The organism is Pseudooceanicola sp. NS-SX8 (assembly GCF_057380755.1).
Window position 1 is genome coordinate 2231129 of the sequence record NZ_CM170819.1, and the last position, 113005, is coordinate 2344133.

The following is a 113005-nucleotide window of genomic DNA, read 5'->3' on the forward strand; positions in this document are numbered from 1 at the left end:
ACAGCTCGGCATAGCTCTCCACGCCCAGGACACGGGTGATCCCGGCGTCGATGACCCGCCGTGTGTGGGGATAGGTGAAATGGGCGTCCAGCGCCGCGCGGTCGGTCCAGACCTCCCACAGGACGAACTGCCCGGGGGTCTTCTCGCTCTGCAGGATGCGGAAGCTCAGGCAGCCGGGCTCCTGCGCGGTTGCCTGTTCCAGCGCTGCCAGCTCTCGCAGGACCCGGGGCAGGGACTGGCCTTCGGTGATCTCGATTTTCGCGGTGATGATATGGGTCATGGGGCCTCTCTCGTCGCCCCGGCGCCATGCCGGGGGTCCAGGTGACCCTATTGCTTTCGAAAATGCCCGAATATACTGCAATTCTGAAACTCAAATTCCAAAATCGGAATCATGCTCGACGACCTCCGCCTCTTCATCCACATCGTCCAGGCGGGCGGCCTGTCTGCGGCGGCGCGCCAGATGGGCCTGCCGCCGGCCACCGTCACGCGGCGCCTGCAGAAGCTGGAACAGCAGCTCGGCGCCCAGCTCGTCCACCGCTCCGCCCGGGCCTTCGCCCTGACGACCGAGGGCGAAAGCTACTATCGCGGGCTTGGCGCCACCGTGGGACAGCTCGAAGATATCCTGCAGGGCCTCTCCCGCGATCTGACCGAAATGCGCGGCGCGCTCACCCTCGCGCTGCCCACCAACATCACGCTCGGCGCCCTGCGCCACCTCTGGGCGGAGTTCCACCAGCTCCACCCCGACCTGCACCTCACGTTCCGCCTCTCCAACGCCCTGGCCGATCTGGCCACGACCCAGGCCGACCTGGCGCTGCGCGTAGGCCCCATGCCCGACAGCGCCTATCGCCAGAAACGCGTCGGCACCTCCCGCACCACGCTGCTGGCCAGCCCGGCCTACCTCGCGGCCCGGGGCGCGCCCCGCAGCCCCGAAGACCTTGCAGGGCACAGCATCATCGGCGTCTCCGCCCTGCCGCGCTGGCAGCTTGGCAACAGCGCGACCGGCCTGGCCCGCCCGATGGAACTGCGCGCGAGCCTTGCCACCGATGACCTGGCCCTGGCGGCACAGCTGGCGCGGGACGGGGCGGGCATCGTGCTGCTGCCTGTCTCCGAAAGCCATGAGGACGTGGCGGCAGGCCGCCTGCACCCGGTGCTGCCCGGCTGGCACGGCCAGGATCGGTGGCATGCCCTGGCTCCAGGGGCAGATCCCCTGGGAAAGGTCCTGACACGCGGAGGGCTCATGGCTGCGATCCTCGATGACACCGAAACCCTGGCGCAGGGCGTCCGCTGGCTGGCCGGGGCGGATCCCGGGCTTGCGCGCATCGCCGCCCGCTTACCCCTTCCACCGCTGCGCCGCCGCGCCCCGGGCTTTGCCACGCTGCTCCACGCCATCGCGGGGCAGCAGGTCTCCACCGCCTCCGCCGCCGCGATCTGGGCCCGGCTGGACGCGGCGGGACTGACCTCCGAAGCGCCGGTGCGCGCGGCGGGCGAAGAGGGCCTGCGCGCCTGCGGCCTGTCCCGGCCCAAGATCCGCTATGCCCTCGCGCTCGCCGAGGCCGGGATCGACTTCGCCGCCCTGGCCGCCCTCGACGACGACGCCCTCGTCACCCGCCTCGTGGCGCTCCCCGGCATCGGCCGCTGGACGGCGGAGATCTACGGCACCACCGCCCTTGGCCGCGCCGATCTGATCCCCGCGGGCGATCTGGCCTTGCAGGAGGCCACGCGCCTCCTCTACGGATTGTCCGAGCGGCCGTCCGAGGCCGCGCTCCGGGCCCGTGCCGCCGACTGGTCCCCCTGGCGGGGCGTCGCGGCGCGCCTGCTCTGGAGCTTCTATGCCGCTGAAAAGGGACGGGAAGGGATCACAACATGACACGGGTACTCAACGCCGGACGGGTCGAGCCGCTTTCGGGGGAAACGCGCTCCGCCGTGGTCTTCCTGCATGGCTACGGCGCCAACGGGGCCGACCTGCTGGGCCTGGCCGAACCGCTGGCCGAACATCTGCCCGACACGCTCTTCGTGGCGCCCGATGCGCCCGAAACCCTGCCCGGCGCCCCGATGGGCTTCCAGTGGTTCCCCATCCCCTGGATCGACGGCTCCTCCGAGGAAGAGGCCGAGCGTGGTCTGCTCGCCTCCGCCGCAGATCTCGACGCCTTCCTCGATGCGCTCATGGTCGATGAGGATCTGCTGCCCGAACAGGTCTGCCTCTTCGGCTTTTCGCAGGGCACGATGATGTCGCTGCAGGTGGCCCCCCGGCGCGAGGATCCGGTCGCGGGGATCGTGGCCTTCTCCGGTCGCCTGATGCGCCCCGAACTGCTGGCGGATGAGGTCCGCTCGCGGATGCCGATCCTGCTGCTGCACGGAGACGAGGACCCGGTGGTGCCGCCACAGTCGCTGCCTCTCGCGGCCGAGGCCCTGCAGGAAGCCGGCTTCACCGAGGTCTTCGCCCATATCATGGAAGGCACCGCCCACGGCATCGCGCCCGACGGCCTGTCGGTCGCGCTGGCCTTCATGCGCGACAAATGCGGTTTCTGAAGCCGCGCACCCCGGGCAGGGGGCGCAGCCTCCTGCCGTAGGGTGGATGCCAATCCACCATCCCCAAATCCCCCCAACTCTCGCCCTGCCGAGGCCGCCTCAGGCCTCCGGGAACCACAGCCGCGGTTCCGCGAATTCCAGCGAATTGCCCGCCGGATCGCGGAAGTAGATCGACCGGGCGCCCCCGGGCCAGTGGAAATCGGCCTCCACCGCGATCTCTGCCGCTTCCAGGTGATCCTTCCAGGCGGTGATCTCCGCCGCGCTGGCGGCCATGCACAGATGGCCTTCGCCGGTGGCGCCATGGGGTGGCACTGGCAGGCTGGGATTGCTGCCGCCTGCCATGGTGCTGACGGGATGGAACAGCAGCAGCACGGTTTCCCCCAGGCGAAAGAAGACATGCCGCCCCTCGACCCGCGCGATCTCCTCCAGTCCCAGGACCACCGCGTAGAAGGTCGCGGTTTCCTCCAGGTTCCGGGCGTATAGCGCGGTTTCCAGCACGGCCCTCGGGGCTAGTTCGGGGGTAGGGACCAGATCCATCATGCCCTGAAAGATAGCACGGAAGCGCCCTGCGGACAGCCGCGCCGCCGCCAATCCGGCGCAGGCAGGCCGGCTTTGGCCCATGCCCGGCCCCCGCGCGGCGCAGGTTCCCGCCGCCCGGGCCCCTGTCACGGGCTGTTGATAAGCCCTGCGTTTGTCATTTCAGCGTTACGCTTCGGCAGTAGGGCTTTCCCATGTCCTGACATATCATGGGGCTTGTCAGGGTCCCGACGCGATATATAGTCAAGATATGGCTGGGGCGGGGTTCCCCGCTCTGGTGCTGAAGACGGCAGGCAGGGCGGGAGCGCAGTTGCAGATGGACGGAGATTTCAGAACTGAATTCGTGAGGGAGCCTGCGGCTCTCAAGCAGCACCCGGCACTGGTGCTCAACGCGGATTACCGGCCCCTATCCTATTACCCGCTGTCGCTCTGGCCTTGGCAGGAAGCCGTGAAGGCCGCCTGGCTCAACCGGGTCGACATCGTGGCCGAATATGACACCTGGGTCAGGAGTCCCAGTACCGAGATACGGATCCCCTCGGTTGTCGTCCTCAAAGATTATGTCAAACCTCAAAAGCGCGTGGCCTTCACGCGCTTTAATCTTTTTCTGCGGGATGAATTCTGCTGCCAGTACTGTGGGGCGAAGGGTGACCTGACCTTCGATCACGTTGTGCCGCGCGCTTCGGGGGGCATCACCTCCTGGGAAAACGTCGTCGCCGCCTGTGCGCCCTGCAACCTGAAGAAGGGGTCGAAGTCGCTGCGCCGCGCCGGGCTGACCCTGCGCAAGACGCCGCGCCCGCCCTCGGCCGAAGAGCTGCGCAACATGGGGCGGAGGTTCCCGCCCAACCACCTGCACGACAGCTGGCTCGATTACCTCTACTGGGATGCCGAGCTGGAGGCCTGACCGCGCTGTCGGGGGTTTGAATGCAAACGGGCCGGCGTGCATGCGCCGGCCCGTTTCGCTTTCGTGGCTGCGCCTCGTCAGGCCTCCGCCCAGGCCCGACGGTAGAGCGCCGCCACCTGCGCCTCGTCCGCGGCGCGCAGGTTGTTGGCCGGCGTGCCCGAGGCGATGGCCTGCCGCGCCATTTCCGGGATCGCGGCGCCGAAGGTCTGGGCATCAATGCCACGCCCGGCCAGCGTCGGCACCTCCAGCCGCCGGTTCAGGCTCTTCAGCCTCTCCACCAGCGCGGCGGTGCTGTCCAGCTGCATGGCCCGGGCGGCGCGCCCGTAGGCCTCCGGCGCGGCCTCGGCGGACCATTCCGTCACCAGCGGCATCAGCATGGCATTGGACATGCCGTGCGGCACGTGGAAGGCCGCCCCGATGGGCCGGCTCATGCCGTGGATCAGCGCGGTGGAGGTATGCGACACCGCCATCCCCGCAAGGCAGGCGCCCAGCAGCATGTCCTCGCGCGCGGCGCGATTGCCCGGCTCCTGCGCGGCGGCTTCCAGGCTGCGCCCGATCAGCATCATCGCCTGCGCCGCCAGCCCGTCGGAATAGGGCGTGGCATTGTGGTTCACCAGCGCTTCAAGCGCATGGGACAGCGCATCCAGCCCGCTGTCCACCGTGACCCGGTAAGGGCAGCTCAGCGTCAGCTCCACGTCCAGCAGCGCCACCGCCGGCTGCAGCGCCGATCCCAGCAGCAACAGCTTTTCGTGGGTCTGCGCATCGGTGATTACCGCCGCCCGCGTCACCTCCGATCCGGTGCCCGCGGTGGTCGGGATGCACAGGATCGGCAGGCTCGGCACATCGACGATGCGCGGCACCGAAAGGTCGCGCAGGCTGCCGTCGTTCCGTGTCAGCAGCGCCACCACCTTGGCCACGTCCATCGCGCTGCCACCGCCTATGGCGATGACGCAATCCGCCTCGATCTCCCGCGCCAGGGCGACGGCGGCCTGGGCCTCCGTCACGGTGGGGTCGGGCGACAGGGCGGAAAAGGTCGTGCGCTCCATCCCCTGGGCGGCAATCCCGGCAAGGGCCGGCTCGGCCAGGCCGATCTGCAGCACGGTGGGATCCACCACCACAAGGGGACGGCGGGCGCCAAGGGCGCGGGTGATGGCACCGGCTTCGGCGCTGATGCCGGGGGCCATGCGCACATCGCCTGTTGTCAGGATACGCATCATGTCAGTGCGCCAGGATCTTGGACAGGAAATCGACGGCCCGCTGGCTCTTCGGTGCAGCGAAGAAGGCGTCGGTGGGCGAATCCTCCACCACCTCTCCGTTGTCCATGAACACCACCCGGTCCGCGACCTTGCGGGCAAAGCCCATCTCGTGGGTCACGACCATCATGGTCATGCCTTCCCTGGCCAGTTCCACCATGACGTCCAGCACCTCGTTGATCATCTCCGGATCCAGCGCCGAGGTCGGCTCGTCGAACAGCAGGGCCACGGGATCCAGCGCCAGGGCGCGCGCGATGGCGATCCGCTGCTGCTGCCCGCCCGACAGCTGGATGGGATATTTATGCGCATGGGCGGACATGCCGACCCGCTCCAGCAGGGCGGCCGCCTTCTGCTCGGCCTCCTTCTGGCTGCGGCCCAGCACCCGGGTCTGCCCGATGCAGATGTTTTCCGTCACCGTCATGTGCGGGAACAGGTCGAAATGCTGGAACACCATGCCCACGTGGGACCGCAGCTTGGGCAGGTCGGTCTTCGCATCGGTCACATCGACATCACGCACGGTGATCTTGCCGCCCTGCACGGGCTCCAGCCCGTTGACGCATTTGATCAGGGTCGACTTGCCCGATCCGGAGGGGCCGCAGATCACCACGACCTCCCCGGGGGAAACGGTCATCGAACAGTGCTTCAGCACCTGGAAGTTGGCGCCGTACCACTTGTCGACGTCCTCAAGTACGATCATCGGTTTCATGGTCATTCCTCAGCGTTGTTCGGCCGCATCGGCCTTGATGTCGTAGCCACGGCCGAAGTGCCGCTCGATCCGCCGCTGGATCAGGTCCCAGGCCGTCGTCATCACCAGGTAGTAGAGCGCGGCCACCACGAAGAGTTCGAGCACCATGAACTTCTCCTGGATCAGGACCTGGGTCCGGCGCAGCAGCTCTTCCATCGAGATGACGGAGGCGATGGAGGTCGTCTTCAGGCAGCCGTTCACCGAATTGCCCAGGGGCGGGATGATGATCCGGGCGGCCTGCGGGGCGATGATGTAGCGCATCTTCTGCACCTCGGTCATGCCGATGGCGCGCGCCGCGTTGGTCTGGCCCTTGGGGACAGAACTGATGCCGGCGCGGATGATCTCCGACAGGTAGGCGGCCTCGTTCATCACCAGCCCGATCAGCGTGGATTCCAGGACCGAGAACTTGATCCCGATCTGCGGCAGGCCGGTGTAGATGATGATCAGCTGCACCAGCAGGGGCGTGCCCCGGATCAGCCAGGTGTAGAAATAGGCGATGTTGCTGAGGATGCGGAACGGGCTCATCCGCATCAGGGCCACGACGCAGCCGGCGACCAGGCCAAGGCTCATCGACGCGACCGTCAGGCCCAGTGTCACCGCGGCGCCTTCCAGCATGTAAGTGTTGGTCAGGTATTCGAAAAACCCGTCCCAGTTCCAGCCTTTCACGATCGTCTCCTCATGACGTTCTGCGCGGTCCCGCGCGGGAGGGGAAGGGGGTGGCGCGGGGAAGCCGCGACACCCGTCTTGCAAGCTGTCCGCATGGGGCGGATCAGAGGCCGGGGCCCTTGAGGGAGATGGTGCCATCACCCGCCTGGCTGACGCCGTAGCTCTCCATCAGCGCCGGCAGCCAGCCGTCAGCGTTCATTTCCTGCATGACCTTGGTCACAGGTTCCGCGATGGCCGTATCGCCGAAGGACAGCGAACCGGGGGTCGCGTAAAGACCGCCGAGCGCGTGGTCGAATTCGCCGGTCTCCTTGTACTTCTTGGCAACCGGATCGATCGAGACGGCGGCCTCGACCTGGCCTGCGCGCAGGGCCTGGTAGACGGTGGCGTAGTTGTCGAAGAGCGCGATATCCATCGGCTCCAGGCCCTTGGCCTCGAACTCCTCGTTCAGCTCGCGCATCTTGCGTTCGGCATAGCCGCCGATGTCGGTGCTGATGCGCTTGCCGGCCAGGTCCTCGATGGTCTGGATCGAGCTATCGCCCACGGCGGTGGAGATGGAGATCGCCAGGTTCTCGTAGGGGATCATGTACATGATATCGAGCCGCGCGGGCGTCACGAAGAGACCGGCGTCGATCATGTCCCAGCGACCGCCCTGCAGGCCGGGCACCATGGTGGCATATTCGGTGGAGATGAAATCGGGCTCAAGGCACAGGCGCTTGGCGATCTCAACGCCCAGCTCGATGCGCAGCCCCATCAGCGTGCCTTCGGAATCGGCATAGGCCATCGGCGGCAGCGTCGGGCTGACGGCCATGGTCAGCTTGCCTTCCTCGGTCAGCAGCGAGGGGTCGATCGTGGTTTCGCAGTTCTGCGCCTGGGCCATGGTGGCAAGGCCCAGCGTGGCAGCCAGGGAAAGGGCGAAGGTACGGGAAAGGGTGAAGGTTCGGGGCGTTCTGTTCATTTGCATATCCTGTTGGTGGGAACGTGGTTCTTCTGAGGTCGGAACTCTGGTTCATGTTTCGGGGGGAAGGGGGGATGCCTGGGATCGAACTCCTTTCTTCGGGCAGTTTCGGGAAGACCTCAACGCATGACGAAGGGGTCGGGGATCGGCGCGTCGCTTGTGCGCAGCCAGACCGTCTTGACGGAGGTGTAATCGAGCGCCGCGGCCAGGCCGCCTTCGCGCCCGTGCCCCGAAAGTCCATGCCCGCCGAAGGGGGCCATGGGGCTCACGGCGCGGTAGGTGTTGACCCAGACGACCCCGGCGCGGATGCCGCGGATCATGCGATGCGCCCGGGTCAGATCACGGGTGAAAACGCCGGAGGCGAGGCCATAGGCGGTGCCATTGGCGATCCGCAGGGCGTCTGCCTCGGTGTCGAAGCCTGTGGCGGACAGGACCGGGGCGAAGAACTCCTCGCGCAGGCAGGGGGCGTCGGGGGCCTCCGTGCAATCCAGGATCGTCGGCGGGAAGTAGTAGCCCGCGCCCTCGGGCGCCGTGCCGCCGGTGACCAGTGTCGCGCCGGCCGCCACCGACTGCGCGCATAGCGCCGTGGCCCGGTCGCGCTGGCGGGGGGTGCACAGGGGGCCGACCTCGGTACCCATGTCGGCGGGGCTCCCGATGATCACCCGTTCGGCCTTCTCGCGCAGCCGCTCGAGGAAGGTGGCCCGGATCGAATTCTGCACGATCAGCCGTGACCCGGCCACGCAGCTTTGCCCGGTGGCGGCGAAGATGCCGGAAATCTGCGCGTTCACCGCGCTGTCGATATCGGCGTCCTCGAAGACGATGAAGGGCGATTTCCCGCCCAGTTCGAGAGAGGTCGAGGCCAGGTTCTCGGCCGAGTTGCGGACGATTTGCCGGGCGGCCTCCGGCCCGCCGGTGAAGGCCACGTGATCGACATCCGCATGCCGCGTCAGCACCGCGCCGCAATCGGGCCCGAAACCGGTGAGGATGTTCAAAACCCCCTTGGGGAAGCCCGCCTGGTCGAAGATGCGGGCAAATTCCAGCATCGGCGCGGGCCCGTCCTCCGAGGCTTTCAGCACCATGGTGCAGCCCGCCGCCAGGGCCGGCCCGATCTTCACCGCCGAAAGGAACAGCTGCGAATTCCACGGCACCACGGCGGCGACCACGCCCAGCGGTTCGCGACGCAGCCAGACTTCCATGTCAGGCTTGTCGATGGGCAGATGGGCGCCCTCGATCTTGTCGGCCAACCCGGCGTAGTAGCGATAGTATTCCGCCACGTAGGCGATCTGGGCGCTGGTTTCCCGGATGATCTTGCCGGTGTCGCGGGTTTCCAGCTCGGCCAGGCGGGGGGCGTTTTCCTCCACCAGGTCGGCCAGCCGCAACAGCAGCTTGCCCCGCTGGCCCGCGGTCATCCCGGACCACTCCGCGCCCAGGAAGGCGCGCCTTGCCGCGGCGACGGCCCGGTTCACATCCTCGGCCCGGGCCTCCGGCATCTTCGCCCAGGGCGTGCCGGTGGCCGGATCCAGGCTGTCGAAGGTGGCACTGGCGTCGCAGAAGGCGCCGTCGATGTATTGCTGAAAGGTCTGCATCTCTTTCGTCTCCTTCCGGACCGCGCCCCGATCAGGGAACCCGGCCTTGTCGTCATCACGCGGCCCGAACCCTATGGCCCGAACCACACGGGTCCCAGTCACGGGCCTCAATCATGGGCCTCAATCATGGGGCCCGACGGGCCGCGCCAGGTCCGCCTGCCGCTCAGGACAGCGCTTCGGCCGGCGTCGGAACCTCCAGCCAGCGCAGCATTTCACGCGTCACGCGGTCCGGCGCGGTCAGGTTCACCATGTGCCGGTGCCCCTCGATGATGATGGCCTCGCCGCAGGGGGCCGCTGCCGCCATGGCCCGCGCCATCTCCGGGGTGGAGTTCGGATCACCCTCTCCGGTCAGGGCCAGCAGCGGGCAGCGGATCGTGTCGAAGCGGCCGGCATAGATGTCATCGCCCCGGGAAAAGGCGCTGTAGGCGGTCGCGTAGCCCTGGGGCGACACCTCCGCCAGCCAGCCCGCGACCCGCTCCCGGGCCGCCGCATGGTCGCGGTCCTCTCCGAACCAGCGCTTCAGCGGGCCTGCCGCGTCGACATCACCGCCACGGATCTCCGCCGCGCGGGCCTCCACCGCGGCGCGCGCCTCGGCACTGCGCCGGAAGACACCGTTCAGAAGGGCGACCCGGGCCACCCGTTCGGGATGGCTCACCGCGTAGCCACCGGCGATCAGCGCGCCCATGGAATGACCGGCCAGGCTCACCGGCCCCAGCTGCAGCGCGTCCAACGCGCGATCCAGCCAGGCGACGTAGTCGGGCAGGCCGGACCCGGCGGGCAGGGGGCTGCTGCCCCCGTGGCCCGGCATGTCCAGCGCCAGCACCCTGAAGCGCGCCGACAGGGCCGCGATCTGCGGCGCCCAGGCGGCCGATTGCATGCCAACCCCGTGGATCAGGACCACGGGCGGGCCCTCTCCGGCCTCGCGGTAGGACAGGACGGCGCCGTCCTTGGACGGAGAGTCCTCAGACAGAGGCAGGGTTTTCAAGGTCATGCCCCAGTTCCTTCAGATCCTGATACCGGTCGCCGATACGGTGATGCGGGCGCCCCCCGACAGAGGCGCCAAGCGCCACCACGATTTCGTCCGGGGCCGGGGCATCGGCCACGGCCAGCTGGATCGTCAGGTAATGGCTGCGCCGCCCGCCGTCGTTCTTGTCCATCAGCGGGATCTGCAACGATGCATTGGCCGGGCCCCGAGTGTTGGTAAAGGCCAGGTAGGACTTCGCGCCCACGGCCTCGCGGTAGTGATTGCCGAACCGCAGGGTGTGGATCAGCCCGGAGGCATGCTCCACCTCGCCGTTTACGCCCACGATGGCCGCCTTGCCGTAACCTTCGACTTTGTCGCCACCGCCGGCGGCGTCCAGCACCATCTGCGTCAGCTGCGCGCCAAGCCCCGGCGCCACGTCCAGGATGCCCGGGCGCAGGTCCTCGACGAAACCCTGACCGGCCCAGGGATTCCGGATGACGGCCACGGCGGCGATCATCTTCAGGGGAACCGGCGCGGCCTTTCCTCCTTCGATCCATGTCGTTTCGACATGCAACAGGGTCTTGCGGATTTCAGCAGGCATACCTGGCTCCCATCAGTCTCGAATCGTCTTCTTCTAATATGGAATACCGTAATACAATCGTACAAACAATCTTGTTGGCGCGGGCGCGGGCTGATATTCAGATCGCATGTCAAATATTGGGCTAAGCAAAATCGAGCAGCAGCCGACGACGCTGCGGGATGTCGTCCTGGAAAGACTCCGGGACGCGATCATCGACGGTGTCTTCAAACCGGGCGACCGCCTGGTGGAGAGGGTGCTGTGCGAACAACTTGGTGTTTCGCGCACGGTCGTGCGCGAGACGCTGCGCTATCTCGATGCAGAGGGACTGGTGACCCATGTCCCCAATCGCGGTCCGATCGTGACGGACATGAGCTGGGACGACGCGCAACAGATCTACGACATCCGCCTCAAGCTGGAGACGGACGCGGCCATGGCCTGTGCGCGCAACATGACCCCGGATCTGGCCCAGCGTCTGAACGCGGCGCTCGAAGACCTTCAGCGCGCCGGTCACGACCAGGCGCCAGGGGTCCTGTTCAAGGCGGCGACGCGGTTCTACGGGCTGATCTTCGAAGGGGCGCGGCACAATATCGCCTGGGAAATCGTCCAGCGGCTGAACGGCCGGATCTCCCGCCTGCGGATCCTCACCCTGACCAGCGACAACCGCGATCGCCCGGGGCCCGAACATATGCGTGCCATCTGCACCGCGATTACCAACCGCGATCCCGACGCCGCCCTTGCCGCGGTGGAGGACCACCTGAGGGAAGCCAAGTCCATCGCGCGGGAGCTTCTGAACGACAAGGAAGCGCTCTGACCGGATTGTCGGGCCGAGCGAGGCTTAACCTGCCACTGGGCTGCCACCGGGCTGCCACCGGGCTGCCATGGGGCGGCCCCATGGCGCCCGCCGCCGCGCCCGGGCCCTCTGCGCGCGCTGCGTTAACCCCGGTTTTCCGCGTATTTCCCACCGTCGCGATACCGACGTAATACCGACGTGATACCGACGTTGAAGATCGGGCCGAAACCCCTTGATTAACCAAGGATTCGCGCCGATCCGGCGATTTTTCCCCGAAATCCCCGCACGCCCCGGTCAGATCCCGTTAAGCGTGGCGGCGCATGGCGCCCTTTCCTTGGGGTGGACGTCTTTTGGGCGGACATGAAAAAAGCCCGGCCGCAGGGCCGGGCTTTTCGTTGAATAGGTCTGCTGGAACGCCTCTCGGCGCCTGGTCAGCCCTCGGCGGCGGGGGTTGCCGGCTTCTTCGACGGCACGACGGTCTTGTTGCCACCGGAGGAGAGCGGATCATCCTGGCGCTGCACCGAACCTTCGAAGTGGGCGCCGCTTTCGATCGCAATGGTCTTGTGGATGATGTCGCCTTCGACGCGGGCGGTCGAGGTCAGGCGCACCTTCAGGCCACGCACGCGACCGATGATGCGGCCGTTGATCACGACGTCGTCGGCGGTCACTTCGCCGCGGATCGTGGCGCTTTCGCCGACGGTCAGCAGGTGGGCGCGGATGTCGCCCTCGACGGTGCCTTCAACCTGGATGTCACCGGTGGTCTTCAGGTTGCCGGTGATGTGCAGGTCAGAGGACAGAACGGACGCCGGCGGCTTGGCCTTGGGCGCGGTCGGCTTGAAATCCATGCTGCCGGGCGTGGACTTCGGGGCTGCTTCGGGCGCTGCCGGGGTGCTGTTCTCCGTGGTCTTCTGACCGGGTTCGTTGATTTTGCTCTTAGAAAACATCTCTTGCCGCCTTGATATATATCATCGGGTCTACAGGTTTGCCGCCTACACGGATCTCGTAATGAAGATGAGGCCCGGTAACCCGTCCGGAAGCTCCCATATCACCGATGCGCTCCCCGCGCGAGACCCTTTGTCCCACCTTCACGCCAATGCGCGACATATGGGCGTAACGGGTCTCTATTCCGAAATCGTGCTTGATTTTTACCAGCCGGCCGTAGCCGGTGGACCAGCCCGCATGGATCACCACACCGTCGGCCGCCGCGTAAAGCGGGGTGCCCACGGGCGCTGCCATGTCGGTGCCGTAGTGCTGCCGGATGCCGCCGGTCTTCGGGTCGCGGCGGGTGCCGAAGCCCGAGGAATAGCGGAACTTCGCATGAACGGGCATGGCGAAGGGCGCCTTTTCCGCGGCGATCCGGTACAGGTCCAGTTGTTCCAGCCGCTCCAGGATCGAATTGGCCCGGTCCGTATCGGGAGAGGAGGCCTCCCCCATGGTCGAGAAGGAGATCGGCGTCATCGGGCCGCCGCGTCCGGTATAGCCGCGGCGCACCTGGTCGATCAGGGTGTCGGTGTTCAGCCCGGCGGCGCGGAACATCTTGTTCAGCGGCTCCACCGAGACCGTAAGCGCCTGTTCCAGCTGGCGGAAGATCGCGTCGTTCTGGTCTTCCATCAGCGCGATGCGTTCCGACATCTCATCGGCCTGGGCCAGGGCATCCTGCGCCCCCTGTTCGGTCTCGTCGCGTTCCGCCGCGGTCTCCGCCAGGGCGGCGGTCAGCACGTTCATCGTGTCTTCGGCATAGGCGGGCAGGGGCGCGCGCTCCCCGTCTTCGCCCGGGTTCTGCAGCGTCGCCAGCTCCTCGCGGACTTCGTCGCGCTCCTTCAGGGTCTTGCGCAGGGTGGCCTGGATGACGTCGATACCGGTTTCCAGCTCGCGCCGCCGCGCCTCGGATTTCAGAAGCTCGGTCTGCATGTCGGAAATCCGCGCCAGCGCCGCGTTGAACCGGTCCTGCGCCGCCAGGGCCTCCTGTTCGCGCAGATCGCGTTCGGCCGCCATGGAGTTCAGGCTGGTGCGGAAGCTTTCCTGATCACGCTGCGCCTGTTCGCGGTAGTTGCCCGACCCGATGCTGTCCATCAGCAGGATGGCGGTGGCGATGATCGTCCAGGCCACGATGGCGCTGGCGCCCGACGCCGCGATGATCTGCGTCACCGGCCGCAGCCGGATGAACCGCGTGTCCGTGTCGGAGCGCAGGAAGACCCTGCGCTCGGGAAAATGCTTTTCCAGAAGCGCGCTCACGCGGATAGCTAGCCTGGTTCTCACGAGGTCCCGTATCCCTGTTGTCCCGTCCACGCGCCCTCGATCGAGGTCCCCACCTCGGGCGCTTGAACTCAGTTACCCAAGCGTCTTTTAGGGGGCAAGAAGTTTGCGCCCGCCTTACGCTTTGCTGCCTGTTTCAGGGTTTTCTTGGCGGGAAATTGCCGAAAACTTCGGATATCGGGGCCTGTCGTACGGATTTTGCGGATCGCGGTCGCGCTCAGCGCTCCTCGGCCAGGGGCCAGTAGAAATCGGGCGGCAGCCCGGCTTCGGCGCGCTTTTCCTCGTTGAAGGGCGGTTTCAGGGAGCTGTGGAAGTAGCGTTGCACCAGGGCGTGGAACTCCGGCTTGGGGTCCTTGTTGTCGCGTCCGCACAGGAAGTGGAACCACTTGGATCCATAGGCCACATGGCCGACTTCCTCTGCATAGATCACTTCCAGCGCTTCGATGACCTGGGGGATGTCGGCCTTGCGGAAGATGTCGATCATGCCCGGGGTCACGTCCAGCCCGCGCGCCTCCAGGACCATGGGAACGACCGCCAGCCGCCCGTAGATATCGTCCACGGTATCCTCTGCGGCGCGCCACATGCCGGCATGGGCGGGCAGGGCGCCATAATGGCTGTCCAGGCTTTCAAGGCAGTCGCAGATCAGGTTGAAGTGCTTGGATTCCTCGTCCGCCGCCTTCACCCAGTCGTCGTAGAAGCCCATGGGGAAGGGCACGTCGGTGAACCGCGCGATGATGTCCCAGTGCAGGTCGACCGCGTTCAACTCGATATGGGCCACCGCATGCAGCAGGGCGATGCGGCCCTGCGGGCTGCCGGGGCGACGGCGCGGCACGTCGCGCGGATCCAACAGTTCGGGCCGTGCCGGCCGGGCAGGGCGCAGGGGCGGATCGGCCCGGCCCACGGGGATTTCCTCCCCGGCCTGACGCGCTGCGAACCAGGTGGCCGCATGGGCATGCGACAGGGCCGTCTTTTCCCGTCCGTCCGCGGTGGTCAGAACCTCCACCGCCATTTCTGCCAGGCTTCTCATGATCGTCCTTTCCGGGGTTCGTGGCGCGACGGCCTCAAAGAGCCTTGGCGGCGGCGAGCACGTCCTCGGCATGGCCAGCGACCTTCACCTTGGGCCAGACCTGCGCGACCTTGCCCTCTCCGTCGATCAGCACGGTGGCCCGGGTGATCCCCATGAAAGTCTTGCCGTACATCTTCTTTTCGCCCCAGACGCCATAGGCCTCGCAGACGCCACCTTCGGCATCCGACAGCAGCTCCGTGGCTAGCTCATGCTTGGCCTGGAACTTCTCGTGCTTGGCGAGGGTGTCCTTGCTGATCCCCAGGACCTTAACGCCCGCCGCTTCGAAGGCATCTGCCAGTGCGGTGAAATCCTTGTTCTCGGTGGTGCATCCGGGCGTGTCGTCCTTGGGGTAGAAGAACAGGACGACGGGCGCCGGGCGCAGGGCCGAAAGCGTCACCTCGCCGCCGCCGGCCTTGGGAAGCGTGAAATCGGGGGCCATCTGTCCGGTCAGATCGGATACCATGGGCGGAGCCTTTCCTGTGTGTTCGTCGTCTCTTCCATCTTATCGCCGGGCAACGCAGAATGGAACGGACCGCGATGGGACGGGTCCGCCAAGACGGGACGACAGATGACCAAGCCAGAAGCCGAGCCCGAAGGGCGCGAGGGCAGGGAGGCGCCGCGCAGGCGCTCCCTCCGGCGCCGGGTTTTCGGGGTGCTGTTGCTGATCGTGCTGGTGGCCGGGCTCGGCGCCGGGGCGAATCTGCTGCGCATGATCACACAGGGGCAGCCGCTTCTGGCCCCGCCCTGGCTGCGCGACCGGATCGAGGCCCGGATAGAGGCGCAGAGCCCGGGCCTGGAAATGGACTTCTCCGAACTCTCCCTCGTCTTCGAGGACAAGTGGCAGCCCCGCCTGCGCCTGCGGGACCTGCACCTGGTCCTGCCGCAGACCCGCAGCCGGCTCGTGCTGCAGGACACCACGGCGCGGCTGGCATTGCGTCCGCTGCTGAAAGGGCAGCTGGAGCCGCGGGAAATCATCGTCGAGGGCGCCCAGTTGCGCCTGCGCCGCAAGGTCGATGGCAGCTTTGACCTGATGCCCACCGACAGGACCGCCGGACAGGAACGCGGCATCGAGGATGTCCTGGCCGAACTGAAGCAATCGCTTGCCACCCCGGAATTGCGCTACCTGCGCCGGATCGAGGGCCTTGGCCTGACGCTGGTCTACGACGACATGCGCGCCGACCGCAGCTGGTCGGTGGATGGCGGCCGCATCGTGCTGGACCGTGACCGGCAGGATCTGGTGATCCGCGGCGACTTCTCCCTGCTGGGCGGGCGCAGCTACGCGTCGCTGATCGAGGCAAGCTATACGACCCGGCTGGATGCGGGCGCGGGCGAATTCGCCCTGTCGGTTCAGGAAGTCCCGGCAGAGGACCTCGCGACCCAAAGCCCCGCCTTGGCCTGGCTCGGGGTGCTGCGCGCGCCACTATCCGGCGCGCTGCGGCTGGAGCTGGAAGAGGATGGGGCCGTGGGCCCGCTGCACGCGACATTGCAGATCGGCAAGGGCGTGCTGCAGCCCGCCGAGGGCGCCCGCCCGATCCCCTTCGACAGCGCCCGCAGCTACTTTTCCTTCGATCCCGAAACCCAGATGCTGCGTTTCAGCCAGCTCTCCCTCGACAGCCCGGCGGTTAGCCTGCTGGGGGATGGCGCCTTCCGGCTGGGCACGGGTCCCGACGGCGGGGTGGAAATGACGGGACAACTGTCCGCCTCCGAAATCGTGGCCAATCCCGGAGAGGTCTTTGCCGCCGACCTGCGGCTGGACGGCGCCCGCGCCGACCTGCGTCTGCGGCTGGATCCGTTCGAGCTGACCCTGGGCCAGCTGACGCTGAGCGAGAAGGGCCAGACCCTGCAAACCTCCGGCTGGATGACCGCGGGCGAGAAAGGCTGGGAGGTCAGCCTCCAGGGGGGGCTTCTCCCGTCGGAAGAGGGGGGCGCGGCGCTCTCTCCCGATGACGTGCTGGGCTTCTGGCCCCCCATGGTCGCCAAGGGATCGCGCAACTGGGTCGCGCGGAACTTCCTCGAAGGCGGGCTCAGCAACCTGCAGATCGGGCTTCGGGCAAGCGAGGGGCATAAGCCCAGGCTGCAACTCGGGTTCGATTTCGCCGACGCCACGGTGAACTTCATGAAGACCATGCCGCCGATGGAACGGACCCGGGGGCATGCCTCCCTCTCCGGGGATCGTTTCGTCATCCAGGCGGAGCAGGGGGAGGTCCGGCTGCCGGACGGCGGGCGCGTCGATGCCGCCGGATCCTCCTTCACCGTGCTCGACGTGACGCACAAGCCCGGCGCGGCGGTGCTCGACCTGTCGCTGTCGGGGGCTGTCGGCGATACCCTGGCGCTTCTCGACAGGGAGCCGTTCCGCTTCCTGTCGAAGGCGGGCAAGTCGCCGGACCTGGCCACGGGGCAGGCGGACCTGCGGGCAGAGATCCGTTTTCCGCTGGAAAAGAAAGTCCCGCTGGAGGACGTGCAACTGCGGTTCTCGGGCCAGCTGACGGATCTGCGCAGCGATCAGCTGGCGCCGGGGCACCTGATCGAGGCAAGCCGGTTGGACCTTGCCGGGGACAAGGAGGGGATGCGGATCTCCGGCGACGGGCGCTTCGATGGCATTCCCTTCTCCGGCGGCTGGCAAACGGCCTTCGGCAAGGATCCCGGCCCCTCCCGGGTGCAGGCCCGTCTGACGCTGAACGAGGCGGTGGCAGAGGCGCTCAACCTCGCGCTGCCGCCGGGCACCCTGTCCGGCGAAGGCCAGGTCGCGCTGGCACTGGAACTGGCCCGGGATCAGCCGCCCCGGTTCGAACTGCAAAGCGACCTTGCCGGTCTGGGCCTGTCGATCCCCTCGCTTGGCTGGTCGCTGTCCCGCCAGGGAACGGGCACCCTGCGCGCCAGCGGAGAGATGGGGGACAGCATCCGGATCGACGACCTCTCTCTCGACGCGCCGGGGCTGTCGCTGGACGGCACCCTGACGACCGCCGTCGGCGGCGGGTTGCAGACCCTGACCCTGCGCCGCCTGAAGGCCGGTGACTGGATGGACATTTCCGCCGAACTCAGCCCGCGTGGTGCGGGGCGGCCGCTGGCGGTGTCGGTCACGGGCGGCGATGTCGATCTGACCCGCATGCCGAAGCTGCCCAAGGGCGAAAGCGGGCCGCTGTCCCTGTCACTGGATCGCCTGCGCGTTTCCGACACCATCACGGTGACCGGTCTGCAGGCAGAATTCCTCAATGGCGCAAGGGGAGATTTCCGCGGCCTGATCAACGGCGCCGCCCCGGTGACGGGCCGTTTCGACAACGGCCGCATCGGGCTGCAGGCCGCCGATGCCAGCGCGGCACTGGCGGCTGCGGGCTTCCTCAAAAAGGGGCTCGGCGGGGCGCTCGACCTCGATCTGGTGCCGACCGGAGAGACCGGCAGCTACGACGGCACGCTGAAGATCCGGGACATCCGCATTCAGCAGGCCCCCGCCATCGCGGAGATGCTCAACGCCCTGTCCATCGTCGGGCTGCTGGAACAGCTGTCCGGGCCCGGCATCCTCTTTTCCGACGTCGAGGCGAATTTCCGGCTGACCCCCGGTGCGCTGGTGCTGACGAAATCCAGTGCCGTCGGCGCCTCAATGGGGATCTCCATGGACGGGACCTACGACATGGCCTCGGATCAGCTGGACATGCAGGGGGTGTTCTCTCCCTTCTACCTGCTGAACGGCATCGGCTCCGTCCTGACGCGTAAGGGCGAGGGGCTGATCGGGTTCAACTTCCGGGTCCAGGGGCCCGCCCGCGCGCCGGCCGTCCGGGTGAACCCGCTGTCGGTCCTCACCCCCGGCATGTTCCGGGAGATCTTCCGCCGTCCCGCGCCGGAGGTGGACGAGGGCGGCTGAAACCCTTTTGCGCAACGATTGTCGCACCCCGCAGATCGCTGCCGGTTTGCATTGCGCCCCGATGGGTGAAGGTGTAGCCGGGCGCCGGACCAGACGGGACAGGACACGTGCAGCTTTCCGATTTCGATTTCGACCTCCCCGAGGCGCTGATTGCGACCCGGCCCGCCAAGCCTCGCTCTTCCGCGCGGCTGCTGGTGGCCGAAGGCGACGCGATCACGGATGCCATCGTGCGCGACCTCGGCGACTACCTGCGGCCGGGTGACCGGCTCGTGCTGAACGACACCAAGGTGATCCCGGCGCGGCTGACCGGGACCCGGTCGCGCAGCTCCGCCCAGGGGGAGACCGAGGCCAAGATCGAGGTCACCCTGCTCGAGCCGCGTCCCGACGGCAGCTGGATGGCGCTTCTCAAGCCGTTGAAGAAGATCCGCGAGGGCGAGGTGATCCGTTTCACCGATCGCCTGTCCGCGGAACTGCTGGAGAAGTCCGAAGGGCAGGGCGTCCTGCGGTTCGAGGCCGACGGCGATTTCGATGCGGCCCTGGCAGAGGCCGGGCAGATGCCCCTTCCGCCCTACATCGCGGCCCTGCGGGCGCCGGATGCGCAGGACAAGGTGGATTATCAGACGGTTTGGGCCCGGAACACCGGCGCTGTGGCCGCGCCGACGGCCTCGCTCCACTTCGACGACCTGCTGCTGGACCGGCTGCGCGCGCGCGGCATCGACTTCACCTACGTTACCCTTCATGTCGGAGCGGGCACTTTCCTGCCGGTGAAGGTCGACAACGTCGAGGAACACCGCATGCATGCGGAATGGGGGCGGGTCAGCGAAGAGGCCGCCGCCCAGATCGCTGAGACGAAGGCAGCCGGTGGGCGCGTCATTCCGGTCGGCACGACGGCCCTGCGCCTGATCGAAAGCGCTGCGCGCGACAGCGGGGCGATCGCTCCCTGGACCGGCGAGACGGACATCTTCATTTACCCCGGTTTCACCTTCGCCGTGGCAGATGCGCTCATGACAAACTTCCACCTGCCCAAGTCGACGCTGATGATGCTGGTCTCGGCCCTGATGGGCAGCGAGCGCGTCCGCCGGATCTACGATCATGCCATTGCGGAACAATACCGCTTTTTCTCCTATGGCGACGCCTCGTTGTTGATCCCGCAGCCCTGACATGAAAACCATGGGCCGGGGCCTTGCTGCCCGTGCCCGCCTTCGACACGAACCGCCAGAGGAGACACGCGCATGCTTCAGGTTCTCGGATCCTCCTGGGCCTTGCTGCTGGGATTGACGCTGCTGATGCTGGGCAATGGCCTGCAGGGCACTCTTCTCGGTGTGCGCGGCCAGATCGAGGGCTTCTCCACCTTCGAGATGTCGCTTGTGATGTCGGCCTATTTCGCCGGGTTCCTCGGTGGGTCCCGCCTGGCGCCGGAGATGATCCGCCGGGTCGGTCACGTCCGGGTCTTCGCGGCCCTGGCCTCCTTCATCTCCGCCGTGCTCATCCTCTATCCGACCTGGGCCAATCCCTGGGCCTGGACGGCGGAGCGGATGATCATCGGCTTCTGCTTCTCCGGCGTCTATGTCACCGCCGAAAGCTGGCTGAACAATGCCGCCTCGAACGAGAACCGCGGCAAGGCGCTGGCCCTCTACGCGCTGGTCCAGGTGATCGGCATCATGGCCGCGCAGGGGATCCTGCTGCTTGGGGATCCTGCGGGCTTCGTCCTCTTCATCGTGCCCTCGGTCCTCGTCTCCATCTCCTTCGCGCCGATCCTTCTGTCGATCTCGCCCACGCCGGCCTTCGACACCACCCGGCCGATGTCTCTCGTCGAACTTTACCAGACCTCTCCGCTGTCCATCGTCGGGGTCTTCCTGGTGGGCGGGGCCTTCTCGGCCCAGTTCGGCATGGCAGCCGTCTTTGGTGCACAGGCCGGGCTCACCCTGCCGCAGATCTCGCTGTTCATCACCATGTTCTACGTCGGTGCAACGATCGCGATCTATCCGCTTGGCTGGCTCTCTGACCGGATGGACCGGCGCCTCCTGATCGCGCTGGAAGCGATTGTCGGCGGTGTCGGCGCTCTCATCGGTCTGGCTTTCGGCGGCAGCTATGTCGCGCTGCTGGTCTCTGCGCTGGTGATCGGCAGCATGATCAACCCGCTTTATTCCCTGTTGCTCGCCTATCTCAACGACATCCTGGATCATGACCAGATGGCAGCGGGCAGCGCGGGGATGATGTTCGTCAACGGTCTGGGGGCCATCGGTGGCCCGCTTCTGACAGGCTGGGTGATGACGGTCTCCGGGCCCGGCGGGTTCTTCCTGTTCATCGCCGTCCTGCTGCTGGCGACAGCCGGATATGCCTTCTTCCGCATGACCCGCCGCGCCTCCGTCGTCTCCGTCGATGACAGTGCCGCCTATGCGCCTGTCCTCATGTCTGCCACCTCCGTGGCCGTCGAAGCGGCGCAGGAATGGGCATACGAAACGGCGGAAGACGCCCAGGATGAGGAAAATCAGGGGTGAGCGCTCACATTTCCGCCTGCGCCAAAATTGGTCATTCCCAAAATGTGTAATCTTTGTAACGCTGATGAAAACGGCGCAATCGCGAGTAGAGGAGTTAGCCATGATTGCCCCTGAAGACGTGCTGTCCTTCTGGTTGGATGAAGTCGGGCCCAAGGGCTGGTATCAGTCCAGCGATGCGCTGGATGACGAGATCCGGATGAAGTTCGGAACTGGCTGGGCGAGGGCCTGCGAAGGTTCCTACGGTCTCTGGCTGACCTATCCCAGCGGCGCTCTGGCCTACCTGATCCTGATGGACCAGTTCCCCCGCAACATGTTCCGTGGCATGGGCAAGGCCTTTGACAGCGACAGGATCGCGATCGCCGCGGCCAAGCTGTGCATCGACCATGGCTTCGACATGAAGATCGATGAACCCGCGCGCCAGTTCTTCTACCTGCCGCTGATGCACTCCGAAAACCTCTGCGATCAGGATCGCTGCGTGCGGCTGATGCTGGAACGCATGCCGGAAACGGGTGCCGCCAACCTCAAGCATGCCCAGGCCCACCGGGAGGTGATCCGCCAGTTCGGTCGCTTCCCCTACAGGAACGAAGCGCTGCAGCGGTCTTCCTCCGCATCCGAGAGCGCCTATCTCAAGGCCGGGGGCTACGGCGAAACCGTCCGTTCGCTGGAGGCCGCAGCCGTCTGATTGCAGACCCGCGACCTGCGCTTTTTCGCAAACGCCGCCCCGCTTGGGCGGCGTTTTCATTTTCCGTTCACACCTGCGGTGCAGGATGTCCCGTGAAAGACACCTTTTGCCTCCCTGCGTTCCGGTACGTTTCGGCAAATTTCAACGCCCCGAATTGCACGTCATTTGACAGTCGCGCTCGTCTCGCTAGGGTTTTCACGGGCGGCACGGGGTTTCCCCGGACGCATAGCAGCCTTTCAGCCGATCCGGTCGATGCGGGGCTTCGTGCGCTTGTCGCTGTTCGTGAGATAGTTTAACGTCAAACTATCTTGGATCCTAAGGCGCAGCGGAGGGGCAGATGGCAGCCAAGTCTTTCGATTTTCTGGTGATCGGGGCAGGACCCGGCGGGTATGTCGCCGCGATCCGTGCCGCCCAGCTCGGCATGAATGTTGCCGTGGTGGAGCGTGAGAACCTCGGTGGGATCTGCCTCAACTGGGGCTGTATTCCGACCAAGGCGCTCCTGCGCTCCTCCGAGGTTTTCCACCTGATGGAACGCGCGAAGGAATTCGGCCTCAAGGCGGAAAACCTGGGCTATGACCTCGATGCGGTGGTGAAACGCTCCCGCGGGGTCGCCGCCCAGATGGAGGGCGGGGTCAAGCACCTGCTAAAGAAGAACAAGGTCACCGTGTTCATGGGCGAGGCCACGCTGCCCGCCAAGGGCAAGGTTTCGGTCAAGACCGACAAGGGCACCGAGGAGCTGACGGCGAAGACCATCGTGCTCGCCACCGGCGCCCGCGCGCGGGAACTGCCGGGGCTGGAAGCCGACGGCGATCTCGTCTGGACCTATCGCCATGCACTGAAACCGGTGCGCATGCCGAAGAAACTGCTGGTCATCGGCTCTGGTGCCATCGGCATCGAATTTGCCAACTTCTACAACACCCTGGGTGCCGACACGACCGTGGTCGAAGTCATGGACCGGGTGTTGCCGGTGGAAGATGCGGAAATCTCCGCCTTCGCCAAGAAGCAATTCGTCAAGCAGGGGATGAAGATCCTCGAAAAGACCATGGTGAAGAAGCTGGACCGCGCAAAGGGCAAGGTCACGGCGCACCTGGAACATGACGGCAAGGTCACGACCGAAGAATTCGACACCGTGATTTCCGCCGTGGGGATCGTCGGCAACGTCGAGAATCTCGGGCTTGAAGGCCTGGGCGTGAAGGTCGACCGCACCCATGTCGTCACCGACGAATACTGCCGCACCGGCATCGAGGGGCTTTATGCCATCGGCGACATCGCCGGCGCGCCCTGGCTGGCACACAAGGCCTCCCACGAGGGGGTCATGGTGGCCGAACATGCCGCGGGCAAGAAGGTCCATCCGATTAAACCGAACTCCATTGCCGGCTGCACCTATTGCCAGCCTCAGGTCGCCTCTGTCGGCCTGACCGAGGCGAAGGCCAAGGAAGCGGGTTACAAGGTCAAGGTCGGCAAGTTCCCGTTCATCGGCAACGGCAAGGCCGTCGCCCTGGGCGAGGCCGAGGGCCTGATCAAGACCGTCTTCGACGAGAAGACCGGCGAACTTCTGGGTGCGCATATGGTCGGGGCAGAGGTGACGGAGCTGATCCAGGGCTATGTCGTTGGCCAGGCGCTGGAAACCACCGAAGAGGATCTGATGCACACGGTCTTCCCGCACCCGACCCTATCGGAAATGCTGCATGAATCGGTGCTGCAGGCCTACGGTCGCGCGATCCACATCTGACCGGATCGGTCAGCGTAGATCAGGACGGGCTCCCTCACGGGGGCCCGTTTGCGTTCAGCCGTGCTCGACCTTGCCGCCGGCCTGGACCCAGCTGCGCAGCCCACCGATGTTGTGAACATCGGTGTAGCCCAGCCGTTCAAGGATCTGTTTCGCAGAGCCTGCACGCCCGCCTGCCGCGCAATAGACGCAAACGGTGGCATCGGGGGAAAGCAGCGGTTCGAATTCCGGATGGCGCGGATCGGCGCGGAAACCAAGCGTCGCCAGGGGAATGCAGATGGCGCCTTCGGCCTTGCCCGACTGCCGAATCTCACCCCCGTCCCGCACGTCCAGCAGCAGGATGCGATCCCGGTTCTCCACGGCCTGTGCTGCGGTCATGCGGGTTTTGCCCGTCCCGCGATTGAAGAGATTGAACATGGCATGCCTCGTGCACCGCTTCTCACGGATCCGAGATAGGTTCTGGCTGGGCAATGTGAAGTAGGGGTGTTAATGTTTCCGAAATGTTCTCTTCTTTCGCTTGGACAGGCGGCCCGGCCTCTCTATGTCTAGGCGCAGGAACTCCCCGGGGGCACTCATGGCCGAACAGAAATTCATCGAGGTGCGCGGCGCGCGCGAACACAACCTCAAGGGCGTCGATGTCGACATCCCGCGCGATCAGCTGGTGGTGATCACCGGGCTGTCCGGTTCGGGCAAGTCCTCTCTCGCCTTCGACACGATCTATGCCGAGGGGCAGCGCCGTTACGTCGAAAGCCTGTCGGCCTACGCGCGGCAGTTCCTCGACATGATGGAAAAGCCGGACGTGGACCACATCAGCGGTCTTTCCCCTGCGATCTCCATCGAACAGAAGACGACCTCGAAGAACCCGCGCTCCACCGTTGGCACGGTGACAGAGATCTACGATTACATGCGCCTGCTCTTCGCCCGGTCCGGTACGCCCTACAGCCCCGCAACCGGCCTGCCCATCGAGGCGCAGCAGGTGCAGGACATGGTCGACCGGGTCATGGGCATGGAGGAGGGGACGCGCGGTTACCTGCTCGCCCCGATCATCCGTGACCGCAAGGGCGAGTATCGCAAGGAATTCCTCGAACTGCGCAAGCAGGGCTTCCAGCGCGTGAAGGTGGATGGTGAGTTCTACGAGCTCGACGAGCCGCCGACCCTGGACAAGAAGTACCGCCATGACATCGACGTCGTCGTCGACCGGATCGTGGTGCGTGAAGGCATGGAAACCCGGCTGGCCGACAGTTTCCGCACTGCGCTTGACCTGGCGGACGGGATTGCCGTGCTGGAAACCGCGCCGAAGGAAGGCGACCCGGAGCGCATCACGTTTTCGGAGAAATTCGCCTGTCCCGTCAGTGGCTTCTCCATCCCTGAGATCGAGCCGCGCCTGTTCTCCTTCAACGCCCCTGACGGTGCCTGCCCGCATTGTGATGGCCTGGGGATGGAGCTCTTCTTCGACGAACGCCTTGTTGTGCCCGATGCCCAGCTGAAGGTCGCCGACGGTGCCATTGCGCCCTGGCGGAAGGGCAAGTCGCCCTATTTCCTGCAGACCATCGACGCTATCGCCAAGCACTACGGCTTCGACAAGAACGCCCGCTGGAAGGATCTGCCGAAGAAGGTGCAGAACGTCTTCCTGCGTGGCTCGGGTGAGGAAGAGATCGCCTTCCGCTACGACGAGGGTGGTCGGGTCTACAACATCTCCCGTGCGTTCGAAGGCGTCATTCCGAACATGGAACGCCGCTATAGAGAGACCGACAGCAACTGGGTCCGCGAGGAATTCGAGCGTTACCAGAACAACCGCCCCTGCGGGCACTGCAACGGCTACCGTCTGAAGCCGGAGGCCCTGGCGGTGAAGATCGCAGGTCATCACATCGGCCAGGTGGTAGAGAAGTCCATCCGGGAGGCGCTCGCCTGGATCGAGGCCGCGCCGGACAGCCTGTCCAAGCAGAAGGGCGAAATCGCCCGCCCCATCGTGAAGGAGATCCGTGAACGGCTCGGGTTCCTGAACAACGTGGGGCTGGAGTACCTCACGCTGGCGCGCTCCTCCGGCACCCTGTCGGGCGGGGAAAGCCAGCGTATCCGGCTCGCGTCCCAGATCGGGTCGGGCCTGACGGGGGTGCTCTACGTCCTAGACGAACCTTCCATCGGCCTGCACCAGCGCGACAACGGGCGGCTGCTGTCGACGCTGAAGAACCTGCGCGATCAGGGCAATTCCGTGCTGGTGGTCGAACACGACGAGGAAGCCATTCGCGAGGCCGATTACGTCTTCGACATCGGGCCGGGCGCCGGGGTGCATGGCGGGCAGGTCGTGTCCAAGGGCACGCCGGAAGAGATCGCGGCGGATCCGGCCAGCATGACGGGCCAGTATCTTTCGGGCAAGCGGGAGATCGCCGTGCCCGCCCACCGGCGCGAGGGCAATGGCAAGAAGATCCAGGTGGTCAAGGCCAACGGCAACAACCTCAAGGACGTGACGGTGGACTTCCCTCTGGGCAAGTTTGTCTGCGTTTCGGGCGTTTCGGGCGGGGGCAAGTCGACCCTGACGATCGAGACCCTGTTCAAGACCGCCTCGATGCGGCTGAACGGTGCCCGCCAGACCCCCGCACCCTGCGAAACCATCAAGGGGCTGGAACACCTGGACAAGGTCATCGACATCGACCAACGGCCCATCGGGCGCACGCCCCGGTCGAACCCGGCGACCTATACCGGGGCGTTCACGCCCATCCGCGACTGGTTCGCCGGCCTGCCGGAATCCAAGGCGCGCGGCTACAAGCCCGGGCGCTTCAGCTTCAACATCAAGGGTGGCCGCTGCGAGGCCTGCCAGGGCGATGGTGTCATCAAGATCGAGATGCACTTCCTGCCCGACGTCTATGTCGAATGCGAAACCTGCGGCGGCGCGCGCTACAACCGCGAAACGCTGGAGATCAAGTTCAAGGGCAAGTCCATCGCCGACGTCTTGGATATGACGGTCGAGGATGCCCAGGAATTCTTCCAGGCGGTGCCCTCCATCCGGGAAAAGATGGATGCGTTGGTGCGCGTGGGCCTTGGTTATATCAAGGTCGGCCAGCAGGCCACGACCCTTTCCGGGGGCGAGGCGCAGCGGGTCAAGCTTTCCAAGGAACTCAGCCGCCGGTCCACGGGGCGCACGCTCTACATCCTGGATGAACCGACCACCGGCCTGCACTTCGAAGACGTGCGCAAGCTGCTGGAAGTGCTGCATGAACTGGTGGAGCAGGGGAACACGGTAGTGGTGATCGAACACAACCTCGACGTCATCAAGACGGCGGACTGGATCATCGACATCGGCCCCGAAGGTGGCGATGGCGGCGGTGAAGTCGTGGCCGAAGGCACGCCGGAAGACGTGGCGGAGGTCGGTCGTTCGCACACCGGGCGCTACCTGAAAGAGATCCTGCAGAATGCGAAAGTGGCGGCCGAATAGGCCGCCACCACATCACGTTCCCGGGTCGCCGGGTCAAGGACGGCCGGGCCCCTTACTGGTTCGCCAGCAGGATCGCTGCCAGGCCCAGTACGGCGATCACGGCGCCGGTGTCGCTGTCGACACGGACAACCTTGTCACCCTGCATCCGGTAGGCCTGGCCTTTCGGCGGCTCCGGCAGGTGCTTTCGCTGGTTCTGGCTCAGCTGCTGCATGTCGCCATGCCCGCCATTGTGGCCGCCCTGAGCCTGATCACGGCCAACCTGCGGGCGTTGGCCGGGCTGACCCTGCTGGTCCTGTTGGGGGCAGGGCTTGTTGGGTTCGCATTTGACTTCACCCGGGCCGCCGGGCGCGCCGGGGCCGCCCTGTGCAAAGGCCGGGGAAGCCGCGAGGCCGAGGGCGAGGGTGCCTGCAAGCGCGCTGCCAATCACGCGGGTATAGGTCGAGCGGATCATTTGAAATCTCCTTGTCTCGGGATGTACTGGAGACTCAACGCGCAGTGCGGCCGGATCTGTCGCCCTGCGGCGCGAAAATATTTTTTCGTGAAGCGGGAACCATTTCCGCGGGTCGGTCGGTTATCCGCTCAGGCCCGGTCAAATGCCAGGTGCAGCCTTGTTTCGAGGGCCGCGTAACGGCGGCGCTGAAAGTCGGACTTTTCGTAAAGCTTATCGCTGACCGAGAGCCAGCGTATCAACATCTTGGCGCGCAGGCAGAAGGTCAGCAACTCCTCCTCGACAGGCAGGTCGTAGCCTTTCAGAGCCGCCTCCAGCGCGCCGGGCAGCAAGCCGCCGGCGTCGGTGCCTGTCACCTGGTCGGGCCGCTCGATGTCGGCGCGAAACAGGTCGGTCAGATCGAGGATCGCCATCTTCCGGCCTGCCTTCGCGAAATCCAGGCCATGGGCCGACACGCCGTCGATCAACAGGTTGCGGGGGTGGAAGTCGCCGTGGCACAGGCCGCGTCGCACGGGCTGACCACGCAACTGTCCTGCCTGTCGCCTGAGGGCGCGGATCATGGGCTTGAAGGCGCGCTCGCTGGCCCGTGGTTGCCGATCCGATCGCAGCTGGTCGAGCTTTTCGAACACCCAGCGGGGCCAGAACTTGCCCTCCTGCTGCGGAGCCGCCCGGTGCATGGCCGAGAGCCAGCGACCTGCCAGGGTGTAGGTCTCAGCGACCTTTTCGGGATCGAGTATTCGGTCCCACGCTGTGTCTCCGGCCTGGAAACGGGTCACGAAGAAGGTTCCGTTGCTGCCCATGTGAAGCGGTGTCACCACGCCCAGGTCCGCATGGTCGGCGAAGGCGTGATCCAGGCGTTGGAGCATCGCGAACTCCTCTGACAGGTTCTGCAAGGCTGCCGGGCGCTGATCTATCTTCAGCACCACTTCCTCTTCATCCACCGCCATCCGAAGAACGCAGCGGACTGGCCCCTCTGCCGGGGCGTTGTCCATGCGCAGGAAGACCGGTCGTGTTTTCGCGCCCATGGGCAAAAGGGCGCGCCCAGCAGGAGAGGCCAGGAATTCCGCCCCGCACCTTTCGGCCAGTGCCTGATCGAAGCTGAGCAGTTTCAGCATGGTCTTCCCTTCGTCCGGCCAGGCGGGCAGGGTGGTTCAGCCGCCGTTACGCGCCGTGAACCGGGGCAGCATGGCCGAGAAATCCTTTGCACCGCATCCTTCGTCTTCCACAAAGGCAGTGTAAAGCTCTTCCGCGGCAGCCCCCATGGGCGTCTCTGCTCCGCTGCTTTGAGCCGCCAGCTGAGACAGGCGCAGGTCCTTCAGCATCAGCGCAGCGGCGAAGCCGGGGGTATAGTCATTGTCGGCAGGTGATTTCGGGCCGACGCCGGGCGCGGGGCAGTAGGCGTTCATCGACCAGCTGTATCCGGAGGAGGTGGAAACCACGTCGAACATGGCCTGCCTGTCCAGTCCCAGCTTGTCGGCCAGGGCGAAGGCTTCGCAGGTGGCGATCATCGTGACGCCCAAGATCATGTTGTTGCAGATTTTTGCGGCCTGGCCGTTGCCGGCGCCACCGCAGTGGACGGCCTTCTGGCCCATGACCTCGAAGAGCGGGCTCACGACGGCAAACGCCGCATCCGGCCCCCCAGCCATGAAGGTAAGTGTGCCCGCGTCGGCGCCTCCCGTTCCGCCGGAAACCGGCGCATCCATTGCCAGCAGGCCGAGGTTGACCGCGCTGGCGGCAACGGCGCGTGCGCTGTCGACATCGACGGTCGAACAATCAAGGTGGCAGGCCCCGTTCTTCATTGCGGGCTGGATCTGATCGGCAACGGCCCTCAGGATCTCCCCGTTGGGAAGCATCGTGATGACGACATCGGCCCCCCGCGCCGCGTCAGCGGCAGTGTTTGCAGAGGCGACGCCCGGCACGGTGACATCGGCCATGTCGTAGCCTGTCACCTCATGGCCGGCTGCTGCCAGATTGCGGGCCATGTGAAAGCCCATGTTACCCAGTCCGATGAAACCGATCTTCATCCGTCCCTCCCTCGTTACACACATTTATTGTTTGTTCGGGTCTCGTTTATGCCGGTCTCGCTTATTCCGGTCTCGTTCATGCTGGCGTGAAGCTCAGCTCGGTCTCCAGAGGTGCCAGCATTGCCGCCACTTCTGCCGCGTCGACGTCCAGCCCGTGTCGCCATCTGGGCTTGCGGTCGCGGTCGATGATCTGCGCCCGGATGCCTTCTATGAAATCACCATGTTCCATCGCCCGGGAGGTGAAGCGATACTCCAGCGAGAGGGCGGCCCGGATGTCGGTTTCCCCCCGCAGCCGCTGCAGCAGTTCCAGCGTGGCCGCCATGGAAAGTGGGCAGCCAGACCGCAGCGCCTTCAGGGCGCGGCCCGCCGTTTCCTCTGCCGCTTCCTCTTCGAGCGCCTCTGCGATCTGGGGCAGGTTGTCGGCGGCGAAGAGCGCATCGAGGTAATCCTGGTTCTCTGCCAGGTGGGAGGCGGGCGCGAAATGGCCTGCCTTTTCCAGCGCGGCAGTGCGTCCGGTTTCACAAAGGACCGCCTTTGCCGCCTCCCATTGGGCCTGCGGCAGGTAGAGATCGGCAAAGCCTGCGTGGATCGCGTCGCCAGGTCCCATGCGCGCCCCGGTCAGGCCCAGGTAGGCGCCCAGACGCCCCGGCGCCCTGGCCAGAAGAAGCGAACCGCCAACGTCCGGGACAAGGCCGATGCCGCATTCCGGCATGGCGATGCGGGTGCTTTCACAGGCCACGCGCAGCGACACATGGCACCCCACGCCCACGCCACCGCCCATGACGAAGCCCTGCAGGAAGGACACGACCGGTTTCGGGTAGCTGGCCAGATGGGCGTTCATCCGGTACTCGTCCCGCCAGAACCGGCGGCCGTATTCGAAATCGCCCGCACGCCCGGTCTCGTACATCTCGCGGATGTCACCACCCGCACAGAAGGCCTTCTCGCCTGCGGCGTCGATGAGGATGAGCGTCACCTCAGGGTCGTCCTGCCAGTCCAGCAGGGCCGCTTCGATACCGCGGGCCATGTCGTAGGACAGCGCGTTCAGCGCATCCTCGCGCGTCAGGGTGATGCGCCCGGCGCAACCGTCGCGCCGGATGGAAAGCTCGCTCATTGGGTCAGAAGGCTCCTTGCCACGATGAGGCGCATGATTTCATTCGTGCCTTCCAGGATCTCGTGCACCCGAAGGTCCCGTACCAGTTTCTCGATGCCGTAGTCGGCAAGATATCCATATCCACCATGCAGTTGCAGGCACTGATTGACGATGCGTGACCCGGCCTCGGTCACGAATTTCTTTGCCATCGCACAATGCTTGGTCGCGTCATGGGCGCCCTGGTCCAGCTTCCATGCGGCCTGGCGCAGGAAGACGCGGGCGGCCTGAAGCTCTATCTCCAGATCGGCCAGTCTGAATTGCAGGGCCTGGAATTCGGTCAGGGAGCGGCCAAAGGCGCGCCGCTCCGCCATGTAGGCGAGCGTGGCCGTCAGGGCGGCCTGCGCCGCGCCGAGAGAGCAGGAGGCGATGTTGAGCCGCCCGCCGTCCAGCCCCATCATCGCGTAGTGGAAGCCGCGCCCTTCCTCGCCGATCAGGTGGTCGTGGGGGACGGCGCAGCCATCAAGCTGAACCTGGCGGGTGGGCTGGCTTTTCCAGCCCATCTTGCGTTCAAGCCCGCCGAAGGACAGCCCCGGTGTGCCGTCCGGAACGTAGAGACAGGAAACGCCTTTTGCGCCCTCTCCACCGGTCCGGGCCATGACGATGTAGCCGTCGGAATATCCCCCGCCGGAGATGAAGGCCTTGGTGCCGGTCAACCTGTAGCCCGCATCGGACGGATCTGCCCGTGTCTTCAGTGCCGCAGCGTCGGAACCGGATCCGGGTTCCGTCAGGCAGTAGGACAGGACCCTCTGCATGCCGAGGACATCGGGCATCAGTTGCGAGCGGAGGTCGTCGGAGGCAAAGCTGTCCAGCATCTTTGCGCACATGTTGTGGATCGACAGGAAGGCGGCGACAGAGGGGCAGGCCATGGAAAGCGCTTCGAAGACCAGCGTGGCGTCCAGCCGCGTCAGGCCCGCGCCGCCGCTTTCCTCGCTGACGTAAAGGCCCCCGAAACCGAGCGCTGCGATCTCCGGCCAGAGGGATTTCGGGATCTCCCCGGCCTCTTCCCAGGCCGTGGCATGGGGGGCGATCCGGTCCTGCCCAAAGGCATGGGCCATGTCGAAAATGGCGAGTTGTTCCTCGCTGAGTGCGAAATCCATGGGTCCTCCTCCCCGTTTTCGCCGCCGTGTGATGCAGAGGGTCTCCTCAGGCCCTTTGTTGCATCAAGGCGTCTATGGTCTTCTCCCTCAGGCCCAGAACTTCCAGCGCCTGTTCCTCTGTCTGGACCACACGATGCGTGATCCCCGGGACCCGATCCCAGCTTTTCAGGACCAGGCTCGCAATCTTGCGGGAAATCGGCGTGGGCGCAATGTGAACGAAGAGGCGATCCTGCTCGGACATGGTGAAGATCTCCGCCTTGCGCGCATGCATGCGCAGCATGTCCAGCACATTCAGCTTCAGATCGGTCACGTCGCGCAGATCGACCAGCTGGTTCAGGTCCGGGGACGCTTCCGGATCGCGGGCGAAGCGCAGCAATTCGTCAAGACTGTCCCGCGCCGTCACCACATCCGCCATCCGTATGTAGGCAAGGCTAAAGGGCTTGAGGATCGTATACTTGCAGGACATCAACGGGCACTCGGCTTCGGGTACTCAGGTAACGTTGGCGGTGCGCCGCCTGTCTTTTTGTACCATTCGTTTTCGTCTCGTCCACAAATGGATTGCCGCAGCTGTGTACATCACTGCTGACTGTGACCAGCTGGTCAACTTTTGCACGCTTTGTGCCCGCCGATTTGCCAGTGGGAGGCGTGTCGACTGTGCGTTTCCTCTTTCCCGTTGGAACGCCCGGGTGTAGCGCACGGCAGGCGCATCGCCGTCGATCCCGTAGTCGCCGGCCGGCGTCTTGAGTTCTCTTCATGACAAACCACCAACCCGATTGCCTATCTTGCGGTGCATGCTGTTTCGGCGCGCATGCCCGCTACATCCGCCTGCTGCCAGAGGATCATGACCGCGGCCTTCCCGATCATGCCTGGACGCAGGAAGGCCCGCTTCGATTCATGCAAATGGAACAGGGGCACTGTGCGCAGCTTCGTGCCATCCCGGGCGGTGGCCTGGCCTGCGCAGTCTACGAACAGCGTCCGACAGCCTGCAGGGCCTTTCGCGCCGGATCCTTCGAATGTGGCAGGTCCCGCGCGCATCGCATGGCAGAGGCGGATGCGATCCGGCTGCCGCCCGTCGTCCTGCCTGATACGCCCGAAGAGGTACCCGGGGCAGAGATCATCGCGTCCCTGCCGGGCGTCACCGGTCCGCGCGGACGCGCCTGATTGGGGAGCGGGCCTGACGAGAAAGAAGAAGGGCGGCCCGAAGGCCGCCCTTTGCCGTGGATCAGTCCATGGCCTTGAAGTTGAACTCGCCACCTTCCTTGATGCCGGAGAACCAGCGGGCGGTGACCGTTTTCGTCTTGGTGTAGAACCTGAAGGCATCGGGGCCGTACTGGTTCAGGTCGCCGAAGGCCGATTTCTTCCAGCCACCGAAGGTGTGGTAGGACAGCGGAACCGGGATCGGGAAGTTGATGCCGACCATGCCGACGTTCACGCGCGATGCGAAGTCGCGGGCGGTATCGCCGTCGGCGGTGTAGATCGCGGTGCCGTTGCCATAGGGATTGTCCATGGTCAGCTTCAGCGCGTCCTCATAGGTCTCGGCACGCACCTGGCTCAGGACCGGGCCGAAGATCTCTTCCTTGTAGATGTCCATGTCCGGGGTGACATTGTCGAACAGGGTCGGACCGACGAAGAAGCCTTCTTCGTAGCCCTGCAGCTTGAAGTTGCGACCGTCCTTCAGCAGCGTTGCGCCTTGTTCCACACCGGAGGCGATCAGGCCTTCGATCCGGGCTTTGGAGGCGGCGGTGATGACGGGGCCGTAGTCCACGTCGTCACCTGCGGTGTACGGGCCGACTTTCAGCTTCTCGATGCGCGGGATCAGGCGTTCCATCAGGCCATCGGCGGTCTTTTCGCCCACCGGAACCGCGACGGAGATTGCCATGCAACGTTCACCAGCCGCGCCGTAGCCGGCACCGACCAGCGCGTCGGCGGCCTTGTCCAGATCGGCATCGGGCATGATGATCATGTGGTTCTTGGCACCGCCGAAGCACTGGGCGCGCTTGCCGTTGGAGGCGGCGCGGCCGTAGATGTACTGCGCGATCGGGGTGGAACCGACGAAGCCGACGGCTGCCACGGTTTCATTGTCCAGGATCGCGTCGACGACTTCCTTGTCGCCGTTGACGACCTGCAGGACGCCTGCGGGCAGGCCGGCTTCCAGGATCAGTTCCGCCAGGCGCAGCGAGGTGGAGGGGCAGCGCTCGGAAGGCTTGAGGATCATCGCGTTGCCGCAGGCCAGGGCCGGCGCCATCTTCCACAGCGGGATCATCGCGGGGAAGTTGAACGGGGTGATCCCGGCCACGACACCCAGCGGCTGACGCATGGAGTAGAGGTCGATGCCCGGGCCGCCGTTGTCGGTGAATTCACCCTTCAGCATGTGCGGCGCGCCCATGCAGACCTCGACCACTTCCAGGCCACGCTGCACGTCGCCCTTGGCGTCCGGCAGGGTCTTGCCGTGCTCGCGGGAGATCAGCTCTGCCAGCTCGTCCATGTGCTCGTTGATCAGCTGGCCGAACTTCATCATGACGCGGGCGCGGCGCTGCGGGTTGGTGGCGGCCCATTTGACCTGCGCTTCGGCCGCGCGGGCCACGGCGTCGTTCAGTTCTTCGACGGTGGCCAGCGGCACCTTGGCGATCACTTCGCCGGTGGCCGGGTTCATTACGTTGGTGAAACGGCCAGAGGTGCCCTTCACGTGGGCGCCGTCGATGTAATGGGTCAGTTCCTGCATGGAATCCTCCTGAAGTCTTTCGGGGGCAAGTTACCCTTGCGCAAATGCCGGATGAAGAGGAAAGTATTCAAAGTGGTTTTGCAAAAATGCAGGGGGTGACCGTGAACTGGGACGACCTTCGGATCTTTCTGGCCGTTGGCCGGGTCGAAAGCCTGTCGGCGGCGGCCCGGAACCTGCGGATCGATCCCGCCACCGTCGGGCGGCGGATCGCTCGGTTGGAGGAACAGACCGGGGCGGCTCTCTTCGTCCGGTCGGCACAGGGGTACGCGCTGACCGATGCGGGGCAGAGGTTGCTTGCCCACGCCGCCCGGGCGGAGAGCGCGTTGACCGCCGGCGCGGCAGAGGTCGCGGGGCAGGCGGCCGGCGGGCTTTCAGGCCAGATCCGGATCGGCGCCCCCGATGGGGTGGCGAACTTCCTGCTTCCGCAGGTCTGTGCCACCATTCTTGATGAGAACCCGGAGCTGGAAATCCAGATCGTTGCCCTGCCGCGCCTCTTTAACCTGTCCCGGCGGGAGGCCGACATGGCCATCACTGTCAGCGCCCCGACGGCCGGGCGGTTGCTGGTTCAGAAGGTGTCGGACTACAACCTGACCCTTGCTGCCACCAAGGGCTACCTGGAGCGACACCCGCCGATCCGTACGCCTGACGACCTGCAGGCGCATCGCGTCGTCGGCTACATCCCTGACATGATCTTCGACAAGGAGCTGGACTACCTTGAGGAAATCGGGCTGCGCCGTGTCAAACTCGCCTCGAATTCCGTTTCGGTTCAGTTCCAGTGGGTCGCGGGCGGGGCGGGGTTGGGTATCCTGCACGCCTTTTCCCTGCCGCACCATCCGGGCCTGCAACGGGTCCTGCCGGAAGAGATCGGCCTGACGCGCAGCTTCTACCTCGTCCGACATCAGGATGATGCCCGCCTTGGGCGCCTGAACGATTTTGCCGCCCTGCTATCCGAACGGCTCAAGGCGGAGATTAGCCGTCGCGAAGCGCTGACTTGACAGGTCGGGGGCAACCGGGGGACGCTGACTGGGGAGGAGTACATGCAACTCATGGAGGAGAGAGCATGCTGGTTCAGCAGATCCTGAAGTCCAAGTCCACCGATGGCGTCTTCACAGTCGCCCCTGAAACCCAGATTTCCGAGGTCGCCGATATCCTGCGTGAAAAGCGGATCGGCGGCGTCGTGGTCAGTTCCGACGGTGAAAGCGCCGAAGGGATCCTGTCCGAGCGGGACATCGTGCGTGCCCTGTCAACCCGCGGGGACGGCGTTCTTGGCCTGACCGCGGCCACGCTGATGACGAAGGACCCGGTCTGCTGCACCGTGGAGATGAGCTCTGACCAGGTGCTGGAAAAGATGACCGAAGGCCGGTTCCGCCACATGCCTGTCGTGCAGGATGGCGTCCTTGTCGGCATCGTGACGATCGGCGATGTGGTCAAGGCACGGCTGAGCCAGCTGCACGCCGAAAAGACCGCGCTTGAAGGCATGATCATGGGCCATTGATGGTGCCATTGATGCTGGGTGAGGGGCGCAGGTCGCCCCTCGCTGCGCTGGCAAAGGCACGCGTTAATCTGAAAAGACATGCTTCCCGCTTGCAATTCGCAGCGCAATATTGTTGCGTTCGCTGCAAGTGCAAGCGGAGGAGCACCCATGCGCATCGGCCTTTACCCCGGCACCTTCGACCCGGTCACCCTGGGTCACATCGACATCATCCGCCGGGCGACGGCCCTGGTGGACCGGCTCGTGATCGGCGTGGCGATCAACCGGGACAAGGGGCCGCTTTTCACCCTGGAAGAGCGGGTCGAGATGATAGAGGCAGAGATTTCCCGCCTCTCGAAGGAGACCGGCACGGAAATCGTCGTGCATCCCTTCGAGAACCTGCTGATCCACTGTGCGCACGACGTGAACGCCACCCTGATCATTCGGGGTCTGCGGGCGGTGACGGATTTCGAGTATGAATTCCAGATGGTCGGGATGAACCGCGCGCTTGATGCGTCGGTCGAGACGGTCTTCCTGATGGCTGACGCGGGTCACCAGGCGATCGCCTCCAAGCTGGTGAAGGAAATCTGCCGGCTGGATGGCGACGTTTCGAAGTTCGTGACGCCGAACGTCAACGATAGACTTCTGGCGAAGCTCTCCTGATCGTCAGGCTGCCGCGCATCTTTTCGGATGCGTCCCGGATGAAATCGGCGCAGCGAGCAGGCTGCGTCAGCGGCAGCATATGCCCACCCTCGATCAGCTTCAGGCCGATTTGCGGATGCCGGCCGACCAGTTTGGAGCCGTGGATGTTGTGATCCAGGATCTGGTCCCCGGTGCCGTAGAGCAAGCGGACGGGCACGGTCAGGTCGGCATATTTCCTGGACATCTCCTCCAGCCCTTCGGCGGAAGACATGTAGTCCCGGCTGGTATGGTAGAAATGGCTCGGCCGCAGGGTCAGCATGGCGCCGCCCTGAATGGGCGCGTTCGGCGGCATCTCCTCCGGCCCGTAAAGCTGTTCCAGGACCGCTTCGGTCTGTCGGATGGCGGCAGGCGCGGCAAAGGTCCAGGACAGCAGCCAGCGCAGCAGGTCGGAACTGATGCGGAGGCCGTCGAAAACCTCGGACGGGCTGCCGGCAGGCAGGGTGAGGGGCGCCAGAAGGGCAAGGCCGCGCAGCCTTTCGGGTTGCTGGATGGCCATGTTCAGCGCGATTGCGCCGCCCAGGGAATGCCCGACGACCAGCGGTGCCTGGATGTCGAGCTTGTCCATGACCTCGAACATCAGGGCTGCGGTATCAGCCGGCGCGCAGGGGGCCGTCAGCGGGCGTTCGGACCAGCCCATGCCGGGGCGATCTATGGCAATCACACGGTGATCCTTCGCCAGGTTGTCGATCAGGCCGCAATCGAAGTTGCCCATCTGTCCGCCCAGCCCGTGGATCAGGAAGATGACGGGGCCTGTCCCCACGTCGAGGTAATGCAGGCGCCCGGTCGAAATGCGGGTAAAGGCGCCCCGTGGCGGGACGGCGCGTTCCGCGCGGCGCTTCCAGGTCAGCGTGTAGGCAAAGAGCCCCAGAGCGCATAGCAGGACAAATACCAGGAGACCCAGCAGCAGATACATAATTCATTCCGTCTTTGAGGCGGCAGAGACCGGCCCGAATTCATTGCCCTAGCGCCAGAACGCCAGCCATTCAATGAGGTCGGCAAATTTGCGCATCAGGAACAAGGTATTGTCCCCGCCACCGAACAGGTTGTCCAGCGCCAGCAGCGTCACGATGACGACGCCAAGGACAATCGCGATGCGGTTGGTCACGCGGGCTCCTCCGTGCAGCGAGCTTTGGTTGCTATGCCCGAGAAATGCCGGTGCATCAACCACCTGGAAGAACGCGCCCTTGGCCTGCCGCAGGCATGGACAGGGCAAAGGAAAGGCGCGGCCCGAGGAGGCCGCGCCGCAGGGATGTCAGAGGAGCTTGCCGATGGTGGCGGCCATGTCGCCCATGCGGCAGGAGAAGCCCCACTCGTTGTCGTACCAGCTGAGAATGCGCACCATGGTGCCATCCATGACCTTGGTCTGATCCAGCGCCATGGTGGAGCTGTGGCTGTCATGGTTGAAGTCGATGGAGACGTTCGGCGCCTTGGTGTAGCCGAGAACGCCTTTCATCGGGCCTTCGGCGGCGGCGATGACGGCCTCGTTGATCTCTTCGACCGTGGTCGCGCGCTTGGCGATGAAGGTCAGGTCGACGCAGGAGACGTTGGGGGTGGGAACGCGGATGGCGACGCCGTCCAGCTTGCCCTTGAGTTCCGGCAGGACCAGGCCCACGGCCTTCGCGGCCCCGGTGGAGGTCGGGATCTGGCTCAGCGCGGCGGCGCGGCCCCGGTACAGATCCTTGTGCATGGTATCCAGCGTCGGCTGGTCGCCGGTGTAGCTGTGGATCGTGGTCATGAAGCCCTTTTCGATCCCGATGGTGTCATTGAGCACCTTGGCGACGGGCGACAGGCAGTTGGTGGTGCAGGACGCATTGGAGATCACCATGTGATCCTTGGTGATCTCGTCGTGGTTCACCCCGAAGACGGAGGTGACGTCGGCATCGGTGCAGGGGGCCGAGACGAGCACCCGCGAAGAGCCGTTTTCCAGGTGGCGTGCAGCGGCGTCGCGCTTGGTGAAGATGCCCGTGCATTCCAGCGCGATGTCGACGCCGGCCCAGGGCAGCTCTTCGGGATTGCGGATCGCGGTGACCTTCATCTTGCCCATGCCGACGTCCATCCAGTCTTCGCCGGTGGTGACTTCACCTGCAAAGCGGCCGTGCACGCTGTCGTAGCGGAACAGGTGGGCGTTCGTCTCGACCGGGCCGAGGTCGTTGATTGCGACGACTTCGATATCGGTGCGGCCGGATTCCGCGATGGCGCGCAGAACGTTGCGCCCGATACGTCCGAAACCGTTGATTGCGACTGTGGTTGCCATGGTCCGAGGTCCTTTTCTGGAGGGTCGACACGGGAAATACTGGTCCGATCAGCGTCCGGCCGGGCCGGTTAGCGCTAACGTCGCGTGTAGACTCTACTTCTCGGAGGCAAAGGTCAAGGTTCAGTACGGTGACAAAACGACAAACCCGCCGGAAAAGTCCGGCGGGTCGGTGCGATGGGGGATGTCGGCGGAATTACTTCTGCAGGCGACCGAGGGCTGCGGCGACATCGGCCATGCGGCAGGAGAAGCCCCATTCGTTGTCATACCAGGCTAGAACACGCACCAGGCGCTTGCCGATGACCTTGGTCTGGTCGGGTGCGAAGATCGAGCTCTGCTCGGTGTGGGTGAAATCGATGGAGACCTTGGGTTCCGGATCGTAGCCCAGGACGTGGCGCATGTTGCCTTCGGCGGCTTCGCGGACCACCTCGTTCACGTCATCGACGGTGACATCCTTCTGCGCAACGAAGGTCAGGTCGACGGCGGAGACATTGGGGGTCGGCACCCGGATGGAGGAGCCGTCGAGTTTGCCGGCCAGTTCCGGCAGCACCAGCCCGATGGCCTTGGCCGCGCCGGTGGAGGTCGGCACCTGGCTCATCGCGGCGGAACGTGCGCGGTAAAGGTCCTTGTGGCGGCGGTCCAGTGTCGGCTGGTCGCCGGTGTAGGAGTGGATCGTGGTCATGATACCCGAATCGATGCCGATCGCCTCGTTCAGGACCTTGGCCAGCGGCGCCAGGCAATTGGTGGTGCAGGACCCGTTGGAGATCATGGTGTCGCCTTCCACCAGGTCACGGTGGTTGACGCCGAAGACGATCGTCTTCTCGACGTTCTTGGCCGGGGCGGAGATCAGCACGGATTTGGCACCGCGGGCCTTGTGGATCTTGGCCCTCTCACCGTCGTTGAACTTCCCCGTGCACTCCAGGACGACGTCGACGCCTTCCCAGTCGAGTTCCTCGGGATCGTAGGTCGACATGACTTCCATGGGGCCACGGCCGATATCCATCGTGTTGCCGGCGACCTTCACCTCGTTGCCGAAGCGACCATGGACGCTGTCATACTTCAGCAGGTGGGCATTGGTTTCGATCGGGCCAGTGGCGTTCAGCTTCACGACCTGAACGTCATTGCGCGCCGCTTCCGCGATATGGGCAAGCGTGCAACGACCGATGCGTCCGAAACCGTTGATACCGAGGGTGATCGTCATGCCGGGATCTCCTGCTGATGAGCCTGAGGGGGTCATAGCCGAACCCAGTTCGGCGGGTAAGTGGAAAAAGCCTTTCTTGACAGTATGTTAGCGAAAACATTTCTGCACCTGCAAATGGTGGCGCTAACCTGCGCAGAGGGTGGCGCTAACAGCTTTGGAAGGCGCGGTTGATCGAAAGCGCAGAGATTCGCGTTTTGCAAAAGGTGGATTGCCGGGCATCAGTTGCATTTATTTGCATGCATTTGGTTTTTCGGAGGCGAGACAGGGGGTTTTGCAATTTTTGTATGCCTGCAAACGAAATTCTTTGCGAGGCTGTCCGTGCGATCCGGTCTTTTCCCCGCCTGGCCTCTTCGCCGGGCGCCGTGATCGTTCCAACAGGAGAAATCATGACCAGAAAACTGAATGTTAGACGTGCATGGCGCGGATTGGCCCTTGGCCCGGCCCTTGTCGGGATGACCCAGCCGGCGCTTGCCCTGGAATGCTCGGTCGCGGCGCTGACAGCGCTGGACCTGCCCGGCGTGACTTTCACCGCCGCGACCCCGGCGGAAGGCGCCCCCGCCGCCTGCATCGCCGAGGGCAGCGTCATCACGACCGGCGCAGGCGCGCCGGATGGGGTTGCGCGCTTTTCCTACCGGCTGCCTGACGACTGGAACGGCAAGTTCCTGATGATCGGCAACGGTGGCCTGGCGGGCAAGGTTGGTGCCTCGGCCAACAAGGTGGATATCGCGCATGCGGAAGAAGAGGGATACGTCACCGCGATGACCGACCTCGGACACGAAGGCGCGAACGTACTGGATGCGACCTTTGCCCTGAATGCCGACGGGACGGTGAACGAGGCCGGGCTGGCGGACTACTACTTCCGCTCCAGCCACGTGGTGACGGAAACCGGCAAGGCTCTGGCCCGGGCAGCCTATGGTGCGGCGCCGGATTACTCCTACCTCTCGGGCTGCTCCACCGGTGGCCGGATGGCCCAGGTTGCGGCAACGCAGTACCCGGACGACTTCGACGGGGTGATTTCCGGCGCGCCCTTCATGGACATCTCCTCGATGCTGCAGATCCAGCACTTCCAGGTGGCGCAACTGTCCTCTCCCACCGCGCATATCTCCGCGTCGAAACTGCCGGCGCTGAACGCAGCGGTTCTGGCCGCCTGCGACGGGGTCGACGGGGTGGAGGACGGGTTGATCCAGATGCCATCCGCCTGCTCCTTCTCGCCCGACAGCCTGATTTGCGATGGCGCGGATGCAGATGACTGCCTGAGCGTGGACCAGGCACGCAGCCTGCGAGCCTACTACACGGGCCTTTACACCGATGACGGACAGCTGGTCTTCCCGGGCTACTCGCCGGTGCTGTTCGATGGGGGCTTTGCCTTGTTCATGGGTGGTAACGAGGCGCCAAATGACATCTCGGCCGCTGAACCCTGGGGCAATGAGGGCTACAGCCCGGCCCCGTTGGAATGGGCGTTCTCGGACCACATCATCCAGTACATGGTCATGCATGATCCGAGCTATGACGTGCGTGATTTCGGCGTCACGGCCGAGGGCATCGTCCCGCGTGCGCAGATGGAGGCATTCGTGGCCAAGACGGAAACCGGCAACGGCTCCAGCATTCCCGCGATGCAGGCATTCCTGGATGCAGGCAAGAAGATGATCCTTTACCACGGGTACGGCGACCATGCGCTCAGCCCGTTCCGGACAGTGCGCTATTACGACGACCTGGCCGACAGCCGGGGCGGGCTGGACGCGCTTGCTTCGGAAAGCCGGCTCTTCATGGTGCCAGACATGGGCCACTGCGGCGGTGGCGCCGGGCCGAATACCTTCGGCACGCTCTCGGCGCTCGAAGCCTGGGTGGAGCAGGGCGTGCCGCCCGAAAGCATCGCGGCAAAGAAAGTCGATGACGCGGGCCAAGTGACGCGCGCCATGCCGCTTTGTGCCTATCCGGCCAAGGCGACCTACAAAGGCACCGGTGACGTCAACACGGCTGAGAACTGGAGCTGCGAGGGCGGGGACGACCTGCTGACCATGGGCAGCATCGGCGTGGCCTCCGGCCTTCTGGCGGCAGGGCTTCCGACGCAGTAAGCGGCAGCCGGTCGCTTGCGGCAAAGCGAAAGGCCGGGCAGCTGCCCGGCCTTTCCATATTTCCACGATACAGGCGCGCTCTTCTGATCAGAGCAGCGACTTAACCTTTTCGGCCACTGCTTCCGCGGTGATGCCGAACTTCTCGTAGAGCGTTTCCGCGGGAGCGGAGGCACCGAAGCCGGTCATGCCGACAAAACCGGCCTTGGCCTCACGGCCGCGTTCACCCAGCAGCCACTTGTCCCAGCCCTGGCGAATGCCGGCCTCGACCGCGACACGGACGGGGCCTGCGGGCAGAACGCGCTTCTTGATCTTCTCGTCCTGCTCTTCGAACAGTTCCCAGCAGGGCATGGAGACGACGCGGGTCCCGATGCCTTCGGCCTCGAGCAGGGCGCGGGCGTCCATGGCGATCGCCACTTCGGATCCGGTGGCCATCAGGATTGCCTGGCGCTTGCCGGTGGCTTCGGCCAGGACATAGGCGCCCTGTTCGACCATGTTCTTGGTCTTGTGCTCGGTCCGGACGGTCGGCAGGTTCTGGCGGGTCAGCGACAGGACAGAGGGCGTGCCCTTCTGGCTCAGCGCGATTTCCCAGGCTTCGGCGGTTTCCACCACGTCCGCGGGGCGGAACACCAGGGTGTTCGGCGTCGCGCGGCACATGGCCAGGTGTTCGACCGGCTGGTGGGTCGGGCCGTCTTCACCCAGGCCGATGGAGTCATGGGTCATGACGTAAACCGGGGAGATCTGCATCAGCGCCGACAGGCGCATCGCGGGGCGGGCGTAGTCGGTGAAGCAGAAGAAGGTGCCGGAGTAGGGCTTCAGGCCACCATGCAGGGCCATGCCGTTCATCGCGGCGGCCATGCCGTGTTCCCGGATGCCGTAGTGCACGAAGCGACCCTTGCGGTTGTCGGTGTCGAAGATGCCCAGGTCGCCGGTCTTGGTGTTGTTGGACCCGGTCAGGTCGGCGGAGCCGCCGATGGTTTCGGGCATGACCGGGTTGATCACTTCCAGCGTCATCTCGGACGCCTTGCGGGTCGCGACCTTCGGCAGCGTCTCGGAGGCCTGCTTCTTCAGCGCGCGGACAACGGCGGAGAGCTTCTTGGGGGCGTCACCGTCGATGCGGCGCTGGAAGTCCGACTGCTTGCGCTCGGGCAGGCTGGCCAGGTGGCTTTCCCAGGCGAAGCGCTGCTCTGCGCCGCGGCGCCCGATCTCTTCCCAGGCGGACTTCACCTCTGCGGGGATCTCGAACGGGCCGTAGTTCCAGCCGTAGGCGGCCTTGGCCGCTTCCAGCTGTTCCTTGTTGGTCAGGGCGCCGTGGCCCTTGGAGGTGTCCTGCGCGGCGTGACCCAGGGCGATGTGGGTCTTGCAGGCGATCATGGAGGGCTTGCCGGCCTTCTTGGCGGCGGTGATCGCCTCGTCGATGGCGACGGGATCGTGACCGTCGATTTCCTGGACGTGCCAGCCGTTGGCCTTGAAGCGCATCACCTGGTCGGTCTTGGAGGAGAGCTCCACCGTGCCGTCGATGGTGATGTTGTTGTTGTCCCACAGGACGATCAGCTTGGACAGCTCATGACGGCCTGCAAGGGAGATTGCCTCTTCGGAGACGCCTTCCATCAGGCAGCCGTCACCGGCGATGACGTAGGTGTGGTGGTCGACCAGGCGCTTGGAGAACTGACCGCGCAGCATCTCCTCGGCCATGGCGAAGCCGACGGACATTGCAATGCCCTGACCCAGCGGGCCGGTGGTGCATTCGATGCCGTTGGCCAGGAAGTTTTCCGGGTGACCTGCGGTGCGGGCGCCCCACTGGCGGAAGTTCTTGATCTCTTCGATGGGGAACTGCTCGTAACCGGTCAGGTGCAGCAGGGAGTAGAGCAGCATCGAGCCGTGGCCCGCCGACAGGATGAAGCGGTCGCGGTCGAACCAGTTGGGCTGGGATGCGTCGAACTTCAGGTGCTTTTCAAACAGCACGGTGGCCACGTCTGCCATGCCCATCGGCATGCCGGAGTGACCGGAATTTGCGGCGGCCACGGCATCGAGCGTGAGCGCCCGGATCGCGGTTGCCTTGGACCAATGGTCAGGGTGGGCGGAGCGCAGTGCGTCGATATCCACTTTCGGTGTCCTCTCGCAGGTCAGGCGTCTATGTTAGCGCGCTCATACCAGCCGAGGCGCGAAAGGCAAGCTTGGCAGGCCGAATCCGGTGCTTTTCGCCCATAACTGGTACTCGATTTGGGAAAGGCTGATGCTTTCTGTACACTCGCCTGAAATAAGGACGGGCCAATGATTCGCCAACGATGCCAATGTCCTGCAGGTCGGGGTTCAGGTTTGGGTTCCGCCTGTGGCCGGATGGTGGCGAAGGGGCGTGAACCAGCGGAAATCGGCTGGACAGTGAAAAGGTTCGGGGGCGTGACAGGGGCGGTGTTGCCGTCACGGGTCGGGTAAGGCAGGACTACCGGAAAAGCGGTAGCGGGCAGTGTGAGAAGAGCTGATGAGTAACCTCGAAGAATTGCAGGGCCGTATCCTGGCCGCTATGGACCGGATCGGATACAGCCTTGAGCGGCTGGAACCCATCCGCCCCGCGCCGCCCGAAGGGGAGAGCGTGGAGGAGCTGAAGGAGCTTCTGGCGGAGGAACGGACCGCCAATGCCCAGCTGGAGGAGCGGGTGCGCGCGCTGCATGCCCGCCAAGATGAGCTGGAGGCGGAGTTGGCTGCGGCCACGACGCGGGCAGAGCCCCCCTCCGGACCATCGGCCGAGGTGACCGGCGCCATGGCCATGATGGAGGCGGAACTGGACAGGCTGCGCGCGGTCAACGACCGCCTGCGTGAGAACAATCGCCTGCTTCGGGACGCGAACGGTGCCGCTGGCGCCGAGCTTCTGGAGGAGGGCATGGCAGCGGAGCTTGAAGCGCTGCGTATCGATCACGATGTCGCCCGGGCCGAGGCCGCGACCATTCTTGCCGCATTGGAAGACATGGTCGGACAGGGGGCGGAAACTGAAATGAAACAAGAAGGTGAAGCGGATGCCTGAGATCGAAATCTCCATCGGCGGTCGCCGCTTCGATGTGGCGTGCCAAGAGGGCGAAGAGCACTTCCTGGAAACCGCTGCGGGCATGCTGGATCGTGAAGCTTCGACGCTGGTGCAGCAGACCGGGCGCATCCCGGAAAGCCGCATGCTGCTTATGGCGGGGCTGATGCTGGCGGACAGGACGGCCGGGATGGAAGACCGGCTGGCTCAGATGCAGCAGCAGATGGATGCCGTCGTGGCGGAGCTGGAGGAGCTGCGGGACATGCCGCCGCCGGAGCCGCGCCGGGTCGAAGTGCCGGTCGTGCCCGACAGCGTGAGTGAAACCCTGGCCGAGCTCGCCGCGCGGGCGGAGGCGCTGGCGGAGTCGCTTGAAGACCGGGCCGATCCGTCCTGAGGAACGGTAAGCCGCCCCCAGAAAAGGCCGAGAAATGAAGGGTTTGAACGTCACGCTTTCCCTGTCCGCCCTGGCGCTGGCCGCCGTGATACCCCTTGCCGCATCTGCGGAGGATATCGTGGAGGGCCACTACGACTGCAGCGACGGCACGCGCCTGCTGACGGTCTACATTCCCGTCGAGGAAAGCGGGGACGAGTTCCTGGCGATGTACTACGAGGGGGCGCTTTTCATGCTGTATGCGCAGGATGAATTCGTCGAAGGAGCGGAGCTGTTCCGCCAGAGCTTCGGCGCGCCGGGGTATGTCTTCCACGATGCGGGCGGAAGTGGATCGTTCCTGACCTGGTCGGACCCGGATGCCGGAACGGAGGAGGTCCTCCATTCCGGCTGTTCATTCGGGATGTGAGGGCGATAACCCTCTGAAAGATCAGGCGTTTGCGGCGCGGATCTTTTCGGCGGCGTCCTTGTCGTAGGTCACGCCGCTGTCGTCGAAGAGCTGATCGAGCTCACCCGAGAGGGTCATCTCGGTGATGATGTCGCAACCGCCGACGAATTCGCCCTTCACGTAGAGCTGGGGAATGGTGGGCCAGTCGGAATATTCCTTGATGCCCTGGCGGATCTCGTCATCGGCCAGAACGTTCACGTCGGAAAAGTTGACGCCCATGTAGTTCAGCACCCCGGCCACGCGGCTGGAGAAACCGCACTGCGGCATTTCCTTCGTGCCCTTCATGTAGAGCACCACGTCGTTCGCCTTCACGTGATCGTCGATACGGGTCTTCACGTCGCTCATTTGATTTCCTTCCCGGGGCCGATGGCCCCAATCTGGCCGGAATGGGTAGGGCATTCCGGAAATTTCATCGCTGTCCCAAGGGATTGCCGGGGCGATTGCGCCCGGGCGCGCCTCAGGGGGCCTTGGTGGTCAGGGCGAGGGCGTGCAGCTCTCCGCTGTCCAGCTTGGCTTTCAGGGCCGCGTTCACGAGGCGCTGTTGCTGGACACGGTTCATGCCGCGGAAGCTCTCATCCACGACCATGGCGGAGAAGTGCTGGCCATCGTCCCCCTGCACGATGATCTGTGCGTCGGGAAAGCTTTCCCGGATGAGGGCTTCGATCTCAGAGGCCTGAATCGCCATGTTTCACTCCGTTCGGGTCGTTCCGGAAGAATGTAAGCGAGGGGCTGCCAAGCCGCAAGAGGAGCGCGGAAAGCGGTGTCGGTGTGCCAAGATTGCGCCGCAGTGCAGCAAAAGTGGGCAAGTGACCGGAATAGCTCGAAAAACCGCATGCTGTATCGCGTCGGTATTACGTCGGTATCACGTCGGTACTGCAGTGCAGAAAAAGGCGGCCCCACGTTGCCATGGGACCGCCGCGAAAATCTGAAAATGTCTTGGTAATTTAACTGAGGTTCAGATGAACCATCGGACGGTACGGGGTACCGGGGAACCCCTCGTGCCGACCTGCTACGACCATAGTCGCAGATGGTCGGCAGGAGGTGTGACGAATACTGTCATCTTTGCAGCATTTGGGCGGGCTCGGCCAAACAGGGTCGGCAAAAGGGGCGCCCGGATCACCCGGACGCCCCTCTGAGGTTACGTGACTGCGGCCGCGGGCCGGATCAGGCGAAGGTCGCGCCGAAGGTGCCGCGGTAGAGCTCTGCCAGTTCGGCGAGCGGGGCGGAGCTGCCGCCGATGGTGACGGTATCGCCACCGAACTTGCCCACGGTGGTGATGCTGACACCCGCCTTGCCGGCGGCGACCATCAGGGCCTCTGCCGCGTCGAAGGAACAGGCGACGAGGTAGCGCGCCTGGTCTTCGCCGAAGAGTTCCCCCTGGTCGGCGCTGTCGAGGGTCAGGCCCACGCCCGCCGCTTCGGCCATTTCGAAGGCCGCGACGGCCAGGCCGCCATCTGACAGGTCGGTACAGGCGCGGATCCACTGGGTGTTGGCGCGGATGAAGTCGCCGTTCAGCTTCTCTGCCGCGAGGTCGACATGGGGCGCGTCGCCGTCGGTCCGGTTGAAGACCTCTGCCAGCAGGGCCGACTGGCCCAGGTGACCGGCGGTGTCCCCGATCAGCAGGGCGACGTGGCCTTCGCGGGCGGTGCCGGTGATCGCGTCTTCGGATTTCGCGATGAGGCCCACGGCGCCGATGGTCGGTGTCGGCAGGATCGCGGAGCCGTCGGTCTCGTTGTAGAGAGAGACGTTGCCCGACACGATGGGCATGTCGAGCGCGAGGCAGGCCTCTCCGATGCCCTGGATGGCGCCGACGAACTGGCCCATGATCTCGGGCTTTTCGGGGTTGCCGAAGTTCAGGTTGTCGGTCGAGGCCAGCGGCAGGGCGCCGGAGGAGGTCAGGTTGCGGTAGGCTTCGGCCACGGCCTGACGGCCGCCCTCGACCGGGTTCGCCTTGACGTAGCGCGGCGTCACGTCGGAGGTGAAGGCCAGCAGCTTGTCGGTGCCATGCACGCGCAGAAGGCCGGAGCCGAAGCCCGGGCCGCGGGTGGTGTCGGCCATGACCATGCTGTCGTACTGTTCATAGACCCACTGGCGGGAGCAGTAGTTGGGCGAGCCGATCAGCGCCTTCAGGCCGTCAATGGGATCGACCGCCGGGACCTCTTCCAGTTCGGCTGCCGGTTCGGTCGGCACGTGGGGCCGGTCGTATTCGGGCGCGGAGGAGGAGAGCTTCGACAGGGGCACGTCGGCCCAGATCTTGCCCTGGTGGTGGATCTCGAAGCGGTCTTCCGCGATGGTTTCGCCGACGATGGCGAAGTCGAGGTCCCATTTCTCGAAGACGGCGCGGGCCTCTGCCTCCAGCTCCGGATTCAGGACCATAAGCATGCGTTCCTGGGATTCGGAAAGCATCATCTCATAAGCGGTCATGTTCGGTTCGCGCTGCGGCACGTCGTCGAGGTGGAGCCGGATGCCGAGGCCGCCCTTGTCGCCCATTTCCACGGCGGAGCAGGTGAGGCCCGCGGCGCCCATGTCCTGGATGGAGATCACGGCGCCGGTCTGCATCAGTTCCATGCAGGCTTCCATCAGGCGCTTTTCGGTGAAGGGGTCGCCGACCTGGACGGTGGGGCGTTTCTCTTCGATGGTGTCGTCAAACTCGGCCGAGGCCATGGTGGCGCCGCCGACGCCGTCCCGGCCGGTCTTGGCGCCCAGATAGACGACGGGCATGCCGACGCCGGAGGCGGCGGAGTAGAAGATCTTGTCGGTGTCCGCGAGGCCCGCCGCGAAGGCGTTCACCAGGCAGTTGCCGTTGTAGGCCGGATCGAAGCGCACCTCGCCGCCCATGGTCGGCACGCCGAAGCAGTTGCCGTAGCCGCCGACGCCTTCCACCACGCCATGCACCAGCTGACGGGTCTTGGGGTGGGAGGGTTCGCCGAAGGAGAGCGAGTTCATCGCCGCGATCGGGCGCGCGCCCATGGTGAAGACGTCGCGCAGGATGCCGCCCACGCCCGTCGCCGCACCCTGGTAGGGTTCGATGTAGGACGGGTGGTTGTGGCTTTCCATCTTGAAGATGACGGCCTGGCCATCGCCGATGTCGACGACGCCCGCGTTTTCGCCCGGGCCGCAGATGACCTGGGGACCGGAGGTCGGCAGGGTGCGCAGCCATTTCTTGGAGGACTTGTAGGAGCAGTGCTCGTTCCACATCGCCGAGAAGATGCCGAGTTCGGTGAAGGTGGGCGCCCGGTTCAGGATGCGCAGGATCTCGGCATATTCTTCCTTGTTGATCCCGTGGCTCGCGATCAGGTCTTCGGTGATGTCCGGCTCTTGCATGCTGGTCCCCCTGGGTGACGGTTGGGGGGGATTTACGCGACTGCAACGATTTGGGGAAGGGGGGCTGGGGCATTTCCCGCGAAGCTGCGGCAGGGTTGGGGTGTGGAGGGGCGCTGCCCCCGTCCGGCCCGGGGCGGCGTCCCCGGAGTATTTTCGGCCATCGAAAGAGGAGCGCCGGGCCTGTCGTCTATTCGACGGCCCCAAATACTCCCGCCGGAGGCTTGCAAGGGTGGGGCCGGGACCTTCTTTCGGGGGGATGCGGGCGCGTGAAGTGGCCGGATCGGGGTGCGGGGCTGGATCGGGCGCAAAAAAAAGGCCGGACACAAGGTCCGGCCAAGTCCAACAGGGAGGTATGAAGATGATGCGCCGGTGGGCGCGATCATCATCGAGTGCTCAGATATTGGTCGGAGTTGAAACGATCAAGGGGGAAACTGAGAAGAAAGCAACATTGCTGCTATGCAAGTTCTGCAGGACATGTTTACCGGCCCGGCTGCGACTGGCTCCGACGGGGGCGGAGGGAAACTTGTTTGTGTGCAAATACAGTGTCCTGCGTGGCACGCCCCGAAAACGAGGACGCCCCGCGCGGCGGGCCGGCGGGGCGTTTCGAGATGGGGCAAGGTGCCTTGGTCGGGATCAGTCGCTGTCGCGGTCCCGCAGTTCGCGGATGGTGCGGCGGTGCGCCATGATCTCGTCCTGGACGAAATCGCGGAAGGCGGCGACTCGCTTGGAGTGACGCAGTTCTTCCGGGAAGGCGAGGAAAACGGGGACTTCGCCCGACTCGATATCGGGGAAGATGCGTTCCAGCGTCGGGAAATCCTCGATCAGGTAATCGGGCAGCACGCCGATGCCGAGGTTGTGGATCACCGCCTGCAGGACGCCGAAGTAGTTGTTCACCGTCAGGGTCGAGCGGACCTCTGCCTGCATCAGCTGGTTCACGAGGGAGGCGCCGGCAGCCACCTGGGGGGCCGCAGGGGTCTGGCAGATGAGGCGGTGCGTCGAAAGATCTTCGATCGACTCGGGCTTGCCGTAACGGGCGATGTAATCGGCCGAGGCGTAGCAACGCATGCGGATCGACATGAGCTTCTTGCGGATCAGGTCCGCCTGGCTGGGTTCCTTCATGCGCACGGCCACGTCGGCTTCGCGCATGGGAAGGTCGAGCACGCGTTCTTCGAGCATGAGGTCGATCTTCAGATCGGGGTACTTCTCGTAGAGCTTGGGCAGGCGCGGGGCGAGCCAGAGCGTGCCGAAGCCCACGGCGGTCGTGACGCGCAGTTCGCCGAAGACTTCCTCTTCGCTGTCGCGGATCCGCGCGGTCGCGGTTTCCAGCCGTTTGGCCATGGCGCGGGTCGCATCGAAGAGCAGTTCGCCCTGTTCGGTGAGAATCAGGCCGCGCGCGTGGCGGTGGAAGAGTGTCGTATTCAGGCTCTCTTCCAGGCCGCGGATCTGGCGGGAGACCGCCGATTGCGACAGATGCAGGGCATCACCGGCATGGGTGAGTGATCCCGCGTCGGCCACGGCGTGGAATATTCTGAGCTTGTCCCAATCCATCGGATAACTGCCTGTCCTGCCGTCTTGGCTTGTTGCAACATAATTGTGCCACGCCTCTGATGGCGCTTCACTTAACGATAGCCCAGAAAGTTTCACAGGTGAAATCCGGATTTTTCCCCGCGTGAGCGAGATTTCCGGGCCGGTCCTGCCCTATACTCGCGCAGGAGGAGACGTCAAACATGACCCAGGAAAAGATTTCCCTGAATGATCGGTTCGACCTGAGCAAGTCCCCGATCCTGCTAAACGGAACCCAGGCCCTCGTTCGACTGATGCTGGCGCAGAAGGCGCGTGACAAGGCTGCGGGGCTGAACACCGCAGGCTATGTGACCGGCTACCGGGGCTCCCCCCTCGGCGCGGTCGACATGCAGATGCGGCGGGCCGGAAAACTGCTGGCCGAAAGCGACATCCGATTCGAGGAAGGCCTGAACGAAGACCTGGCTGCCACGGCCCTGTGGGGCGCGCAGCAGGCCGAACTGCGGGGCGAGGGCCGCTTCGACGGTGTCTTCGGCCTGTGGTACGGCAAGGGCCCCGGCGTGGACCGGTCGGGCGACGCGATGAAACATGCCAATATGGCCGGGACCTCTCCTAACGGGGGCGTTCTGATGGCCATGGGGGACGACCACACCGGCGAAAGCTCCACCGTGCTGCACCAGAGCGAGTGGGCGCTGGTGGATGCCTACATGCCCATCGTCAGCCCGGCCGGCGTGCAGGAGATCCTGGACCTTGGCCTATATGGCTGGGCGCTGAGCCGCTATGCAGGCACCTGGGTCGGGCTGAAGACGATGAAGGATACGGTGGAGGCGACGGCTGTCGTCGATGGCGACCCATTCCGCCTGAATTTCGTGCAGCCCACCGATTTCGCGATGCCGGAGGGCGGGCTGAACATCCGTCTGGGCGACAGCCCGGTCGAACAGGAAACACGGATGATCGACTACAAGCGCTTCGCGGCGGAGGCATTTGCCCGTGCGAACCGCATCGACCATCGGATCTGGGGCAAGCCGGGGGCGAAGATCGGCTTTGTCTCCGCGGGCAAGAACTACCTGGATCTGGAACATGCGCTGTCGCTGCTGGGAATCGACGCGGCAGAGGCGGAGCGGCTGGGGATCACGACCTACAAGGTGGCGCAGGTCTGGCCGCTGGACATGGACAGCTTCCACGACTGGGCCGAGGGCCTGGATCTGATCGTGGTGGTCGAGGAGAAGCGCAAGCTGATCGAAGTGCAGGTGAAGGAGGCGATCTTTGACGACCGTCGTGGCCGGCGCGTTTACGGCTGGCGCAAGGGGGGCACCCATTCGGAGGAGCTGTTCCCGACGAAGGGAGCGCTGGATCCGGTCTGGATCGCCGAGAAGCTGGGCGCGATCCTGATCGAGGAGGGGCGCGGCACCGACCGGGTGAAAGCCGGGCTGGAGGCCCTGGGCGAGGTGCGCCGCAACGACAACGTGACCGACATCGCGGCGCGGCTGCCCTACTTCTGCGCGGGCTGTCCGCACAACAGTTCCACCAAGGTGCCGGAGGGCAGCCGCGCCTATGCGGGCATCGGCTGTCACTACATGGTGCAATGGATGGATCGCGAGACGAGCGGTTTCACCCACATGGGCGCCGAGGGGGCGAACTGGATCGGCGAGGCGCCGTTTTCAACCCGCAATCACGTGTTTCAGAACCTGGGCGACGGGACCTACAACCACTCCGGCATCCAGGCGATCCGCGCGGCCCAGGCGGCGGGGACCAACATCACCTACAAGATCCTGTTCAACGATGCCGTGGCGATGACCGGCGGCCAGAAGAACGAGGGCGGGCTGACGGCCTACCGCATTGCGGAAGAGCTGAAGGCCATGGGCCTGTCGCATATCGCGGTGGTGCACGACGAGAAGGAAAATATCGATCTTTCACAATTCCCGAAAGGGATTGAGCTTGCCGAGCGGGCCGATCTGGCGCGCGTGCAGGAGAATATTGCAAAGGTCGAAGGCGTGTCCGCGCTGATCTACGTGCAGACCTGTGCCGCTGAAAAGCGGCGGCGGCGCAAGCGCAAGGAGTTCCCCGATCCCGACAAGCGGGTCTTCATCAACACCGATGTCTGCGAGGGCTGCGGCGATTGCGGGGTGCAGTCGAACTGCGTCGCCATCGTCCCGGTGGAGACGGAGCTGGGCCGCAAGCGTGCGGTGGACCAGTCGGCCTGCAACAAGGATTTCAGCTGCCTCAAGGGGTTCTGTCCCAGCTTCGTGACGCTGGAGGGCGCGACGGTGCGGAAGGAGACGGGGACGCACCTGGATCTGCCGGACCTGCCGGACCCGGAGCTGCCGGCGATCGAGGGGACCCACAACATCGTGCTGACCGGTGTCGGCGGGACGGGCGTGGTGACCATCGGCGCGGTGCTGGCCCAGGCGGCGCAGATCGACGGCAAGGGCGCCGGGATGATGGAGATGGCGGGGCTGGCCCAGAAGGGCGGTGCCGTGCACATCCACCTGCGGATTGCCGAGACGCCCGGCGACATTACCGCGATCCGCGTGGCAACCGGCGAGGCCCATGCGCTGATCGGCGGCGATCTGGTGGTGAGCGCGGGGTCGAAGACCCTGGGCCTGACCCGCGCCGGGCGGACCGGCGGCGTGGTCAACAGCCATGATATCGTCACCGGGGAATTCACCCGGAATACGGAATTTTCCATTCCTTCCGATAGGTTGGAGCTGCAACTTCAGGCAAGGCTAAAGGATCGGCTGGTGCTGTTCGATGCCAGCGAACTGGCCCGGGCGACCATGGGGGATTCCATCTTCTCCAACATGATGGTCATGGGGGCGGCCTGGCAGGCGGGGCTGATCCCGGTCAGCCATGATGCGATCTTCCAGGCGGTGGAACTGAACGGGCAGGCGCCCGCCAAGAACCAGCGCGCCTTCGAGATCGGCCGTTGGGCCGTCGTGCATCCGGCCGAGGCCGAAGCGATGCTGGCCCCGCAGGAGGTCGAGACCCCCAGGACGCTGGAGGAGATCATAGATTTCCGCGCCGAGCACCTTCGGAAGTACCAGAACCGGCGGCTGGCCAAGAGGTATCGCGCGATGGTGGCCCGGTTCCAGGATCCTGCGATGCAGGAGGCCGTGGCGCGGGGGTATCACAAGCTGCTGTCCTACAAGGACGAGTACGAGGTGGCGCGGCTGCTGCTGGAGACCCGCAAGAAGGCCGAAGAGACCTTCGAAGGGGACTTCCGCATGACCTATCACCTGGCCCCTCCGGTGCTGGAAAAGACCGGGGCCGACGGGCGGCCAGTCAAGCGGGAGATGGGGCCCTGGTTCCGCATGCCGCTGTCGGTCCTGGTCCGGCTGAAGGGGCTGAGGGGGACCAGGCTGGATCCCTTCGCCGGCCTGGAGGAACGCAAGACGGAGCGCGCGCTGATCGCCCAGTACGAGGCGGATATGGAAGAGATTCTGGGAGGTTATCATCCGGAGTTGAAGGAAACCGCGAAGGCCTTGGCGGAGCTTCCGTTGCAGATCAGGGGCTTTGGCCCGGTGAAGGCCGCGAACCTGGCGCAGGCGGAGAAGCAGCGCGAAGCCTACCTGGCCGTGCTGCGCGACGGACCGCTGAAGGAGGCGGCGGAATAGGCTGGGTCACGCCCTTCGAAGGACGCGCGCGGCTGCGTCCTTCGCCCGGCTCGTCCTCCGTGATTAACTGATCTGAAAGCTTCGCCGCGCCTATCGTGGCGGAGCCGCGCCGGGGTCGGATTTCGTGATCAGTCAATTGTTCTGGATCGAATCCGGCGCCACGGCTATGGAGGCGAAACCCTTTCGGACCCGTGCCATGACCGCAGAGATCCTACCGACGCAGCACAATCCGCGCCCGCCCAGCAAGCGACAGATCGCGCGGGACATATCCTATGCCAGCAGCGCCGAGACGCGCTCCGGCCGGATGGTGATCCGGCTGATGGAAAATGCGCTTGGCCGGCCATCGCTGATCCGCCGCGCCGACGGCTACGTCGAGGAGGTGGAGGCCGGGGGCGATTTCTGGTCGGTCATGATGGAGCGCTACGGGCTGCAGCTGGAGGTCGTCGGTGGCGCGCTGGACAACATTCCGGCCACCGGTCCGCTGGTGGTGATCGCCAATCATCCCTACGGCATCCTGGACGGGCTCATGCTGGGCCATATCCTGCAGGAGCGGCGGGGCGATTTCAGGATCCTGGCCAACCGCGTCTTTCGCGGGGCACGGGACCTGGACCGCGTTGTGCTGCCGATCAGCTTTGACGAGACGCGCGAGGCGGTGCAGGGGAATATCGAAACCCGGAAGGAGGCGCTGCGCTACCTGCGGGAGGGCGGTTGCGTCGGTGTCTTCCCGGGGGGCACCGTGTCGACCTCTGCCACGCCCTTCGCGCATCCGATGGACCCGGCGTGGCGTGGTTTCACCGCGCGGATGATCGCCAAGTCGGGGGCAACGGTGGTGCCCGTGTTCTTCGATGGGACGACGTCGCGGCTGTTCCAGCTGGCCAGCCATCTGCACATGACCCTGCGGATGGGATTGCTGCTGAAGGAGTTCAGGACGCGCGTTGACGGCCCGGTGCGCGTGGTCATCGGCGCCCCGGTGCCGAAGGAAGCTTTGCTGGCCCGGGCAGGCGACACGCGGGCGATGATGGATTTCCTGCGAAAGGCGACTTATGAACTGTCTCCGCAGCCGCTGACATCCTATGACTACGGCTACGAGTTCGAGGCGAAACGCCGGAGCTGAGCCGGCGGAAACAGGAGCGGGTGGCCCGAAGGCCCCCGGGGCATAACATGGCAGTAGGCATTTTCGATTCCGGTCTGGGCGGGCTGACGGTTCTGGACGCCTGCGCGAAGCGGCTGCCGGAGGTGCCCTTCGTCTACCTGGGCGACAACGCCCATGCGCCCTACGGCGTGCGGACAGCCGATGACATCTACCAGCTGACCAAGACGGGGGTGCAGCGCCTGTTCGATGCGGGCTGCGACCTGGTGATCCTGGCCTGCAACACCGCCAGCGCGGCCGCGCTGCGCCGGATGCAGGAAGGCTGGCTGACCCCGGACAAGCGCGTGCTTGGCGTCTTCGTGCCCCTGATCGAGTCGCTGACCGAACGCCAGTGGGGCGACAATTCCCCGCCGCGGGAAGTGGCGGTGAAACATGTTGCGCTTTTCGCCACGCCGGCCACCGTGGCAAGCCGGGCCTTCCAGCGTGAACTGGCCTTCCGCGCCATCGGTGTCGACGTCGAAGCCCAGGCCTGCGGCGGTCTGGTCGATGCGATCGAGGAAGGGGACATGATCCTGGCGGAGGCGCTGGTGCAATCCCACGTCGAAGCGCTGAAGCGCAAGATGCCCACGCCGGAGGCCGCGATCCTGGGCTGTACGCATTATCCGCTGATGGAAGAGACCTTCCAGAAGGCCCTGGGGACCGAGGTCAGCGTCTATTCCCAGGCGAACCTGGTGGCCGACTCGCTGGCCGATTACCTGGAGCGTCACCCCGACAAGCGCGGTGAGGGAGAGGTCAGCATGTTCCTGACCACGGGCGATCCTGCCCGCGTTTCGACCCATGCAACCCAGTTTCTGCGGCGCCGGATAGATTTTCACGCCGCCTGATGCAACTTTTGGTGGAAAAGTCTTGCCGCGTCACCTGCGGTGATACAACCTGAGGTGGTTGTGTCAGGGAGCCGGTGCCGTGCGCCTGATGCGGATCGGCGTGGCCCATCCTGCGTCGACAGCTGGCCCCGCCAGCAGGCACCGGACGGAGAGGAAGGCCTGTGCGAGGTATCCCGGCCTCGCACAGGTTACCGCCTCTTGGCGGCCTGCGCCTCCGGCAAGCCTTTGCGGTTCTGTTGAAACCGCTTGAAAGCGGGGCCCGGTTGGCTCATCTAAGGCACGTTTGTTGAGCGGAGCCGACATGATCAAGAAAATCGCCATCATCGGGGCCTCTGGATACACCGGGGCCGAGCTGATCCGTCTGATCTCCACCCATCCGGAGATCGAGATCGCCGCACTGGCCGCCAATTCCAAGGCGGGCCTGTCCATGGCACAGGTCTTTCCGTTTCTCCGACACCTGGACCTTCCGGACCTGGTGACCGTCGATCAGATCGATTTCTCCGAGATTGACCTGGCGTTCTGCGCCCTGCCGCACAAGACCAGCCAGGAGGTGATCCGGGAATTGCCGAAGGACCTGAAGATCGTCGATCTGTCGGCGGATTTCCGTCTGCGCGATCCCGAGGCCTACAAGGCCTGGTATGGCAATGATCATGCCGCCGTGGAGATGCAGAAGGAGGCCGTCTACGGCCTGACCGAGTTCTACCGCGACGAGATCAAGGGCGCGCGGCTGGTGGCCGGCACGGGCTGCAACGCGGCGACCGGGCAGTTCACCCTGCGGCCGCTGATCAGCGCGGGGGTGATCGGGCTGGATGATATCATCCTCGACATGAAATGTGCCGTCTCCGGTGCGGGCCGCAGCCTGAAGGAAAACCTGCTGCATGCCGAACTGTCGGAGGGCTACAATGCCTATGCCGTCGGCGGCAAGCACCGGCACCTGGGCGAGTTTGATCAGGAGTTCAGCCTGCTGGCGGGCCGCGAGGTGAAGATCCAGTTCACGCCGCACCTACTGCCGGTGAACCGGGGGATCCTGTCCACCGGCTATGTCTCGGGCGAGGCGCAGGCGATTTACGACGCGATGGTCGCGGCCTATGCCGATGAGCCCTTCGTGAAGGTGCTGCCCATCGGCGAGACCCCGTCGACCCATGATGTGCGGGGATCGAACTTCGTCCACATCGGTGTGACGGCAGACCGCATTCCGGGCCGGGCGATTGTGGTTACGGTGCTCGACAACCTCTGCAAGGGGTCTTCGGGGCAGGCGTTGCAGAATGCCAACCTGATGCTGGGTCTGGAGGAGACGACGGGGCTGATGGCCGCGCCGCTCTTCCCGTAAGGGAGACAGGAGGCGCCCATGAAGGGGCTGAAGAAGAAACGCCGCATCCAGGTCATCGCCCTTGCCTTCGTGGCACTGGCGGGGTCCGCGGCGCTGATCGGCTACGCCTTCCAGGATGGGATCAACCTGTTCCGGTCGCCGACCCAGCTGGCAGAGGCGCCCCCGGGCCCATCCGAGGTGTTTCGTCTTGGCGGCCTGGTCGAGGAAGGCAGCCTGGAACGTGGCGATGTGGTCCGCTTCGTCGTGACCGATGGCGGGGCGTCGATCCCGGTGACCTACCGGGGGATCCTGCCGGATCTGTTCGGTGAGGGGCAGGGGATGATCGGCACCGGCCGCTACGTGAACGGCACCTTCGAGGCGACGGAGATCCTGGCAAAGCACGACGAGGATTACATGCCCAAGGAAGTGATCGACGCGCTGAAGGAACAGGGTATCTACGAGGCGCCCGAAAGCTGACGGCCCCGAAAGCTGACGGCCCTGTGTTGGCCCCGGGCCATGTTTGGATCAGATGAGAGGCTGCGTTCGGTACACGAGCGCAGCCTTAATCTTTTGCTGTGCAGGTTTTTTCCGGGATAACCACCTCAGGAGAGAGCGGATGGCACTGCACGTGCGGGAGATTGCAGAAGAGATCGTCAGCCGGGAGGGCGGGTTCGTCAACGACCGGGATGATCCGGGCGGGGCGACCAATCACGGGGTGACGATCCACACCATGCGGCGGCTGGGGCTGGACCTGGACGGCGACGGCGATGTGGATGTGGCCGACGTGCAGCGGCTGAGCCGGGCGCAGGCGCTGGACATCTTCCTGGAGCACTACTTCCATGCGCCGCGCATCGCGGACCTGCCGGAGCCCCTGTGGGCCACGGTCTTCGACATGTACGTCAACGCGGGCGCGAATGCGGTGAAGATCCTGCAGCGGCTCCTGCGGGACATGGGGTGGGAGGTCTCGGTCGACGGTCAGATCGGCCCGCAGACCATCCGCGCCTGTCACGAGGCCCAGGCCGCCGCGGGCGGGCACATGGTGGATGCCTACGGGATCGCCCGGCGCAACTACTACTTCCGCCTGGCCGATGCCCGGGCCCAGAGCCGCAAGTACGTCCGCACGCGGACTGGCGGAAAGGGCGGCTGGATCCGGCGGGCGGAGGAATTCATCGCCCCGCGCTATCACATGAGCAAGGTGGAATTCGCCGAGAGGATCGCGGCATGGGCGTGATCGACGGCATCCTGGGCCTGGTCTTCGGCGGAGGGCGCAACGTGATCCGCGAAACGGCGGAGGTGTTTCGCACCAATGCCGAAGGTGCGGATCAACGGGATCTCGCGGCCTATGAGGCCGCCCTGGCGCAGCACGGGGCGGAGTTTCGCGATGACCGCAGCGGGTTCGACCGGTTCATCGACGGGCTGAACCGGCTGCCGCGCCCGGCGATGGCGCTTGGCGCGATCGGCCTGTTCGTGGCGGCGATGACAGATCCCGTCTGGTTTTCCGAGAGAATGCAAGGGCTTGCCCTGGTGCCTGAGGCCCTTTGGTGGCTGTTGGGCGCTGTCGTCAGCTTCTACTTCGGGGCCAGGCACCAGGTGAAGGGCCAGGAGTTCCAGCGCGAGATCGCCCGGACCATGGCGCGCACGCCGCAGGTGGTGACGAACCTGCAGGAGCTGCGCCGGCTGGATGGGGCGGAGGCGGCCCCGGGGGCCGAGGTGGTGCACACCGAAACCCGGGACCCGAATCCGGCGCTGGAGGCCTGGCGCGCCGCTGGCTGAAAAGCGGGCGGGGAAGGCTGAGGCCGGGAAAGCGAACTGACCGAAGATTTGGGGCCGCATACTTGGGCTCAGAGATTGGTGGCAAGAGGTTTCGGACAGGGGGCGCGACAATTCTGTCGCGCCCCTTTCGTCTATTTGAATTGAGGCGATGCCGGGCCTGGGCCTATAAGCGGACATGCTTACCGAACTCGGCCACTTCGCCCTCATCCTCGCGCTTTTCGTGGCGCTGTTTCAGACCGTAGTCCCGCTGGTCGGCGCCTGGCGCCGCTGGCCTGGCTGGATGGCGGCGGCCGAACCTGCTGCGCTGGCGCAGGCGGTGCTGGTCGGGTTTTCCTTCGCGACGCTGATGTGGGCCTTCATCACCTCCGACTTCTCGCTGCACCTTGTCTGGGCGAACAGCCATTCGGCGAAGCCCATGCTCTACAAGGTGACGGGCGTCTGGGGGAACCACGAAGGTTCGATGCTGCTCTGGATCCTGATCGTCGCGCTTTTCGGCGCCGCGGCGGCCCTGTTCGGCGGCAACCTGCCGCCGACGCTGAAGGCGCGGGTGCTGGGGGTCCAGGGGATGATCGGGCTGGCCTTCCTGGCCTTCTCGCTCTTTACCTCCAACCCGTTCCTGCGCCTGGCGGTGCCGCCCTTCGACGGGCAGGACCTGAACCCGCTGCTGCAGGACCCGGGATTGGCCTTCCATCCGCCGTTCCTCTACCTCGGCTACGTGGGCCTTTCGATGTCCTTCAGCTTTGCCGTTGCGGCGCTGCTGGAAGGCCGGGTCGATGCCGCCTGGGGCCGTTGGGTACGGCCCTGGACGCTGGCCGCCTGGATGTTCCTGACCGTCGGCATCGCGCTCGGCTCCTGGTGGGCCTATTACGAGCTGGGCTGGGGCGGGTTCTGGTTCTGGGATCCGGTGGAGAACGCTTCCTTCATGCCCTGGCTGACCGCTGCCGCCCTGCTGCATTCGGCCATCGTGGTGGAAAAGCGCGAGAGCCTGAAGGCCTGGACGATCCTGCTGGCCATCATCGCCTTCGGCTTCTCCCTCATCGGGGCGTTCATCACGCGGTCGGGGGTCATCACCTCTGTCCATGCCTTCGCCAATGACCCCGAACGCGGGGTGTTCCTGCTGGCCATCACCGCCTTCTTCATGGGGGGCGCGCTGACGCTTTTCGCCGCGCGGGCGGATGTGATGACCTCCAAGGGGGTGTTCGGGCTGGTGAGCCGCGAGTCGGCCCTGGTGCTCAACAACATCCTGCTGGGGGTGGCGGCCTTCGTCGTCTTTACCGGGACGGTCTGGCCGCTGGTCTCCGAAATGGCGTTCGGGCGGAAGCTTTCGGTGGGGGCGCCCTTCTTCGACATGGCCTTCACGCCCTTCATGGTCGCGCTTGGGGTGATCCTGCCGGTTGGCGCGATGCTGCCCTGGAAACGCGCGAAGCTGGGGCGTGTGGCACGCCGCCTGGTGCCGGCGGCGGTGCTGGCGCTGGCCGTGGGCGCGCTGCTTTATGCCATGGAAAGCGGCCGGTCGGCGCTTGGCCCGGTGGGGCTGATGCTGGGCACCTGGCTGGTGGCCGGTGCGCTGGTCGACCTGTGGAGCCGGACCGGATCGGCCGGTGCGGGCCGCCTGCTGCGGCTTCCGCGCGCCGATTGGGGCCGGGTCGTGGCCCATGCGGGCCTGGGTGTGACCATTGCGGGCATCGCCTCGATGATGGCCTGGCAGCAGGAAGACATCCGCGTCGTCCAGACCGGCGACACGGTGGAACTGGCGGGCTATGCGCTGACGCTTGACGGGGTGCGGCAGGTGCAGGGGCCGAACTACATTTCCACCATGGGGGATGTGACGCTGGCCAAGGGGGGCAGGGTCATTGGCACGCTGCATCCGGAGAAGCGGATCTATCCGGTGGCGGGCATGCCCACGACCGAGGCGGCGATCGACAACGGGTTCCTGCGCGACATCTACATTGCCCTTGGCGATCCGCAGGAGGGCGGGGGCTGGGCGATGCGCAGCTATTACAAGCCGCTGGCCAACTGGATCTGGTGCGGTGCGCTGCTGATGGCCTTCGGCGGGCTGCTGAGCCTGACTGACCGGCGGTTCCGCGTGGCGGCAGGCGCGGCGAAGGCCGCGCGCGTGCAGGGGGTACCGGCGGAATGAGGATGTGGCAGAGCGTGTGGCGGCGGTTGGTGGATTACATCCACCCTACGGCAGTCCTGATGGTGGTGCTGATGCTGGCGGGGCCGGCGCAGGCGGTGCAGCCGGACGAGATGCTGGCCGACCCGGCGCTGGAAGCCCGCGCGCGGGACATCAGCCAGGGGTTGCGCTGCCTCGTCTGCCGCAACGAGAACATCGATGACAGCAATGCCGACCTGGCCCGGGACCTGCGCCTGCTGGTGCGGGAACGGCTGGTGGAGGGCGACAGCGATCAGCAGGTGGTCGACTTCATCGTCAACCGCTACGGCGAATACGTCCTGCTGAAGCCCGAGGCGACGGGATCCAACCTTGTCCTGTGGCTGGCCGGGCCTGCGATGCTCCTCCTGGGGTTGGGGATCGGCGCGGCCTATATCCGGCGCCGGGGCAGGGCGCGTGCCGCCGGAGAGGCGGAGGGCCTCTCGGACGAAGAACAGGCCCGGCTGAAGGAAATTCTGGGCGACTGACGCAGTGTTCCGGTTTGACGGATGCGCTGGTTCCGGTTTCTGTGTCTTTCGACGGACGACAGGAGGAGCAGCCCGTGACCTATCAGACCATCACGCTGGAGATCGAAGACGACATCGCCGTGCTGCGGTTGAACCGGCCGGAGGTGATGCATGCGCTGAATTCGCAGATGCGGGCGGAGATCGCGGATGCGGTCCGATCCGTGGGGGAGAAGGCGAGGGTGCTGGTCCTGACGGCAGAGGGGCGGGCCTTCTGCTCCGGCCAGGATCTGAGCGATCGGGCCAACGTGGCCCTTCCGGACCTGGAACGCACGCTGCGCGACGAATACGTCCCCATGCTGAAGGCCATCGTCGACTGCCCGATCCCGACGATTTCCGCCGTGAACGGTGCGGCTGCGGGGGCGGGCGCCAACCTGGCGCTTTGTGCCGATATCGTCATCGCGGCCGAAAGCGCCTATTTCCTTCAGGCCTTCACCCGTATCGGCCTGGTGCCCGACGCCGGCGGCACCTACTTCCTGCCGCGGACCGTGGGCAGCCAGAAGGCCATGGGCGCCGCGCTCTTTGCCGACAAGATCATGGCGGCCCAGGCCGATGCCTGGGGCATGATCTGGGAAGCGGTGCCGGATGATGCCTTCGAGGCGACCTGGAAGGCACGGGCGGCCCATCTGGCCAAGGGGCCGACGGCCACCTACCGCGAGGTGAAGGATATCATCCGGGGGTCCTGGTCCGGGGACCTGGACAGCCAGCTGGAGGCAGAGGGCAAGGCGCAGGGGCGTTGTGGTCAGAGCCGTGATTTCAAGGAAGGCGTCTTGTCCTTCCTCGAAAAGCGTCCGCCGCATTTCGAAGGCCGTTGAGGGCGTAAAGGGGTCGTTTTGGCCGCGGGGCTGGCGGGGATCAGGTTTGCACGCTAGCAGGGAAATGGCCCTGCCTGCGGCCATGCGATGACGGAGCCCCCGATGACCGATGCCAACCTTGCCGCTGCAAGACGACTTCCCTGGCCGCTGCTGGGGTGGTTCGGGGCCTCGGCCACGCTGCTGGTGCCGCAGGCGGCGGGGCCGGTTGCCTTTTCCCTTCTGGCCCTTGCCCTGACAGGGAATGCGCAGGACGGTGCGGCGCTGATCCTGGCGATGACCCTGGCGCAGGTGGCGGGGGCGGTTCCCGTAACCCGCTGGGGTCGCGCCTACAGCCCCACAGCCTTTCTGCGCCTGCTGGTCCTGATCCGGACCCTGGCGCTTGGCGCGCTGGCGATGGCCGGCTGGATGGGGGCGCCCTTCTGGGCGCTGGTCGGGCTTGCCGCGCTGTCCGGATCGGTCGCGGGATCCGCCTTCGGCTACCTGCGATCGCTCCTGAATGAACTCACGACCGAGGAACGCTATCCCAGGGCGCTTGGCATTGCGGCAACCCTGAACGAGGTGACCTTTGTCGCGGCCCCGGTGGCGGCGGCCGGGCTGGGCGCGGTTTCCCCGGTGCTGGGTCTGGCCGCGCTGACCGTGATCGGGGCGCTGCCGGCGCTTCTTGTACCCTCGGTCGCGCGTGCGGAGGTGCCGGAAGATCCGACACCGGGCAGCATCCTGACGCCAAGGGTGCTGATCTGGCTTGCCTGTGCGGTTGGCGGTGGCGCCGCGGTTGCCGTGCTTGAAATCGGGGCTGTCGCGCTTGCCCTGCGGTTTGGACATGCGCCGGCGATGGCGATCCTGTTCACCGTTCCACTGTGCATCGCGTCTGTCTGTGGCGGGCTTTGGGTGAGCTTCCGCAATCGCATGGCGACGCGGCCCACGGTGGTGGCGCAGCTGGCGGTGACCACCTTCGGCGTGGCAATTGCGGCCAGCGGGCTGTCTCTCTGGCTGACATTGGCGGGGTGCGTCCTGGTCGGGGCGATGATGCCGCCGCTCGGGACCACCTACATGCTGGTGCTGGAACGACTGGTGCCCCGCGACCGGCGGCCGGAGGCCTTTGCCGTGCTGCGGACCGCCAGTTCGATCGGCGTGATCTTTGCCAGCGGGATGCTGGCCCTGGCCCCGCTTTCGGCGTCGCTGATCGCGGTTTCGCTCGTCATGCTGCTGGCAATGCTGCCTGTCGCGCTGACGCCCTCGGCCATGGGAGAGCGCTGAGCCGTCGCCGCCCGGGGGGCAGGATCATCAAGGCAGGATCATCGGAACGCAAAAAGGGCAGCCCGAAGGCTGCCCTTTCGCAAATCTGCCGTTGCGCAGGTCTGTCGGTCCGCCGATCAGCGGTTTTCGACATCCGTGTAATCGCGCAGAGTCTCGCCGACGTAGAGCTGGCGGGGACGGCCGATGCGCATCGCCGGATCCTCGATCATCTCTTTCCACTGCGAGATCCAGCCGACGGTCCGCGACAGGGCGAAGATCGGGGTGAACATCGAGGTGGGGAAGCCCATGGCCTCCAGGATGATGCCGGAATAGAAGTCGACGTTCGGGAACAGCTTCTTCTCTGCGAAGTAGGGATCGGCCAGGGCTTGCTGTTCCAGCTCCTTGGCGGTCGCCAGGATCGGGTTGTTTTCCACGCCCAGCAGTTCCAGCACCTCGTCCGCGGATTCCTTCATCACCGTCGCGCGGGGATCGAAGTTCTTGTAGACGCGGTGGCCGAAGCCCATCAGGCGGAACGGATCGTTCTTGTCCTTGGCCTTGGCAATGTATTCCGGAATGCGATCCGGGGTGCCGATTTCCTTCAGCATTTCCAGGCAGGCCTGGTTGGCGCCGCCGTGTGCCGGACCCCAGAGGCAGGCGATGCCGGCCGCGATGCAGGCAAACGGGTTGGCGCCGGAGGAGGACGCGAGCCGCACGGTGGAGGTCGACGCGTTCTGCTCGTGGTCGGCATGCAGGGTGAAGATACGGTCCATGGCGCGGGCCAGGATCGGGTTCACCTGGTAGTCTTCGGCCGGAACGGCGAAGCACATGCGCAGGAAGTTGGACGCGTAGTCCAGATCGTTGCGCGGGTACACGAAGGGCTGGCCGATGGTGTACTTGTAGGCCATGGCGGCGATGGTCGGCATCTTGGCGATCAGGCGGATCGAGGCGACCTCGCGCTGCCAGGGATCGGAGATGTCGGTGCTGTCATGGTAGAAGGCGGACATGGCGCCGACCACGCCGACCATGATGGCCATCGGGTGCGCGTCACGACGGAAGCCGGTGAAGAAGCGGTGCATCTGTTCATGCACCATGGTGTGCTTGGTCACGCGGGATTCGAAATCTTCCAGCTGGGCCGCGTCGGGCAGGGCGCCGTAGAGCAGCAGGTAGCAGACTTCGAGGTAGTGCGATTTCGACGCCAGTTGGTCAATCGGGTAGCCGCGGTGCAGCAGCTCGCCCTTTTCACCGTCGATGTAGGTGATGGTGCTGTCGCAGGACGCGGTGGAGGTGAAGCTCGGGTCATAGGTGAACATGCCCGTGGTGCCGTAGAGCTTGCGGATGTCGATGACATCGGGCCCGGCAGAGGGCGAAAGCACCGGGAATTCGTAGCTTTGGCCGTCGACCGTCAGAGTCGCCGTCTTTTTAGGTTCAGACATTTATATATCCCTTCCTCTGTTCCCGCACCGGCCCGCCCATTGGCCGCCCGGCGCCCCTTTTTTCACGGTGCGTCTCAACGAAGGGTTAAGCGGCACCTTTGCTGGCATCCTGAAGGCGGAGGATGGTTTCCTCCTGCCCGAGAACCAGCATCATATCGAATACGCTGGGGGTGGCGGTCCGCCCGGCCAGAGCTGCACGCAGGGGTGCGGCGATCTGTCCAAACTTCATTTCGCGAGCCTCGGCGAATGTGTTCAGTTTCCCCTCCAGATCCTGACGCGTCCAGCTAGCACTTTGCAAGTGCGGCGTCAATTCGATCAGTATACCGATGGATACAGCGTCCAGATTCTTGGCCGCTTTCTCGTCGATATCCAGGGGGCGGTCGGCAAGGCAAAAGTGAGCTTTGTCAATTAGTTCCGGGAAGGTCTTGGCGCGCTCCTTGAGGAAGGACATCGCCTCGCCCAGTTGGGAAATTTTTTGTTCTGACAGGGAGTCAAGGCCGGTGACCTCGCGGAAGGTCAGCAGCTCTTGCAGCAGTGCAGCATCCTCGGTGATGGCGATGTGCTGTCCACAGATATTGGCCAGTTTCTTGAAGTCGAAACGCGCCGGGGATTTGCCCATGCCGTCAAATCCGAACCACTCGATTGCCTGGGCGTCGGTGAAGAACTCGTCATCGCCGTGGGACCAGCCGAGGCGGGCAAGGTAGTTGCGCATGCCGGCGGCCGGATAGCCCATGTCGCGGTATTCCTCGACCCCCAGGGCGCCGTGGCGTTTCGACAGCTTCTTGCCGTCGGGGCCGTGGATCAGGGGGATATGCGCATAGGTCGGCAGCGGCCAGCCCATGGCGGTGTAGATCCCCATCTGACGCGCGGCGTTGTTCAGGTGGTCGTCGCCCCGGATCACGGTGTTCACGCCCATGTCATGGTCATCGACCACCACGGCCAGCATGTAGACCGGCGTGCCGTCCGAGCGCAGCAGGATCATGTCGTCCAGCTGATCGTTGCGGATCTTCACGTCGCCCTGCACCTGGTCGTTGATCGTCACGGTGCCGTCCTGAGCCGTCTTCAGGCGGATCACGAAGGGCAGGTCGGGATGTGTCGCGGGATCGGCGTCACGCCAGGGCGACTGGAACAGGGTCGAGCGTTTCTCTTCGCGTGCCTTTTCGCGGAAGGCCTCGATTTCCTCCTGGGTGGAGAAGCACTTGTAGGCCTGGCCCTTCGCCAGCAGTTCCAGCGCGACCTCGCGGTGGCGGTCGGCGCGGTCGAACTGGCTGACGACCTCACCGTCATGGTCGAGGCCGAGCCAGTCGAGACCTTTCAGGATCGCTGCCGTCGCTTCGGGGGTGGAACGGGCGCGATCGGTATCTTCGATCCGCAGCAGGAATTTGCCGCCCCGGCCCCGGGCATAAAGCCAGTTGAAGAGCGCCGTGCGGGCGCCGCCGATGTGCAGGAAGCCGGTCGGCGAGGGGGCGAAGCGGGTGACGATCTGGTCGGACACGGGGGACGTTCCTAACGTTTGATTAACCATGCGCTGTATAGCGTTTTGCGCATTGTCTATCGGTGGGCCGGAGGCGAGACAAGTGCGGCAGGGGTTGGAGCGGCTGAAGCAGGAAGTGCTGGCACAGCGCGGCGGGCTGTTCCACTGGGTGCCGGTCTGCCTTGGGCTGGGCATAGGGATCTACTTCGGTCTGCGGCAGGAGCCGGGCCCGGCGCTGCGGCTCGGCCTGCTGCTGATCGCGCTGCTTCTGGCTGCGGGCGGGGGCTGGGCGGGCCTGCGCGGGCGCGCCGTGCTGCAGCCGGTTCTGATCGGGCTGGCTCTGATCTGTGCCGGGCTGTGCCTGGCGGGCTGGCGCGCGCATGAGGTGTCGGCCCCGGTGCTGAGCTGGCGATACTACGGCCCGGTCGAGGGGCGCATCGTCGGGATCGACCGGTCGGCGTCGGACGCGGTGCGCCTGACGCTGGACCAGGTGCGGCTGGACCGGGTTTCCCCGGGGCGCACACCGGCGCGGGTGCGCATTTCGCTGCATGGTCCCGAGGGGACCGAGATTCGCCCGGGCCTGCACATCATGACGACCGCCCATCTTTCCGCACCCAACGGACCGGTGGAGCCGGGGGGCTTCGATTTCCGGCGGCATGCCTGGTTCCAGCGCCTTGGCGGGATCGGCTATACCCGCGTGCCCGTGCTTGCGGTGGCGCCGCCCGCGCCCCGGGACATGATCGTGTTTCGGACGCGCATCAGGCTGGCCCAGGCCTTTCGCGACAGGCTTGGCGGAGAGGCTGGGGCCTTTGCCGCCGCGGTCACGGCCGGTGATCGTTCCGGTATGGGGCAGGACACGCTGCAGGCGCTGCGGGTGTCGAACCTGGCGCATCTTCTGGCGATATCGGGATTGCACATGGGCCTGCTGACGGGCTTCGTCTTCATGGCGGTACGACGGGTGCTGGTCCTGTCGCGCCACGCGGCGCTGTTCTGGCCGGTGAAGAGCCTGGCCGCGGCGGCGGCGCTGGCGGTGGCGAGTGTCTACCTTGCGCTGTCGGGCGGGTCGATTGCCACGGAACGGGCCTTTGTCATGGTGGCCGTGGCGTTGGTTGCGGCCATGGCATTGCGCCGGGCGCTCAGCCTGCGGGCGGTTGCCCTGGCGGCGCTGGTCGTATTGGGGCTGCGGCCCGAGGCGCTGCTGTCGGCGGGGTTTCAGATGTCCTTTGCCGCGACGCTGGCGCTGGTCTGGGTCTTCGGGTTGCTGAAGGACAGGGAATGGCCGGGGCGTGGCTGGACGGGGCGGGTGGCGACGGTCGTTCTGTCCTCCGCCGTTGCGGGGCTGGCGACGGCCCCGGTGGCGGCGGCGCAGTTCAACCAGGTGGCCAACTACGGGCTGATCGCGAACCTCCTGTCGGTGCCGGTGATGGGGACCCTTGTCATGCCGGCGGCGCTGATTTCCGTTCTGGCCATGCCTTTCGGGCTGGAGGCGCTGCCGATGGCGGTGATGGGCTGGGGCCTGGACTGGATCCTGGGCGTGGCCCGAGTGGTGTCCGCGCTGGAGGGCGCGCGGGGCACCGTCCCGACGCCGCCGAAATGGGTCCTGCCGATCCTGGTGATGGGCGCGCTGTTCGTCATGCTCTGGTCCGGGCGGTTGCGCTGGCTGGGCGTCGGGCCCGTGGTCGCCGCCTTCGTGCTCTGGTCCGGAGTGGATCGGCCAACGATCCTGATCGCCGAAACCGGCGGCCTTGTCGGCGTGATGGGGCCGGAGGGGCGTGCCTTGTCGAAGGAACGAGCGGAGAGTTTCACGGCGCGGGTCTGGCTGGAAAACGACGGCGATGCCGTATCGCAGGCGGAGGCCGCAGCACGCTGGCCCGGGGGGGCGGCGATCCGGCATGCCACCGGCAAGCGGGCCGCGGCGGCGGCGGGACCCTGCGATGACGGTGGATTGCTTGTGCTGAACGTCGCGGCGCGCGAGGCGGTCGGCGCGGCGGGCTGCGATATCTGGGATGTCGGCCGCCTGCGGCAAAGCGGGGCCGTCGCGATCTACGTCGATGCGGAAAACCGGCGCCTGGTGACCGCGCGCGAGCTCAGCGGTGACAGGCTCTGGAGCGGTGCCGGCCCGGGCCGGCGGGCACGGGAGCAGCGGATCGCACTGGGGGACTGAGCGGATTTTCTGCTGGGGGACGATGGGGGCGGGCCGCCGAAGGTGGGTTGCACCCACCCTACGGGGCTGGGTTGTCGGCATACTGGGGCTGGCCGGAGCCGGTGCGGGAGGTTGTCCCGGGGCGAGAGGGGCGGCGGGCAGGGTCGAACTGCGCGCCGGCTTCGGCAGTTTCCGGGGGGGCGACGGGCTATTGTCGGGCGGGAAGGGGCGCGGGCGGGCCCGCGCCGCTGCTCAGTAGCTGCGGATCAGGCCGACGAGACGACCCTGAACGCGGACCTTGCTGGCGGGCAGGGAACGCGTGGCATAGGCGGGGTTCGCCGCGACCAGATCAACCTGGGCGCCCTTGCGGTAGATCTTCTTCAGCGTCGCTTCCTGATCTTCCACCAGGGCCACGACGATGTCGCCGTCATCGGCAGTGGCGCCTTCGCGGATGATGACGACGTCGCCGTCGTTGATCCCGGCTTCGATCATCGAATCCCCGTTGACCTCCAGCGCGTAGTGGTCCCCGCCGCGTGCGAGCATGGCGCCGGGCACGGCGATGTGGGAGGCCACTTCGGAGATCGCCTCGATCGGGACACCGGCGGCGATGCGGCCCATCAGCGGCAATTCCATCGCATGCAGACCGTCCAGCGCGCTGGCGGAGGGCGCGGGCGCCTTGCCGCCGTTGCCGATGACCTGGGGTTTGAACCCGCCGGCGGTCGCCGCGGACTTGGCTGCCAGGCTGTCGGGCAGTTTCACGATCTCGATCGCGCGGGCCCGGTGCGCCAGGCGGCGGATGAAACCGCGTTCTTCCAGGGCGGTGATCAGCCGGTGGATACCCGACTTGGAGCGCAGATCCAGCGCCTCCTTCATTTCGTCGAAGGAAGGGGGGACCCCGTCACGTTGCATCCGCTTGTGGATGAATTCCAATAGATCGAGCTGTTTCTTCGTCAGCATCCGGGGCTCCTGCACTGGTCCTCTATTTTTGTTCTACTGGCGTTCTCGTTTTGTGTCAACGCGCTGCAGGCGGAAACGGAGAGAGGTCGGCAGGGCGACGCCGGGCAGATCAGGGCAGGTGGCGCGATCAGATGGGCAGGTAGGGCAGCAGCTCGCCCGCCGGTGCGGCGGGGGCACCGGGCGGGCGCAGGATGAGGGCGTCAGCCTCGCTCAGGATGGTGAGGAGGGAGCTGTCCTGGGAGCCGAAGGGGCTCAACCCTTCCGGGGAGAGGCGCGCGCGCATGTAATGGGCGCGGGGGCCGTTGGCGGGCAGGTCCTGCAGCAGGGGGGCGTAGGACAGCGGCGCGGCCGTCGGGGGCAGGCCCTGGAAGGCACGCAGGACGGGCACCACGAAGACATGGCCGCAGACCATGGCGGACACGGGGTTGCCCGGCAGACCTATCATCATGGCGCCGCCCATGTCGGCCCCCATGCGACCGGCCATCAGCGGTTTGCCCGGCCGCATCGCGACCTTGTAGAAGCTCTGCGCCATGCCGAGGTCGGCGGCGACGCGCCCCACGAGGTCATGATCGCCGACGGAGGCCCCGCCGATGGTCACTACCAGGTCGGCCCCGGCGGCAAGGCGGAAGGTCGCCGCCAGCGAGGCGCGGCTGTCACGGGCAATGGGCAGCAGGCGCACCCGGGCACCGGCGGCGTGGAAGAGCGCTTCGAGCCCGAAGGTGTTGGAGGCGATGATCTGGTCCGGGCCGGGTGTGTCGCCGGGCAGGACGAGCTCGTCCCCGGTGGTGATCACGGCGACTTCCGGCCTGCGGGAGACCGTGACGCGCGGCTGGTTCATCGCCGCAAGCAGCGCCACGTCGGCGGGGCGCAGCAGGCGCGGTGCCGAAAAGACCTGACCATCGGTGAAATCGACACCCGCCGGCCGGATGTGCGGCCCGGTATCGAGCCTGTCGCCGAGCGTGATCGTGTCGCCGTCGCGGGTGACGTCCTCTTGCAGGACAACGCGGGTGGCGCCGGGGGGCACGGGCGCGCCGGTGAAGATGCGCACGGCCTGGCCCGGGCCGACGGTGCCATCGAAGCGCGCCCCGGCGGCGCTTTCACCGATCACGGTGAAACGGGCGCCCGGTACGGCATCCGCGGCGATCACCGCGTAGCCATCCATGGCGGAGCCCGCAAAGGGCGGCTGATCGCGGAAGGCGTGCACATCGGCGCGCATGACGCGGCCGGCGGACTGGCGCAGGGGCACCTCTTCGACATCCAGGGGGCGGGTCAGGGCGAAAAGCGCCTGAAGGGCGTCCTCGACCGAGATCATTCCGCTTCGAACCGGCCGGATTTGCCGCCATCCTTCAGCAGCAGGCGGATGCCGCCGATTTCCATGCCCTTGTCCGCCGCCTTGACCATGTCGTAGACGGTCAGGGTCGCCACGGAAACCGCGGTGAGGGCCTCCATCTCGACCCCGGTCTGACCGGAGGTCTTGACCGTTGCCTCGATCCGAAGGCCCGGCAGATCGGGATCGGGGGTGATCTCCACCGCGGCCTTGGTGATCGGCAGCGGATGACAGAGCGGGATCAGCTCCGACGTCTTCTTGGCGCCCATGATGCCCGCCAGCCGGGCAATTCCGGGCACGTCGCCCTTCTTCGTCTCGCCCGAGGTGATCAGGGCCAGGGTTTCGGGCCGCATTTTCACCCAGCCGCAGGCGGTGGCGATCCGCGCCGTCACCGGCTTGGCCGAGACATCGACCATATGCGCATCGCCCTTGCCGTCGAAATGGCTGAGAGGCATCAGAACCCCACCCCCCCGGCAGGCTGGGCGAGCAGTTTGCGGGTGGCAGCGGTCACATCGTCCTGCCGCATCAGGCTTTCGCCGATCAGGAAGCAGCGGGTGCCAAAACGTGCCATGTCGGCCAGGTCCTCAGGGGTGAAGAGCCCGCTTTCGGAGACCAGGATGCGATCCTCCGGCGCCATGCGGGAGAGCTTCCGCGTGGTGTCCAGCGAGGTTTCGAAGGTCTTCAGGTTGCGGTTGTTGATGCCCAGCAGGCGGCTTTCCAGCGAGGCGGCGCGTTCCAGCTCTTCCTGGTTGTGGACCTCGATCAGCGCGTCCATGCCCCAGTGGAAGGCGGCGGATTCCAGCTCCTGCGCCTGGGCGTCGGTGACGGAAGCCATGACGATCAGGATGCAGTCGGCGCCGAGCGCGCGGGCCTCTGCCACCTGGTAGGTGTCATACATGAAATCCTTGCGCAGCACCGGCAGCTTGCAGGCCTCGCGGGCCTCCACCAGGAATTCCTTGGCGCCCTGGAAGGAGGGCGTGTCGGTCAGCACCGAAAGGCACGCCGCGCCGCCCGCTTCGTAGGCGGCGGCGATGGTGGCGGGATCGAAGTCTTCGCGGATCAACCCCTTGGAGGGGGAGGCCTTCTTGACCTCCGCAATCAGGCCGTAGCCGGTGCGGGAAGCTTCGTGCAGCGCATCGGCGAAGCCGCGCACGGGCGATGCCGCGCGGGCCTCTGCCTCGACCTCGGACAGCGGCTTGGCTTCCTTGTCGGCGGCGATCTCTTCCAGCTTGTAGGCCTTGATGCGGTCCAGCACGGTTTCGCTCATGCCTGGGCTCCCTCTTGCGCGGACCTTGTCCCGGTCCAGTCGATTTCCGTCTCCCCTCTCGCTCTAAGCCAGTTGTTCACCTTTGAAAATGGGCGCGAGCCGAAAAAGCCGCGCCGGGCAGAGAGCGGCGAGGGGTGGGGCGATGCCACCACGAGGTGATCGGTCCCGGCGATATAACGCGCATACCCCTGCGCAGGTTTCCCCCAAAGCAGGAAGGCCCGGGGCGTGGCGGAGAGACGGCCCAGGACCTGGGCGGTCAGCATGGCCCAGCCGAGTTTCGCGTGCGCGCCCGCTTCGCCGGCAGGAACGGAGAGCGCGGTGTTGAGCAGAAGAACGCCCTGGTTGGCCAGGAACCGCAGGTCGGCATTGGGCGGGCAGGCGCCCAGGTCTTCCTGCATCTCTTTGTAGATATTGCCCAGGGATCGCGGCAGGGGGCGTACTTCCGGCGCGGCGGAGAAGGCCAGGCCATGGGCATGGCCGGGCGTCGGGTAGGGGTCCTGGCCGAGGATGACCACCCGCACGCTGTCCGGCGGGCAGGCCTCCAGCGCGGCGAAACGCTGCGGGGCGGGGGGCAGGATCTGTCGCCGGTCCTCCGCCAGGGCCTGGACGATACGGGGGTAGTCGGTTGCAAAGAAAGGCAGATCCGCCCAGGCCGCCGGGGGGGCGGGCTCTTCGCCCGGCTGCGCGTCGCGGGGGGCGGTCATGCGGCCGATGTGATCTTTGCCAGGGCTTCGACTTTCGCCAGGGCGGCACCGCTGTCGATGCTTTCGGCCGCCATCGCTGCCGCTTCGGTCAGGCTGTTCGTCAGGCCCGAAACGACAAGGGCCGCGGCGGAATTCAGCAGCACCGCATCGCGGTAGGCGTTGTGCTGACCGTTCAGCAGCGCGCGGAAGGCCTGGGCGTTTTCGGCCGGGGTGCCCCCGATGATGGCTTCGAAGGGGTGGATGGGCAGGCCGGCGTCATCGGGGTGGATCTCGAACTCGCTGACCGTGCCGTCTTCGGCCAGTTCGGCCACCCAGGAGGTGCCGGAGATCGCCAGTTCATCCGTTCCGTCGGACCCGTGGACCAGCCAGGCCTTGTGAGAGCCGAGCGCGCCCAGGGTTTCGGCCATGGGCCGGATCACGTCGCGTGAGTAGGCGCCGGTCAGCTGCCGGGTGACGCCTGCGGGGTTGGTCAGCGGGCCGAGGATGTTGAAGATCGTGCGGGTGCCCAGTTCGACCCGGGCCGGGCCGACATGGGCCATGGCGGGGTGGTGCATGGGGGCCATCATGAAGGCGATGCCGGTCTCTGCCAGGGCCTGTTGGACCACTTCGGGGCCGACCATGACCTTCACGCCCATTTCCGACAGCGCGTCGGCGGAGCCGGACTTGGAGCTGAGGTTCCGGTTGCCGTGCTTGGCCACGGGGACGCCCGCGCCCGCAACCACGAAGGCCGTCGCGGTGGAGATGTTCAGCGTGCCCTTGCCGTCGCCGCCGGTGCCGACGATGTCCATGGCCCCTTCGGGGGCCGTCACCGGATTGCACTTGGACCGCATCACCGAGGCGGCGGCGGTATATTCCTCCACCGTTTCGCCACGGGTGCGCAGGGCCATGAGGAAGCCGCCGATCTGGGCCGGGGTCGCTTCGCCCTCGAAGAGGATCTGGAAGGCGGTTCCGGCTTCTTCGCGGGTCAGGGGGCGGTCTGCTGCGGCGGCGATAAGCGGCTTGATGGCGTCGGACATCTGGGCTCTCCTCACCCCCTTTCCGAGGGCGGATATGGTGGTATAGTTCCCACACACCCCAAAGGAAGGGGCGGCGATCGGCTTTAGGGGCCGCAGGGCGGTCCGCGATGGCGGCGAAGCCGGGGGCCGGGCGGATGCCGGCGGCAGGCGATGTCGCGCGGTGCATTGATCCCGCGCCAGCCCGGCAGCGTCAAGGCCCAGAACCCCGTGTCGCGGGCAATGTCCCCGCGGCGGCCCTTCCGGCCGGATCGACAGAGCACGGGCCGGTCAAGGTCCGGCGAGAGGCCCGGGGCAACCCGGCAGGAGCGAGAGTACAGACGTGGCACGTGGCACGATTTCGGGATTTGTCTGGGGCACCGTTCTGACGGGGGCGGCCCTTACGGTGGCATCGCTGCTGGGGGCGCCGCCACAGCGCGGCCCCCAGCAAGTGGCGGGGCAGGCAGAGGAGCCGTCTGCGGTCGTCCCTCCCGCTGAAACTGATTTGGCTGAACCAGCACTGGCTGAACCTGAAGTGGCCGCACCCGAGGCTGAAACGACCGCAGAGACCCCTGAGGCAGGCGCGCCGGAGGTGGGCGCAGCGCCTGACGCGCTGCAAACCGACCCTGTAGAAGGGGACGAGGCCCCGACGCTTGCCGACGGAACCGAGGGCGCGCAGACGGCTGAGGCCCCGGTGACGCAACCCGAGCCGGTGTCGGAACCGGACGCGATGCAGGCGGAGGTCGACAGCCCTGCGACCGACGGAGAGCTTGCCCAACCGCAAATCGCCCAGGCGCCGGAGCAACCCGCGCCTGCGCCCCCAACTGAAACGCCCGAGGCCCCGCGTGCCGGGGAACCGCCTCTGGCCACATCCGACACTGCCGTCGCCATGGCGGAACCCGACGCAGAGGACGCCCCCCTGACGGCCCCCGCAGAGGCCCCGCAAATGGCCCTGGCAGAGGAAGAGGCCGCGGGGGATGTGGAGGCCGGCAACACGGTTGACGGCGACACGGAAGACGCGGCGCCCACGGGCTTCCCCATGGCTGACCTGAATGCGATCGAGACCGCCCCCGGGCTGCCGGGCGCAGAGGCAGAGGCACCCCGGGCCGACCGGCTGCCGCAGGTCGCGGAAGAAGAACCCTCCGGGACGGCAGAGGACACCGACCTGGCACTGGCGACCGACACGGAAACCGCCACGGGCCTGCCCGGATCCGGTGCGGTCGGCGCGCTGACCGATCGGGATGAAGTCCCGAGCGCGGAGGCGGACAAGACCGCGCCCGCAGACCTGCCGGCGATCAAGGCCTATGCGGCGGACTACGATGCCGACGACACGCGGCCGCGCATGTCCATTGTCCTGATCGACGAGGGCGACCAGCGGGTCAGCCTGAATTCCCTGCGCAGCTTCCCCTATCCGATCAGTTTCGCCATCGACGCAAGCCGGCCCGACGCGGAAGAGGCAATGGCCGCCTATCGCGCCGCCGGGTTCGAGGTGCTGTTGCGCGCGGACCTGCCCGAAGGGGCAACCCCGGTGGACGTGGAGACGGCCGCCCAGGCATGGTTCGACGACGTACCGGAGGCGGTGGCGGTGATGGAAGATGCCCCCGGCGTCTTGCAGCGGGGGCGCGAAAGCTCCGAACAGCTGGCGCAGGCCCTGGCGGCAAGCGGGCGCGGGCTGCTGCTTTATCCCGAAGGGCTGGACACGGCGCGCAAGCTGGCGGAGCGAGAGGGCGTGCCGGCCACCACCCTGTTCCGCGATTTCGATGCGCAGGATGAAGACAGCAAGGTCATCCGCCGGTTCCTGGACTATGCCGCGCTGAAAGCCGGGCAGGAACAGGGGGGCGTGGTCATGGTGGGCCGGTTGCGGCCGGAAACCGTCTCTGCCCTGCTGGTCTGGGGCCTGGCGGACAGGGCCAGCCGCGTGAACCTGGTGCCGGTTTCCGCCGTGTTGACAGAAGGGCAAGTCGCCGACTGACGGTGGCGGCAGGCGCCGCGGCGGGCGTGTCTGCCTGCCCACCCATCTTCGATCGCACCACCGTGGTTCCCTGGGTCCTTTGGAAATTCAGCGAGTTGACCTGCCAATAGGACCGGCCCGATGGCCGCGCGGGGGAAACGAAAAACGGCGGCCCCGATCCGGGACCGCCGTTTTCATTTCAGCCTCTGCTCCGGTTCAGCGGAACTGGGAGATCACCGCGTTCACCGCGTCCTGGTCGATGCGGACATCCATCGAATTGCGGACCTCGGAGGAATAGGCCTGGTAGACCTCCTGCGCGAGGGAGGACGACAGCTGCCCGTTGAGCTGATCGCGCAGCTGGCTGGCGTTTTCGTCGTCCTGCGCGGGCGGCTTGATCTCGTCCAGGCGGGCAATGATCACGGCGCCGAAGCCGGTGGTCATGTGCAGCTCCCCCAGCTCCATGTCGAAGACATCGGCGTTGAAGCCGGTCGGGGTGCCCAGGACCGCGCCGTTGCGGGTGACGCCGGGTTCGGTGATCACGTCCAGGCCGACCTCTGCGGCCGCATCTTCAAGGGTCGCGCCGTTTTCGACGCTGTCCATCAGCGCCTGGGCCTTTGCCTGCAGGGCCTGATCGGTCTGATCGGCTTCCCAGTTGCGGGCGACGCGATCCTTGACGTCCTCGAAGGGTTCGGGCGCGGCCGGAACGATCTCGTCCAGGCGCATGGCGAAGATGCCGCCGTCGTCAAGCTCGGCGATTTCTGGGTAGTCGTCCGCAGTCAGGTCACGGGCAGCATTGTCGAAATCGGCATAGGCGGCAATGCCTTCGGACAGGCCGTCGTACCAGTCGATGGTGCCCAGGGTCATGTCGGTCTCATCCGCCAGCTCTTCTAGGGTGGCGCCCCCGGCCAGAAGGTCTTCGGAAGGTTCCTCCTGCGCCTGGACGGCCCGGCGGGCGGCATCGGCGGCGAGCTCTTCGCGGATCATCAGGGAGGCGGTGCCGTAGTCGGTGTTGTTGGCCGCCAGGACGCCGTTGATGCGGAAGAGGGCGGGGCCGAGGTTGCTGTCCAGCGGGCCGACCACGGTGCCGCTTTCGGCCGCGAAGATGGCATCGCCCGCGGCGCCCAGCTGTGCCTTGGAGACATCGCCCAGGTCGATGTCCGTCAGCTCCAGCCCGCGGTCCTGCACCAGCGTTTCGAAGTCGGCCTCGCCGGCATCGAGCCGGGCCTTGGCGGCCTCTGCACTGGCTTCATCGGGGTAGACGAGGCGTTCGACCAGGCGGCGTTCGGGCTGCTGGAACTCGTCGATGCGGGCCTCGTAGGCCTGGCGGATGGCGTCGGGATCGACGGGCACGGTGTCCAGAAGCGAGTCCGGGGAGAGCATCGCATAGGTGATGCGTTTCTTCTCGGGCGCGGTGTAATCCTCTGCGTGGGCGTCATAATATGCCTTCAGCTCCGCATCCGTGGGGGTGGGAATGGGGGCATCCAGATTGTCCTGGTTCATCCGCACCATGGTGATCGCGCGGGTCTCGGACAGGTAGTTGACCAGCGTGTCGGCATAGGTGTCGGGCATGCGGGTCGCGGCGACCACTGCGGCCTGGAGGATCGAACGGGCGGTTTCCTCCCTCAGGTCGCTTTCGAATTCCTCTTCGGTCAGGCCGGCGCGGTCGAGGGCGAACTTGTAGGTTTCGCGGTCGAAGGTGCCGTTCGGGCCCTGGAAGGCGGGGATGTTGTAGATCTGGTCACGCAGGGTGGCGTCGCCGATGGACAGGCCGATGCGGTCTGCCTCCGCATCCAGGGCGCGGTTGACCACGAGCTGGTTCATCACCGCGTCGGGCAGGCCGAAGGCCTGTGCCTGGTCGATCGTCATGGTCTGGCCAAGCTGCTGACCCAGCTGCGACATCTGGTTCTGCAGTTCCCGCGAGTAGCTGTCGACGCGGATCGACTTGCCCCCGACCGAGCCGACCGAGTTGATCGTGCCGGTGAAGCTGGTGGCGCCGAAGCCGCCGAGCCCGAGGATGAGCAGGGCCAGGAGGATCCAGGCCAGCCCTTTGGAATTCTTGCTCGCCATGCGGCAACCTCCGGTTTTCGCTGCTGCGCCAAAGGGTTGGGCGCAGGTGCATGATGCCTTGGCCGGGACGGCGCCCGGGCCTTCGCCGGCCTTGTTAAAGCCTTGCCCGGCAAGGGGCAAGCGGTGCGGGGATCACGTCCGGTAAAGGTCGGGGCGGGTAGCGCAGCGGCGGCGCGTCAGGCGCTGGCGAAGGCCGTGACGCGGTCGAGGAAGGCAGTGATGCCCGCGCGGTCCAGATTGGCCACGGCGACCCGCATCTGGCGGGCGCCTGCGGGATCTCCGGCCGGGTTGAACATGGTGCCGGGCAGCATAAGGATGCCTGCCGTCCGGACCAGCTCGGGGGCAAGCTCGGCCGAGGATTTCTCAAACGGATGAGAGAGATAGGCGAAATAGGCCCCGGCGGAATGTAGGGTCCAGCCGGCCTGCGCCAGCTGGTCGGCGCCCGCCAGCATGGCTTGGCGGCGGGCCAGGATCTCTGCCCGTTCGCCGGCGAGCCACTGGGAGAGGTTCTCCATCCCCCAGAGCGCCGCGACCTGGCCCATCTGGGGCGCGCAGATGGCGACGCAATCCTGAAATTTCTCCATCTCTTCCAATAGCTTGGTCGAGGCGATGATGGCCCCGGTGCGATGGCCGGTCAGCCGGTAGGCCTTGGAGAATGAGTAGAGATGGACCAGCACGTCGGCCCAGTCGGGATCGGTGAAGAGATCATGCGGCGCGGCGTCGGAGGAATGGAAGTCGCGGTAGGTTTCATCCAGCATCAGGATCAGCCCGCGCGCCCGGCAGAGGTCGCGGAAGGCCGCGATCAGTTCCGGCGGGTATTCGGTGCCCGCGGGGTTGTTGGGAGAGACCAGCACGATGGCCCGGGTGCGGGGCGTGATCAGCGCCGCCGCCCGCTCCGGATCGGGCAGCATGTCGGCCTCGCAGGGGAGCGGAACGGCGCCGACGCCCGCCATGTCGAGCCACATTTTATGGTTGAAATACCAAGGCGTTGGCAGGATGACCTCATCCCCTTCGGCACAGAGCGCGAAGATCGCGGCGCAGAAGGCCTGGTTGCAGCCGGCGGTGATGGCAACCTGGGAGGCGGCGATGTCGCCGCCATAGGCCTGAGACCAGTCGGCGGCGATGCGGGCGCGTAGGGCGGGCAGGCCCAGGACGGGACCGTAGAGATGGGTTTCGGGCCGGTCGATCGCCTCTTTCATCGCGGCCAGAAGGGGCGGCGGCGGCGGGGCGACGGGCGCGGCCTGGGAGACGTTGATGAGCGGGCGGTCGGGGCCGAAATCGACGCCGTCCAGCCAGCGGCGCGCCTCCATCACGGGGGGCAGGAAAGTGGCCTTAGTACGTGTCGCCGAGTTGTTCATCCAAGTCTCCGGAATCGCCCGATTTTAACGTCGGTATTACGTCGGTATCGCGTCGGTATCGCGACGGTGCGAAAAACGCCCGATGCCGGCGACGCTAGCAGCGGGCGGGGCCGAGGGAAAGGGCCGGGCAGAGAACCGCCGCAGCAGGTTTATTTACCTTAACGTCAGCTTGCCGCGCCGCGGCAAGTTGCGTACTTTGCCGCATGCTTGCCGCCGGGGAAATTGGAATGTTGGTGCCTTTCGGGCTGGGCCTCTGGACTGCGGAGGGCCCGGTTGCGCCGGCTGCTGCCGGGTTCCACTACCCGACCCGCATGGCGGTGGTGCAGCTGCCGAACCGGGCGCTGTGGGTCTGGACGCCGATCCCGCTGACGGACCGGCTGCGCCGCGACCTGGACCGGATGGGCGAGGTCCGTGCGCTGGTGGCGCCGAACCACCTGCATGACCGCTGGATGTCCGACTGGCTGGAGGTCTATCCGGATGCGGAGGTGCACCTTGGCCCGGGCATGGTGGAAAAGCGCCCCGACCTGCCCCAGGCGCAGGAGCTGACCGACCGCGCGCCGCGGCTTTGGGCAGGCCATATCGACCAGGTGGTCGTGCCCGGCAATGCCTTCACCACCGAGGTGCTGTTTCATCACAAGATGAGCAAGACGCTGCTGGTGGCGGACCTGTTGCAGAACATGCCGTCGGGCTGGTTCGGCGGCTGGCGCGAGACGGTGGCGCGGATCGACGGGATTGTGGGCGAGGAGCCTCTGGTGCCGCTGAAGTTCCGCCTGGCCTTCGTGGGTCGCAAGCGGGCGCGCAAGGCAATGATGCAGGTTCTGGACTGGCGTCCCGATCAGCTTTTGCTGGCGCATGGCCCGCTGGTGAAGACCGGCGCGCGGGGGCTGCTGCACCGGTCGTTCAACTGGCTGATGCGCTGAGGCGTCTCAGCCCGGATCGGCGGCGTCATAGGCCGCGCGGGCATCGCGGATCTGGTCGTGGGCGCCCGCCGCCCAGTCCACCAGCGCCGCGACGGGTACCAGGGCGGCTTCGCCCAGGGCTGTCAGGGCATATTCCACCGAAGGAGGCTTCGTCGGAAAGACCCGGCGGGAGACCAGCCCGTCGCGTTCCAGCGTGCGCAGCGACTGGGTGAGCATGCGCTTCGAGATATCGCCGACCTCCCTCTGCAGGGCAGAGAAGCGGTGCGGGCGGTGCGACAGGGCGATGAGGATCAGCAGGCTCCATTTGTCGCCGACCCGGCCCAGCACGTCGCGCACCGGGCAGTTGGCCATGTCGAGAGTGGCCTCAGACGCCTTGGCGGAGAAATCGGCCAGGGTGTCGCGGGCGGAGGCGTCCAGCACCACGGGGTTACCCGGATGTTCCCTTGTCATGAAATAGTGCCTCCTTCACGGGGGTCGGTGGGTGGTCTACATCTGAGACCATACCCCAGATGGAGACCGCCGGAAAGACCGGTGGTCGGGGACATGGAGTTGAGAGATGGACGGAAAGATCCTTGTGACGGGGGCCTCGGGCCAACTGGGTGCGCTGGTCGTGGACAGCCTGCTGGAAAAGGTGCCTGCGGCGCAGGTCGTGGCGCTGGTGCGCCGGGCGGAGGCCGCCGAGGTGCTGAAGGCGAAGGGTGTCGAGGTGCGCATGGGCGCCTATGGCGAGGCGGAGGCGCTGGCCGCCGCGATGAAGGGGATCGCGCGGGTGCTGCTGATCTCCTCCAGCGAGGTGGGCGCGGATCGTTCCGCCCAGCATGAGAGCGTGATCGCCGCCGCCAAGGCGGAGGGGGTGGAGTTGCTGGCCTATACCTCGATCCTGCGGGCTGATCGGTCCGGGCTGTGGCTGGCCAATGACCACGTGGCGACGGAGAAGATGATTGCGGCGTCCGGCCTGCCTGCGGCGCTGCTGCGCAATGGCTGGTACACCGAGAACATGGTGATGGGGCTGGAACAGTCGCTGGAGGCCGGTGCGATCATCGGGGCGAGCGGGACGGGGCGCTACAGCTCTGCCACCCGGGCCGATTACGCGGCGGCGGCGGCGGCCGTGCTGGTGTCCGAGAGCCCCGAGGGCATCTACGAACTGGCGGGCAGCGAGAGCTACGACATGGCGGAATTCGCCGCCGAGGTGAGCCGGGTGGCGGGCAAGGAGATCGGCTATGCCGACATGCCCGAGGCGGCGCTGAAGGAGATCTACCTGGGCGCGGGCCTGCCCGAGGTGGTGGCGCATATGCTGGCCGACAGCTCTGCCCATGCGGGCAATGGCGATCTGGAAGGGTCGGGCGATGTGCTGGAAGGGCTGATCGGGCGCAAGTCGACGCCCTGGAAGGAGACCCTGGCCGCCGCGCTGGCATAAGCGCGCGGGGACGGGGTTCGGGGCCTCCGGGAGATCGGGGGCCCCGTTCACGTCTGCGGGCGGCGGCTTGTGAGGGGAGGTGTTACAGAGTAACATGTCGCAAGTCTTGCAAGACCAGGAGGCGAGAGATGTTTGAACCTGTACCCGTGACATTGCTGACGGGGTTCCTGGGGGCGGGGAAGACGACCCTGCTGAACCGGCTGCTGCATGATCCCAAGGCGGGCCGCATCGCGGTGGTGGTGAACGAGTTCGGCGAGGCCGGGCTGGATCACGACCTGATCGAGAAGTCCGCAGAGGATGTCGTGCTGATGGAATCGGGCTGCATCTGCTGTTCGATCCGGGGGGACCTGGCGAACACGCTGATGTCGCTGCTGGGCCGTCGCGCGCGGGGCGAACTGCAGTTCGACCGGGTGGTGATCGAGACCACGGGCCTGGCCGATCCGGGGCCCATCCACCACACGCTGCTTGTCGACCGGATGCTGGCGCCGAACTACCTGCTGGACGGGATCGTCACGGCGGTGGATGCGGTGCTGGGGCCGCAGACCCTGGACCGCCACGCGGAGGCCCAGGCGCAGGTGGCCATGGCCGACCGGATCGTCATCACCAAGGCCGACCTGGCCGATGCGATGCAGCGCCGCGCGCTGGAAACCCGGCTGGACCGGATGAACCCCACCGCGCCGCGCATCGTGGCCGAGAAGGGGGCGGTGCCCTCGGGCGCGCTTTTCGGGCTGGGCATGCAGCGCAAGCCGATGGCGGCGGAGAAGGCGCTGGACTGGCTGGCGGCGCCGAAGTCCGCGCCTGAACCCGCCGCGGATCCGCTGACGGGCCTGTCGGGGATGAAGCTGCCGAAGGCCAAGCCGGTGGAGCTGGGCGCGCCTTCGCACCATGCCAGCGACGACCGGGTCGCCACGGCCTCCATCACCGTGGGCAGGCCCATTCCGGAGCAGGTCTTCGACGTCTGGCTGGACACGCTGGTGCGGCGGCTGGGGCCGGATATCCTGCGGATGAAGGGGATCGTGCAGATCGAGGGGCTGGACCGGCCCTTTGCCTTCCACGGGGTGCAGCACCTGTTCGATCCGCCCGTGCCGCTGGAAGGCTGGCCCGAGGGCGACACGCGCAGCCGCGTGGTGATCATCGCCCGCGACATTCCGAAGCCCGAGCTGGAAAAGCTGCTGGCGGTGCTGGACACCGGCAAGGCGGAAGAGGGCACCGAGGAAGGTGTCGAGAGCTGGGACCCGGAAGCGCCGGGCGTGACCATGCCGCTTTGATCCTGCTGGGGGCCGGCTGGCCCACATCGGCCCTGATCGGGCGTGCCCGGCTGCCTGGTCAACTGTTGGCCCGAAGTCGGGTAGGGGGAGACATGCAAAAGGGCGCCCGATGGGGCGCCCTTTGTCGTTCATTCCTGTGCCCGGGACCGATCAGGTGGCCCGATCAGCTGGGCAGATCGCCTGTGCAAATCGCCGGGGGCGATCAGCGTGCGGCGATGATCTGGATCTCGACCGTGAAGTCGGGGGTCGCCAGGCGCGATTCGACGCAGGCGCGGCAGGGGGTGTGGCCTTCGGGCACCCAGGCGTCCCAGACGGCGTTCATTTCCGCGAAGGTATCCATGTTGGCCAGCCAGATGGTGGCGGAGAGGATGGCGGTCTTGTCGACGCCGGCTTCGGCCAGCAGGGCGTCGATGCGGCCCAGGATGTCCTTGGTCTGTTCGGTGACAGAGCCGCCTGCAGCGCCCTGGGCGACCTGGCCGGCGGTGTAGATGGTGTTGCCGTGAATGACCATCTGGCTCATCCGGGGGCCGGACTCGAAGCGCGTGATTTCCGACATCAGATAACTCCTTGTTCTTCGTCGAGGGGCGACGCGGGCGGCGGCGCCGCGCGTTCCGGCCCTCGATACCCGCAAGGGGCGGGCATTGCCAAGGTGGCCCGTGAGGTTGCTGGCCCGTGAGGTTGCCGGGTCGTGAGGTTGTTGGGCCGTGAGAGGACGGCCCGGGGGCAGCGATGCGCGAAGGGGGGCGCCGGTTGCGCCCCCCTTCCTGTCCTGTCGGTCCGGCGGGGCGGGTCAGCCCGGGCGGCGGTTGATGCAGGTGACCTTTGGCTGGGTCATTTCCTCGTAGGCGAAGCGGACGCCTTCGCGCCCGAGGCTGCCGTATTTCGCGCCGCCGAAGGGCATGGCGTCGAAGCGATAGTCGGAGGAATCGTTGATCATCACGCCCCCGGCCTCGATCCGGTCCGCCGCCGCCAGGGCGGTGTCCAGGCTGGCGGTGAAGATGCCGGCATGCAGGCTGAAGTCGATGGCATTGGCCATCTCCACCGCCTCGTCCAGGGTGGTGAAGGGTTCCAGCGTGACCACGGGGGCGAAGGCCTCTTCCGCCCAGAGGCGGCAATCGTGGGGCACGTCGCACAGGACGGTCGGCGGATAGAGCGCGCCCTGACGGGCCTGCCCCTGCAGCAGGGTGGCCCCGGCGGAGATCGCCTCTGCCACCAGGGTTTCGGCGCGGATGGCGGCGGCTTCGGTGATCATGGGGCCGACATCGGTGGCCTCCTCCGCCGGGTTGCCGGTGATGAGACGGGCGGTTTCGGCGACGAAGCGGTCACGGAAGGCATCGTAGAGATCGGCGGCGACCAGGATGCGCTGCGTGCCGATGCAGTTCTGCCCGGCGGCCCAGAAGGCGCCGGAAACACAGGCGGCCACGGCCGCTTCCAGGTCGGCATCGCCCATGACGATGACGGGGGCGTTGCCGCCCAGGTCCATGGCCAGCTTCTTCAACCCGGCGCCGCGCGCGATCGCCTCTCCGGTGCGGAAGCCGCCGGTGAAGGAGACCATGCGCACGTCCCGGGCCGCAACGAGCGCCGCGCCCAGCTGCGCGCCGCCGACGACCGGGGTGACCACGCCCTGCGGCAGGCCCGCCTCTTCGAGGGTGGCGACGAGGGCCAGGGCGGAGAGCGGGGCGAGTTCCGAGGGTTTGAGGATGACCGCGTTGCCACCGGCGATGGCCGGGCCGAGCTTGTGCGCCACGAGGTTCAGCGGATCGTTGAAGGGGGTGATGGCCGTGATGATGCCCAGCGGTTCGCGGGTGAACCAGCCCTGGCGGGTCTCTCCGCCCTGGAAGGCGTCGAAGGGCACGACCTCTCCGCCGCCGCGGCGGGCCTCATCGGCCGAGAGTTTCAGCGTGTTGATGCAGCGGGAGACCTCCTTGCGGGCCTGGCGGATCGTCTTGCCGGCCTCGCGGGTGATGCGGCGGGCGAAATCCTCTGCCTGGTCGGAGATGCGGGCGGCGGCGGTATCGAGGATGGCGGCGCGGGCGTGGCGGGGCAGGGCGCGGGACAGCCGCGCGCCGTCACGGGCCTGCTGCAGGATCGCGTCGGCCTGGGCGGCGGTGGTTTCGGGCAGGCTGCCGGCGAGGGATCCGTCGAAGGGATCGAGGACGGCGATGTCGCGGGGGGCGGTCCGGGCTGCGGGGATCTGGGTCTGGGGGATCATGTGCGGGCTCCTGTCACGAGGGAGGGGCGGCAGGGGACCCGCCCGGCGCGAGCCGGGCGGGGTTGATCGGTTGGGGGGGGAGCAGACGGCTCAGGCGATCTCGGTTTCGCGGGTCAGTTCGCTCATCACCTGGCGGACGGCCTCGGCGGCGATGTCGACCATGGTGTCCACCTCTGCCGGGGTGATCACCAGGGGCGGGGCAAAGCCCAGGATGTCGCCGTGGGGCATGGCGCGGGCGATCAGGCCGCGTTCGCGCGCCGCGGCGGAGATCCGGGCGCCGACCTTGAGCGCGGGATCGAAGCGGGTCCGGGCCTCCCGGTCGGCGACGAATTCCAGCGCGCCCATCAGGCCGGTGCCGCGCACTTCGCCGACGATGGGCATCTGCGCGAAGGTTTCCTGCAGGCGTTTCTGGAAGTAGGCGCCGGTGCTGCGGGCGTTGCCGGGCAGGTCTTCGCCCTCGACGATGTCGAGCACGGCATTGGCCGCCGCGACCCCGATGGGGTGGCCGGAGTAGGTGTAGCCGTGGGAGAAGGCGCCGACGCGGTCCGCGCCCTCTTCCAGCACCTTGTAGACCTTTTCGCCGACAAGGCAGGCCGAGAGCGGCACATAGGCAGAGGTCAGCCCCTTGGCCACGGTGATCAGGTCGGGTTCCATGCCGTATTTGGTGGAGCCGAACATTTCGCCGGTGCGGCCGAAGCCGGTGACGACCTCATCCGCGATCAGCAGGATGTCGTACTTGCGCAGCACGGCCTGGATCGCCGCCCAGTAGCCTTCGGGCGGGGGGGTGATACCGCCGGTGCCCAGCACGGGTTCACCGATGAAGGCGCCGATGGTGTCGGGGCCTTCGGCCAGGATCATCTCTTCCAGCTCCGCCGCGCGGCGGGCGGAGAACTGCTGCTCCGACTCGCCGGGTTCGGCGCCCCAGTAGTGGTGCGGCGCGCCGGTGTGCAGCACGGCCGAGGTCGGCAGGTCCATGTGGTCGTGATAGAAGCTCATCCCGGTCATGGAGCCGGAGACGACGGAGCAGCCGTGGTAGCCGCGGGTGCGGGCGATGATCTTCTTCTTGGCGGGCAGGCCGCGCAGGTTGTTGTAGTACCACACCAGCTTTGCCTGGGTTTCATTGGCGTCCGAGCCGGACATGCCGTAGAACACCTTGCTCATCTTGCCGGGCGCCATGCGCACCAGCCGGTCCGACAGGGTGGCCAGCGCTTCGGTCGTGTGGCCGGCGTAGGAGTGGTAGTAGGCCAGCTGATGGGCCTGGCGGCTGATCGCCTCTGCCACCTCGGTGCGGCCATAGCCGATGTTGACGCAGTAGAGCCCGGCGAAGCCGTCGATCAGCTCCTGGCCCGTGGCGTCCTGGATGCGGATGCCCTGGCCGCCGACGACGATGGTCGGATCGCCGGCCGCGCCGGAGGCGAAGTCCTTCAGCTGGGTGAAGGGGTGCAGGACGCTGCCCCTGTCCATCTGTGCGATCTTGGCGATATCGAGGCTCATGCCATGGTCCTTTCGGGCTTTTGTCTGGAGGGATGTCTCTGCCCCAGCAATAGCGCGGCAGGCGGCGCGGGATGCGGCGAGATGCTGGACATGGGCGCAGGAAAGCTGCAAGTTTTTGGCAAAGAGCGGAGGAATGCTGCGCCATGACGCTAGATGCCATCGACCTGAAGATCCTGCGCGCCATGCAGGAGAACAACCGGCTGACCAGTGACCAGCTGGGCGAGCTGGCGGGGCTGTCGCCCACGGCCTGCCAGCGGCGGGTGAAACGGCTGCGCGACGAGAAGGTGATCGAGGGGGATGTTTCCATCATCTCCCCCCGGGCCATCGGGCAGAGCCTGACCACGCTGGTGGAGGTCACGCTGGAACGGGAGCGGGCGGATATCATCGACCGGTTCAAGGCGGCGATCCGCGACACGCCGGAGATCATGATGGGGTATTACGTCACGGGGGATGCGGATTTCATCCTGGTGGTGACGGCCCGCGACATGGAGGATTTCGAACAGTTCACCCGCCGGTTCTTCTATGAAAACCGCGATATCCGCGGGTTCAAGACCATGGTCGTCATCGACCGGGTGAAGGCGGGCTTTGCCCTGCCCATCGACCCGGACTGAGGTGCGGTAGATGCGGGCCTGAGATTGGGTCTGAAACAGGCGCCGGGCCGGCGGCGTGCCTCAGCCCAGTTTGCCCGCATCGAGGGCAGCCATGATCCAGCGGCGCCAGCGGTCCTCGCGCGCGGGGTTTTCCGGGCTGACGCGGGCGGCCTCTTCCAGGAAATAGCGGTAATCGCGGCCCATCTGTTGCCCCCGGCGGGTGTGCATGTCCAGCGCGACATCGGGGATCTCGGGCAGGCGTTCGCCCAGGTCGATGCTTTGCCGCGCCCAGGTGGCCAGGTCGTCGGTGCTGCGGTCCTTCTGGCTTTCGGCGATCAGGCGGATGGCCTGGACGGCGAAGAGGAACCGGTCGTGGGAGGGGCGCGGGTGGCGCTGGTGCTGCTGGAACAGGGTTTCGATAAGTTGCGGCATCTGCGGCGCGCCCATGCCGACGTCTTCGACCGCGATGACGCAGAGGCGGGACCACATCACCTCTTCCATCTCTGCGCTGGTCAGGAACATTTCCCGCCCCAGAAGCACGGCGTTTTCCAGCATGCCGCGCCGCAGGCATTTCTGCAGGGCCGAGATGACCTCATCCGCGGCCAGCCCGTGGGCTGTCGTCTGGCCCTGCCAGGGATCGGGCGGCTGCTTTACGGTGATCATCGGGTCTCTCCGGTTCGGGGAAGATGGGGCAGGGTTGATGGCGGGACAGATGGGTCAGGGCAGAGAAAAGGGCGCCACGGGGGCGCCCTGAAACAGGTTCCGATCGCGGCCTGGGCGAGGGATCATTCCTTGCCGCGGTAGGGTTCGACGTATTGCAGCGCCATGTCCCAGGGGAAGAAGATCCAGGTGTCCTGGCTGACTTCGGTGATGTAGCTGTCGACCTGGGGCTTGCCCTTCGGCTTTGCGTAGACGGTCGCGAAATGCGCCTGCGGGTAGAGCGCGCGGACCAGTTCCAGCGTCTTGCCCGAGTCGACCAGGTCGTCGATGATCAGGATGCCCGTGCCGTCGCCCATGATCTCCGCATCGGGGGCCTTCAGCACCTTGGCTTCGGATTGCGACTGGTGGTCGTAGGATTTCACGGAAATCGTGTCGACCGTGCGAATGTCGAGTTCGCGGGCAATGATCATCGCCGGCGCCATGCCGCCCCGGGTGATCGCCACGACGGCCTTCCAGGCGCCGCCGTCCAGCGGGCTCTGGTTGTCCAGGCGCCAGGCCAGGGCGCGGGCATCGCGGTGGATCTGGTCCCAGGAGACGTGGAAGCCTTTCTCGTGCGGCAGGAAATCGGACATGGCGGCGTTTCTTTCTTTTCTTGGCTTTCGGGGCTTTGCTGTGTCGGCGGTGCGGGCCGGAAAACGGCGGTCAGAGGGCCGCGATCTTCACGCCCAGGGCGGCGAGCAGGGCGCCCAGGGTGCGGTCGATCGCGGATTTGAGACGTGTATAACCTGCGCGCGTGCGTTCAAGCGAGAAAATCCGTGCAACGGCGAGGTTCCAGGCCGCTTCGTTGAAGAAGACAACGGCGAGGATGGCGGCAAAGAGCCCGGGGCCCGCATCATGGGGCACCACGGTGACGAAGACGGCGCCGAAGAAGACGGCCGGTTTCGGGTTGGCCAGCTGGGTGGTGACGGCGCGCAGGGTCAGCCGGGCCAGCTCCCGCAGGGAGGGGCGGGCGAGAGCGGGCGCATCGGGTGCGGTGGTCAGCACCAGCGGCGCATCGGCGCCGCGCCACATCTTCCAGGCCAGGTGCAGCAGGTAGGCCGCGCCGACGATCTTGAGCATGATCAGCAGGCGCGGGGCGAATTCGAAGAGCGTGGCCAGCCCCAGCACGGCCGCGGCGGCCCAGGCCATGGCGCCGATGCCGACGCCCACGGCAAAGGCCGCGCCGCGCGCCATGCCGCCGGTCATCGCCGTGCGCATGGTCATCAGCACCGCCGGACCGGGGGAAATGGCGGCCACGAGGTGCACCGCGAAGACGGAAAGCAGGACGGAGAGCATGGCAAACCCCTTGCAGGCTTCGGTGAAACGCAAAACGGAGGAGCCTTGGCCCCTCCGTCTCGATCCGGCGGGGCCGGACTGGATCAGGTCTTGTCGATGTCGGGCGCGTCGACGGCCTTCATGCCGACGATGTGATAGCCCGAGTCGACGTGCAGGTTCTCGCCGGTGACGCCGGAGGCGAGATCGGAGAGCAGGTAGAGGGCGGACTTGCCCACGTCGTCGATGGTCACGTTGCGACGCAGGGGCGAGTTCAGCTCGTTCCACTTCAGGATGTAGCGGAAATCGCCGATGCCGGAGGCGGCCAGCGTCTTGATCGGGCCGGCGGAGATCGAGTTCACCCGGATGCCGTCCTTGCCGAGGTCTTCGGCCAGGTACATCACGGAGGCTTCGAGCGCGGCCTTGGCAATGCCCATCACATTGTAGTGAGGCATGACCTGTTCGGCGCCGTAATAGGTCAGCGTCAGCATGGAGCCACCGTTCGGCATCAGCTTTTCCGCGCGCTGTGCAACGGCGGTGAAGCTGTAGACGGAGACGTCCATCGTCATCTTGAAGTTGTCGCGGCTGGTGTCGATGTACCGCCCGCGCAGTTCGTTCTTGTCGGAAAAGCCGATGGCGTGAACGATGAAATCGATCTCGCCCATGTCTTCCTTGATCGCGGCAAAGGCCGCGTCGATCGACTCCTCGGAGGAGACGTCGCAATCATAGAGCTTGGCCACGCCAAGTTGTTCGGCCAGCGGGAGAACCCGCTTTTTGAACTGCTCTCCCATGTATGAGAAGGCAAGCTCGGCCCCGGCATCGGAAAGGGCCTTGGCTATGCCCCATGCGATGGATTTATCGTTGGCCAGGCCCATGATCAGACCCTTCTTGCCCGCCATGAGAGTGTTCGGCATTGTCGCGCTCCGCCACTGTAACTTTCGGTCAAACTCCCTTAAGCGATAGGTAAGGGCGCTTCAAGCCTGCCCGGCCAAGACCGGGGGCTGCTGACGCCAGTTGTGACCAGCAAGGAGCGCACAGATGTCGGATCGTGACGGAATTTTCGCAGGGGACGACCCTTTCGAGCTTGCAAGGACCTGGCTGCACGAGGCCGAGGCGAGCGAATTGAACGATCCGAACGCCATCGCGCTGTCCACCGTCGATGCGGATGGCCTGCCAAATGTGCGAATGGTGCTCCTCAAGGAAATTTTGACCGACGGGTTCGTATTTTACACGAATTATGAAAGTTCGAAGGCTAATGAACTTGACGGCGCGGGCAAAGCTGCGTTTGTCATGCATTGGAAGAGTCTGCGTCGTCAGATTCGAGTGCGTGGGGTTGTGAGCCGCTATGACGGGCCCGAAGCCGATGCGTACTACGAGTCGCGATCGCTGAAATCCAGACTGGGTGCATGGGCGTCGCAGCAATCGCGGCCGCTTGCGTCTCGGGCTGCCCTGCTAGCTGAAGTGGCAAAGGTCACTGCCAGGCATGGGACAAGTCCGAAGCGGCCTCCGTTCTGGGGTGGGTACAAGGTAGACCCGACGGAAATCGAGTTCTGGGCGGACGGACAGTTCCGCCTGCATGATCGTTTCCGTTGGACGCGGGTGGAGGAGACAGGGACATGGGACATCCTTAGATTGAATCCGTAAAATGCCCGCAAAGTCAGCGGCAGGATGGACAAGCGGCTTGTACTGGCCGGTCGAATGTTGTTGATAAAAACGGTGGGGTACTGCGCGGCTAGATGGGACGCGTCGCGCGCGTACGAAGAACGGGGTAAGACGTGAATCAAATTGACGATACAACCCGGACGCTGGCCGGCCACGTGAAGTGGTTCGACCCGGCGCGCGGGTTCGGCTTTGTCGTCGCCGATGAAGGAGGGCCGGACATCCTGCTGCACGCCAACGTGCTGCGGAACTTCGGCCAGAGCTCAGTCGCCGATGGCGCGAAACTGGACATCATCGTCCAGAAGACGCAACGCGGCGAACAGGCCATCGAGGTCCTGAGCATCGCACCGCCCGAAGGCGCGGGGGCGACGGTCCTGGAGGATTTCAGGGCCCTGGATCCGGAGGTGATGAAGACCATTCCCATGGAGCCCGCTCGGGTGAAATGGTTCGACAAGGTCAAGGGCTTCGGCTTTGCCAACATCTTCGGCCGGCCCGAGGATGTCTTCATCCACGTGGAGGTGCTGCGCGCCTCCGGTCTGGCGGATCTTGCGCCGGGCGAAGCGGTGGCGCTTCGGGTGATCGAAGGCAAGCGGGGCCGCATGGCGACCGAAATCTCCCCATGGGAGGCCGTGACGCGTTAGCTGCGCCGGCTGACATATGGGCTGCGGGCGGGGCTGGCGAAGACCGGCGGCCCGTGGCAGGATCCTGGCAACGCCGCCCTGCGGGGCGCAGCCTGAAGGACCATCCCATGTACGAGACAGTGAAGAAAACCGTGATCGGGCCGGCGCTTGCGCTGGCCCTTTTGCTGCCCGGGCTGGCCGGCGCCGCCTGCCGGGAAGATCGGGTCGAGCTGATCACCCCCGGCGGCATGGCCGCCTTCCGGGTGGAGATCGCGGACGATCCGGCCGAACGCCAGCTGGGCCTGATGAACCGCCCGTCGATGCCGACGGGGCAGGGCATGCTGTTCATCTTCGAACAGCAGCAGCGGCTGGCCTTCTGGATGCGCAACACGCTGATCCCCCTCGACATCCTCTTCTTCGACGAGACCGGCACCCTGGTCACCATCCAGCACGGCAAGCCGCGCGACGAGACGAGCCTGCCCGGCGGCGAGAGCCAGTACGTGCTGGAGATCAACGGCGGCCTGGCGGCACGCATGGGGATCACCGAGGGGACGGTTCTGCGCCACCCGGCGATCGACCCGGAAAAGGCGGCGGCGGTCTGCGAGTGAGTGGGGCGTTGCGCGGCTGCCCGTGAGTGGGCTGCCGTGAGTGGGCTGCCGTCACTGAACTGCCGTCACTGGGCGTCCTCTGAAGAGAAAGCCCGCGGCGGCTAAGCCCCGGGCGCAATACCCGTGACAGGAAAGCCCTTGAATGAGGCTTTGTGCCGGGGTGGTGCAACTTCCGCTGCGCGCCCCCTTTTCAACGCCGCTTCCAGCGGCTAGAGAGGCGCACGGTCCGGGGCGTAGCGCAGTCTGGTAGCGCACCTGTTTTGGGTACAGGGGGTCGTGAGTTCGAATCTCGCCGCCCCGACCACTTTACAATGACATCTTTGAAATAGCCTTCGTGCCTTGAGCCCAGCCGGGCCGGGGTGTGTTCGTCGTGGGGGCGTCCGCCGTGGGTAGGCAGAGCTCGGGAGTTATGCCGCGCAGCTGGGGGCGGGCTGTCTCGTCTTGGGGGATGCTGCAGGACGGGATCCCGGGGTTGCCAGTAATTATACAATCGTGCAACAACGGCCTCGTGATAGTCAACGGAGGACGCCCATGTCTGACACATCCCAGAGACCTGACCGGATCCTTGGCGTGTATTTGAGCCCCACGCTCGACCTTGAGGCGCTCTATGGTGCGGCGCTGCGGCAGGGCGGGGACGATGTCACCGTGCTGCGGCCCGAGCAGGTCACGGACCCGGATGAGGTGCGCTTCGCGGTCTGCTGGCTGCCGGAGGCCGGGAGCCTGGCGGCCTATCCCAACCTGGAACTGGCAATGTCGATCGGCGCCGGGGTGAACGACCTGATCGGCAATCCGGGCCTGGCACCGGGCGTTGCCATCGCGCGGGTGCGCGATCCTCACCAGGCGGCGCTGATGGCGGGCTACGTGGCGCATGAGGTGCTGCATGTCTCGCGCGGGTTCGCGACGCTGGCGGCCTCGGCCGCGCAGGCGCGCTGGAGCCCGCTGCCGATGCAGGCGCCGGAGGATACGGTGATCGCGGTGCTGGGCAATGGCACCATGGGCGCGGCGGTGACACGGGCGCTGCGCGCGCTCGGGTTCAGCCTGCGGGTGGCCTGCCGGAGTGCGCCTGCGGACCCCATCGAGGGCGTGCGCTACTGCACCGGCCCCGAGGGGGTGATCGCCGCGGCAACCGGGGCGCAGTTCGTGGTGAACGTGCTGCCGCTGACCCCGGCGACCGAAGATGTTCTGGACGCGGCGCTGTTCGCGGCCATGGCGCCGGACAGCTGGCTGGTGCAGATCGGGCGGGGCGAGCACCTGGTGGAGGCCGACCTGCTGGCGGCGCTGGAGCGTGGTCAGCTGGCCGGGGCGACGCTGGACGTGTTCCGGGAGGAGCCCTTGCCCGCGGATCACCCCTTCTGGCAGGACGACCGCCTGCGCATCACGCCGCATATTGCCAGCGATTCCATCCCGTCGGTGGTGGCGGAGCAGATCCTTCTTACGGCGCGGGAGTTGCGCGAGGGGCGCCCGCTGAGCCTGGGCATCGAACGCGGGCGGGGATACTGACATGACCAAGGAGACTACGATGACGACGGCAGGGAGCCCCGTTCCCGCGGGCATGAGCGCAGCCGAGTGGCAGGTCCGGCAGGAGCTGGCGGCCTGTTACCGGCTGGCCTGGCATTACCGCTTCACGGATCTGATCTATACCCATATCACCGCCCGCGTTCCGGGCGAGGAGGGGCATTTCCTGATCAATCCCTACGGCCTGGCCTGGGAGGAGATCACGGCATCTTCGCTGGTCAAGATCGACGTGGAGGGCAACAAGGTCGGCAACAGCCCCCATTCGGTGAACCCGGCGGGGTTCACCATCCATTCGGCCATTCACCGGGCCAGCCACGACGCGGCCTGGATCATGCATACGCACACCCGGGCGGGCGTGGCGGTGTCGACGCTGGAGGAGGGGCTGCTGCCGCTGAACCAGATCGCGCTGCAATTCCACGGCCAGATCGCCTACCACGATTACGAGGGGATCGCGCTGGACCTGGGCGAGCGGGAGCGCATCGTGGCGAGCCTGGGCGACAAGCCGGTCCTGGTGCTGCGCAACCACGGGCTGCTGACCACCGGGGCCACGGCGGCCGCGATGTTCAACACGATGTTCTACATGGAGCGTGCCTGCGAGATCCAGGTTGCCACCCTGTCAATGGGCCAGCCGCTGCGCGCCGTGCCGGCGGAGGTGGCGGCCCATGTGGCGAAGCAGTACGAAAGCTCCATGGGGGAGGATGACGACGTGGCGCTGGAATGGGCCGCGCATCTGCGCCTGCTGGATCGGATCGCGCCGGATTATCGCGACTGATCACGGCGCGGGCCGGATGAAATGGAAAAGGGCGGGGCCATTCGGCACCCGCCCTTTTTTCCGGGGTTTCGAGGTCTCAGGCCGGCGTCGCAGCCTCTGCCCGGGCCGCGCAAAGGCGGGCGGCCAGGGCCGTGATGCGGCGCACGGCCTCTGCCAGCTCATCATCGGGCAGGGTCAGGCCGAGGCGGATCAGGTGGCCCGCCTCTGCGCCGAAGCTGTCGCCGGGCATGACGGCCACGGCCTCTTCCTCCAGCAGGCGCCAGGCGAAGGCCTCACCCCCGAGGCCGGTGGCGGAGACGTCGACCATCATGAACATGCCGCCCCGGGGCATGAAGGAGGAGAGGCCTTCGGCGGTTTCGAGGCTGGCCTGGCAGGCCCGCGCGCGCCGCGCCAGGGAACTGCGCAGCCGGTCTGCCGTGTCGAAGTCGCCGGTAAGAGCCGCCTCTGTCATGTCCGCGATGAAGGGCTGGTTGCCGAAGAGCATGGTTTCGGAAATCGGCAGGATCAGCCGCATCGCTTCGACGGGGCCAATGGCCCAGCCGCTGCGGAACCCGGTGGCGGCGTGGCTCTTGGAGATCGAGGAAACGACGATGGTGCGTTCGTGCAGCGCCGGGATGTCGAGGGGGGAAGCGAACTCTCCCTCGAAGATCAGGGATTCGTAGACCTCGTCGCAGACGATCCAGAGGTCATGGGCGATGGCGATTTCGCCGATGGCCTGCATGGTGGCGCGGTCGATGACGGAGCCGCTGGGATTGTGCGGCGTGTTCAGCAAAAGGACGCGGCTTTCGGGGGTGATGGCGGCCAGCAGGTCTGCCGGCTGGGGCACGAAACCATGCTCCATCTTCAGCGGCACGGGCTGCACCCGGGCGCCGGTGGCTTCGACCACGCCGTCATAGGTGGCGTAATAGGGATCCCCGATCAGGACGCCGTCGCCCGCTTCGACCAGGGCCAGCATCACGGCGAAAAGGGCGGTCTGGGTGCCGGGGAAGCACAGGATGTTTTCCGGTCCGATGTCGGGCAGGCGGGGGGCATAGGTCCGTTCCAGCGCGCGGACCAGCCCGGCTTCGCCGCGTCCGTTGGAGTAACGGGTGCGGCCGTCGCGCATCGACCGGGCGCAGATATCCACCAGGGCGGGATCGGTGGGGATGTCGGGTTCCCCGATGGTCAGCTCGATGATCGCCTCTCCGCGGTCGATGCGGGCGCGGGCGGCGTTGTGGACGGCCCACTTGTCGCCGCCCAGATCCTTCAGCCTGTCGGTGATCGCTGCGTAATGCATTTGCTTTCCTTGTCGTTCGCGTCGTGCGTGCCCGGGGGTGGGCGCATGTCTTCAGGGTGCGGCGGAGCGCACCAGCGTGTTGTCGGGCAGGCGCAGGATGCCTTCGGCCGCGGTCAGGGCGATGCCGGGCAGCCGCGCCGGATCGTAGAGCCCGTGGCCAAGCGAGCCTTCGAGCCAGAGACCGTCGATCAGGCCGTTCAGGGCAATGGCATGGCCGTGGCATGTGGCCGGATCGGCGGGCAGGTCATGCTGCACCAGCACTGGGTGAATCATCGTCTCCAGCAGGTCCAGGAACTCCCTGTAGCTTTCGCGGTGGATCTCCGCGTAGCGCTGGCCGGAGCGGACGCGGCCGATGAAGGTCGCCCAGAGGGAGACCTTCCGGGAGGAAAGGTTCGGCTGCATCACGTTGGCGGCGATGAAATGTGCCAGCGCCTGCGCCGGGCCTTCGGAGGCGGCGCTGGCCGAGGTCGCCGCGGCGCCGGTCAGCTTGTCCATCAGGTAGGCGTAGGATTCGTGCACCATCTCGTCCTTTGACGAGAAGTAGTGACGGATCAGCCCGGCCGAGACGCCGGCGCGGTCCGCGATCTTGCGCACGCTGGCGCCGCCCATGCCGTCTTCGGCCAGGCAATCCAGCGTTGCTTCCAGCAGGGCGCTGCGCCGTGCGTCTTCCCCAAGGCGTTGGTAGCTGCGTCGCGTCACGGGGCGTCCTCCTGCGTTGTGATGCCTGGGCCGCAGCATCCGGGGCTGCCGGGTCGGCATCAAGGGTTGCGTGTTCATTTTGCAAGCAGACCGGACGGGAATGTCGCGAAAGCGGCGTTTCGGGGCAGGGGTCGGCATCAAACTTGTCGACGTTACTATACAATCGTATAACAGTGCGGTAAATAGGGTCCCGCACCCGAGCTTGAAATAACCAAGATCCCGCGCAGGAGAGGCGATCTTCGCGCTGGCGGAAGGATACTGATGAAAGAGTTTGCGAATGATCCCGGCCCGGAGATCGAAACGCTGGTGCGCGAGGTCGAGGCGCGGCTGATCGAGATCCGCCGGGATATCCATGCCCACCCCGAGACCGGCTTCGACACCGTTCGCACCGCTGCCAGGGTGGCGGAGGAGCTGCGCGCCATGGGGCTGGAGCCGAAAACGGGTGTCGGGCGCACCGGCGTGGTGGCGGAAATCGCGGGCGGCGCGCCCGGGCCCTGCCTGATCCTGCGGGCCGACATGGATGCGCTGCCGATCCAGGAAATGACCGGGCTGCCCTTTGCCTCCACCATTGCGGGCAAGATGCATGCCTGCGGGCACGACCTCCATACCTCCTCCCTGCTGGGTGCGGCCCATGCGCTGACAAAGATCGCGCCGCAACTGCGCGGGACGGTGCGGCTGGTGTTCCAGCCGGCGGAGGAAACGCTGGAAAGCGGTGCCGCCGCGATGATCGCGGATGGCGCGGCCGATGGTGCGGACATGTCCATCGCCTTCCACAACCGGCCGGAGCTGGAAGCGGGCAGGGTGCTGCTGACCCGCGGGGCGGGCACCGCATCGAGCGACGAGTTCAAGGTGGTGATCCGGGGCAGGTCCGGCCACGCGGCACGGCCCCATGCGGCGATCGATCCGATCGTCGGCGCGGCGCATGTGATCAGCCAGCTGCAGACCATCGTGTCGCGCGAGATGAACCCGACGCAATCCGCCGTCCTGACCATCGGTCACATCCAGGGTGGGGAGACGCAGAACATCATCCCCGACAGCTGCATGTTCGAGGGCACGGCCCGTTGCCGCAGCGCCGCGTCGCGCGACCGGGTCGAGGAGGCCTTCCACCGGATCTGCACCCATGCCGCGGCCGCGATGAACCTGGAGGCCGATGTCGAATACGTCCGGGGCGTGCCCGCGCTGATCAACGATGACGCCATGGTCGACCGTGCCGCCGAAGCGCTGGAAGCGCAGTTCGGCATCGCGCCCCTGGTGGAAGAGGCGCGCAATTTCGGGGCCGAGGATTTCTCCCTCTTCAGTGAACGCATGCCGTCGATCCAGATCCTGGTCGGCGCGCAGACCCCCGGCCGGAACGACCGGGTGCACAACTCGGACTACCAGCCCAATGAAAGCTGCATCGCGGACAGTGCCATCGCACTGACCCGGATGGCTGCCGAACTGCTCGGCTGAGCGGTTCCCAAACCCAAGACCAACAGAGGACCAAACATGTTCAAGACCACACGCGCCCTGGCCGGCGCTGCCCTTTCCGCAGCCCTGCTGGCGGCATCCGGCGCCCAGGCCGATGTCACCGACCGCACCATCGTCATCGCGACCGAGGGCGCTTTCCCTCCGTCCAACATGACCCGCCCGAATGGGGAGCTCTACGGGTTCGAGATTGACCTGGTGAACGAGATTGCCAAGCGTGAGAACCTGAAGATCGAGCTGATTTCCCAGGCCTGGGATGGCATGATCCAGGGGCTGATCGACGGCAAGTACGACGCCGTCGTCGACGGTGTCAGCATCACCGAGGCGCGCAAGGAAGTCGTTGATTTCACCCATCCCTACACCACCGGCGGGTCCACCTTCGTCGTGATGAACTCCGGCGGGATCGACCTGCCGATGGATGGCGTCACCGCGCAGCTGGACGACCCGGCCAGCATCGATCCGGCCGTGGATGCCGTGGTCGAGGTGCTGAAGGGCAAGACCGTGGGCGTGCAGCAGGCGACGATCCAGTCGGCCTTCCTGGAGAAGTACCTTGAAGACAAGGGCGTCAAGGTGCGCACCTATCCGAACGGTCCCGACGTCTACCAGGATCTGAGCGTGGGCCGCATCGACGCGGGCATCGCCTCGCTCACCAACGTTGCCGCCTTCCTGGAAAAGAACGGCGACAAGGCCACGGCGACCGGCCCGACCTTCATCGGCGGCGTCATGGGCTCCGGCTCCGGCCTGGCGGTGCAGAAGGGCGATACCGAGCTGCGTGACGCCTTCAACGCGGGCCTGGAAAGCATGGTGGCCGATGGCACCCTGGCAGAGCTGTCCACCAAGTGGTTCGGCCTTGTCGTGACGCCGCAGCAATACTGACGGGCGCATGACTTCCGATCTGTATCTCCTGGGCTTCGGCCCCGAGGGGTGGGGGCCGGTGCTTTTGCGCGCCGGCCTCATGACCCTCGCCGTGTCGCTTTCGGCCTTCCTGCTGGGAACCGTGCTGGGCACGCTGACGGTCTGGGGACGCGTTTCGGGCAATGCCTGGGCGCGCCGGATCGCGGAAACCTACGTGGTGGTCCTGCGGGGCGTGCCCGATCTTCTGGTGATCTTCCTGTTCTACTTCGGCGGCCGCCAGGTGGTGAGCTTCTTCGGCACGGCGCTCGGCTTCGAGGGACCCTTCGACATCAGCGGCTTCGTGGCCGGGATGCTGGCCATCGGGCTGATCTCGGGCGCGGGCCAGTCGGAGGTGCTGCGCGGCGCTTACCAGGCGGTGCCCAAGGGCACGCTGGAGGCAGGCCGGGTCGTCGGCATGACGCGCTGGCAGCTCTTCCGCCGGGTGATCGCGCCGCAGGCCATGGTCACCGCCATTCCGGGCATGGGCAACCAGTGGCAGTCGGCCATCAAGGAAAGCGCGCTGGTGTCGGTCACGGGCCTGGTGGAGACCATGCGCCAGGTGTCCATCGCCGCGGGCACCACGCAGGAACACTTCCTGTTCTATACCGCCGCCGCCGTCATCTACCTGGCTATCACGACCCTGTCCGACCAGGTGTTCCGCCTGCTGGAACGTCGCAGCATGGCCGGTTACGCCGGAGGATCCCGCTGATGGATACGGCCTATCTTCTTTCGCTTTTCAAGGAGTTGCTGGGCGGTCTTCCCCTGACCCTGAACCTGGCCTTCTTCGCGCTGGTGGGCGGTTTCGTGATCGCGCTGGCGCTGAACCTGGCGCGCACCACGCGGATCGGCACGGCCATCGCGGGCGTCTACATCTTTGTCTTCCGCGGCACGCCGCTGCTGGTGCAGCTGTTCATGATCTACTTCGGGCTGGCGCAGTTCGCCTTTGTCCGGGAGAGCTTCCTTTGGCCGTTGCTGCGCGAACCCTACTGGTGCGGGCTGATCGCGCTGATGCTGAACGATGCCGCCTATACGGCGGAGATCCTGCGTGGCGGTCTGCGCGCCGTGCCGAAAGGTGCCCAGGAAGCGGCCCGCGTCAGTGGCATGTCGCCGGTGCAGATCCTGCGCCGGGTGACCCTGCCGATTGCGGTACGTCAGGCGCTTCCTGCCTATTCGAACGAGATCATCTCGATGCTGAAATCCACCGCGCTGGTCAGCATGATCAGCCTGATGGACGTCACCGGCATCGCCCGAGAGGCCGTGGCCGAAACCTGGCGCGCGGTCGAGATCTTCCTTTGCGCCGGCCTGATCTACCTGGTGCTGTCGCTGATCGTCACCCGGGCCACTTCCTGGGCCGAACGCGCCCTTTCTCCCTGGCAATTCGGAGCAAGACAATGACTTCCAATCTTCCCGCTGTTTCGGTCAAGGGGCTGCACAAGAGCTTTGGCGACAACAAGGTGCTTCGCGGCATCGACCTGATGGCGCATGACGGCGATGTCATTTCTCTCATCGGGGCCAGCGGATCGGGCAAGAGCACCCTGCTGCGCTGCATCCCGATGCTGGAGACGCCGGACAGCGGCTCCATCTCTGTCGGGGGGCAGCATATCGCGCCGCGCGGTGGCAAGTTGAACCGGGCGGAGGAGCGGACGGCACGTGCGATCCGTCGCGACCTTGGCTTCGTCTTCCAGAACTTCAACCTGTGGCCGCATCGCACGGTGCTGCAGAACGTCATCGAAGCGCCGCTGGTCGTGCAGAAGCGCAACAAGGCGGAATGCCGGGACGAGGCGATGGCGCTGCTGGAGAAGGTCGGCCTGGCCGGCAAGGCCGACGCCTGGCCGAACCAGCTGTCCGGTGGCCAGCAGCAGCGTGTGGCGATTGCCCGGGCCCTTGCACAGAAGCCGCGTGCGCTGCTCTTCGACGAGCCGACCTCGGCCCTGGATCCGGAGCTGGTGGGGGAGGTGCTGAAGGTCATGCGCGACCTGGCGGAGGAGGGGCGGACGATGATCATCGTGACGCACGAGATGGGCTTTGCCCGCGAGGTGTCGAGCCGGACGGTCTTCCTGCACCAGGGCGTCGTCGAGGAAGACGGCACACCGGAGCAGGTTTTCGGCAATGCCCGGTCCGAGCGCTGCCGCGCCTTCCTGAGCGGGTATTTCGACCGCGCCTAGGGGCATTGGATGATGCGAGCGGGCGGGGTTTGCCGCCCGCGCCGTGTCCCTGTGAACAGGCCCGGTGACGTCGCCGTGTCATATGGCTGTGCCAGGCTGCCTGCATGGGCCGGGGCGGCCTGTGCAGGCTTCGGGCGGAGGGCGCAATGGGAGCGGCAGGGGAAGAGGGGTTCGACAGGGCGGCGGCGGACGGCATTGTCGACGTGCTTTCGCTGGCGGAGAACCTGAAGACGGAGATGCGGCACAGCTGGCTTTCGGATGGCCGGCAGGAAAGCGTCGCCGAACACTGCTGGCTGATGTCCGTGGCGGCGGTGCTGATGTCGCCCTACCTGGAGCAGCCTGTCGACCTTGGACACACCCTGAAGCTGATTGCGCTGCACGACATTGCCGAGGCGATCACCGGGGACATTCCCTATTTCGAGGAGAGCCCCCGCAAGCAGGCCAAGCTGGAAGACGAGGCGCGCGCGATGGCGCAGATGCAGGCCATGCTGCCCGGGGCCGCGGCCGGTTTGCTGATGGAGCTCTGGCACGAATACGAGGCTTGCGAAAGCGCGGAGGCGAAGTTCGCCCGGGCGCTGGACAAGCTGGAAGTACAGCATCAGCACAACCTGGCGGACCTGAAGACCTGGACGGCGCAGGAACTGGGGCTCGTCTACTCCAAGATGGACGCAGAATGCGCCCATGACGGGGCGCTGCGGGTGCTTCTGTCGGTGATCCGCGGGCGAGCGGAGGCCAAGATGCGCAAGGCGGGTCACGACCCCGAGGAGATCCGCGCCGGCCTGCGATGATGCCCGGTGGGGCCGGCGATTCTCAGACGGGCCGCGCCGGGACCGTGGGGGGCCTGACTGCCGGGTTCTGCAAAGGCGCCTTTCACCAGATGTAGCGGTTGATCTGCCCTCCGGGCAGGCATCTGGTGGGTGGTGTGGTGAAATTGCCGCGCTGCCGCAAGGGTTTGCAACTGCAGCGCAAGCTGATGCGCTGCCTCAACCTGTGCGTGAAGGGCCTTGTGGAAAAAGGGTTTTCCCGGCTCGCAGGGATCGGCGGGAATCGGCCGTTCCGGCGTCGGTCGCGTCAAGCCAAAAGATCGTAAAAAGCGCGTTGATATCGCGATGCAAATACCACAGACTGTCTCGGCAGGCGGGGGATCCACTAAATGTAGTGACTTCGGCAGCATAGTGAGACAGTGCGAGTTATAGCCCCGACCCAGGGGTCCCGGTCGTTTCGTCAGCGACCGACGCCGTCTTTCGTGCTTCCGGATTCCCGGCAGGGCGGTAGGGCAGATCGGGTCATTCCCCAGGCAGAAGGGGACGGTCCGCCGAACGGTATTAGGAACTGGGGCACGTAAATCATGAAGATTGAACGCAAGTTTACTGAGGCAGGCCAGGACGCTTACGCAGGCATTCCCTTCATCACCACCACCAGCGAGATCCGCAACCCGGACGGCACCGTGGTCTTCAAGCTTGATGAGCTGGAAGTGCCCGGGAAATGGAGCCAGGTTGCCAGTGACGTGATCGCGCAGAAGTACTTCCGCAAGGCCGGCGTGCCGTCGGAGGTGCGCAAGGTGCGCGAAAAGGACGTGCCGGAGTTCCTGTGGCGGTCGGTCCCGGCCGATGGCGCGACGATGGGGGGCGAGACCTCTTCCAAGCAGGTGTTCGACCGCCTGGCCGGCGCCTGGTGCTACTGGGGCTGGAAGGGCGGCTATTTCACCACCGAAGCCGACGCCCGCGCCTACTACGACGAAATGCGCCACATGCTGGCGACGCAGCGCGCCGCGCCCAACTCCCCCCAGTGGTTCAACACCGGCCTGCACTGGGCCTATGGCATCGACGGCCCGGGGCAGGGACACTACTACGTCGACTACAAGACGGCCAAGCTGACGAAATCCAAATCGGCCTATGAACACCCCCAGCCGCATGCCTGCTTCATCCAGTCGGTCGCCGATGACCTGGTGGGCGAGGGCGGCATCATGGACCTTTGGGTGCGCGAGGCGCGCCTGTTCAAGTACGGCTCCGGCACCGGCACCAACTTCTCCTCCCTGCGGGCCGAGGGGGAGCGGCTGTCGGGCGGTGGCAAGTCCAGCGGCCTGATGGGGTTCCTGAAGATCGGTGACCGGGCGGCGGGTGCGATCAAGTCCGGCGGGACCACGCGGCGCGCGGCCAAGATGGTGATCGTGGATGCGGATCACCCGGACATCCAGGAATACATCAACTGGAAGGTGAAGGAGGAGCAGAAGGTTGCCTCCATCGTCGCCGGGTCCAAGATGCATGAGCAGAAGCTGAACGCGATCTTTGCCGCGATCCGCAGCTTCGACGGGGCCGATGGCGATCAGTACGAGCCGGCGGAGAATGCCTCCCTCAAGGCTGCGATCCGCGAGGCGAAGAAGAACGCCATTCCGGAGACCTACATCAAGCGCGTGCTGGATTATGCGCGGCAGGGCTACGAGAGCATCGAGTTTCCGACCTATGACACCGACTGGGACAGCGAGGCCTATGCCTCCGTTTCGGGCCAGAACTCCAACAACTCGGTCCGGGTCACCGATGCCTTCCTTCAGGCGGTGAAGGACGATGCCGACTGGGCGCTGATCAACCGGACCGACGGCCAGGTGGCCAAGACGATCAAGGCGCGCGACCTGTGGGAAGACATCGGCCATGCCGCCTGGGCCTGCGCCGATCCGGGGATCCAGTTCCACGATACCGTCAATGCCTGGCACACCTGTCCGGAAGACGGCGAGATCCGCGGTTCGAACCCCTGTTCCGAATACATGTTCCTGGACGACACGGCCTGCAACCTGGCGTCGATGAACCTGCTGACCTTCCTCAAGGACGGCAAGTTCCAGGTGGAGGATTACATCCATGCCACCCGGCTGTGGACCCTGACGCTGGAAATCTCTGTCACCATGGCTCAGTTCCCGTCGAAGGAGATTGCGCAGCTGAGCTATGACTTCCGCACCCTGGGTCTGGGCTATGCCAACATCGGCGGCCTGCTGATGAACATGGGTCTCGGCTATGACAGCGACGAGGGGCGCGCCCTTGGCGCAGCGCTGACCGCGATCATGACCGGCGTCGCCTATGCGACCTCGGCCGAGATGGCGGGGGAGCTGGGTACATTCGCCGGTTACGAGCGCAACGCGGCGCATATGCTGCGGGTGATGCGCAACCACCGCAACGCGGCCTATGGCGTGACCGAAGGCTACGAAGGCCTGGCCGTGAAGCCCGTGCCGCTGGACCTGCAGAACTGCCCGGATCCGGAGCTGGTCAAGGTGGCCATCGCCAGCTGGGACGAGGCGGTGCGCCTGGGAGAGGCCCATGGCTATCGCAACGCCCAGACCAGCGTCATCGCGCCCACCGGCACCATCGGCCTGGTCATGGATTGCGACACCACCGGGATCGAGCCGGATTTCGCGCTGGTGAAGTTCAAGAAGCTGGCCGGTGGCGGCTATTTCAAGATCATCAACCGATCCGTCCCGGCTGCGCTGGAGAAACTGGGCTATGGCCCGGCGCAGATCGAGGAGATCATCGGCTATGCCGTCGGTCATGCCTCTCTGGGCAATTGCCCGGGGATCAACACGACCTCGCTGGTGGGGCACGGGTTCGGGCCCGAAGAGCTGAAGAAGATCGACGGCGCGCTGAAGTCGGCCTTCGACATCCGCTTCGTCTTCAACCAGTGGACCCTGGGGGAGGCCTTCTGCACCCAGACCCTGGGCATCCCGGCGGCAAAGCTGAACGATCCCAGCTTCGACATGCTGCGGCACCTGGGCTTCACCCGGGCAGAGATCGAGGCGGCCAACGACCACGTTTGCGGCACGATGACCCTGGAAGGCGCGCCGCACCTGAAGGCGGAGCATCTGTCGGTCTTCGACTGCGCCAATCCCTGCGGCAAGAAGGGCAAGCGCTTCCTGTCAGTCGACAGCCACATCAAGATGATGGCGGCGGCGCAGTCGTTCATTTCCGGCGCGATCTCCAAGACGATCAACATGCCGAACGATGCCACCATCGAGGACTGCAAGGCGGCCTACGAACTGTCCTGGAGCCTGGGCGTGAAGGCGAACGCGCTCTATCGTGACGGGTCCAAGCTGTCGCAGCCGCTGGCTGCCGCCCTGGTCGAGGATGACGACGAGGCGGCCGAGCTGCTGGAAAGCGGCACCCCGAACGAGAAGGCCGCCGTGCTGGCCGAGAAGGTGATCGAGAAGATCGTCCTGAAGGAAGTGGCCCGGGGCCGCGAGAAGATGCCGATGCGCCGGAAGGGCTATACCCAGAAGGCCAGCGTGGGTGGGCACAAGGTCTACCTGCGGACGGGCGAATACGAGGACGGCTCGCTGGGCGAGATCTTCATCGACATGCACAAGGAAGGCGCCGGCTTCCGCGCGATGATGAACAACTTTGCCATCGCGGTTTCGGTCGGTCTTCAGTACGGCGTGCCGCTGGAGGAATTCGTGGATGCCTTCACCTTCACCAAGTTCGAACCGGCGGGCATGGTCCAGGGCAACGAGACGATCAAGAACGCGACTTCGATCCTCGACTACATCTTCCGCGAACTGGCGGTGTCCTACCTGGATCGCACCGACCTGGCGCATGTGAAGCCGCAGGGCGCGTCCTTCGATGATCTGGACAAGCGCGAGGACGCCTCTGACGAGGCCAACCTGCGCGAGGTCAGCGACAATGCCGCGTCGAAGTCCCTGGAAGTGCTGAAGCACATCTCTTCCACCGGGTATCTGCGCAAGCGTGTCCCGCAGGAGCTTCTGGTGATGGCGCCGGGCGGTTTCGGAGATGTGACCTCCGTCAGCGGCGGGACCCAGCAGGTGCAGGCCAGCGTCACTTCCGTTTCTGCCACGGCGATGACGGCGGCGGTGACGCCGATGGATGCGCGCGCCAAGGCGAAGATGCAGGGCTACGAGGGCGAGGCCTGCGGCGAATGCGGCAACTACACGCTGGTGCGCAACGGCACCTGCATGAAGTGCAACACCTGCGGCGGGACCTCTGGCTGCAGCTGATCACGGGATTGCCAGTGGGGCGGGGCTTGAAGGCGCCTGTCCCCCGTGCGAAACGACTTGCTGGCCGGGACAGGCAGAAAGCACATCGAGCAGTGCGCAGAGAGAGCCCGGCCAGATCGACTGAGGGGAGGCAGTGCCTCCCCTCATTTCGTTTCGGGACCGCCGGGATCGGGCGTCAAAGGGGATGGGGCGGAAGGTGGATTGCATCCACCCTACGGCGCGCAGTCAGTCGGCGCGGCGCCAGGCCCAGAGCCAGAGGCCGGTGAGCAGGAGCGAGAAGATCGCGTTCCAGCTGGCCATCGACAGCGAGAGGAATTCGAAGGCCACCACGTCGCACTGCACCAGCGGTGCGTTCATGATGTGATCGAGGAGCTGTTCCGGCGTCATGTTCGCCGTGCCCGAGGAGGTGCAGGAGGTCGGCCCCTCGAAGATGCCGCGTTCGACGCCGGTGTGGTAGATGCCGACCCCTGCGGTTGTCAGCGCCGCCAGCGCACCGGGCAGGGCCAGGATGCGCTTTCCGCTGGCCACGGCGGCCACGGCGATCAGCACGGCCACGGCGTGGGGCCAGCGCTGCACCAGGCAGAGGTGGCAGGGCGCGAGCCCGCCCAGGTATTGCGAGCCCCATGCCCCCAGGAGGGCGGCGGCGGATCCGGCCCCGGCGAGGGCGGCAGTCAGTCGGAATTTCATAGATACTTCACCAGCAGGAAACCGCCGAGGAGAATGACGAAAAACACCGTGAAGACAAGGCCGAGGCGTTTCTCGATGAAGTCACGAACGGGTGACCCGAATTTCCACAGCAGTCCGGCGATCAGGAAGAAGCGGATGCCGCGCGCCACGATCGAGGTGATGATGAAAGTGCCAAGGGGCATGCCCGTCCAGCCGGACATGATGGTGATCACCTTGTAGGGGAAGGGCGTGATGCCCGCGCCCAGGACCGCCCAGAAGCCGGCATCGTTGAACCTGGTGTTGAATTCTTCCATCGCATGCGCCTTGCCCATGCTTTCCAGGATCGGCTGGCCGATGGTGTCGAAGGCGAAGTAGCCGATCCCGTAGCCCAGCATGCCACCCAGCACCGAGGCGACCATGGCGATCCCCGCGATCAGGAACGCGCGGGAGGGCGCGGCGATGATCATGGGGATCATCAGCAGGTCCGGCGGGATCGGGAAGAAGGAGCTTTCGACGAAGGCGACGATCGCGAGGGCCCAGAGGGCGTGAGGGGTTTCGGCAGTGCGGATGGTCCAGTCGTAAAGACGTCTGATCACGGGGAAGGGTCCTCTCTCGACGCTGTCGGATCTGACAGATCACGCGGGGCACGGGGGGTCAAGCAGGGGCAGCGCCGGAGCGGGCGCGCAGCCATCGCGGGAGCGGAGTTTGGCCATATCTCCTGCAGTTGCACGCGGTTGCATCCAGGCGAGTCGGGCCCGTGTCCCGGGGCGATCCGGGCGACAGGGCGCTGCCCCTGCGTCACGTGGCGCACCGGGGCAGGGCGATGCAACGTGTTGGGAGTTATGCCTATCCCTTGGGATAGGTCGCTACCCCTCCGCGTGGATTTCGACCCGGCTGGGCGCCTGCATACAGGTCTCCAAAGATGTATCAACAGTGTAACAGAGAACACACCCGGCGACGCCGAGGGCCAGAGCCCGGACGCCGCGACAGGAAGAGAAGGAACAGCCAATGCGCAAGTCCATGAAATCCCGCGATCGCTCCGCCTCCCTCGAAATGCTGACCGCTGCCGTCGATGCCGCGATGGAGCAGCTGGGTGACGAACAGTCCCGCACGCCGCGCGCCACCCGCGCGGTGCTGGAGGAAACCGGTGTGACCCGCACCATCAAGGCGCTGCGCCGCCGTGGCGGTATCGCCATCTACAAGGATCTCTCGGGTCTTCGGGCTGCCTGAATACCACCCATCTTTCAGGGGCACGGGGATGTGTCAGGGGGACGGAAAGGGACGCTTCGGCGTCCCTTTTTGCATTTCCGGAGAGGCTATTTGCGAATCCCCTTCGCGCGCGTCGGGGCGTGCAGAGCGCAGTTTCGGGCCAAAACGACGCCATATGGCGCCAATTTGAGCCCCGCGTCGCGACCTTTCGGTGAAGATCCGCCTTGCTGGCTTGATCCCGGGCCGGGAGGACGCGAAAGAAATGCAATTTTTTCCGCGCCGACTTTGCACTTTTCGCCATGTTGCGCCGCGTGCTCAGGCAAGTTTTTGCCTGACTTGTAAACTTTTCTCGTGACGTAGGGGCCACGGCTTCCCGGTGTCTTGAACACCTGTGCAGATTCCATAGGCTGCCCGCGTTGGGATTTCCCTCTTCCAGGGAGCGCCGGTGCGAATCTTCTCGTGTCCGGACCAGAGGAGGGAAATAGTGAGGCCCACAACTATAAATGGAGAGGTACGATGAACAACATCGCCAAGCTGGCCATGGCCACGCTACTTTCGGGGACCATGCTGTCCACCGGCGCCTTCGCGGCGACCCATCCGGTCACCGGCGAAGAGCTGGCCGCGGACCAGACTTTCACCTACCGGCTGCTGGACGACGTCAGCTCGCTCGATCCGCAGATCGTGGAAGACGTCGATGGTTCCGCCGTGGTGCGCGACCTCTTCGAAGGCCTGATGAACCAGGACGAAGAAGGCAACCTGGTGCCGGGCGTTGCCACCGGCTACGACGTGTCGGATGACAAGCTGACCTACACCTTCCACCTGCGCGACACCGCGAAGTGGTCCAATGGCGATCCCGTGGTCGCGGGTGATTTCGTCTACGGCTGGCGCCGCGCCGCCGATCCGGCGACCGCCTCCCCGTACCAGTGGTACATGCAGCTGATGTCGCTGAAGAACGGCGATGCCGTGGTGAAGGGCGACATGGCGCCCGAGGAACTGGGCGTGAGCGCGCCCGATGACCACACCCTGGTCGTCGAGCTGTCCCAGCCGCTGCCCTACTTTGCCACGATGACGACCCACGCGACGACCTTCCCGGCCCCGCAGAAGGTGATCGAGGAGTTCGGCGCAGACTGGACCAAGCCCGAGAACATCGTGTCCAACGGCGCCTATGTCCTGACCGAGTACAACCCCGGCGAACGCATCGTGCGTGAACGCAACCCGATGTACTGGGACAACGAGGACACGATCATCGACAAGACCGTCGGCCTGATCATCAACGACGAGAACGTCGCGCTGACCCGCTACCTCGCAGGCGAGCTTGACCGCACCGACATCCCCGCGGGCCAGTATCCGCGCCTGAAGGAAGAGTACCCGGACGAGGCGATCAGCTTCCCGCGTCTGTGCAACTACTACTACACCTTCAACCTGTCCGATTCCGGCCCCGAGGCCTTCAAGGATCCGAAGGTGCGTGAAGCGCTGTCCCTGGCGGTCGATCGCGACGTGATCACCGAGAACGTCCTGGCCGGTGGCCAGCCGCCCGCCTACAGCTTCACCCCGGCGGCCGTTGCGGGCTTCAACCCGCCGGCATCCGAGATGGCGTCGATGACCCAGGCGGAGCGTGATGCGAAGGCCAAGGAACTGCTGGCCGAGGCAGGCTATGGCCCGGATAACCCGCTTTCCTTCGAAATGGTCTACAACACCTCGGAAAGCCACGAGAAAATCGCCGTGGTCCTGTCACAGATGTGGAAGCAGAAGCTGGGCGTCGAAGCCAAGCTGGCCAACATGGAATGGAAGGTCTTCCTGCAGGAGCGGGGCAATCAGAACTTCGATCTGGCCCGTGGCGCATGGTGTGGTGACTACAACGAGGCCTCGACCTTCCTTGACCTGATCACCACCGAGTCCGGCTACAACGACGGCAAGTATTCCAACCCGGATTACGACAAGCTGATCGCGGAGGCCAAGACCGCGTCCGACACCACGCCGCTCTATACCGAGGCGGAGGCGATCATCGCCCAGGACGTCCCCGTTATCCCGATCTATCACTATGCCGGTGTCTACATGATGGACAGCGACGTCGGGAACTGGCCGGTCGATAACGTCGAGCAGAACTGGTACTCCAAGAACCTGTACAAGCTCGCCGAGTAATATCGCCGACTGAAAACTGAACGGCCCCCGGCCCGGATCCTCGCATGCGCCGATCCAGGGCCGGGGGCCTCTCACTTCCGGTACAATCCATGCTTGCATACGTCGTGCGCCGATTGCTGGTCGCGATTCCGACCATCCTTTTGCTGGTCATCGCCTCCTTCATCCTGATGCATACCGCCCCGGGCGGACCCTTCACCACCGAGCGGCCCCTGCCGCCGGAGGTCCTGGCCAACATCAATGCCCAGTACGGGCTGGACCAACCGCTGTGGAAGCAGCTTTGGGACTACCTGGCCAACATCATTCTCCATTTCGATTTCGGACCGTCCTTCGTCCGCAAGGACCGCAGCGTGAACGACATCATCGCGCATGGCTTTCCGATCTCGATGACCTACGGCATCCTGTCCTTCCTGGCGGCCTCCATCGTGGGGGTCAGCCTCGGCATCGCCGCGGCGATCCGGCACAATACCTGGCTGGACTATTTCGCCGTGTCCCTCGGCATCGCGGCCCAGGCCCTGCCGAACTTCATCATGGGGCCGATCCTGATCCTGGTCTTCACCCTGTGGCTGGGCATCCTGCCCGGCGGCGGCTGGAACGGTGGCCAGTGGCAGTACCTGATCATGCCCGTGATCGCGCTTTCGACCTCCTACATGGGGAACATCGCGCGGATCACCCGGTCCTCCATGCTCGAGATCATGAACTCCAACTTCATCCGCACCGCGCGGGCCAAGGGCCTGCCGACCCGCGCCATCATCTGGCGCCATGCGATGAAGCCGACGCTGCTGCCGGTGGTGAGCTACCTCGGCCCGGTCTTCGTCTACGTGCTGACCGGCTCGGTCTTCGTCGACCTCTACTTCTCCACCGGGGGGCTGGGGCAGAGCTACGTGAGCTCTGCGCTGACCCGTGATTACGCGGTGCTGCTTGGCGTGACGATCCTTTACGGCGCGCTGACCGTCATCGTGAACCTGCTGACCGACCTGGCCTATGCCTGGTTCGATCCGAAAATCCGGTATTGAGAGGTCTCATGTTCGGAAAATCTGAAAAGGCGGCCGAACTGGCCGCGGACATCACCGATTTCAAGGCGGTACGCGGGCGGTCCCTGCTGCGCGACGCCCTGGATCGCTTCCTGCGCAACAAGGCCGCCATGGGATCTGTTTTCGTGCTGGGCCTGGTGATCCTCTTCGTGATCTTCGGGCCGATGTTCGCCCAGTTCAGCAACGAGGAAATCGACTGGACCCGGATGGGCGACATCAAGGGCATGGGCGCGCCGTCGATCGAGACAGGTCACTACTTCGGCCTCGATGAGCTTGGCCGGGACCTCTACTCCCGGACCATCCAGGCGACGCAGACCTCGCTTCTGGTGGGGCTGATCGGCGCGGCCATGGCGCTGGTCGTGGGCACGACCTGGGGCGTGATCGCGGGCTATTTCGGCGGGCGGCTCGACAGCGTGATGATGCGTTTCGTCGACATCCTGTTGGCGATCCCGCTGACGCTGATCCTGATCCTGATCCTGGTGATCGCCGGGCGCAGCTTCGTCACCCTGTTCATCGCGCTCGGCGCGGTCAGCTGGCTGACCATGTCGCGCATCGTGCGCGGCCAGACCCTGACCCTGAAAACGCGGGAGTTCATCGAGGCCGCGCGCGCCGGGGGTGTCAGCGAGGCGGGCATCATCTTCCGCCACATCCTGCCGAACCTGATCGGCGTGGTGATCGTCTATGCGTCGCTGCTGGTGCCCGAGATGATCCTGGCCGAAAGCTTCGTCTCCTTCCTGGGGCTGGGGATTTCCGAACCCATGACCTCCCTCGGGCGGCTGATCGCCGAAGGGGCGGGGACGATGAACTACGGCACGCTGTGGCAGCTGGCCTTCCCGCTGTTCTTCTATGTCACCATCATCATCACGATGTTCTTCATCGGTGATGGCCTGCGTGACGCTCTCGACCCGAAGGATCGCTGACATGACCATTCTTTCCGTCAAGGACCTGAAGGTAAGCTTCGACACCCCCGAAGGGCCGGTCGAGGCCGTGAAGGGCGTGAGTTTCGACATTGCCGCGGGCGAATGCCTGGGCATTGTCGGTGAAAGCGGATCGGGCAAGAGCCAGAGCTTCATGGCCGCCATGGGCCTGCTGCCGGTGAACGGCCATGCAAGCGGGTCGGTCAAGCTGGACGATAACGAGATCCTGAACCTGCCGCCCGCGCGCCTGAACAAGCTGCGCGGGTCGGACCTGGGGATGATCTTCCAGGATCCGCTGACCGCCCTGACGCCCCACCTGAAAGTGGGCGAGCAGATGGCCGAAGTCCTGAAGATCCACCGGGGTCTGTCGGGCTCTGCTGCGCGCAAGCTCTGCCTTGAATGGCTGGACCGGGTGCGCATCCCGGAGGCCGCGCGGCGGCTGGACCAGTATCCGCACGAACTGTCGGGCGGTATGCGCCAGCGGGTGATGATCGCCCAGGCGATGCTGTGCGAGCCGAAGCTGTTGATCGCGGATGAGCCGACCACGGCGCTGGACGTGACCGTGC

The 113005-nt window shown here is 65.9% G+C and carries 104 protein-coding genes, 1 tRNA gene and 1 pseudogene (2 of these 106 cut by a window edge); 54 read left to right on the forward strand and 52 right to left on the reverse strand.

Translation table 11 applies throughout. From position 1 onward, the window contains the following. On the reverse strand, positions 1-280 hold the 5' portion of the coding sequence (locus tag AC2IR1_RS10205) for a putative quinol monooxygenase (protein ID WP_486476172.1). 23 nt of this gene lie to the left of the window's left edge; only the first 280 of its 303 coding nucleotides appear in the window; its start codon is at positions 278-280; the stop codon falls past the left edge of the window. Between the two features lie 111 nt (positions 281-391). On the opposite strand from AC2IR1_RS10205, the pseudogene AC2IR1_RS10210 reads away from it, so the two are divergent. From AC2IR1_RS10210 to AC2IR1_RS10220, 3 genes and pseudogenes are all read left to right on the forward strand, one after another. Then, positions 392-1195, forward strand: a pseudogene (locus tag AC2IR1_RS10210) (LysR family transcriptional regulator); the annotation flags it as partial. Between the two features lie 42 nt (positions 1196-1237). Further along, the gene (locus AC2IR1_RS10215) at positions 1238-1867 is read left to right on the forward strand and encodes a DNA-3-methyladenine glycosylase family protein (protein ID WP_486476398.1); all 630 of its coding nucleotides are present in this window, start codon (positions 1238-1240) and stop codon (positions 1865-1867) included. Beyond that, the gene (locus AC2IR1_RS10220) at positions 1864-2529 is read left to right on the forward strand and encodes an alpha/beta hydrolase (RefSeq protein WP_486476173.1); all 666 of its coding nucleotides are present in this window, start codon (positions 1864-1866) and stop codon (positions 2527-2529) included. The genes AC2IR1_RS10215 and AC2IR1_RS10220 overlap by 4 nt, the downstream gene beginning before the upstream one ends. A gap of 99 nt (positions 2530-2628) precedes the next feature. On the opposite strand, the gene AC2IR1_RS10225 is transcribed toward AC2IR1_RS10220, so the two are convergent. Next, positions 2629-3066 (reverse strand): VOC family protein, encoded by a 438-nt coding sequence (locus AC2IR1_RS10225; protein WP_486476174.1) that lies wholly within the window; start codon positions 3064-3066, stop codon positions 2629-2631. 316 nt (positions 3067-3382) lie between these two features. Between AC2IR1_RS10225 and AC2IR1_RS10230 the strand changes: the two genes are divergently transcribed. Next, on the forward strand, positions 3383-3967 hold the full coding sequence (locus AC2IR1_RS10230; RefSeq protein ID WP_486476175.1) for an HNH endonuclease: 585 nt from the start codon (positions 3383-3385) through the stop codon (positions 3965-3967). 77 nt (positions 3968-4044) lie between these two features. On the opposite strand, the gene AC2IR1_RS10235 is transcribed toward AC2IR1_RS10230, so the two are convergent. The 7 genes from AC2IR1_RS10235 to AC2IR1_RS10265 form a co-directional block, all read right to left on the reverse strand. Beyond that, complete coding sequence (locus AC2IR1_RS10235) at positions 4045-5184, reverse strand: iron-containing alcohol dehydrogenase (protein ID WP_486476176.1); 1140 nt, start codon at positions 5182-5184, stop codon at positions 4045-4047. A gap of 1 nt (position 5185) precedes the next feature. Continuing rightward, positions 5186-5917, reverse strand: a complete 732-nt coding sequence (locus tag AC2IR1_RS10240) for an amino acid ABC transporter ATP-binding protein (RefSeq protein ID WP_486476399.1) — start codon at positions 5915-5917, stop codon at positions 5186-5188. 18 nt (positions 5918-5935) lie between these two features. Then, the gene (locus AC2IR1_RS10245) at positions 5936-6631 is read right to left on the reverse strand and encodes an amino acid ABC transporter permease (RefSeq protein WP_486476177.1); all 696 of its coding nucleotides are present in this window, start codon (positions 6629-6631) and stop codon (positions 5936-5938) included. 103 nt (positions 6632-6734) lie between these two features. Next, on the reverse strand, positions 6735-7586 hold the full coding sequence (locus AC2IR1_RS10250; protein ID WP_486476178.1) for a transporter substrate-binding domain-containing protein: 852 nt from the start codon (positions 7584-7586) through the stop codon (positions 6735-6737). A 119-nt stretch (positions 7587-7705) separates the two neighbouring features. Next, complete coding sequence (locus tag AC2IR1_RS10255) at positions 7706-9172, reverse strand: aldehyde dehydrogenase (protein ID WP_486476179.1); 1467 nt, start codon at positions 9170-9172, stop codon at positions 7706-7708. 163 nt (positions 9173-9335) lie between these two features. Further along, positions 9336-10163, reverse strand: coding sequence for an alpha/beta fold hydrolase (locus AC2IR1_RS10260; protein WP_486476180.1), 828 nt, complete (start codon positions 10161-10163; stop codon positions 9336-9338). Beyond that, on the reverse strand, positions 10135-10737 hold the full coding sequence (locus AC2IR1_RS10265; RefSeq protein ID WP_486476181.1) for an amino acid synthesis family protein: 603 nt from the start codon (positions 10735-10737) through the stop codon (positions 10135-10137). The genes AC2IR1_RS10260 and AC2IR1_RS10265 overlap by 29 nt, the downstream gene beginning before the upstream one ends. Before the next feature lie 106 nt (positions 10738-10843). On the opposite strand from AC2IR1_RS10265, the gene AC2IR1_RS10270 reads away from it, so the two are divergent. Further along, positions 10844-11527 (forward strand): GntR family transcriptional regulator, encoded by a 684-nt coding sequence (locus AC2IR1_RS10270; protein WP_486476182.1) that lies wholly within the window; start codon positions 10844-10846, stop codon positions 11525-11527. A 410-nt stretch (positions 11528-11937) separates the two neighbouring features. Here the strand turns inward: AC2IR1_RS10270 and AC2IR1_RS10275 are convergent, their stop codons facing one another. From AC2IR1_RS10275 to AC2IR1_RS10290, 4 genes are all read right to left on the reverse strand, one after another. After that, complete coding sequence (locus tag AC2IR1_RS10275) at positions 11938-12450, reverse strand: bactofilin family protein (protein WP_486476183.1); 513 nt, start codon at positions 12448-12450, stop codon at positions 11938-11940. Beyond that, on the reverse strand, positions 12440-13765 hold the full coding sequence (locus AC2IR1_RS10280) for a DUF5930 domain-containing protein (RefSeq protein WP_486476184.1): 1326 nt from the start codon (positions 13763-13765) through the stop codon (positions 12440-12442). The genes AC2IR1_RS10275 and AC2IR1_RS10280 overlap by 11 nt, the downstream gene beginning before the upstream one ends. A 214-nt stretch (positions 13766-13979) precedes the next feature. Continuing rightward, on the reverse strand, positions 13980-14789 hold the full coding sequence (locus AC2IR1_RS10285; protein WP_486476185.1) for a ferritin-like domain-containing protein: 810 nt from the start codon (positions 14787-14789) through the stop codon (positions 13980-13982). Between the two features lie 34 nt (positions 14790-14823). Next, entirely contained in the window at positions 14824-15291 is a 468-nt protein-coding gene (locus AC2IR1_RS10290) for a peroxiredoxin (RefSeq protein WP_486476186.1), read from the reverse strand. A gap of 105 nt (positions 15292-15396) precedes the next feature. On the opposite strand from AC2IR1_RS10290, the gene AC2IR1_RS10295 reads away from it, so the two are divergent. From AC2IR1_RS10295 to lpdA, 5 genes are all read left to right on the forward strand, one after another. Beyond that, positions 15397-18687, forward strand: a complete 3291-nt coding sequence (locus AC2IR1_RS10295; RefSeq protein WP_486476187.1) for a hypothetical protein — start codon at positions 15397-15399, stop codon at positions 18685-18687. A gap of 107 nt (positions 18688-18794) precedes the next feature. Beyond that, positions 18795-19847: a tRNA preQ1(34) S-adenosylmethionine ribosyltransferase-isomerase QueA gene (gene queA / locus AC2IR1_RS10300; RefSeq protein ID WP_486476188.1), complete on the forward strand. Its 1053-nt coding sequence runs from the start codon at positions 18795-18797 to the stop codon at positions 19845-19847. 72 nt (positions 19848-19919) lie between these two features. Next, positions 19920-21188 carry an MFS transporter gene (locus AC2IR1_RS10305; protein ID WP_486476189.1) on the forward strand — a complete coding sequence of 423 codons (1269 nt, stop codon included), beginning with the start codon at positions 19920-19922 and terminating at the stop codon, positions 21186-21188. A gap of 100 nt (positions 21189-21288) precedes the next feature. Beyond that, positions 21289-21870, forward strand: coding sequence for a DUF924 family protein (locus AC2IR1_RS10310; RefSeq protein WP_486476190.1), 582 nt, complete (start codon positions 21289-21291; stop codon positions 21868-21870). Between the two features lie 337 nt (positions 21871-22207). Further along, complete coding sequence (gene lpdA, locus AC2IR1_RS10315; RefSeq protein ID WP_486476191.1) at positions 22208-23602, forward strand: dihydrolipoyl dehydrogenase; 1395 nt, start codon at positions 22208-22210, stop codon at positions 23600-23602. A 54-nt stretch (positions 23603-23656) separates the two neighbouring features. Here the strand turns inward: lpdA and AC2IR1_RS10320 are convergent, their stop codons facing one another. Beyond that, complete coding sequence (locus AC2IR1_RS10320) at positions 23657-24016, reverse strand: rhodanese-like domain-containing protein (RefSeq protein ID WP_486476192.1); 360 nt, start codon at positions 24014-24016, stop codon at positions 23657-23659. Positions 24017-24173: 157 nt separating this feature from the next. Here AC2IR1_RS10320 and uvrA point away from each other — a divergent pair, with 157 nt between their 5' ends. Then, positions 24174-27032 (forward strand): excinuclease ABC subunit UvrA, encoded by a 2859-nt coding sequence (gene uvrA / locus AC2IR1_RS10325; protein WP_486476193.1) that lies wholly within the window; start codon positions 24174-24176, stop codon positions 27030-27032. 52 nt (positions 27033-27084) lie between these two features. On the opposite strand, the gene AC2IR1_RS10330 is transcribed toward uvrA, so the two are convergent. The 6 genes from AC2IR1_RS10330 to AC2IR1_RS10355 form a co-directional block, all read right to left on the reverse strand. Then, complete coding sequence (locus AC2IR1_RS10330; RefSeq protein ID WP_486476194.1) at positions 27085-27483, reverse strand: RcnB family protein; 399 nt, start codon at positions 27481-27483, stop codon at positions 27085-27087. Positions 27484-27611: 128 nt separating this feature from the next. After that, on the reverse strand, positions 27612-28595 hold the full coding sequence (locus tag AC2IR1_RS10335; RefSeq protein ID WP_486476195.1) for an aminoglycoside phosphotransferase family protein: 984 nt from the start codon (positions 28593-28595) through the stop codon (positions 27612-27614). A gap of 36 nt (positions 28596-28631) precedes the next feature. After that, positions 28632-29504 (reverse strand): 3-hydroxyisobutyrate dehydrogenase, encoded by an 873-nt coding sequence (gene mmsB / locus AC2IR1_RS10340; protein WP_486476196.1) that lies wholly within the window; start codon positions 29502-29504, stop codon positions 28632-28634. 76 nt (positions 29505-29580) lie between these two features. Continuing rightward, on the reverse strand, positions 29581-30615 hold the full coding sequence (locus AC2IR1_RS10345) for an enoyl-CoA hydratase/isomerase family protein (RefSeq protein WP_486476197.1): 1035 nt from the start codon (positions 30613-30615) through the stop codon (positions 29581-29583). Continuing rightward, a complete protein-coding gene (locus AC2IR1_RS10350) occupies positions 30612-31751 on the reverse strand; it encodes an acyl-CoA dehydrogenase family protein (protein ID WP_486476198.1) in 1140 nt (379 codons plus the stop codon). The genes AC2IR1_RS10345 and AC2IR1_RS10350 overlap by 4 nt, the downstream gene beginning before the upstream one ends. A 46-nt stretch (positions 31752-31797) precedes the next feature. Next, positions 31798-32217, reverse strand: coding sequence for a hypothetical protein (locus AC2IR1_RS10355; protein WP_486476199.1), 420 nt, complete (start codon positions 32215-32217; stop codon positions 31798-31800). A gap of 287 nt (positions 32218-32504) precedes the next feature. On the opposite strand from AC2IR1_RS10355, the gene AC2IR1_RS10360 reads away from it, so the two are divergent. Further along, positions 32505-32912 (forward strand): YkgJ family cysteine cluster protein, encoded by a 408-nt coding sequence (locus tag AC2IR1_RS10360; RefSeq protein ID WP_486476200.1) that lies wholly within the window; start codon positions 32505-32507, stop codon positions 32910-32912. A gap of 61 nt (positions 32913-32973) precedes the next feature. Here AC2IR1_RS10360 and AC2IR1_RS10365 read toward each other — a convergent pair whose 3' ends face one another. Then, a complete protein-coding gene (locus tag AC2IR1_RS10365) occupies positions 32974-34473 on the reverse strand; it encodes a CoA-acylating methylmalonate-semialdehyde dehydrogenase (protein ID WP_486476201.1) in 1500 nt (499 codons plus the stop codon). A 95-nt stretch (positions 34474-34568) separates the two neighbouring features. Here AC2IR1_RS10365 and AC2IR1_RS10370 point away from each other — a divergent pair, with 95 nt between their 5' ends. From AC2IR1_RS10370 to coaD, 3 genes are all read left to right on the forward strand, one after another. Continuing rightward, positions 34569-35468 (forward strand): LysR family transcriptional regulator, encoded by a 900-nt coding sequence (locus AC2IR1_RS10370; RefSeq protein ID WP_486476202.1) that lies wholly within the window; start codon positions 34569-34571, stop codon positions 35466-35468. A gap of 65 nt (positions 35469-35533) precedes the next feature. Continuing rightward, positions 35534-35968 (forward strand): CBS domain-containing protein, encoded by a 435-nt coding sequence (locus AC2IR1_RS10375; protein WP_486476203.1) that lies wholly within the window; start codon positions 35534-35536, stop codon positions 35966-35968. Between the two features lie 147 nt (positions 35969-36115). Then, positions 36116-36607, forward strand: a complete 492-nt coding sequence (gene coaD / locus AC2IR1_RS10380) for a pantetheine-phosphate adenylyltransferase (RefSeq protein ID WP_486476204.1) — start codon at positions 36116-36118, stop codon at positions 36605-36607. Here the strand turns inward: coaD and AC2IR1_RS10385 are convergent. The 4 genes from AC2IR1_RS10385 to gap (AC2IR1_RS10400) all read right to left on the reverse strand — a co-directional run bounded on the left by AC2IR1_RS10385 (position 36576) and on the right by gap (AC2IR1_RS10400) (position 40098). Next, positions 36576-37559 (reverse strand): alpha/beta fold hydrolase, encoded by a 984-nt coding sequence (locus tag AC2IR1_RS10385; RefSeq protein WP_486476205.1) that lies wholly within the window; start codon positions 37557-37559, stop codon positions 36576-36578. The two genes, coaD and AC2IR1_RS10385, sit on opposite strands and share 32 nt — an antisense overlap. Positions 37560-37607: 48 nt before the next feature. Continuing rightward, positions 37608-37751: a hypothetical protein gene (locus tag AC2IR1_RS10390; RefSeq protein ID WP_486476206.1), complete on the reverse strand. Its 144-nt coding sequence runs from the start codon at positions 37749-37751 to the stop codon at positions 37608-37610. 147 nt (positions 37752-37898) lie between these two features. Further along, positions 37899-38900 carry a type I glyceraldehyde-3-phosphate dehydrogenase gene (gene gap, locus AC2IR1_RS10395; protein WP_486476207.1) on the reverse strand — a complete coding sequence of 334 codons (1002 nt, stop codon included), beginning with the start codon at positions 38898-38900 and terminating at the stop codon, positions 37899-37901. A 193-nt stretch (positions 38901-39093) separates the two neighbouring features. Further along, positions 39094-40098, reverse strand: a complete 1005-nt coding sequence (gene gap, locus AC2IR1_RS10400; protein WP_486476208.1) for a type I glyceraldehyde-3-phosphate dehydrogenase — start codon at positions 40096-40098, stop codon at positions 39094-39096. A gap of 452 nt (positions 40099-40550) precedes the next feature. On the opposite strand from gap (AC2IR1_RS10400), the gene AC2IR1_RS10405 reads away from it, so the two are divergent. Continuing rightward, positions 40551-42173 (forward strand): tannase/feruloyl esterase family alpha/beta hydrolase, encoded by a 1623-nt coding sequence (locus tag AC2IR1_RS10405; protein WP_486476209.1) that lies wholly within the window; start codon positions 40551-40553, stop codon positions 42171-42173. Positions 42174-42260: 87 nt separating this feature from the next. On the opposite strand, the gene tkt is transcribed toward AC2IR1_RS10405, so the two are convergent. Then, positions 42261-44276, reverse strand: a complete 2016-nt coding sequence (tkt, locus tag AC2IR1_RS10410) for a transketolase (protein WP_486476210.1) — start codon at positions 44274-44276, stop codon at positions 42261-42263. Between the two features lie 376 nt (positions 44277-44652). On the opposite strand from tkt, the gene AC2IR1_RS10415 reads away from it, so the two are divergent. Genes AC2IR1_RS10415 through AC2IR1_RS10425 form a run of 3 tightly spaced genes read left to right on the forward strand, consistent with a single transcriptional unit; the run spans position 44653 to position 45986 of the window. Then, positions 44653-45192 carry a hypothetical protein gene (locus AC2IR1_RS10415; RefSeq protein ID WP_486476211.1) on the forward strand — a complete coding sequence of 180 codons (540 nt, stop codon included), beginning with the start codon at positions 44653-44655 and terminating at the stop codon, positions 45190-45192. Continuing rightward, complete coding sequence (locus tag AC2IR1_RS10420) at positions 45185-45583, forward strand: cell division protein ZapA (protein WP_486476212.1); 399 nt, start codon at positions 45185-45187, stop codon at positions 45581-45583. The genes AC2IR1_RS10415 and AC2IR1_RS10420 overlap by 8 nt, the downstream gene beginning before the upstream one ends. A gap of 34 nt (positions 45584-45617) precedes the next feature. After that, positions 45618-45986, forward strand: a complete 369-nt coding sequence (locus AC2IR1_RS10425; RefSeq protein ID WP_486476213.1) for a hypothetical protein — start codon at positions 45618-45620, stop codon at positions 45984-45986. Between the two features lie 21 nt (positions 45987-46007). On the opposite strand, the gene grxD is transcribed toward AC2IR1_RS10425, so the two are convergent. The 4 genes from grxD to AC2IR1_RS10445 form a co-directional block, all read right to left on the reverse strand. Continuing rightward, positions 46008-46370, reverse strand: a complete 363-nt coding sequence (gene grxD / locus AC2IR1_RS10430) for a Grx4 family monothiol glutaredoxin (protein WP_486476214.1) — start codon at positions 46368-46370, stop codon at positions 46008-46010. 112 nt (positions 46371-46482) lie between these two features. Next, positions 46483-46710 carry a BolA family protein gene (locus tag AC2IR1_RS10435; RefSeq protein ID WP_486476215.1) on the reverse strand — a complete coding sequence of 76 codons (228 nt, stop codon included), beginning with the start codon at positions 46708-46710 and terminating at the stop codon, positions 46483-46485. Positions 46711-47189: 479 nt separating this feature from the next. After that, positions 47190-49349 carry a phosphoribosylformylglycinamidine synthase subunit PurL gene (gene purL, locus AC2IR1_RS10440; RefSeq protein ID WP_486476216.1) on the reverse strand — a complete coding sequence of 720 codons (2160 nt, stop codon included), beginning with the start codon at positions 49347-49349 and terminating at the stop codon, positions 47190-47192. Positions 49350-49982: 633 nt separating this feature from the next. Continuing rightward, positions 49983-50897 (reverse strand): LysR family transcriptional regulator, encoded by a 915-nt coding sequence (locus tag AC2IR1_RS10445; protein ID WP_486476217.1) that lies wholly within the window; start codon positions 50895-50897, stop codon positions 49983-49985. 179 nt (positions 50898-51076) lie between these two features. Between AC2IR1_RS10445 and AC2IR1_RS10450 the strand changes: the two genes are divergently transcribed. The 11 genes from AC2IR1_RS10450 (at position 51077) to AC2IR1_RS10500 (ending at position 64288) form a co-directional block, all read left to right on the forward strand. Continuing rightward, positions 51077-54484, forward strand: coding sequence for an indolepyruvate ferredoxin oxidoreductase family protein (locus tag AC2IR1_RS10450; RefSeq protein ID WP_486476218.1), 3408 nt, complete (start codon positions 51077-51079; stop codon positions 54482-54484). 196 nt (positions 54485-54680) lie between these two features. Beyond that, positions 54681-55598 carry a lysophospholipid acyltransferase family protein gene (locus tag AC2IR1_RS10455; RefSeq protein ID WP_486476219.1) on the forward strand — a complete coding sequence of 306 codons (918 nt, stop codon included), beginning with the start codon at positions 54681-54683 and terminating at the stop codon, positions 55596-55598. A gap of 47 nt (positions 55599-55645) precedes the next feature. Further along, positions 55646-56458 (forward strand): glutamate racemase, encoded by an 813-nt coding sequence (murI, locus tag AC2IR1_RS10460; RefSeq protein ID WP_486476220.1) that lies wholly within the window; start codon positions 55646-55648, stop codon positions 56456-56458. A gap of 301 nt (positions 56459-56759) precedes the next feature. Next, a complete protein-coding gene (gene argC, locus AC2IR1_RS10465; RefSeq protein ID WP_486476221.1) occupies positions 56760-57788 on the forward strand; it encodes an N-acetyl-gamma-glutamyl-phosphate reductase in 1029 nt (342 codons plus the stop codon). A gap of 18 nt (positions 57789-57806) precedes the next feature. After that, complete coding sequence (ccmE, locus tag AC2IR1_RS10470) at positions 57807-58244, forward strand: cytochrome c maturation protein CcmE (RefSeq protein ID WP_486476222.1); 438 nt, start codon at positions 57807-57809, stop codon at positions 58242-58244. A gap of 139 nt (positions 58245-58383) precedes the next feature. After that, a complete protein-coding gene (locus AC2IR1_RS10475; RefSeq protein ID WP_486476223.1) occupies positions 58384-58998 on the forward strand; it encodes a holin-associated N-acetylmuramidase in 615 nt (204 codons plus the stop codon). Next, positions 58989-59540 carry a holin family protein gene (locus tag AC2IR1_RS10480; protein WP_486476224.1) on the forward strand — a complete coding sequence of 184 codons (552 nt, stop codon included), beginning with the start codon at positions 58989-58991 and terminating at the stop codon, positions 59538-59540. Before AC2IR1_RS10475 ends, AC2IR1_RS10480 begins: the two co-directional genes overlap by 10 nt. 175 nt (positions 59541-59715) lie before the next feature. Then, positions 59716-61680 carry a heme lyase CcmF/NrfE family subunit gene (locus AC2IR1_RS10485; RefSeq protein ID WP_486476225.1) on the forward strand — a complete coding sequence of 655 codons (1965 nt, stop codon included), beginning with the start codon at positions 59716-59718 and terminating at the stop codon, positions 61678-61680. A 59-nt stretch (positions 61681-61739) separates the two neighbouring features. Beyond that, positions 61740-62180: a cytochrome c-type biogenesis protein gene (locus tag AC2IR1_RS10490; protein ID WP_486476400.1), complete on the forward strand. Its 441-nt coding sequence runs from the start codon at positions 61740-61742 to the stop codon at positions 62178-62180. A 74-nt stretch (positions 62181-62254) separates the two neighbouring features. Then, a complete protein-coding gene (locus AC2IR1_RS10495; RefSeq protein ID WP_486476226.1) occupies positions 62255-63031 on the forward strand; it encodes an enoyl-CoA hydratase-related protein in 777 nt (258 codons plus the stop codon). 102 nt (positions 63032-63133) lie between these two features. Continuing rightward, the gene (locus tag AC2IR1_RS10500; protein WP_486476227.1) at positions 63134-64288 is read left to right on the forward strand and encodes an MFS transporter; all 1155 of its coding nucleotides are present in this window, start codon (positions 63134-63136) and stop codon (positions 64286-64288) included. 116 nt (positions 64289-64404) lie between these two features. On the opposite strand, the gene gltA is transcribed toward AC2IR1_RS10500, so the two are convergent. Further along, positions 64405-65700, reverse strand: coding sequence for a citrate synthase (gene gltA / locus AC2IR1_RS10505; RefSeq protein WP_486476228.1), 1296 nt, complete (start codon positions 65698-65700; stop codon positions 64405-64407). An 85-nt stretch (positions 65701-65785) separates the two neighbouring features. Then, on the reverse strand, positions 65786-67195 hold the full coding sequence (gltX, locus tag AC2IR1_RS10510; protein WP_486476229.1) for a glutamate--tRNA ligase: 1410 nt from the start codon (positions 67193-67195) through the stop codon (positions 65786-65788). Positions 67196-67277: 82 nt separating this feature from the next. Here gltX and AC2IR1_RS10515 point away from each other — a divergent pair, with 82 nt between their 5' ends. Continuing rightward, positions 67278-69338, forward strand: a complete 2061-nt coding sequence (locus tag AC2IR1_RS10515) for a ComEC/Rec2 family competence protein (protein WP_486476230.1) — start codon at positions 67278-67280, stop codon at positions 69336-69338. Between the two features lie 231 nt (positions 69339-69569). On the opposite strand, the gene lexA is transcribed toward AC2IR1_RS10515, so the two are convergent. The 6 genes from lexA to trpD all read right to left on the reverse strand — a co-directional run bounded on the left by lexA (position 69570) and on the right by trpD (position 74588). Continuing rightward, complete coding sequence (lexA, locus tag AC2IR1_RS10520) at positions 69570-70274, reverse strand: transcriptional repressor LexA (protein ID WP_486476231.1); 705 nt, start codon at positions 70272-70274, stop codon at positions 69570-69572. 127 nt (positions 70275-70401) lie between these two features. Then, on the reverse strand, positions 70402-71586 hold the full coding sequence (locus tag AC2IR1_RS10525; RefSeq protein ID WP_486476232.1) for a molybdopterin molybdotransferase MoeA: 1185 nt from the start codon (positions 71584-71586) through the stop codon (positions 70402-70404). Beyond that, positions 71583-72059: a cyclic pyranopterin monophosphate synthase MoaC gene (gene moaC / locus AC2IR1_RS10530; protein WP_486476401.1), complete on the reverse strand. Its 477-nt coding sequence runs from the start codon at positions 72057-72059 to the stop codon at positions 71583-71585. Before moaC ends, AC2IR1_RS10525 begins: the two co-directional genes overlap by 4 nt. Next, positions 72056-72868 carry an indole-3-glycerol phosphate synthase TrpC gene (gene trpC / locus AC2IR1_RS10535; protein WP_486476233.1) on the reverse strand — a complete coding sequence of 271 codons (813 nt, stop codon included), beginning with the start codon at positions 72866-72868 and terminating at the stop codon, positions 72056-72058. Before trpC ends, moaC begins: the two co-directional genes overlap by 4 nt. After that, positions 72865-73572: a uracil-DNA glycosylase gene (locus AC2IR1_RS10540; RefSeq protein WP_486476234.1), complete on the reverse strand. Its 708-nt coding sequence runs from the start codon at positions 73570-73572 to the stop codon at positions 72865-72867. The genes trpC and AC2IR1_RS10540 overlap by 4 nt, the downstream gene beginning before the upstream one ends. After that, positions 73569-74588, reverse strand: coding sequence for an anthranilate phosphoribosyltransferase (gene trpD, locus AC2IR1_RS10545; protein WP_486476235.1), 1020 nt, complete (start codon positions 74586-74588; stop codon positions 73569-73571). Before trpD ends, AC2IR1_RS10540 begins: the two co-directional genes overlap by 4 nt. A 481-nt stretch (positions 74589-75069) precedes the next feature. On the opposite strand from trpD, the gene AC2IR1_RS10550 reads away from it, so the two are divergent. Further along, positions 75070-76536 carry a divergent polysaccharide deacetylase family protein gene (locus AC2IR1_RS10550; RefSeq protein WP_486476236.1) on the forward strand — a complete coding sequence of 489 codons (1467 nt, stop codon included), beginning with the start codon at positions 75070-75072 and terminating at the stop codon, positions 76534-76536. Positions 76537-76731: 195 nt separating this feature from the next. On the opposite strand, the gene AC2IR1_RS10555 is transcribed toward AC2IR1_RS10550, so the two are convergent. Continuing rightward, positions 76732-78582, reverse strand: coding sequence for a peptidyl-prolyl cis-trans isomerase (locus AC2IR1_RS10555; protein WP_486476237.1), 1851 nt, complete (start codon positions 78580-78582; stop codon positions 76732-76734). A gap of 176 nt (positions 78583-78758) precedes the next feature. Beyond that, a complete protein-coding gene (locus AC2IR1_RS10560) occupies positions 78759-79940 on the reverse strand; it encodes an aminotransferase (RefSeq protein WP_486476238.1) in 1182 nt (393 codons plus the stop codon). A 227-nt stretch (positions 79941-80167) separates the two neighbouring features. Between AC2IR1_RS10560 and AC2IR1_RS10565 the strand changes: the two genes are divergently transcribed. Further along, on the forward strand, positions 80168-80860 hold the full coding sequence (locus AC2IR1_RS10565; RefSeq protein WP_486476239.1) for a DUF4336 domain-containing protein: 693 nt from the start codon (positions 80168-80170) through the stop codon (positions 80858-80860). Positions 80861-80866: 6 nt separating this feature from the next. Here AC2IR1_RS10565 and AC2IR1_RS10570 read toward each other — a convergent pair whose 3' ends face one another. Beyond that, entirely contained in the window at positions 80867-81211 is a 345-nt protein-coding gene (locus tag AC2IR1_RS10570) for a winged helix-turn-helix transcriptional regulator (RefSeq protein WP_486476402.1), read from the reverse strand. Positions 81212-81416: 205 nt separating this feature from the next. Between AC2IR1_RS10570 and AC2IR1_RS10575 the strand changes: the two genes are divergently transcribed. Together AC2IR1_RS10575 and AC2IR1_RS10580 are read left to right on the forward strand one after the other, a co-directional pair. Then, complete coding sequence (locus AC2IR1_RS10575; RefSeq protein WP_486476240.1) at positions 81417-82277, forward strand: NmrA family NAD(P)-binding protein; 861 nt, start codon at positions 81417-81419, stop codon at positions 82275-82277. A 128-nt stretch (positions 82278-82405) separates the two neighbouring features. Then, positions 82406-83545 (forward strand): CobW family GTP-binding protein, encoded by a 1140-nt coding sequence (locus tag AC2IR1_RS10580; protein WP_486476241.1) that lies wholly within the window; start codon positions 82406-82408, stop codon positions 83543-83545. 202 nt (positions 83546-83747) lie between these two features. On the opposite strand, the gene AC2IR1_RS10585 is transcribed toward AC2IR1_RS10580, so the two are convergent. From AC2IR1_RS10585 to AC2IR1_RS10595, 3 genes are all read right to left on the reverse strand, one after another. Then, positions 83748-84101: a RidA family protein gene (locus AC2IR1_RS10585; RefSeq protein ID WP_486476242.1), complete on the reverse strand. Its 354-nt coding sequence runs from the start codon at positions 84099-84101 to the stop codon at positions 83748-83750. Between the two features lie 234 nt (positions 84102-84335). Beyond that, positions 84336-85757 carry an aldehyde dehydrogenase family protein gene (locus AC2IR1_RS10590; protein WP_486476243.1) on the reverse strand — a complete coding sequence of 474 codons (1422 nt, stop codon included), beginning with the start codon at positions 85755-85757 and terminating at the stop codon, positions 84336-84338. A gap of 90 nt (positions 85758-85847) precedes the next feature. Further along, complete coding sequence (locus AC2IR1_RS10595) at positions 85848-87251, reverse strand: aminotransferase (RefSeq protein WP_486476244.1); 1404 nt, start codon at positions 87249-87251, stop codon at positions 85848-85850. 143 nt (positions 87252-87394) lie between these two features. Between AC2IR1_RS10595 and AC2IR1_RS10600 the strand changes: the two genes are divergently transcribed. Beyond that, positions 87395-87862, forward strand: a complete 468-nt coding sequence (locus tag AC2IR1_RS10600; RefSeq protein ID WP_486476245.1) for an Lrp/AsnC family transcriptional regulator — start codon at positions 87395-87397, stop codon at positions 87860-87862. A gap of 60 nt (positions 87863-87922) precedes the next feature. Here the strand turns inward: AC2IR1_RS10600 and AC2IR1_RS10605 are convergent, their stop codons facing one another. The 4 genes from AC2IR1_RS10605 to fabI all read right to left on the reverse strand — a co-directional run bounded on the left by AC2IR1_RS10605 (position 87923) and on the right by fabI (position 90726). Further along, entirely contained in the window at positions 87923-88504 is a 582-nt protein-coding gene (locus tag AC2IR1_RS10605; protein WP_486476246.1) for an AAA family ATPase, read from the reverse strand. Between the two features lie 122 nt (positions 88505-88626). Next, positions 88627-89133, reverse strand: a complete 507-nt coding sequence (gpt, locus tag AC2IR1_RS10610) for a xanthine phosphoribosyltransferase (RefSeq protein WP_486476247.1) — start codon at positions 89131-89133, stop codon at positions 88627-88629. A 70-nt stretch (positions 89134-89203) separates the two neighbouring features. Further along, positions 89204-89836: a LysE family translocator gene (locus tag AC2IR1_RS10615; RefSeq protein ID WP_486476248.1), complete on the reverse strand. Its 633-nt coding sequence runs from the start codon at positions 89834-89836 to the stop codon at positions 89204-89206. 83 nt (positions 89837-89919) lie between these two features. Beyond that, positions 89920-90726: an enoyl-ACP reductase FabI gene (fabI, locus tag AC2IR1_RS10620; protein ID WP_486476249.1), complete on the reverse strand. Its 807-nt coding sequence runs from the start codon at positions 90724-90726 to the stop codon at positions 89920-89922. A gap of 124 nt (positions 90727-90850) precedes the next feature. On the opposite strand from fabI, the gene pdxH reads away from it, so the two are divergent. The 6 genes from pdxH (at position 90851) to AC2IR1_RS10650 (ending at position 94986) form a co-directional block, all read left to right on the forward strand. Beyond that, the gene (gene pdxH / locus AC2IR1_RS10625) at positions 90851-91456 is read left to right on the forward strand and encodes a pyridoxamine 5'-phosphate oxidase (RefSeq protein WP_486476250.1); all 606 of its coding nucleotides are present in this window, start codon (positions 90851-90853) and stop codon (positions 91454-91456) included. A 131-nt stretch (positions 91457-91587) separates the two neighbouring features. Continuing rightward, complete coding sequence (locus tag AC2IR1_RS10630) at positions 91588-92112, forward strand: cold-shock protein (protein ID WP_486476251.1); 525 nt, start codon at positions 91588-91590, stop codon at positions 92110-92112. Positions 92113-92219: 107 nt separating this feature from the next. Continuing rightward, complete coding sequence (locus AC2IR1_RS10635; protein ID WP_486476252.1) at positions 92220-92699, forward strand: DUF192 domain-containing protein; 480 nt, start codon at positions 92220-92222, stop codon at positions 92697-92699. A 227-nt stretch (positions 92700-92926) separates the two neighbouring features. Continuing rightward, positions 92927-93003 (forward strand) — tRNA-Pro (locus AC2IR1_RS10640). Positions 93004-93230: 227 nt separating this feature from the next. Continuing rightward, positions 93231-94199 carry an NAD(P)-dependent oxidoreductase gene (locus AC2IR1_RS10645; protein WP_486476253.1) on the forward strand — a complete coding sequence of 323 codons (969 nt, stop codon included), beginning with the start codon at positions 93231-93233 and terminating at the stop codon, positions 94197-94199. A 1-nt stretch (position 94200) separates the two neighbouring features. Continuing rightward, positions 94201-94986: a class II aldolase/adducin family protein gene (locus AC2IR1_RS10650; RefSeq protein ID WP_486476254.1), complete on the forward strand. Its 786-nt coding sequence runs from the start codon at positions 94201-94203 to the stop codon at positions 94984-94986. A 76-nt stretch (positions 94987-95062) separates the two neighbouring features. On the opposite strand, the gene AC2IR1_RS10655 is transcribed toward AC2IR1_RS10650, so the two are convergent. After that, on the reverse strand, positions 95063-96262 hold the full coding sequence (locus AC2IR1_RS10655; protein ID WP_486476255.1) for a pyridoxal phosphate-dependent aminotransferase: 1200 nt from the start codon (positions 96260-96262) through the stop codon (positions 95063-95065). Positions 96263-96313: 51 nt separating this feature from the next. Beyond that, positions 96314-96961, reverse strand: a complete 648-nt coding sequence (locus AC2IR1_RS10660) for a TetR family transcriptional regulator C-terminal domain-containing protein (RefSeq protein ID WP_486476256.1) — start codon at positions 96959-96961, stop codon at positions 96314-96316. A gap of 261 nt (positions 96962-97222) precedes the next feature. Here AC2IR1_RS10660 and AC2IR1_RS10665 point away from each other — a divergent pair, with 261 nt between their 5' ends. The 7 genes from AC2IR1_RS10665 to AC2IR1_RS10695 all read left to right on the forward strand — a co-directional run bounded on the left by AC2IR1_RS10665 (position 97223) and on the right by AC2IR1_RS10695 (position 106474). Further along, complete coding sequence (locus tag AC2IR1_RS10665) at positions 97223-98410, forward strand: M20 metallopeptidase family protein (RefSeq protein WP_486476257.1); 1188 nt, start codon at positions 97223-97225, stop codon at positions 98408-98410. A 36-nt stretch (positions 98411-98446) separates the two neighbouring features. Continuing rightward, entirely contained in the window at positions 98447-99301 is an 855-nt protein-coding gene (locus AC2IR1_RS10670) for a transporter substrate-binding domain-containing protein (RefSeq protein ID WP_486476258.1), read from the forward strand. Positions 99302-99308: 7 nt separating this feature from the next. After that, entirely contained in the window at positions 99309-100028 is a 720-nt protein-coding gene (locus tag AC2IR1_RS10675) for an ABC transporter permease (protein WP_486476259.1), read from the forward strand. Further along, positions 100028-100714: an ABC transporter permease gene (locus tag AC2IR1_RS10680; RefSeq protein ID WP_486476260.1), complete on the forward strand. Its 687-nt coding sequence runs from the start codon at positions 100028-100030 to the stop codon at positions 100712-100714. Before AC2IR1_RS10675 ends, AC2IR1_RS10680 begins: the two co-directional genes overlap by 1 nt. Next, positions 100711-101484, forward strand: coding sequence for an ABC transporter ATP-binding protein (locus AC2IR1_RS10685; protein ID WP_486476261.1), 774 nt, complete (start codon positions 100711-100713; stop codon positions 101482-101484). Before AC2IR1_RS10680 ends, AC2IR1_RS10685 begins: the two co-directional genes overlap by 4 nt. A gap of 146 nt (positions 101485-101630) precedes the next feature. Beyond that, entirely contained in the window at positions 101631-102272 is a 642-nt protein-coding gene (locus AC2IR1_RS10690) for an HD domain-containing protein (protein ID WP_486476262.1), read from the forward strand. A gap of 560 nt (positions 102273-102832) precedes the next feature. After that, a complete protein-coding gene (locus AC2IR1_RS10695) occupies positions 102833-106474 on the forward strand; it encodes a vitamin B12-dependent ribonucleotide reductase (RefSeq protein WP_486476263.1) in 3642 nt (1213 codons plus the stop codon). Between the two features lie 225 nt (positions 106475-106699). Here the strand turns inward: AC2IR1_RS10695 and AC2IR1_RS10700 are convergent, their stop codons facing one another. After that, on the reverse strand, positions 106700-107161 hold the full coding sequence (locus AC2IR1_RS10700; RefSeq protein ID WP_486476264.1) for a disulfide bond formation protein B: 462 nt from the start codon (positions 107159-107161) through the stop codon (positions 106700-106702). Beyond that, entirely contained in the window at positions 107158-107736 is a 579-nt protein-coding gene (locus AC2IR1_RS10705; protein WP_486476265.1) for a YqaA family protein, read from the reverse strand. The genes AC2IR1_RS10700 and AC2IR1_RS10705 overlap by 4 nt, the downstream gene beginning before the upstream one ends. 412 nt (positions 107737-108148) lie before the next feature. Here AC2IR1_RS10705 and AC2IR1_RS10710 point away from each other — a divergent pair, with 412 nt between their 5' ends. The 5 genes from AC2IR1_RS10710 to AC2IR1_RS10730 all read left to right on the forward strand — a co-directional run. Further along, positions 108149-108370 (forward strand): hypothetical protein, encoded by a 222-nt coding sequence (locus AC2IR1_RS10710; RefSeq protein WP_486476266.1) that lies wholly within the window; start codon positions 108149-108151, stop codon positions 108368-108370. 495 nt (positions 108371-108865) lie between these two features. After that, entirely contained in the window at positions 108866-110491 is a 1626-nt protein-coding gene (locus AC2IR1_RS10715) for a peptide ABC transporter substrate-binding protein (RefSeq protein ID WP_486476267.1), read from the forward strand. Between the two features lie 89 nt (positions 110492-110580). Further along, positions 110581-111504, forward strand: coding sequence for an oligopeptide ABC transporter permease OppB (gene oppB / locus AC2IR1_RS10720; protein ID WP_486476268.1), 924 nt, complete (start codon positions 110581-110583; stop codon positions 111502-111504). Between the two features lie 8 nt (positions 111505-111512). Beyond that, positions 111513-112442, forward strand: coding sequence for an ABC transporter permease subunit (locus tag AC2IR1_RS10725; protein WP_486476269.1), 930 nt, complete (start codon positions 111513-111515; stop codon positions 112440-112442). Between the two features lies 1 nt (position 112443). Beyond that, a protein-coding gene (locus AC2IR1_RS10730) for an ABC transporter ATP-binding protein (RefSeq protein WP_486476270.1) crosses the window boundary here: on the forward strand, positions 112444-113005 show its 5' end (the start). Its footprint extends 1247 nt past the window's final position; 562 of the gene's 1809 nt are visible here — the first part of the coding sequence; it begins with the start codon at positions 112444-112446; the stop codon falls past the right edge of the window.

Coding starts and splice junctions, on each gene's coding strand:
- AC2IR1_RS10605 (WP_486476246.1), bottom strand. CDS start 88,504: ATGATCACCGTAAAGCAGCCGCCCGATCCCTGGCAGGGCCAGACGACA.
- grxD (WP_486476214.1), bottom strand. CDS start 46,370: ATGAGCGACGTGAAGACCCGTATCGACGATCACGTGAAGGCGAACGAC.
- AC2IR1_RS10480 (WP_486476224.1), top strand. CDS start 58,989: ATGGGCGTGATCGACGGCATCCTGGGCCTGGTCTTCGGCGGAGGGCGC.
- AC2IR1_RS10685 (WP_486476261.1), top strand. CDS start 100,711: ATGACTTCCAATCTTCCCGCTGTTTCGGTCAAGGGGCTGCACAAGAGC.
- AC2IR1_RS10595 (WP_486476244.1), bottom strand. CDS start 87,251: ATGAGCCTCGATATCGCCAAGATCGCACAGATGGACAGGGGCAGCGTC.
- AC2IR1_RS10585 (WP_486476242.1), bottom strand. CDS start 84,101: ATGTCGGAAATCACGCGCTTCGAGTCCGGCCCCCGGATGAGCCAGATG.
- AC2IR1_RS10725 (WP_486476269.1), top strand. CDS start 111,513: ATGTTCGGAAAATCTGAAAAGGCGGCCGAACTGGCCGCGGACATCACC.
- gap (WP_486476207.1), bottom strand. CDS start 38,900: ATGGCAACCACAGTCGCAATCAACGGTTTCGGACGTATCGGGCGCAAC.
- AC2IR1_RS10665 (WP_486476257.1), top strand. CDS start 97,223: ATGAAAGAGTTTGCGAATGATCCCGGCCCGGAGATCGAAACGCTGGTG.
- AC2IR1_RS10290 (WP_486476186.1), bottom strand. CDS start 15,291: ATGGTATCCGATCTGACCGGACAGATGGCCCCCGATTTCACGCTTCCC.
- AC2IR1_RS10385 (WP_486476205.1), bottom strand. CDS start 37,559: ATGTATCTGCTGCTGGGTCTCCTGGTATTTGTCCTGCTATGCGCTCTG.
- gpt (WP_486476247.1), bottom strand. CDS start 89,133: ATGTCCGATTTCCTGCCGCACGAGAAAGGCTTCCACGTCTCCTGGGAC.
- oppB (WP_486476268.1), top strand. CDS start 110,581: ATGCTTGCATACGTCGTGCGCCGATTGCTGGTCGCGATTCCGACCATC.
- AC2IR1_RS10650 (WP_486476254.1), top strand. CDS start 94,201: ATGACCAAGGAGACTACGATGACGACGGCAGGGAGCCCCGTTCCCGCG.
- AC2IR1_RS10420 (WP_486476212.1), top strand. CDS start 45,185: ATGCCTGAGATCGAAATCTCCATCGGCGGTCGCCGCTTCGATGTGGCG.
- AC2IR1_RS10455 (WP_486476219.1), top strand. CDS start 54,681: ATGACCGCAGAGATCCTACCGACGCAGCACAATCCGCGCCCGCCCAGC.
- AC2IR1_RS10675 (WP_486476259.1), top strand. CDS start 99,309: ATGACTTCCGATCTGTATCTCCTGGGCTTCGGCCCCGAGGGGTGGGGG.
- AC2IR1_RS10365 (WP_486476201.1), bottom strand. CDS start 34,473: ATGCAGGAACTGACCCATTACATCGACGGCGCCCACGTGAAGGGCACC.
- lexA (WP_486476231.1), bottom strand. CDS start 70,274: ATGCTGACGAAGAAACAGCTCGATCTATTGGAATTCATCCACAAGCGG.
- AC2IR1_RS10615 (WP_486476248.1), bottom strand. CDS start 89,836: ATGCTCTCCGTCCTGCTTTCCGTCTTCGCGGTGCACCTCGTGGCCGCC.
- AC2IR1_RS10270 (WP_486476182.1), top strand. CDS start 10,844: ATGTCAAATATTGGGCTAAGCAAAATCGAGCAGCAGCCGACGACGCTG.
- AC2IR1_RS10230 (WP_486476175.1), top strand. CDS start 3,383: ATGGACGGAGATTTCAGAACTGAATTCGTGAGGGAGCCTGCGGCTCTC.
- AC2IR1_RS10265 (WP_486476181.1), bottom strand. CDS start 10,737: ATGCCTGCTGAAATCCGCAAGACCCTGTTGCATGTCGAAACGACATGG.
- AC2IR1_RS10345 (WP_486476197.1), bottom strand. CDS start 30,615: ATGAGCGAGCTTTCCATCCGGCGCGACGGTTGCGCCGGGCGCATCACC.
- AC2IR1_RS10355 (WP_486476199.1), bottom strand. CDS start 32,217: ATGTCCTGCAAGTATACGATCCTCAAGCCCTTTAGCCTTGCCTACATA.
- purL (WP_486476216.1), bottom strand. CDS start 49,349: ATGCAAGAGCCGGACATCACCGAAGACCTGATCGCGAGCCACGGGATC.
- AC2IR1_RS10305 (WP_486476189.1), top strand. CDS start 19,920: ATGCTTCAGGTTCTCGGATCCTCCTGGGCCTTGCTGCTGGGATTGACG.
- AC2IR1_RS10350 (WP_486476198.1), bottom strand. CDS start 31,751: ATGGATTTCGCACTCAGCGAGGAACAACTCGCCATTTTCGACATGGCC.
- AC2IR1_RS10425 (WP_486476213.1), top strand. CDS start 45,618: ATGAAGGGTTTGAACGTCACGCTTTCCCTGTCCGCCCTGGCGCTGGCC.
- AC2IR1_RS10560 (WP_486476238.1), bottom strand. CDS start 79,940: ATGAACAACTCGGCGACACGTACTAAGGCCACTTTCCTGCCCCCCGTG.
- AC2IR1_RS10540 (WP_486476234.1), bottom strand. CDS start 73,572: ATGACCGCCCCCCGCGACGCGCAGCCGGGCGAAGAGCCCGCCCCCCCG.
- mmsB (WP_486476196.1), bottom strand. CDS start 29,504: ATGAAGATCGGTTTCATCGGACTGGGTAACATGGGCTTTCACATGGCC.
- AC2IR1_RS10645 (WP_486476253.1), top strand. CDS start 93,231: ATGTCTGACACATCCCAGAGACCTGACCGGATCCTTGGCGTGTATTTG.
- trpC (WP_486476233.1), bottom strand. CDS start 72,868: ATGAGCGAAACCGTGCTGGACCGCATCAAGGCCTACAAGCTGGAAGAG.
- AC2IR1_RS10635 (WP_486476252.1), top strand. CDS start 92,220: ATGTACGAGACAGTGAAGAAAACCGTGATCGGGCCGGCGCTTGCGCTG.
- AC2IR1_RS10320 (WP_486476192.1), bottom strand. CDS start 24,016: ATGTTCAATCTCTTCAATCGCGGGACGGGCAAAACCCGCATGACCGCA.
- AC2IR1_RS10295 (WP_486476187.1), top strand. CDS start 15,397: ATGACCAAGCCAGAAGCCGAGCCCGAAGGGCGCGAGGGCAGGGAGGCG.
- AC2IR1_RS10525 (WP_486476232.1), bottom strand. CDS start 71,586: ATGATCTCGGTCGAGGACGCCCTTCAGGCGCTTTTCGCCCTGACCCGC.
- AC2IR1_RS10710 (WP_486476266.1), top strand. CDS start 108,149: ATGCGCAAGTCCATGAAATCCCGCGATCGCTCCGCCTCCCTCGAAATG.
- uvrA (WP_486476193.1), top strand. CDS start 24,174: ATGGCCGAACAGAAATTCATCGAGGTGCGCGGCGCGCGCGAACACAAC.
- lpdA (WP_486476191.1), top strand. CDS start 22,208: ATGGCAGCCAAGTCTTTCGATTTTCTGGTGATCGGGGCAGGACCCGGC.
- AC2IR1_RS10435 (WP_486476215.1), bottom strand. CDS start 46,710: ATGGCGATTCAGGCCTCTGAGATCGAAGCCCTCATCCGGGAAAGCTTT.
- AC2IR1_RS10590 (WP_486476243.1), bottom strand. CDS start 85,757: ATGATCCCCCAGACCCAGATCCCCGCAGCCCGGACCGCCCCCCGCGAC.
- AC2IR1_RS10335 (WP_486476195.1), bottom strand. CDS start 28,595: ATGCTGAAACTGCTCAGCTTCGATCAGGCACTGGCCGAAAGGTGCGGG.
- AC2IR1_RS10715 (WP_486476267.1), top strand. CDS start 108,866: ATGAACAACATCGCCAAGCTGGCCATGGCCACGCTACTTTCGGGGACC.
- AC2IR1_RS10570 (WP_486476402.1), bottom strand. CDS start 81,211: ATGGCCAACTGCCCGGTGCGCGACGTGCTGGGCCGGGTCGGCGACAAA.
- trpD (WP_486476235.1), bottom strand. CDS start 74,588: ATGTCCGACGCCATCAAGCCGCTTATCGCCGCCGCAGCAGACCGCCCC.
- fabI (WP_486476249.1), bottom strand. CDS start 90,726: ATGCCGAACACTCTCATGGCGGGCAAGAAGGGTCTGATCATGGGCCTG.
- AC2IR1_RS10255 (WP_486476179.1), bottom strand. CDS start 9,172: ATGCAGACCTTTCAGCAATACATCGACGGCGCCTTCTGCGACGCCAGT.
- AC2IR1_RS10500 (WP_486476227.1), top strand. CDS start 63,134: ATGACCGATGCCAACCTTGCCGCTGCAAGACGACTTCCCTGGCCGCTG.
- AC2IR1_RS10220 (WP_486476173.1), top strand. CDS start 1,864: ATGACACGGGTACTCAACGCCGGACGGGTCGAGCCGCTTTCGGGGGAA.
- AC2IR1_RS10700 (WP_486476264.1), bottom strand. CDS start 107,161: ATGAAATTCCGACTGACTGCCGCCCTCGCCGGGGCCGGATCCGCCGCC.
- AC2IR1_RS10250 (WP_486476178.1), bottom strand. CDS start 7,586: ATGAACAGAACGCCCCGAACCTTCACCCTTTCCCGTACCTTCGCCCTT.
- AC2IR1_RS10240 (WP_486476399.1), bottom strand. CDS start 5,917: ATGATCGTACTTGAGGACGTCGACAAGTGGTACGGCGCCAACTTCCAG.
- AC2IR1_RS10680 (WP_486476260.1), top strand. CDS start 100,028: ATGGATACGGCCTATCTTCTTTCGCTTTTCAAGGAGTTGCTGGGCGGT.
- AC2IR1_RS10555 (WP_486476237.1), bottom strand. CDS start 78,582: ATGGCGAGCAAGAATTCCAAAGGGCTGGCCTGGATCCTCCTGGCCCTG.
- AC2IR1_RS10310 (WP_486476190.1), top strand. CDS start 21,289: ATGATTGCCCCTGAAGACGTGCTGTCCTTCTGGTTGGATGAAGTCGGG.
- pdxH (WP_486476250.1), top strand. CDS start 90,851: ATGTCGGATCGTGACGGAATTTTCGCAGGGGACGACCCTTTCGAGCTT.
- AC2IR1_RS10375 (WP_486476203.1), top strand. CDS start 35,534: ATGCTGGTTCAGCAGATCCTGAAGTCCAAGTCCACCGATGGCGTCTTC.
- AC2IR1_RS10655 (WP_486476255.1), bottom strand. CDS start 96,262: ATGCATTACGCAGCGATCACCGACAGGCTGAAGGATCTGGGCGGCGAC.
- AC2IR1_RS10575 (WP_486476240.1), top strand. CDS start 81,417: ATGGACGGAAAGATCCTTGTGACGGGGGCCTCGGGCCAACTGGGTGCG.
- AC2IR1_RS10275 (WP_486476183.1), bottom strand. CDS start 12,450: ATGTTTTCTAAGAGCAAAATCAACGAACCCGGTCAGAAGACCACGGAG.
- AC2IR1_RS10695 (WP_486476263.1), top strand. CDS start 102,833: ATGAAGATTGAACGCAAGTTTACTGAGGCAGGCCAGGACGCTTACGCA.
- gltA (WP_486476228.1), bottom strand. CDS start 65,700: ATGTCTGAACCTAAAAAGACGGCGACTCTGACGGTCGACGGCCAAAGC.
- AC2IR1_RS10235 (WP_486476176.1), bottom strand. CDS start 5,184: ATGATGCGTATCCTGACAACAGGCGATGTGCGCATGGCCCCCGGCATC.
- AC2IR1_RS10415 (WP_486476211.1), top strand. CDS start 44,653: ATGAGTAACCTCGAAGAATTGCAGGGCCGTATCCTGGCCGCTATGGAC.
- argC (WP_486476221.1), top strand. CDS start 56,760: ATGATCAAGAAAATCGCCATCATCGGGGCCTCTGGATACACCGGGGCC.
- AC2IR1_RS10260 (WP_486476180.1), bottom strand. CDS start 10,163: ATGACCTTGAAAACCCTGCCTCTGTCTGAGGACTCTCCGTCCAAGGAC.
- AC2IR1_RS10475 (WP_486476223.1), top strand. CDS start 58,384: ATGGCACTGCACGTGCGGGAGATTGCAGAAGAGATCGTCAGCCGGGAG.
- AC2IR1_RS10225 (WP_486476174.1), bottom strand. CDS start 3,066: ATGGATCTGGTCCCTACCCCCGAACTAGCCCCGAGGGCCGTGCTGGAA.
- AC2IR1_RS10565 (WP_486476239.1), top strand. CDS start 80,168: ATGTTGGTGCCTTTCGGGCTGGGCCTCTGGACTGCGGAGGGCCCGGTT.
- coaD (WP_486476204.1), top strand. CDS start 36,116: ATGCGCATCGGCCTTTACCCCGGCACCTTCGACCCGGTCACCCTGGGT.
- ccmE (WP_486476222.1), top strand. CDS start 57,807: ATGAAGGGGCTGAAGAAGAAACGCCGCATCCAGGTCATCGCCCTTGCC.
- AC2IR1_RS10215 (WP_486476398.1), top strand. CDS start 1,238: ATGGCTGCGATCCTCGATGACACCGAAACCCTGGCGCAGGGCGTCCGC.
- murI (WP_486476220.1), top strand. CDS start 55,646: ATGGCAGTAGGCATTTTCGATTCCGGTCTGGGCGGGCTGACGGTTCTG.
- AC2IR1_RS10450 (WP_486476218.1), top strand. CDS start 51,077: ATGACCCAGGAAAAGATTTCCCTGAATGATCGGTTCGACCTGAGCAAG.
- AC2IR1_RS10670 (WP_486476258.1), top strand. CDS start 98,447: ATGTTCAAGACCACACGCGCCCTGGCCGGCGCTGCCCTTTCCGCAGCC.
- AC2IR1_RS10580 (WP_486476241.1), top strand. CDS start 82,406: ATGTTTGAACCTGTACCCGTGACATTGCTGACGGGGTTCCTGGGGGCG.
- AC2IR1_RS10405 (WP_486476209.1), top strand. CDS start 40,551: ATGACCCAGCCGGCGCTTGCCCTGGAATGCTCGGTCGCGGCGCTGACA.
- AC2IR1_RS10490 (WP_486476400.1), top strand. CDS start 61,740: ATGGTGGTGCTGATGCTGGCGGGGCCGGCGCAGGCGGTGCAGCCGGAC.
- AC2IR1_RS10600 (WP_486476245.1), top strand. CDS start 87,395: ATGACGCTAGATGCCATCGACCTGAAGATCCTGCGCGCCATGCAGGAG.
- AC2IR1_RS10690 (WP_486476262.1), top strand. CDS start 101,631: ATGGGAGCGGCAGGGGAAGAGGGGTTCGACAGGGCGGCGGCGGACGGC.
- AC2IR1_RS10445 (WP_486476217.1), bottom strand. CDS start 50,897: ATGGATTGGGACAAGCTCAGAATATTCCACGCCGTGGCCGACGCGGGA.
- AC2IR1_RS10285 (WP_486476185.1), bottom strand. CDS start 14,789: ATGAGAAGCCTGGCAGAAATGGCGGTGGAGGTTCTGACCACCGCGGAC.
- gap (WP_486476208.1), bottom strand. CDS start 40,098: ATGACGATCACCCTCGGTATCAACGGTTTCGGACGCATCGGTCGTTGC.
- AC2IR1_RS10330 (WP_486476194.1), bottom strand. CDS start 27,483: ATGATCCGCTCGACCTATACCCGCGTGATTGGCAGCGCGCTTGCAGGC.
- AC2IR1_RS10360 (WP_486476200.1), top strand. CDS start 32,505: ATGACAAACCACCAACCCGATTGCCTATCTTGCGGTGCATGCTGTTTC.
- AC2IR1_RS10485 (WP_486476225.1), top strand. CDS start 59,716: ATGCTTACCGAACTCGGCCACTTCGCCCTCATCCTCGCGCTTTTCGTG.